Annotated in this window: 110 protein-coding genes, 1 other RNA gene and 2 pseudogenes (1 of these 113 running past the window's edge); 64 read left to right on the forward strand and 49 right to left on the reverse strand. The window is 36.5% G+C overall.

Going from position 1 to position 115,343, the window contains the following annotated elements:
* Positions 1–170: the 3' portion of a hypothetical protein gene (locus G440_RS0103385; RefSeq protein ID WP_026450007.1), read on the forward strand. Its footprint begins 145 nt before the window's first position; only the last 170 of its 315 coding nucleotides appear in the window; its start codon lies beyond the left edge, outside the window; its stop codon occupies positions 168–170.
* Positions 171–190: 20 nt separating this feature from the next.
* On the opposite strand, the gene G440_RS0103390 is transcribed toward G440_RS0103385, so the two are convergent.
* The 7 genes from G440_RS0103390 to G440_RS19405 all read right to left on the reverse strand — a co-directional run bounded on the left by G440_RS0103390 (position 191) and on the right by G440_RS19405 (position 4,347).
* The gene (locus G440_RS0103390; RefSeq protein ID WP_026450008.1) at positions 191–646 is read right to left on the reverse strand and encodes a universal stress protein; all 456 of its coding nucleotides are present in this window, start codon (positions 644–646) and stop codon (positions 191–193) included.
* Positions 647–657: 11 nt separating this feature from the next.
* Positions 658–2,190, reverse strand: coding sequence for an FMN-binding glutamate synthase family protein (locus G440_RS19400; protein ID WP_034258910.1), 1,533 nt, complete (start codon positions 2,188–2,190; stop codon positions 658–660).
* Positions 2,187–2,375 carry a hypothetical protein gene (locus G440_RS0103400; protein ID WP_026450009.1) on the reverse strand — a complete coding sequence of 63 codons (189 nt, stop codon included), beginning with the start codon at positions 2,373–2,375 and terminating at the stop codon, positions 2,187–2,189. The genes G440_RS19400 and G440_RS0103400 overlap by 4 nt, the downstream gene beginning before the upstream one ends.
* Positions 2,376–2,520: 145 nt before the next feature.
* The gene (locus G440_RS0103405) at positions 2,521–2,721 is read right to left on the reverse strand and encodes a helix-turn-helix transcriptional regulator (RefSeq protein WP_026450010.1); all 201 of its coding nucleotides are present in this window, start codon (positions 2,719–2,721) and stop codon (positions 2,521–2,523) included.
* Complete coding sequence (locus G440_RS0103410) at positions 2,718–3,167, reverse strand: hypothetical protein (RefSeq protein WP_051285126.1); 450 nt, start codon at positions 3,165–3,167, stop codon at positions 2,718–2,720. The genes G440_RS0103405 and G440_RS0103410 overlap by 4 nt, the downstream gene beginning before the upstream one ends.
* A 219-nt stretch (positions 3,168–3,386) precedes the next feature.
* Complete coding sequence (locus G440_RS0103415) at positions 3,387–4,043, reverse strand: hypothetical protein (RefSeq protein ID WP_051285128.1); 657 nt, start codon at positions 4,041–4,043, stop codon at positions 3,387–3,389.
* A gap of 94 nt (positions 4,044–4,137) precedes the next feature.
* Entirely contained in the window at positions 4,138–4,347 is a 210-nt protein-coding gene (locus tag G440_RS19405) for a hypothetical protein (protein WP_034258912.1), read from the reverse strand.
* Positions 4,348–4,523: 176 nt separating this feature from the next.
* Here G440_RS19405 and G440_RS0103425 point away from each other — a divergent pair, with 176 nt between their 5' ends.
* The 4 genes from G440_RS0103425 (at position 4,524) to G440_RS0103445 (ending at position 9,368) form a co-directional block, all read left to right on the forward strand.
* Positions 4,524–5,390 (forward strand): sigma-70 family RNA polymerase sigma factor, encoded by an 867-nt coding sequence (locus G440_RS0103425; protein WP_026450013.1) that lies wholly within the window; start codon positions 4,524–4,526, stop codon positions 5,388–5,390.
* 105 nt (positions 5,391–5,495) lie between these two features.
* Positions 5,496–7,319, forward strand: coding sequence for an SLC13 family permease (locus tag G440_RS0103430; protein WP_026450014.1), 1,824 nt, complete (start codon positions 5,496–5,498; stop codon positions 7,317–7,319).
* Positions 7,320–7,331: 12 nt separating this feature from the next.
* Entirely contained in the window at positions 7,332–8,258 is a 927-nt protein-coding gene (locus G440_RS0103435; RefSeq protein WP_034258914.1) for a mechanosensitive ion channel family protein, read from the forward strand.
* A 267-nt stretch (positions 8,259–8,525) separates the two neighbouring features.
* Entirely contained in the window at positions 8,526–9,368 is an 843-nt protein-coding gene (locus G440_RS0103445; protein ID WP_026450017.1) for an OmpA/MotB family protein, read from the forward strand.
* Positions 9,369–9,522: 154 nt separating this feature from the next.
* Here G440_RS0103445 and G440_RS0103450 read toward each other — a convergent pair whose 3' ends face one another.
* Entirely contained in the window at positions 9,523–10,248 is a 726-nt protein-coding gene (locus G440_RS0103450) for an SDR family oxidoreductase (RefSeq protein ID WP_026450018.1), read from the reverse strand.
* A 70-nt stretch (positions 10,249–10,318) separates the two neighbouring features.
* Here G440_RS0103450 and G440_RS0103455 point away from each other — a divergent pair, with 70 nt between their 5' ends.
* Entirely contained in the window at positions 10,319–10,933 is a 615-nt protein-coding gene (locus G440_RS0103455; RefSeq protein ID WP_026450019.1) for a M15 family metallopeptidase, read from the forward strand.
* Between the two features lie 70 nt (positions 10,934–11,003).
* Here the strand turns inward: G440_RS0103455 and G440_RS0103460 are convergent, their stop codons facing one another.
* The gene (locus G440_RS0103460; protein ID WP_026450020.1) at positions 11,004–11,927 is read right to left on the reverse strand and encodes a mechanosensitive ion channel family protein; all 924 of its coding nucleotides are present in this window, start codon (positions 11,925–11,927) and stop codon (positions 11,004–11,006) included.
* A gap of 136 nt (positions 11,928–12,063) precedes the next feature.
* On the opposite strand from G440_RS0103460, the gene G440_RS0103465 reads away from it, so the two are divergent.
* Complete coding sequence (locus G440_RS0103465) at positions 12,064–12,342, forward strand: DUF3817 domain-containing protein (RefSeq protein WP_026450021.1); 279 nt, start codon at positions 12,064–12,066, stop codon at positions 12,340–12,342.
* Positions 12,342–13,604, forward strand: coding sequence for a mechanosensitive ion channel family protein (locus tag G440_RS0103470; RefSeq protein ID WP_026450022.1), 1,263 nt, complete (start codon positions 12,342–12,344; stop codon positions 13,602–13,604). The genes G440_RS0103465 and G440_RS0103470 overlap by 1 nt, the downstream gene beginning before the upstream one ends.
* A gap of 2 nt (positions 13,605–13,606) precedes the next feature.
* Here G440_RS0103470 and G440_RS19410 read toward each other — a convergent pair.
* Together G440_RS19410 and G440_RS0103480 are read right to left on the reverse strand one after the other, a co-directional pair.
* Positions 13,607–14,009: pseudogene (locus G440_RS19410) on the reverse strand (acyl-CoA thioesterase).
* A 291-nt stretch (positions 14,010–14,300) separates the two neighbouring features.
* Positions 14,301–15,662 carry an NAD-dependent succinate-semialdehyde dehydrogenase gene (locus G440_RS0103480; RefSeq protein ID WP_026450023.1) on the reverse strand — a complete coding sequence of 454 codons (1,362 nt, stop codon included), beginning with the start codon at positions 15,660–15,662 and terminating at the stop codon, positions 14,301–14,303.
* A gap of 208 nt (positions 15,663–15,870) precedes the next feature.
* Between G440_RS0103480 and gcvT the strand changes: the two genes are divergently transcribed.
* From gcvT to G440_RS0103505, 5 genes are all read left to right on the forward strand, one after another.
* Positions 15,871–16,953, forward strand: a complete 1,083-nt coding sequence (gene gcvT, locus G440_RS0103485) for a glycine cleavage system aminomethyltransferase GcvT (RefSeq protein WP_026450024.1) — start codon at positions 15,871–15,873, stop codon at positions 16,951–16,953.
* Positions 16,953–17,867: a glutaminase gene (locus tag G440_RS0103490; protein ID WP_026450025.1), complete on the forward strand. Its 915-nt coding sequence runs from the start codon at positions 16,953–16,955 to the stop codon at positions 17,865–17,867. The genes gcvT and G440_RS0103490 overlap by 1 nt, the downstream gene beginning before the upstream one ends.
* An 18-nt stretch (positions 17,868–17,885) precedes the next feature.
* Entirely contained in the window at positions 17,886–18,743 is an 858-nt protein-coding gene (locus G440_RS19415; RefSeq protein ID WP_034258917.1) for a sugar nucleotide-binding protein, read from the forward strand.
* Between the two features lie 42 nt (positions 18,744–18,785).
* Positions 18,786–19,067 (forward strand): 4a-hydroxytetrahydrobiopterin dehydratase, encoded by a 282-nt coding sequence (locus G440_RS0103500; RefSeq protein ID WP_026450026.1) that lies wholly within the window; start codon positions 18,786–18,788, stop codon positions 19,065–19,067.
* Positions 19,068–19,192: 125 nt separating this feature from the next.
* A complete protein-coding gene (locus G440_RS0103505; protein ID WP_026450027.1) occupies positions 19,193–19,927 on the forward strand; it encodes a YebC/PmpR family DNA-binding transcriptional regulator in 735 nt (244 codons plus the stop codon).
* A gap of 85 nt (positions 19,928–20,012) precedes the next feature.
* Here G440_RS0103505 and G440_RS0103510 read toward each other — a convergent pair whose 3' ends face one another.
* The 6 genes and pseudogenes from G440_RS0103510 to G440_RS0103530 all read right to left on the reverse strand — a co-directional run bounded on the left by G440_RS0103510 (position 20,013) and on the right by G440_RS0103530 (position 25,799).
* Positions 20,013–21,044, reverse strand: coding sequence for a hypothetical protein (locus G440_RS0103510; RefSeq protein WP_026450028.1), 1,032 nt, complete (start codon positions 21,042–21,044; stop codon positions 20,013–20,015).
* Positions 21,045–21,165: 121 nt separating this feature from the next.
* Positions 21,166–21,711, reverse strand: coding sequence for a 1-acyl-sn-glycerol-3-phosphate acyltransferase (locus G440_RS0103515; RefSeq protein ID WP_026450029.1), 546 nt, complete (start codon positions 21,709–21,711; stop codon positions 21,166–21,168).
* 20 nt (positions 21,712–21,731) lie between these two features.
* Positions 21,732–22,790 (reverse strand): iron-containing alcohol dehydrogenase family protein, encoded by a 1,059-nt coding sequence (locus G440_RS21455; RefSeq protein ID WP_026450030.1) that lies wholly within the window; start codon positions 22,788–22,790, stop codon positions 21,732–21,734.
* A 45-nt stretch (positions 22,791–22,835) separates the two neighbouring features.
* Positions 22,836–23,546, reverse strand: a pseudogene (gene kdsB, locus G440_RS21460) (3-deoxy-manno-octulosonate cytidylyltransferase); the annotation flags it as partial.
* A 51-nt stretch (positions 23,547–23,597) separates the two neighbouring features.
* Positions 23,598–24,176, reverse strand: coding sequence for a DUF4126 domain-containing protein (locus G440_RS0103525; RefSeq protein ID WP_026450031.1), 579 nt, complete (start codon positions 24,174–24,176; stop codon positions 23,598–23,600).
* A 204-nt stretch (positions 24,177–24,380) separates the two neighbouring features.
* Entirely contained in the window at positions 24,381–25,799 is a 1,419-nt protein-coding gene (locus G440_RS0103530; RefSeq protein WP_026450032.1) for an ATP-dependent DNA helicase, read from the reverse strand.
* A 128-nt stretch (positions 25,800–25,927) separates the two neighbouring features.
* Here G440_RS0103530 and G440_RS0103535 point away from each other — a divergent pair, with 128 nt between their 5' ends.
* Genes G440_RS0103535 through G440_RS0103550 form a run of 4 tightly spaced genes read left to right on the forward strand, consistent with a single transcriptional unit; the run spans position 25,928 to position 28,319 of the window.
* Positions 25,928–26,590 (forward strand): hypothetical protein, encoded by a 663-nt coding sequence (locus G440_RS0103535; protein WP_026450033.1) that lies wholly within the window; start codon positions 25,928–25,930, stop codon positions 26,588–26,590.
* Positions 26,568–27,389, forward strand: coding sequence for a DUF3822 family protein (locus G440_RS0103540; RefSeq protein ID WP_026450034.1), 822 nt, complete (start codon positions 26,568–26,570; stop codon positions 27,387–27,389). The genes G440_RS0103535 and G440_RS0103540 overlap by 23 nt, the downstream gene beginning before the upstream one ends.
* Complete coding sequence (locus tag G440_RS0103545; RefSeq protein ID WP_026450035.1) at positions 27,390–27,923, forward strand: RsmD family RNA methyltransferase; 534 nt, start codon at positions 27,390–27,392, stop codon at positions 27,921–27,923.
* A gap of 6 nt (positions 27,924–27,929) precedes the next feature.
* Positions 27,930–28,319 carry a hypothetical protein gene (locus G440_RS0103550; protein WP_026450036.1) on the forward strand — a complete coding sequence of 130 codons (390 nt, stop codon included), beginning with the start codon at positions 27,930–27,932 and terminating at the stop codon, positions 28,317–28,319.
* Between the two features lie 129 nt (positions 28,320–28,448).
* Here the strand turns inward: G440_RS0103550 and rnpB are convergent.
* Positions 28,449–28,839, reverse strand: an RNA gene (gene rnpB / locus G440_RS20575) — RNase P RNA component class A.
* Positions 28,840–28,980: 141 nt separating this feature from the next.
* Between rnpB and G440_RS0103555 the strand changes: the two genes are divergently transcribed.
* From G440_RS0103555 to G440_RS19420, 9 genes are all read left to right on the forward strand, one after another.
* Complete coding sequence (locus G440_RS0103555; RefSeq protein ID WP_026450037.1) at positions 28,981–30,801, forward strand: DNA polymerase III subunit gamma/tau; 1,821 nt, start codon at positions 28,981–28,983, stop codon at positions 30,799–30,801.
* Positions 30,802–30,874: 73 nt separating this feature from the next.
* The gene (locus G440_RS0103560; protein WP_026450038.1) at positions 30,875–31,456 is read left to right on the forward strand and encodes a MiaE family protein; all 582 of its coding nucleotides are present in this window, start codon (positions 30,875–30,877) and stop codon (positions 31,454–31,456) included.
* A gap of 21 nt (positions 31,457–31,477) precedes the next feature.
* Complete coding sequence (locus G440_RS0103565; protein ID WP_026450039.1) at positions 31,478–32,788, forward strand: chloride channel protein; 1,311 nt, start codon at positions 31,478–31,480, stop codon at positions 32,786–32,788.
* Positions 32,789–32,838: 50 nt separating this feature from the next.
* Positions 32,839–33,207 (forward strand): DMT family protein, encoded by a 369-nt coding sequence (locus G440_RS0103570; protein WP_026450040.1) that lies wholly within the window; start codon positions 32,839–32,841, stop codon positions 33,205–33,207.
* A 99-nt stretch (positions 33,208–33,306) separates the two neighbouring features.
* Entirely contained in the window at positions 33,307–33,699 is a 393-nt protein-coding gene (locus G440_RS0103575) for a DUF1398 domain-containing protein (RefSeq protein WP_026450041.1), read from the forward strand.
* 411 nt (positions 33,700–34,110) lie between these two features.
* The gene (locus tag G440_RS0103580; RefSeq protein WP_026450042.1) at positions 34,111–34,875 is read left to right on the forward strand and encodes a CDP-alcohol phosphatidyltransferase family protein; all 765 of its coding nucleotides are present in this window, start codon (positions 34,111–34,113) and stop codon (positions 34,873–34,875) included.
* A gap of 206 nt (positions 34,876–35,081) precedes the next feature.
* Positions 35,082–35,552, forward strand: a complete 471-nt coding sequence (locus tag G440_RS0103585) for a tRNA (cytidine(34)-2'-O)-methyltransferase (protein WP_026450043.1) — start codon at positions 35,082–35,084, stop codon at positions 35,550–35,552.
* A gap of 80 nt (positions 35,553–35,632) precedes the next feature.
* Positions 35,633–38,461 (forward strand): RNA polymerase-associated protein RapA, encoded by a 2,829-nt coding sequence (gene rapA, locus G440_RS0103590; RefSeq protein WP_026450044.1) that lies wholly within the window; start codon positions 35,633–35,635, stop codon positions 38,459–38,461.
* Between the two features lie 461 nt (positions 38,462–38,922).
* Positions 38,923–40,029 (forward strand): LysM peptidoglycan-binding domain-containing protein, encoded by a 1,107-nt coding sequence (locus tag G440_RS19420; RefSeq protein ID WP_034258920.1) that lies wholly within the window; start codon positions 38,923–38,925, stop codon positions 40,027–40,029.
* Between the two features lie 21 nt (positions 40,030–40,050).
* Here G440_RS19420 and G440_RS0103605 read toward each other — a convergent pair whose 3' ends face one another.
* The 9 genes from G440_RS0103605 to rpsA form a co-directional block, all read right to left on the reverse strand.
* Entirely contained in the window at positions 40,051–40,962 is a 912-nt protein-coding gene (locus G440_RS0103605; protein ID WP_026450045.1) for a Ppx/GppA phosphatase family protein, read from the reverse strand.
* 1 nt (position 40,963) lies between these two features.
* A complete protein-coding gene (gene ppk1, locus G440_RS0103610) occupies positions 40,964–43,060 on the reverse strand; it encodes a polyphosphate kinase 1 (RefSeq protein ID WP_026450046.1) in 2,097 nt (698 codons plus the stop codon).
* Positions 43,060–43,545, reverse strand: a complete 486-nt coding sequence (locus G440_RS0103615) for a SixA phosphatase family protein (RefSeq protein WP_026450047.1) — start codon at positions 43,543–43,545, stop codon at positions 43,060–43,062. Before G440_RS0103615 ends, ppk1 begins: the two co-directional genes overlap by 1 nt.
* 166 nt (positions 43,546–43,711) lie before the next feature.
* Entirely contained in the window at positions 43,712–44,356 is a 645-nt protein-coding gene (pdxH, locus tag G440_RS0103620) for a pyridoxamine 5'-phosphate oxidase (RefSeq protein WP_026450048.1), read from the reverse strand.
* A 353-nt stretch (positions 44,357–44,709) separates the two neighbouring features.
* Positions 44,710–45,615: a ribonuclease Z gene (locus tag G440_RS0103625; RefSeq protein ID WP_026450049.1), complete on the reverse strand. Its 906-nt coding sequence runs from the start codon at positions 45,613–45,615 to the stop codon at positions 44,710–44,712.
* Between the two features lie 53 nt (positions 45,616–45,668).
* Entirely contained in the window at positions 45,669–46,004 is a 336-nt protein-coding gene (locus G440_RS0103630) for a hypothetical protein (protein ID WP_026450050.1), read from the reverse strand.
* Entirely contained in the window at positions 45,994–46,929 is a 936-nt protein-coding gene (locus G440_RS0103635) for an aspartate carbamoyltransferase catalytic subunit (RefSeq protein WP_026450051.1), read from the reverse strand. The genes G440_RS0103630 and G440_RS0103635 overlap by 11 nt, the downstream gene beginning before the upstream one ends.
* A gap of 173 nt (positions 46,930–47,102) precedes the next feature.
* Positions 47,103–47,642 carry a bifunctional pyr operon transcriptional regulator/uracil phosphoribosyltransferase PyrR gene (gene pyrR / locus G440_RS0103640; protein ID WP_026450052.1) on the reverse strand — a complete coding sequence of 180 codons (540 nt, stop codon included), beginning with the start codon at positions 47,640–47,642 and terminating at the stop codon, positions 47,103–47,105.
* A gap of 177 nt (positions 47,643–47,819) precedes the next feature.
* Complete coding sequence (gene rpsA / locus G440_RS0103645) at positions 47,820–49,706, reverse strand: 30S ribosomal protein S1 (RefSeq protein WP_026450053.1); 1,887 nt, start codon at positions 49,704–49,706, stop codon at positions 47,820–47,822.
* 333 nt (positions 49,707–50,039) lie between these two features.
* On the opposite strand from rpsA, the gene G440_RS21165 reads away from it, so the two are divergent.
* Positions 50,040–50,741: a DUF4377 domain-containing protein gene (locus G440_RS21165; RefSeq protein ID WP_051285130.1), complete on the forward strand. Its 702-nt coding sequence runs from the start codon at positions 50,040–50,042 to the stop codon at positions 50,739–50,741.
* 829 nt (positions 50,742–51,570) lie between these two features.
* Here the strand turns inward: G440_RS21165 and G440_RS0103655 are convergent.
* The 3 genes from G440_RS0103655 to G440_RS0103665 all read right to left on the reverse strand — a co-directional run bounded on the left by G440_RS0103655 (position 51,571) and on the right by G440_RS0103665 (position 57,979).
* Positions 51,571–54,243, reverse strand: coding sequence for a DNA gyrase/topoisomerase IV subunit A (locus G440_RS0103655; protein WP_026450054.1), 2,673 nt, complete (start codon positions 54,241–54,243; stop codon positions 51,571–51,573).
* Between the two features lie 215 nt (positions 54,244–54,458).
* Positions 54,459–56,309: a DNA topoisomerase IV subunit B gene (locus G440_RS0103660; RefSeq protein ID WP_026450055.1), complete on the reverse strand. Its 1,851-nt coding sequence runs from the start codon at positions 56,307–56,309 to the stop codon at positions 54,459–54,461.
* Between the two features lie 248 nt (positions 56,310–56,557).
* Positions 56,558–57,979: an ArnT family glycosyltransferase gene (locus G440_RS0103665; protein ID WP_169718937.1), complete on the reverse strand. Its 1,422-nt coding sequence runs from the start codon at positions 57,977–57,979 to the stop codon at positions 56,558–56,560.
* Positions 57,980–58,187: 208 nt separating this feature from the next.
* On the opposite strand from G440_RS0103665, the gene G440_RS0103670 reads away from it, so the two are divergent.
* The 3 genes from G440_RS0103670 to G440_RS19430 all read left to right on the forward strand — a co-directional run bounded on the left by G440_RS0103670 (position 58,188) and on the right by G440_RS19430 (position 60,506).
* Positions 58,188–59,114, forward strand: a complete 927-nt coding sequence (locus tag G440_RS0103670) for a DnaJ C-terminal domain-containing protein (protein ID WP_026450057.1) — start codon at positions 58,188–58,190, stop codon at positions 59,112–59,114.
* Positions 59,114–59,404, forward strand: coding sequence for a chaperone modulator CbpM (locus tag G440_RS0103675; RefSeq protein WP_034258923.1), 291 nt, complete (start codon positions 59,114–59,116; stop codon positions 59,402–59,404). Before G440_RS0103670 ends, G440_RS0103675 begins: the two co-directional genes overlap by 1 nt.
* Positions 59,405–59,516: 112 nt before the next feature.
* The gene (locus G440_RS19430) at positions 59,517–60,506 is read left to right on the forward strand and encodes a phosphatase PAP2 family protein (protein ID WP_026450059.1); all 990 of its coding nucleotides are present in this window, start codon (positions 59,517–59,519) and stop codon (positions 60,504–60,506) included.
* 71 nt (positions 60,507–60,577) lie between these two features.
* On the opposite strand, the gene ychF is transcribed toward G440_RS19430, so the two are convergent.
* Positions 60,578–61,672, reverse strand: a complete 1,095-nt coding sequence (gene ychF, locus G440_RS0103685; RefSeq protein ID WP_026450060.1) for a redox-regulated ATPase YchF — start codon at positions 61,670–61,672, stop codon at positions 60,578–60,580.
* Between the two features lie 331 nt (positions 61,673–62,003).
* On the opposite strand from ychF, the gene G440_RS0103690 reads away from it, so the two are divergent.
* Positions 62,004–62,477, forward strand: coding sequence for a hypothetical protein (locus G440_RS0103690; protein ID WP_157417840.1), 474 nt, complete (start codon positions 62,004–62,006; stop codon positions 62,475–62,477).
* Positions 62,478–62,537: 60 nt separating this feature from the next.
* Here the strand turns inward: G440_RS0103690 and G440_RS0103695 are convergent, their stop codons facing one another.
* A complete protein-coding gene (locus G440_RS0103695; RefSeq protein ID WP_026450062.1) occupies positions 62,538–63,335 on the reverse strand; it encodes an alpha/beta hydrolase in 798 nt (265 codons plus the stop codon).
* A gap of 353 nt (positions 63,336–63,688) precedes the next feature.
* Between G440_RS0103695 and G440_RS0103700 the strand changes: the two genes are divergently transcribed.
* Complete coding sequence (locus tag G440_RS0103700) at positions 63,689–64,213, forward strand: hypothetical protein (protein ID WP_034258925.1); 525 nt, start codon at positions 63,689–63,691, stop codon at positions 64,211–64,213.
* 85 nt (positions 64,214–64,298) lie between these two features.
* Here the strand turns inward: G440_RS0103700 and G440_RS0103705 are convergent, their stop codons facing one another.
* On the reverse strand, positions 64,299–64,649 hold the full coding sequence (locus G440_RS0103705) for a 4Fe-4S binding protein (protein ID WP_026450064.1): 351 nt from the start codon (positions 64,647–64,649) through the stop codon (positions 64,299–64,301).
* A 63-nt stretch (positions 64,650–64,712) separates the two neighbouring features.
* Here G440_RS0103705 and G440_RS0103710 point away from each other — a divergent pair, with 63 nt between their 5' ends.
* The 8 genes from G440_RS0103710 to G440_RS0103745 all read left to right on the forward strand — a co-directional run bounded on the left by G440_RS0103710 (position 64,713) and on the right by G440_RS0103745 (position 72,240).
* Complete coding sequence (locus G440_RS0103710; RefSeq protein WP_026450065.1) at positions 64,713–65,783, forward strand: acyl-CoA reductase; 1,071 nt, start codon at positions 64,713–64,715, stop codon at positions 65,781–65,783.
* Between the two features lie 154 nt (positions 65,784–65,937).
* On the forward strand, positions 65,938–67,005 hold the full coding sequence (serC, locus tag G440_RS0103715; protein WP_026450066.1) for a 3-phosphoserine/phosphohydroxythreonine transaminase: 1,068 nt from the start codon (positions 65,938–65,940) through the stop codon (positions 67,003–67,005).
* 129 nt (positions 67,006–67,134) lie between these two features.
* On the forward strand, positions 67,135–68,091 hold the full coding sequence (locus G440_RS0103720) for a D-2-hydroxyacid dehydrogenase (RefSeq protein WP_026450067.1): 957 nt from the start codon (positions 67,135–67,137) through the stop codon (positions 68,089–68,091).
* Positions 68,092–68,136: 45 nt separating this feature from the next.
* Positions 68,137–68,781, forward strand: a complete 645-nt coding sequence (locus G440_RS0103725) for a DUF937 domain-containing protein (protein WP_026450068.1) — start codon at positions 68,137–68,139, stop codon at positions 68,779–68,781.
* A 156-nt stretch (positions 68,782–68,937) separates the two neighbouring features.
* The gene (locus G440_RS0103730) at positions 68,938–69,357 is read left to right on the forward strand and encodes a DUF6146 family protein (protein ID WP_026450069.1); all 420 of its coding nucleotides are present in this window, start codon (positions 68,938–68,940) and stop codon (positions 69,355–69,357) included.
* A complete protein-coding gene (locus G440_RS0103735) occupies positions 69,354–69,656 on the forward strand; it encodes a DUF6787 family protein (RefSeq protein ID WP_026450070.1) in 303 nt (100 codons plus the stop codon). Before G440_RS0103730 ends, G440_RS0103735 begins: the two co-directional genes overlap by 4 nt.
* On the forward strand, positions 69,653–69,979 hold the full coding sequence (locus G440_RS20565) for a hypothetical protein (protein ID WP_051285132.1): 327 nt from the start codon (positions 69,653–69,655) through the stop codon (positions 69,977–69,979). The genes G440_RS0103735 and G440_RS20565 overlap by 4 nt, the downstream gene beginning before the upstream one ends.
* Before the next feature lie 47 nt (positions 69,980–70,026).
* Entirely contained in the window at positions 70,027–72,240 is a 2,214-nt protein-coding gene (locus tag G440_RS0103745; RefSeq protein ID WP_026450071.1) for a TonB-dependent receptor, read from the forward strand.
* A gap of 72 nt (positions 72,241–72,312) precedes the next feature.
* Here the strand turns inward: G440_RS0103745 and G440_RS0103750 are convergent, their stop codons facing one another.
* A complete protein-coding gene (locus tag G440_RS0103750) occupies positions 72,313–72,615 on the reverse strand; it encodes a hypothetical protein (protein WP_034258987.1) in 303 nt (100 codons plus the stop codon).
* Between the two features lie 84 nt (positions 72,616–72,699).
* Positions 72,700–73,299 (reverse strand): GTP cyclohydrolase I FolE, encoded by a 600-nt coding sequence (gene folE / locus G440_RS0103755; RefSeq protein ID WP_026450073.1) that lies wholly within the window; start codon positions 73,297–73,299, stop codon positions 72,700–72,702.
* A 121-nt stretch (positions 73,300–73,420) separates the two neighbouring features.
* Between folE and G440_RS0103760 the strand changes: the two genes are divergently transcribed.
* The 9 genes from G440_RS0103760 (at position 73,421) to G440_RS0103800 (ending at position 82,366) form a co-directional block, all read left to right on the forward strand.
* The gene (locus G440_RS0103760; RefSeq protein ID WP_026450074.1) at positions 73,421–74,080 is read left to right on the forward strand and encodes an ABC transporter ATP-binding protein; all 660 of its coding nucleotides are present in this window, start codon (positions 73,421–73,423) and stop codon (positions 74,078–74,080) included.
* A gap of 114 nt (positions 74,081–74,194) precedes the next feature.
* The gene (locus tag G440_RS0103765; protein WP_026450075.1) at positions 74,195–74,959 is read left to right on the forward strand and encodes a TIGR02757 family protein; all 765 of its coding nucleotides are present in this window, start codon (positions 74,195–74,197) and stop codon (positions 74,957–74,959) included.
* Positions 74,960–75,085: 126 nt separating this feature from the next.
* Positions 75,086–76,288, forward strand: coding sequence for a sensor histidine kinase (locus G440_RS0103770; RefSeq protein ID WP_026450076.1), 1,203 nt, complete (start codon positions 75,086–75,088; stop codon positions 76,286–76,288).
* Positions 76,289–76,376: 88 nt separating this feature from the next.
* The gene (locus tag G440_RS0103775) at positions 76,377–77,573 is read left to right on the forward strand and encodes a sensor histidine kinase (RefSeq protein WP_026450077.1); all 1,197 of its coding nucleotides are present in this window, start codon (positions 76,377–76,379) and stop codon (positions 77,571–77,573) included.
* Between the two features lie 45 nt (positions 77,574–77,618).
* Positions 77,619–79,571, forward strand: coding sequence for a BatA domain-containing protein (locus G440_RS19440; RefSeq protein WP_051285135.1), 1,953 nt, complete (start codon positions 77,619–77,621; stop codon positions 79,569–79,571).
* 67 nt (positions 79,572–79,638) lie between these two features.
* Positions 79,639–80,937 (forward strand): dihydroorotase, encoded by a 1,299-nt coding sequence (locus tag G440_RS0103785; RefSeq protein ID WP_026450078.1) that lies wholly within the window; start codon positions 79,639–79,641, stop codon positions 80,935–80,937.
* The gene (locus tag G440_RS0103790) at positions 80,937–81,257 is read left to right on the forward strand and encodes a hypothetical protein (protein ID WP_026450079.1); all 321 of its coding nucleotides are present in this window, start codon (positions 80,937–80,939) and stop codon (positions 81,255–81,257) included. The genes G440_RS0103785 and G440_RS0103790 overlap by 1 nt, the downstream gene beginning before the upstream one ends.
* A gap of 51 nt (positions 81,258–81,308) precedes the next feature.
* Positions 81,309–81,632, forward strand: coding sequence for a DUF4870 domain-containing protein (locus tag G440_RS0103795; RefSeq protein ID WP_026450080.1), 324 nt, complete (start codon positions 81,309–81,311; stop codon positions 81,630–81,632).
* A gap of 77 nt (positions 81,633–81,709) precedes the next feature.
* Positions 81,710–82,366 carry an alpha/beta hydrolase gene (locus G440_RS0103800; protein ID WP_026450081.1) on the forward strand — a complete coding sequence of 219 codons (657 nt, stop codon included), beginning with the start codon at positions 81,710–81,712 and terminating at the stop codon, positions 82,364–82,366.
* Between the two features lie 122 nt (positions 82,367–82,488).
* Here the strand turns inward: G440_RS0103800 and G440_RS0103805 are convergent, their stop codons facing one another.
* Entirely contained in the window at positions 82,489–82,920 is a 432-nt protein-coding gene (locus G440_RS0103805; RefSeq protein ID WP_245574820.1) for a hypothetical protein, read from the reverse strand.
* Between the two features lie 65 nt (positions 82,921–82,985).
* On the reverse strand, positions 82,986–83,762 hold the full coding sequence (locus G440_RS0103810) for an MBL fold metallo-hydrolase (RefSeq protein WP_026450083.1): 777 nt from the start codon (positions 83,760–83,762) through the stop codon (positions 82,986–82,988).
* Positions 83,763–83,931: 169 nt separating this feature from the next.
* Between G440_RS0103810 and G440_RS0103815 the strand changes: the two genes are divergently transcribed.
* Positions 83,932–85,386, forward strand: a complete 1,455-nt coding sequence (locus G440_RS0103815) for a hypothetical protein (RefSeq protein WP_026450084.1) — start codon at positions 83,932–83,934, stop codon at positions 85,384–85,386.
* Here G440_RS0103815 and bcp read toward each other — a convergent pair.
* Complete coding sequence (gene bcp / locus G440_RS0103820; protein ID WP_026450085.1) at positions 85,383–85,835, reverse strand: thioredoxin-dependent thiol peroxidase; 453 nt, start codon at positions 85,833–85,835, stop codon at positions 85,383–85,385. The two genes, G440_RS0103815 and bcp, sit on opposite strands and share 4 nt — an antisense overlap.
* Positions 85,836–85,865: 30 nt before the next feature.
* On the opposite strand from bcp, the gene G440_RS0103825 reads away from it, so the two are divergent.
* On the forward strand, positions 85,866–86,525 hold the full coding sequence (locus G440_RS0103825; protein WP_026450086.1) for an endonuclease III domain-containing protein: 660 nt from the start codon (positions 85,866–85,868) through the stop codon (positions 86,523–86,525).
* A gap of 150 nt (positions 86,526–86,675) precedes the next feature.
* Here the strand turns inward: G440_RS0103825 and G440_RS21310 are convergent, their stop codons facing one another.
* Positions 86,676–86,828: a hypothetical protein gene (locus tag G440_RS21310; RefSeq protein WP_169718938.1), complete on the reverse strand. Its 153-nt coding sequence runs from the start codon at positions 86,826–86,828 to the stop codon at positions 86,676–86,678.
* Between the two features lie 59 nt (positions 86,829–86,887).
* Positions 86,888–87,472: an RNA polymerase sigma factor gene (locus G440_RS0103835; protein ID WP_026450087.1), complete on the reverse strand. Its 585-nt coding sequence runs from the start codon at positions 87,470–87,472 to the stop codon at positions 86,888–86,890.
* 266 nt (positions 87,473–87,738) lie between these two features.
* Here G440_RS0103835 and uvrA point away from each other — a divergent pair, with 266 nt between their 5' ends.
* Positions 87,739–90,516 (forward strand): excinuclease ABC subunit UvrA, encoded by a 2,778-nt coding sequence (gene uvrA / locus G440_RS0103840; RefSeq protein ID WP_026450088.1) that lies wholly within the window; start codon positions 87,739–87,741, stop codon positions 90,514–90,516.
* A gap of 294 nt (positions 90,517–90,810) precedes the next feature.
* Entirely contained in the window at positions 90,811–92,091 is a 1,281-nt protein-coding gene (locus tag G440_RS0103845) for a hypothetical protein (protein WP_026450089.1), read from the forward strand.
* A 164-nt stretch (positions 92,092–92,255) separates the two neighbouring features.
* On the opposite strand, the gene G440_RS0103850 is transcribed toward G440_RS0103845, so the two are convergent.
* The 3 genes from G440_RS0103850 to G440_RS0103860 form a co-directional block, all read right to left on the reverse strand.
* The gene (locus G440_RS0103850) at positions 92,256–93,533 is read right to left on the reverse strand and encodes a glycosyltransferase family 4 protein (protein WP_026450090.1); all 1,278 of its coding nucleotides are present in this window, start codon (positions 93,531–93,533) and stop codon (positions 92,256–92,258) included.
* Positions 93,533–95,968 (reverse strand): YfhO family protein, encoded by a 2,436-nt coding sequence (locus G440_RS0103855; RefSeq protein WP_026450091.1) that lies wholly within the window; start codon positions 95,966–95,968, stop codon positions 93,533–93,535. Before G440_RS0103855 ends, G440_RS0103850 begins: the two co-directional genes overlap by 1 nt.
* Positions 95,969–96,084: 116 nt before the next feature.
* Positions 96,085–96,348, reverse strand: coding sequence for a DUF4834 family protein (locus G440_RS0103860; protein ID WP_245574821.1), 264 nt, complete (start codon positions 96,346–96,348; stop codon positions 96,085–96,087).
* Positions 96,349–96,452: 104 nt separating this feature from the next.
* On the opposite strand from G440_RS0103860, the gene G440_RS0103865 reads away from it, so the two are divergent.
* Both G440_RS0103865 and G440_RS0103870 read left to right on the forward strand, forming a co-directional pair.
* Positions 96,453–97,430, forward strand: a complete 978-nt coding sequence (locus G440_RS0103865) for a transporter (protein ID WP_026450093.1) — start codon at positions 96,453–96,455, stop codon at positions 97,428–97,430.
* 13 nt (positions 97,431–97,443) lie between these two features.
* Positions 97,444–98,562 (forward strand): GNAT family N-acetyltransferase, encoded by a 1,119-nt coding sequence (locus G440_RS0103870; protein ID WP_026450094.1) that lies wholly within the window; start codon positions 97,444–97,446, stop codon positions 98,560–98,562.
* A 123-nt stretch (positions 98,563–98,685) separates the two neighbouring features.
* Here G440_RS0103870 and capB read toward each other — a convergent pair whose 3' ends face one another.
* From capB to G440_RS0103885, 3 genes are all read right to left on the reverse strand, one after another.
* Positions 98,686–99,951, reverse strand: a complete 1,266-nt coding sequence (gene capB / locus G440_RS0103875) for a cysteate-C-fatty acyltransferase (protein ID WP_026450095.1) — start codon at positions 99,949–99,951, stop codon at positions 98,686–98,688.
* A gap of 152 nt (positions 99,952–100,103) precedes the next feature.
* Positions 100,104–101,141: a cysteate synthase gene (gene capA, locus G440_RS0103880; RefSeq protein WP_026450096.1), complete on the reverse strand. Its 1,038-nt coding sequence runs from the start codon at positions 101,139–101,141 to the stop codon at positions 100,104–100,106.
* A gap of 78 nt (positions 101,142–101,219) precedes the next feature.
* The gene (locus G440_RS0103885) at positions 101,220–103,355 is read right to left on the reverse strand and encodes a S9 family peptidase (RefSeq protein WP_026450097.1); all 2,136 of its coding nucleotides are present in this window, start codon (positions 103,353–103,355) and stop codon (positions 101,220–101,222) included.
* A 57-nt stretch (positions 103,356–103,412) separates the two neighbouring features.
* On the opposite strand from G440_RS0103885, the gene G440_RS0103890 reads away from it, so the two are divergent.
* From G440_RS0103890 to G440_RS0103920, 7 genes are all read left to right on the forward strand, one after another.
* The gene (locus tag G440_RS0103890) at positions 103,413–103,736 is read left to right on the forward strand and encodes a YbaB/EbfC family nucleoid-associated protein (protein ID WP_157417855.1); all 324 of its coding nucleotides are present in this window, start codon (positions 103,413–103,415) and stop codon (positions 103,734–103,736) included.
* A 78-nt stretch (positions 103,737–103,814) separates the two neighbouring features.
* Positions 103,815–104,135, forward strand: coding sequence for a YegP family protein (locus tag G440_RS0103895; protein ID WP_026450099.1), 321 nt, complete (start codon positions 103,815–103,817; stop codon positions 104,133–104,135).
* 91 nt (positions 104,136–104,226) lie between these two features.
* Positions 104,227–104,451: a hypothetical protein gene (locus G440_RS0103900; protein ID WP_026450100.1), complete on the forward strand. Its 225-nt coding sequence runs from the start codon at positions 104,227–104,229 to the stop codon at positions 104,449–104,451.
* 99 nt (positions 104,452–104,550) lie between these two features.
* Positions 104,551–106,962 carry an alpha-ketoacid dehydrogenase subunit alpha/beta gene (locus G440_RS0103905; RefSeq protein WP_026450101.1) on the forward strand — a complete coding sequence of 804 codons (2,412 nt, stop codon included), beginning with the start codon at positions 104,551–104,553 and terminating at the stop codon, positions 106,960–106,962.
* A 65-nt stretch (positions 106,963–107,027) separates the two neighbouring features.
* A complete protein-coding gene (locus tag G440_RS0103910) occupies positions 107,028–107,549 on the forward strand; it encodes a hypothetical protein (RefSeq protein WP_026450102.1) in 522 nt (173 codons plus the stop codon).
* Positions 107,550–107,990: 441 nt separating this feature from the next.
* Positions 107,991–109,679 carry an asparagine synthase B gene (gene asnB, locus G440_RS0103915; protein WP_026450103.1) on the forward strand — a complete coding sequence of 563 codons (1,689 nt, stop codon included), beginning with the start codon at positions 107,991–107,993 and terminating at the stop codon, positions 109,677–109,679.
* 264 nt (positions 109,680–109,943) lie between these two features.
* Positions 109,944–110,810: a hypothetical protein gene (locus tag G440_RS0103920; protein WP_026450104.1), complete on the forward strand. Its 867-nt coding sequence runs from the start codon at positions 109,944–109,946 to the stop codon at positions 110,808–110,810.
* A gap of 289 nt (positions 110,811–111,099) precedes the next feature.
* Here the strand turns inward: G440_RS0103920 and G440_RS0103925 are convergent, their stop codons facing one another.
* Both G440_RS0103925 and G440_RS0103930 read right to left on the reverse strand, forming a co-directional pair.
* Positions 111,100–111,855 carry an acyl-CoA desaturase gene (locus tag G440_RS0103925; RefSeq protein ID WP_026450105.1) on the reverse strand — a complete coding sequence of 252 codons (756 nt, stop codon included), beginning with the start codon at positions 111,853–111,855 and terminating at the stop codon, positions 111,100–111,102.
* Positions 111,856–111,912: 57 nt separating this feature from the next.
* Positions 111,913–112,485 carry a Crp/Fnr family transcriptional regulator gene (locus G440_RS0103930; RefSeq protein ID WP_026450106.1) on the reverse strand — a complete coding sequence of 191 codons (573 nt, stop codon included), beginning with the start codon at positions 112,483–112,485 and terminating at the stop codon, positions 111,913–111,915.
* A gap of 470 nt (positions 112,486–112,955) precedes the next feature.
* Here G440_RS0103930 and G440_RS0103935 point away from each other — a divergent pair, with 470 nt between their 5' ends.
* Positions 112,956–113,885: a sterol desaturase family protein gene (locus G440_RS0103935; protein ID WP_026450107.1), complete on the forward strand. Its 930-nt coding sequence runs from the start codon at positions 112,956–112,958 to the stop codon at positions 113,883–113,885.
* Between the two features lie 191 nt (positions 113,886–114,076).
* Positions 114,077–114,730 carry a hypothetical protein gene (locus G440_RS0103940; protein WP_026450108.1) on the forward strand — a complete coding sequence of 218 codons (654 nt, stop codon included), beginning with the start codon at positions 114,077–114,079 and terminating at the stop codon, positions 114,728–114,730.
* Between the two features lie 123 nt (positions 114,731–114,853).
* Here the strand turns inward: G440_RS0103940 and G440_RS0103945 are convergent, their stop codons facing one another.
* Positions 114,854–115,312 carry a hypothetical protein gene (locus tag G440_RS0103945; protein ID WP_026450109.1) on the reverse strand — a complete coding sequence of 153 codons (459 nt, stop codon included), beginning with the start codon at positions 115,310–115,312 and terminating at the stop codon, positions 114,854–114,856.
* Positions 115,313–115,343: the final 31 nt, after the last annotated feature.

Below are 115,343 nucleotides of genomic sequence, written 5' to 3' on the forward strand. Positions count from 1 at the left end.
AACTACGCGATCGTAAAAAGAAAGTTGATTTTGCTGGTAAGGATTTAGATGTACCTGGTCGCAATCAAGCCAAAAAATCAAAAACTGGCTTTCGGGACGAAGAAAACCAGCTTTTCAGTCAAGGTGGTGAAGATAATAATGAGTTGGAAGAAGATAATCCACGTATCTAATCTTAAATCTAAGTTGAAACTTATTTCCCAGTTGGCACCATGTAAACTGGGATTTTTGTTTTTTCCAAAACGGTGGAAGCGACCGTCCCCAAAAATATTTTTTCCAAGGTGCTATGGCTGTGGGTTCCCATAACTATTAGATCGGCATTCCATTCTTGGGCATATTCTAAAATTTTTTGGGCCGTATCTCCTTCGGCCAAGTGCGTGGTTATATTGTTTCCACCCAAATGAGTAACTGTTTTATCTAAGAAATCTTGCGCTACCTTAACCACTTCTTCCTGAATTCTATAATCTATAGGAAAAGCGTAACCCTCATAGCCCATAAATGGTTCATATTGCATTCCGTAATAACTTACTTCAGCTAAAACGTGAAACAAACAAACTTCGGCCTTCATTAATTTAGCAAGTTCGTTGCCCATGTTTACAACCTTTTCGGAATTCGGATTATAATCTAGTGTAATCATTATCTTTTTCATTGTGAACTGGTTTAGTTAATTAATTCAGATTTATTTTCAAGAAGACTACCTTCCTGAACCGTAGGATACAGATCTTCATAACATTTTGTATCTGTTTCCACCTGCTTAAAGATAAAGCTTCTATTTAAATCCGAAAGCTTTTTACATCCAGTTGCTGCAAAAAGTTCTAAAAATTCAGCAACCGTTTTCTCGTGATAGTTTTTTACCCGCTTCCTCTTATCTTCAACAACAAGGCCGCGCATCAAGCCTGGGTTGTTTGTTGTAACTCCTGTTGGACATTCATTTGTGTCGCACCTAAGCGCCTGAATGCAACCCAGCGCGAACATCATTCCACGTGCGGAATTGCAAATATCAGCTCCCATGCACAAGGCTTTTAAAATATCAAATGCAGTGATTATTTTTGTAGCCGTTATAACTTTAATATCTTTTTTAAGGTCGTATCCATTTAAAGTGTCTACCACAAAAATGAGCCCTTTTTCCCAAGGCATTCCAACGTAATTGGTAAAGTCTATTGGTGCCGCTCCCGTACCTCCTTCTGCCCCATCTACTGTTATAAAATCTGGCTTAATTCCTGTTTCAACCATTTTTTTACAGATTTCAGAGAATTCATCCTTACTTCCAATACAAAGTTTAAAACCTATTGGTTTCCCACCACTTAATTCACGCATTTCTTGTATAAAGCGAAGTAAGCCTTCTGCATCGCTAAATGCAGTATGACCTGGGGGTGAAATAACTGCTGTGTGAGGTTTTACGCCCCGTATCTTTGCAATCTCCTCATTATTTTTTGCTGCTGGAAGTACACCACCATGTCCAGGTTTGGCGCCTTGTGATATTTTAATCTCAATCATTTTAACCTCTGGAATGGCTGCTTTTTTCTTAAATTCCTCTGGTGAAAAATTTCCATCCTCGGTTCTGCATCCAAAATAACCAGTTCCCACTTCATAAACCAAATCGCCTCCCTTTAAATGATAATCTGAGATTCCACCTTCGCCTGTATCGTGAAAAAAGTTACCAGCCTTTGCTCCAAGATTCAGCGCCATTACTGCATTTTTACTCAACGCGCCAAAACTCATGGCAGATATATTAAAAATACTGGCACTATAGGGTTGCGTACACTCCTTCCCTCCTACGACCTGCCTTGGAGCTTCCTTTAAAATTGGCGAAGGATAAATGCTGTGCTGCATCCATTTATAATTTTCTGCTTCCACGTTTAGTTCGGTTCCAAATGGATGGGTTTCTTTCCCCAGTTTTGCACGTGTATAAACGTAGGTTCGGTGATTTCTATCAATGGGCTTTCCGTCCGTATCAGATTCTATAAAATATTGATGAAGCTCTGGCGCAATCATTTCCAGTAAAAATCGCATATTGCCCAAAACTGGAAAATTGCGTAAAATGGCATGTTTTTTCTGGAAAAGATCATTCAGGCCAATTGCAAATATTAATACGCCAATAATGGAAAAACCATATATCGGCCACATTACCGTACTTATAATTATTAACACGATTATAAGTGCGATAAATGTAAACCTTATTGCTTCCTTCATAATATTATACCTTCTATTATTTCAGCGAAAACTTCATTTTCTATATGGAGTATGGCATTCCAATTTATATCTCCATTATCGCGAAGTGCGTTTGTAAATATGTTTAAGGTGTTACCAATGACACACCAGATTTGGGTTACACCTACATTTTTAAGAATTTGAGGAATTTGTTCTGATATATTCAAACTTCAATTTTGACGTAAAACTAAGATACGAAATTAATAATGCATTATTTAAACTATAAATTTATCAATTATGAATTATTTAACGCTCAAAAGAGTATTTCGATTATAAAATATTCGGTTATAGCTGATAATATGTAATAGTTCCTTAATCCTTAAGTTCTAAGGTAAAAAAATCATTTACTGGTTTATTAAAAAGCATTGAAAGCTTTAGCGACAAAACGGTTGAAGGAACATAACGATTGGTTTCAATTGAATTAATTGTTTGACGGGAAACCCCAATTTTTTGCGCGAGTTCCTCCTGCGTCAAATTGAGAATGGCGCGCTCTACCTTTAATGTGTTTTTCATGAATTCCTCTTTTTTAAAAACCAAAATATTGTCAAATATATAATGAGTAAAAACCAAAGAATTTGAAAATCCCCCAAGTCCTGATAATTTGCGTCTTGTGGTTTGATGAGAAAAGAAACCAAATAATTAAGTAGAGGCTGCACCAGAACCCAAGCCACACCCATAATAAAAGCGAATGAAAATGCCTTGCTACGCAAGTTTTCAACCAGTTCATCTTCAATTTTTTCTTTTGAAATGATTACAATTAATAGACCAACGAGCATCGTATTTTTTAAAATTGATTTAAAAACAATATGGTTTATATCTATAAATCTGTTTAATAGAATCAAAACCAAGGAAACAATAAAAATTGCCCACCCTATTCTTTTCCAAGTGTTGGGTAATTTTCTGGTAATTAGCCAATTCAACCTACGCTCTTCTCCATCGCAAAATCTTTGTGTTTTCATAATGAAATTATTTTATTAATAATAAGTTCGCTTAACAATAAGACAAATATACTGTTTATTTTGTAAAATTAACTTTACATAACAAACTATTTTAAATCATAAAGGTTAAGCTGTAGGAAGTAACTAAAAAATAAGTGTCTCTGAAACGAAGGTTTACGTTTGAAGAATTTAGTATTGCGTAATTAATTGGTGAACGAAGCTGAAATGCCGGCTTTAAAATTACTGTTTAACTATAATTGTAGTTGCCTTATTTCCACGGAGCAGATTCCATTCATAGGACCCAAGTAAGTTTCCAATTTCGTCATAGATATTAACTTGAGCCGTATTTGGTCCAGATGAACCTTGGTTTAAAGCTTCAAAATCAACTTTGTTAAAACCGTCCTGCAATTTTAAATCAAAGCCTCTAAAACTACCTTCAAGCCTTACACGAGGAATTTGGATTTCACCATTCACCCATACCCTGATCATATCTCCATCAACGAATTGATGATCGCGATACATTATAGTTGCACTTTTGGCTGTTGTTTTAACGTCGCCCAAATATTGATCCTTTCCATATTCCGCCTTGGCTTCCTTATCTTTTGTGAAGTATTTTGGAGTTTTGTTCGTGCCGGTATAATCTATAAGGCCATCCCCGTTTTGCATATCAATGGGCTTCTCCTTTTCCTTCCCTAAATCAGAATTATTAGGGGTATTTGGATTTTTGGTATTCGATAGTGTTGGAGCCTTTACAGCGGGAATTTCGAAACCTGTAGGACTATTGATATTTGTTTCATTCGAATCAAAACGCACTGAATTATTATCAGGCAATTCAAATTGCGCGAATGCATTTCCGGATATTACGATAAAACCAACTAAAAGGAACTTCTTCAACATGTCATAAAAATTTCAAAGTCATGATAGCAATAACTGCACCAAATCAAAATTAGTATTCTAAAAATTAATTTTTGAGGCCCAGACCAAAAACGGGCTATTTCTTTTCTTTCTTATTTTTTCTCCAATAGATGACGAAAAGCAAGATTACACATATCGGTAAAATAATATAGATTATTAGATCTGCGGGATTGGACAAATCGATAGGTGTATCACTTGGGTTTGGAACTTCTGTTGGTTTTTGTGAATACATAGTTGAAACCAATAGTGAAAAAGTTATGAGGGAAAAATATTTTTGAATTTTCATAGTAATAATATTATTTTATAAATGGCTTTGTAAAGCTAAGATTAGAAATTTAGGTTCTTCTCTATTAGCGATAAAAAAAAGAAATGTGCCTTAAATTTTAACAATTTATGTTAAGTGTTTGGAAATTAGCTTAAAATGTCATACTATGCCGTGTTATTATAAAAATCTAAGAATATATGAGACAACTTAAGATCACGAAGCAGGTAACCAACCGGGAAACCAAATCTTTAAACAGTTATTTACAGGACGTTAGCAAAATTGACTTGATAACTGCCGAAGAGGAAGTGGAGTTGGCCCAAAAAATTCGTGAAGGAGATCAGGCTGCGCTAAACAAACTTAGCAGGGCAAACTTACGATTTGTGATTTCTGTTGCAAAACAGTATCAAAATCAAGGCCTAAGTCTTCCGGATCTTATCAATGAAGGGAATGTAGGTTTGGTGAAAGCTGCCAAAAGATTTGATGAAACAAGAGGTTTTAAATTTATTTCTTATGCTGTCTGGTGGATCAGACAAGCCATTTTACAAGCTATCGCGGAGCAATCGCGAGTTGTAAGGCTTCCACTGAACAAAATTGGAGATATCAATAAAATCAAAAAAGCATCTATTCACCTGGAACAAAAGTATGAAAGAGTTCCTACCGCGGCCGAAATAGCCAATGAGTTGGACTTTAGTGAGTCTAAAGTAAAAAGCTCGCTAAAAAATTCAACGCGCAGTCTTTCTATGGATGCTCCTTTTCAAGAAGGTGAAAATGACAACAACCTTTACGATGTTTTGAGTTCCGGTGAAAGCCCAACTCCGGACAAGAGTTTGTTGCATGAGTCATTGCGTATTGAGATTAATAGAGCACTAGATACTTTAGCTCCTCGCGAAGCAGATGTTGTAAAATTGAATTTCGGTCTTTGTGGACAACCACCTATGACCTTACAGGAAATTGGAGATACTTTTGATTTGAGCCGCGAACGCGTGCGTCAAATCCGCGAAAAAGCAATTCGTAGATTGCGTCAAACTTCAAAAAGCCACATATTGAAAAAATATTTAGGCTAATCAATAAAGTGTTAAAAATATTGTAGTTTACAATATTTTGTGAGTTTCTTAGGAACGAGTATTATTTCTGCGGTTATCTTTATCAGATCAACCATCATTTAAAAAATGACAACAGAAATAATACTCGTTTTTTCTATTCTGTTTATTACTATTATTTTATTTGCCTTTGAAGTATTTTCGGTAGATAAAATCGCCATGCTTCTTATTGCTACTTTGGCTTTAACGGGTTTAGTAAAACCTGAAGAGGCAATTTCTGGATTTTCAAATACTGCCACCATTACTGTACTTTCATTGATGATAATGGCTTTGGCGTTAGAAGACAATGGCGTTATCGCCTCCTTGGCACGCTTTCTTAAAAATCTTCATATACTGCCCCTGTTTTTATTGTTGCCCGTTTTAATGCTGATAACAGGTGGAATTTCAGCCTTTATAAATACAACGGCAGTAGTTATTGTTTTTATAAAGATTATTGCAGAGTTGTCAAAACGCTTTAATCTATCGCAGTCAAAATTATTATTGCCCATTTCCTTTGCGGGAATTCTTGGCGGAAGCTGCACTTTAATGGGGACCTCAACGAACTTAATCGTAAATTCCATAGCGCTTGATTTAGGAGCGGAAAAATTTAGCTTTTTTGAATTTTCATTATATGGAGGAATGTTTTTGGTTGTGGGAATTATGGTAATAACCATTATGTCGAGATGGCTTCCAAAAGATTCCAAAGAAGAGAATCTCCAGAAGGCTTATGACTTAGAAAACTATGTAACCACGATTACAATAAAAAAGGACTCCGATTTAATCAATAAAACCATTGAAGACACTTTTTTATACCAAAATCCCGAAATTTCAATATTAAAACTCAATCGAAATAAACAATTAACGAATGCTCCGGGAAGGTACATTACTTTAAAGGAGAAGGACCAATTGGTCTTGATGTGCGATCTGGAAAACCTAGCTAGATTAAATGACACAATAGGTATCAGCGTCCACAAGGAGCGCGATGAGCATAAAAAAGAGAAAACCGACCGGGAAGAAGAAAGCCAATCAAAAAAAGAGGAAGAATGGCAATACATCGAGGTGCTTATATTACCCGGTTCTATATTAATTGGTAAAACCCTAAAGCAGCTTAGAAAGCAAACCTTTCAAAATGCATTTCCTATTGCCATCAAGAAAAGAAGGAATATCAGGAACACAAAAGAACGATTGGTGCGTAAGAATATGGAGCAGATTACGCTGAAACCTGGAGACAGATTACTCGTGGAAATCCCTCAAAACGAAATAAATCAACTTTATGAAATGGAGAATGTAGCCATTCTTAGACATCATAAAGCCAAACCTTCCATCAACATCAATAAAAGAGCCATTTCCTTTGGAGTTCTCCTCTTGGTTGTAGGTTTAGCAGCAAGCGGAGTTTTAACAATTCTGATTAGCGCTCTTACTGGGGTCTGCCTCTTATTGCTCACAAGATGCTTAGAGTTAAATGATGTTTATCATCGTGTTAACTGGCAAGTAATTTTTCTGCTTGCGGGAATGATGCCCTTGGGAATTGCGATGAACAACACCGGAGCCGATAAGTGGATTTCAGACCAGTTATTGATGGTATTAAGCGGGCAGTCAAATCTTATTATAATCGGTCTGATATTCTTAATAACTATGTTAATGAGTAGCGTTGTTAGCAATAACGCAACCGCGATTATAATGACTCCTATTGCAATAGCCGTTGCCGTAGGGCTAGATTTATCGATGAAACCGTTTATTCTATCGGTTTTGTTTGGAGCCAATTTTAGCTTTTTCACTCCCATGGGATATCAAACCAACACACTCATCTATGGAATGGGTCTTTATAAATTCAAACATTTTTTTCTAATCGGAGGGGTGTTGTCCTTAATTCTATGGGTTTTAGGTACTTTTATGCTTTCAAATCTTCTTTAAAATATTTTAGTTATGATTCAAGACAAAATATCAGCAAATGACTCAATCAACAGTTTATGGGACAAATTAGATGGCTGGCTGGACGCTCTAATTTTAAAACTTCCCAATTTTGCTGTTGCCATATTGGTGATAGTCATTTTCTATTTTATTGCTAAAGGAATAAAAAACTTAGCCTTCAAGGTTTTATTTAAGAAAATAGACGATCAAGCAATTCGGCAAATGATGTCGAAAATTGTTTACGCTATAATAATCACTATAGGATTTTTTATTGCTCTAATGGTTTTACAACTTGATAAGGTGCTTACTTCAGTTTTGGCAGGAGCAGGTGTCGTTGGTCTTGCCATTGGTTTAGCCCTTCAAGGTACACTCAGTAATACGGTTTCCGGATTAATGCTATCCTTCCAACCCAAGGTGAGAATAGGAGACTTTATTGAGGCAAACAATAAAAGTGGTTATGTAGAAGAAATCGACCTAAGAACTGTTACGGTTCGCCAAACAGACAACGATTATGTTATAATTCCGAATAAAATATTTGTTGAAAACCCATTTACCAATTATTCCTGGACAAAACGCACAAGGGTCTCTGTAAGCTGTGGTGTTGGTTATGAAGATGATTTGCAAAAAGTTGAAGACCTTGTAATTCAGATACTCTCAGAGAATTTTGAGCAGAAGGAAAATGAAGGAGTAGAATTCTTTTTTACTGAATTTGGAGATAGCTCCATCAATTTTGTGACTCGGTTTTGGATTGAATGTCAAAAACCAAAACCAAAATTAGAAGCGCAGCATCAGGCTATAAAACTCATTAAGAAAAACTTTGATGAAGCAGGAATCAATATTCCCTTCCCTATTCGTACTATGGATTTTGGAAAAAATAAACTTCAAATGTCTCCGCAGGAAAAACTTTCTAAAAAGGATGTTAACCTTGATAATAATGAGTGAACTATTAATTAAATTTCAATCTTAAAAAGAAAATATGAAAAATATATTTAGAGCCTTATTAGCCGGTTGGGGCGCAAAAAAAATTGGCGGTGGAAAGTGCGGTTGTATTGGCACTATCGTCGTTTTTATCATTCTATATTGGTTATTGGGTTACGTTTTCAAGGTGTTTTAATTAACTTGATTTAACAAAACAATAGCATGCATTAACTATTTATTGGTTATTTGGACGGTTATATTTGCCCTACAAACCTTTAAAACTAATTTATTATGAAAAAAGTTATTGCACTAACCCTAATGGCGGGAGTACTCTTTGCTTCCTCTTGTGTGTCTAAAAAGAAGTATGTAGAATTAGAGAGTCAATACAATGACACTCGCTCTACGTTGACTAAAACACAACTAGAAAAAGAAGAAATTGAAGCCAAATACGCGAAAATTGAAGATCGCGTTGCCAGTTACAATTCAAAAATCCAGTCTTTAACCGACAGTAACAATAGCCGTCTACAAGAAATTGAAGGCGTTGTAGTTTCAGAAAATGACAAGGTGAAAATGCGTAACGCCCTAGCTAATGTTGATCCCCAAGAATTAGCACAGGCAAAAACGCTTAGAGATTCCATGAATCTTATCGTGTCTTATAACCTAAAAAAGAACTTAGACAATAGTTTAGTTGGTGAAGGTGAAGAGGATGACATCAAAATTGATATTGATGAAACCGTAGTAATGATTACTATTTCTGATAAACTATTATTCAGTTCAGGAAGTGATCGTGTGAATCCAAAAGCAAATCCACTTTTAGAGCGTCTTGCCAAGGTAATTAATAGCGAACCAGCTCTTGAGGTAATGGTTGAAGGCCATACAGACAGCCAAACTGTAAAACCAGGCGCCTACATTAAAGATAACTGGGAATTGAGCGTAAACCGTTCTACTGCAGTGATCCGAAAGTTACAGGATAACTACGGTGTAGATCCAGCTAAATTAATTGCTGCCGGACGTAGTAGTTTTCACCCACTTACTGAAAATGACACTAAGGAAGGACGTTCAAAAAATAGAAGAACGCGTATTGTAATATTACCAAACCTGGACAAGTTTTTAGCACTGCTTTCTGCTAACTAAGAGTAAGAAACAAACTATTATAAAAAAAGGCTGTTCGTTAAAATACGAATAGCCTTTTTTCTATTTAAAGCGGTATTTTCAATGAAACGGAAGATTATAACTTGCTCAAAAATCTCACATATTAAGGCTAAAATTTAACGTCTAATACAAGACTCTATTTAGACGGTGGCGTTGTAGGTCGCACTTCTATTTTACTAGGCAAAGTACGTGGATTCATTTTTAATAAATCTACAACCAGTTTTCCAATATCTTCCTTCTGAATTTTCCAAGCACCTTTTTCATCGGGTTCATTTCCATTAAAATGTGTTGAAACAGAACCAGGCATAATGGTACTTATTTTAATTCCATAGTCTCGCAAGTCGAGCATAGCAGCCTGAGAAAAACCAGTTAACCCAAATTTACTAGCGTTATAAGCGCTTCCTCCTTTAAAAAAGTTAGTTCCGGCCAAACTGGAAATACTTATATAGTATCCTTTATTTTTCTTTAATTGGTCTAAACCCGCTTTTAAGGTGTAAAATGGGCCTGTAAGATTCGTATCAATTGTTTCCTGCCATTGCTCAATAGTTAAGTCTTCAACCGAGGCAAAATGACCAAGACCTGCATTTGCAATCAGAATATCAACTGCTCCAAAAGCATCCACGACAGTTTTAATAGCCTGCTCTTGACTTTCAAAACTTCTAACGTCGGCTTCAACACCAATGGCCTGTGCCCTATCATTAGCATTTGCATTCAACTTTTTGGCGGCTTGTTCTGCAGATTTTTTATTTCTTCCAGTTATGGCTACATTAATTCCTTCTTTTAATAAGGCTTCAGCAATACCGTAACCTATTCCTTTGGTACCGCCTGTTATTAAAGCGGATTTTGTTCCTAAATCATTCATAGTTTTGTGTTTTTAACAAAGTTACCAATTGGCAATTCGAATGTTATTAAATTCTACTTAAATTTGAAAAATGAAATATTTGCCCATTCTACTTTTCGTACTATTATCTTCCTGTTTTTCTTCTGTAATAAATGCTCAGGAAAAATTAGTAAATCTTGAAGAGCTTTCAACCGAATTTGAATATGAAATACGCTATGCCACTCCAAATAATTTTATAGGCGAAACACTTTATGATTGTGCAAAATGCATGCTACGTCCAGAGGTCGCAGAAGCTATTTTGGAAGCGAATCAATATTTTTGTGAACTTGGTTATCGCATAAAAATTTACGATTGCTACCGTCCATTAGATGTTCAAAAGGAAATGTGGGCGAAAGTTCCACGAGCGACTTATGTTGGGAATCCGTACGGCAATGGATCTGTTCACAATAAAGCTGCGGCTATTGATATGACGCTGGAAACCTTGGAAGGTTGTTACGTTGAAATGGGCAGTGATTATGATTACTTCGGAAGAGAAGCACATATAGACAATTATAATTTTTCAAAAGAAATACTCGCCAACAGAAAACTGCTTTTTGAAGGCATGCGGAAATTCGGGTTTAATACGATTCGAACAGAATGGTGGCATTTCAGTTATAAAAAGAATCGTAGTTATAAAACTTTGAATGTTCCGTTGCCTTGCGAATGATCTTTCTCCGTAGCCTCTGCGCCTTTGTGGTGAATTATAAACCACACAGGAGACACAGAGGGCACAGCGTTTATTTTTTATCTTCTTTAGGAAATTCAGGGCTGTTTCTAAATTTAATAGGAATAGCATCTTCGGTTCCATAGATTTTAAGTTCTTTAATATCCGCCGGTAAATTGAAGCCTTTATTGAATAGTTCTTCTTTTACCTCCCTAATTACAATTCCCCGTAATACTCTGGATGCTCTTCGGTAATCTTTTGTATCCACCCAAAAAAATACTTTTAGGTTTACGGTGCTCGCCGCTAGTTCATCTTCTATTACAAAATTTTCATGCTCCGGATCACGGATGATTTCTTCATTATGATCAAGAATATCTTGAATCACTTTTTTGGCGGCCGAAATATCATCTTCATAGCCCACTCCTACCGTAAAATCCACTCTAAAAAAGCCATCTGCAGTATAATTTTCAACAGGTTTAGTGAGCACATCACTATTTGGAATATAAATGTCACGGCCGTCAAAAGTTTTTATATGCGAATAGCGAAAACTTAAGGCTCTTACCTTTCCGAAGATGTTGTCTATTTTTATGGTATCATTAATACTAAATGGTCTATTGAAAGCGAGAATAACACCAGCCAGAAAATTCTTTCCAATGTCTTGAAAAGCAAATCCTAAAATAATAGCACCACCCCCAACTGCAGTCAACAATCCGGTGGCAATACCGTCTAGGCCAGCAATTCTTAAGGCAATCATTATTGCAATAATAATTAGGATTATTTTTATGGCCTGCGCTAAAAATTTTGCCATTAAAGGATCTTCAGATTTTTTCTGAAAACGCCGTTTGTAAAAGTTGGTGAGTACTTGCGCGAGTAACACCCCTAATATAATTACCAAAACTGCCAATGCAATTCGTGGAAGGACTTTTAAAAATTCATCGTAATAACTTTGGAGGGAGTTTTGTATAGTTTGGGTTGACGATTGTAGGAGTATAATCATAGATTTATTTTTTCTTTTAAAGATAAACATTCTTAAAAATAATCATCCCATAAATTAACCTTAAAGTTTAGCGGATCAAGCAACAACATGTATCTTTGCGCGAACTGTAAAATGGCGGTTATATTATACAAATACTATGGAACTTTCAGTAAAAACTTTTAGATTAATAAGCACTTTGGAAGCAATTTCCTTTCTTGTGCTTTTAGGAATTGCGATGCCGTTAAAATACATTTGGGACATGCCAGAAATGGTGCGAATTGTTGGCATGGCCCATGGTGTTCTTTTTGTACTCTATGTAGGTGGCGCTTTTTATATGTTCAAAAAATTGAATTGGACCATTAAAGTTTTATTCATCGCAATAATGTGTTCTATCCTACCTTTGGGACCTTTTTATGTGGAGCGTAAATACTTATAATGAATACAGAAACACTTCAAGCCTATAGTTGTATCCTCCAAGATTATTTGGAGAATGAAGGCATGACTTATGGTTGGGCGGTCTTTATAAATGTAGTAGTCAACTCCATAATAGCTTTTATCGTTGTTACCATTTTGGATATTGTTTTTAGAAAAATTATTATTCAAGTTTTCAAGGCGTTTACTAATAAAACCGTTTCAACATATGATGATTACCTCATAAAGAGCAACTTCCCAAAATACATTGCTCACTTAGTTTCATTAACCATTATTTGGCATCTCATTCCAATCATTTTTGTAGAGTCACCTTTGGTCATCAGTTTGTTATTGCTTGTTGCAAAAGTGTATTCTGTCATTCTGTTCATCCTTATTTTTAGAAGTGTATTGCGCACCACACGCAATTTTATGGAAGAAAGTGAGCGCTTTGGCGACAAGCCTTTGGAGAGTTATGTACAAGTATTAATGATATTTGCCTGGGGAGTTGGAGGCTTCTTAATTATTAATCTTCTAACAGGTTTTTCAATAACTAGTCTTGCAACTTTAGGAGCCGCCTCAGCAGTTGTTTTACTTATTTTTAAGGATACGATTCTCGGCTTCGTAGCTAGTATTCAGGTGTCTGTAAATGATATTGTACGAATTGGAGATTGGATCACTCTCGAAAAATTTGGTGCAGACGGTTTTGTTACCGAAATTAACTTGGCTACCGTTCGCGTACAGAATTGGGATCACACTTTCACCACAATTCCAACCTATAGTTTAATTTCTGACTCTTTTCAGAACTGGCGTGGAATGCAGGAAAGTGAGGGCAGAAGGATTAAGCGTTCCATTTATATTAAGCAATCGTCCATAAAATTTCTTTCCGAAGAAGATTTAGAAAACTTTAAAAAGATCTCCCTCATTAAACCTTATATCGAACATAGACAGAAAGATATTGACAAATTCAATAGACTGACAGAAGCCAACAAAGAGGTTCAAATAAACGGTAGAAATCAAACCAATCTAGGCGTATTCAGACATTATATTGACGCCTTTTTAAATGAAAATTCCGCTATCAGTAAAGACCTGTTTCTTATGGTTCGGCATTTGGCACCCACAGACAAGGGATTACCAATTGAAATTTATTGCTTTAGTAAAGACAAACGTTGGGTAAATTACGAACATATTCAAGCTGATATTTTTGACCATTTACTGGCGGCCATACCTTATTTTGATTTGGAAATATTTGAATTGCCTACAGGTCAAGATTTCAGAGCAAGGACCTAAATTTACTTACTCAATCTATCCTTCACAAACTCTTTTTCCGTTTTCCCGTGTCGACAGGGTTTTCCATCTTCTCCAAGGCCAACCATTGTAATCTTGGCAATGCTTATTATTACCTCGCGGGTCATCTTGTTACGAACCTCGCAGCAAAGGGTTAATGAAGTGTTACCGAACCCTATAGTGTCTATTCCAATTTCAATAATATCACCTTGTACTGCGGAGCTTCTAAAGTTGATCTCACTCATATATTTGGTAACGCTTCGTGGGTTTTCAAGTTGAATAATCGCATATAACGCAGCTTCCTCATCTATCCATTCAAGGAGTCTGCCACCGAAAAGTGTTCCATTTGGGTTTATCCCGATAGCTATCGGGATCTGGTTTTATCCATTTGCGGGTATGAAAGTTCATAATTTAAATTATTGTCTTAATCTTGTTATTTTGGAGGTTATAAGGTGGGATTTTAAACCCATCATTCCTCGTTTTAAAATAGTCTTGAGATAACTGCAATGTGTGTTTTTGAAGATTCTGATTAGCGAAAAAGTATAAAATTTTTTACAAGTTTACGGTTTGTGATAATAAGACAATTCTAAATTTCAAACTTCTAGTTTGTAGTAAATATAACTTTTTAATAGTAGATTTATGCTTAACATTCCAAAAGGTATGCTTTCTGGAATGCTTTGCTTTTAAGAATGTTGGGTATTATTTATTTATATAAACCGTCTTCTTATTGACAAATTCGTGAATCCCATTGATACTTAGCTCCCGGCCATATCCACTCTCTTTTACACCACCAAATGGAAGTCTTGGATCGCTTTTAACCAATTCATTGATAAAAACCGCGCCTTCATCAAATTGAAACGCCATTTTTTGGGCTTCTTCAATATCTTTTGTAAAAATAGAAACCCCCAAACCAAATTTTGAATTGTTTGAAAGCGCAATAGCTTCATTTACATTCTTAAAAGTTGTGACCGAAAGTACCGGTCCAAAGGTTTCCTGTTTAAAAGCTGGCATCTTTTCTGTTACATGAGTCAGCACGGTTGGATCAAAATAGGCTTCCAAACGATTACCTCCTATTACCACCTTGGCTCCAGCTTCTACAGAATCATTTACCTGTTTCTCTAAATCTTTGGCGAGATCTTCTCTTGCCAAGGTTCCTACAAAGGTTTCTTCGCTCATTGGGTTACCACTTTTTAACTCTCGAACCTTATGCACTAGTTTTTCAACAAACTCTTCTGATATTGATGCGTCAATTATAAGCCGTTTCCCTGCGATACAGCTTTGTCCTGTATTTTGAAATCTGGCTTGAACACAAGTTGCGATGGTTTTTTCCATGTCGCAATCTCTTAGTACAACCAAAGCGTTGTTTCCGCCCAATTCCAAAACTGTTTTTTTAATGTTTTTTCCAGCAATGGAAGCTACTGAAGATCCTGCCGGTCCACTACCTGTAAGTGTTACAGCTTTTACTTTTTCATTTTCAATTATTTCGGCTACAGCATCACTTCCTACCAATAAAGTAGTAAAACAATGCTCGGGAAAACCAGCTCGTTTAAATACCTTCTCAATATTTAAGGCACTTCCAAAAACATTGGAGGCGTGTTTTAAAACACCAATGTTTCCAGCCATCAAAGCTGGAGCAGCAAACCGAAATACTTGCCAGAAAGGATAATTCCACGGCATTACAGCCAAAACAACCCCAAGCGGCTCATAACTCACATAGCTTTTGTGAGCGTCTGTTTTGATGATTTTATTCTGAAGTTGTTCCTCGGCATTTTCGGCGTAATATTCACAAACCCAAGCACATTTTTCAACTTCGGCAAGAGCTTGTGAAATGGGTTTCCCCATTTCTAAAGTCATGGTTTCAGCATATTCCTCTTTGTTTTCTTTCAATTCGAAAGCTGCCGCTAGCATTAACTTTTTTCGTTGGGCAAAAGAAGTTTCTCGCCAATTGTAAAAACGCTTGTCTGCTTTATCGATGATTTCTTCGACTTCCTTTTTAGTGTGGTTGTTATAGGATTTTATTTCTTTTCCCGAATAAGGATTAATTGAAATTGTAGTGGCCATGATGGTTTTTATTTTAAAAGTATTGAAAACATTGGGGAAAACCCAATCGATTAAGATGATTTTAACGCGATAATGTTTATAATAAATCTGTAAACTTTCGCTAACTTTTAAGTATTGTGATACATTTGCGAATAAGTAAATAGTTAGTATTAATTAAAAGATACCCGCCGAAGTTTATATCGAACCAAGCCGAAAACACCTCCTTATTATGAAAAATATAGCACTTACACATATTCACGAACAATTGGGCGCCAAGATGGTGCCATTTGCAGGTTATAACATGCCTGTATCCTACCAAGGCGTTAATGCCGAACACGAAACAGTCCGTAAAGGAGTTGGCGTTTTTGACGTCTCGCATATGGGCGAATTTTTGGTTACAGGTCCAAACGCATTATCCCTTATTCAGAAAGTATGTAGTAATGATGCTTCCAAGTTAGTAGATGGAAAAGCACAATATACCTGCATGACCAATGAATCAGGCGGAATTGTGGACGATCTTATTGTGTATAAATTAAAAGATGAAGAATATCTTTTGGTTGTAAACGCTTCAAACATAGCTAAAGATTGGGATTGGATTTTAAAACACAATTCCATGGATGCTACCATGCGCAATATTTCTGATGACTACTCGCTTTTGGCTATTCAAGGTCCAAAAGCTATTGAAGCAATGCAATCCCTTACTTCAGAAGATTTAAGTGCTTTAAAATTCTATAATTTTAAGGTTACAGATTTTGCAGGTGTTGAACACGTAATTATTAGTGCTACCGGTTATACAGGTAGTGGTGGATTTGAAATCTATTGTAAAAATTCTGAAGTGGAACAGGTTTGGAATAAAGTAATGGAGGCTGGAAAGGAATTCGGTATAAAACCAATCGGCTTGGCGGCTAGAGATACGCTTCGCCTTGAGATGGGATTCTGCTTATATGGCAATGATATAGATGAAACAACTTCGCCATTGGAAGCTGGTTTGGGTTGGATCACAAAATTCACAAAAGACTTTATCAATTCGGATAACCTGAAAAAGCAAAAGGAAGAAGGGATAAAAAGAAAACTAATTGGTTTTGAGTTGACTGAACGCGGTATTCCAAGACACGATTACGCAATTGTTGATAAAGACGGAAACAATATTGGCCACGTAACTAGTGGTACGATGGCGCCATCACTAGGTAAAGCCATTGGATTGGGCTATGTAACTATTGAAAATAGTAGTCCGGGCACCGAAATATTTATTCAAATCAGGAATAAACCTGTGGCAGCAACCATAGTAAAAACTCCATTCTATAAAGGCTAATGTTGGACTATCAAGCCATTTTAGAAGATATTCACAACACACTAAAATCTACTGAAGATACAGGTGACGTAGCGAGCTATATCCCCGAATTGGCGAAAGTTTCTAAAGACAGCTTCGGAATTCATCTGCAATTAATTACTGGTGAAGATTATTCGGCAGGTGATTATTTGGAAAAATTTTCAATTCAAAGTATTTCGAAGGTGTTTTCATTGGCAAAAGCATTTCAGCTAGTTGGCAATAGTTTGTTGGAACGCGTAGATGTGGAGCCTTCGGGAAATCCATTCAATCATCTATCCTTGTTGGAATTGGAAAATGGAATCCCTCGAAATCCCTTGATCAATGCGGGCGCAATTGTGATTGCCGATATATTGTTGACTCATTTAGAAAACCCTAAAGAGGATTTTTTGAATTTTGTTAGAGAGCTGGCTCACGATGAAAGTATTGATTACAACGAAACCATAGCGGAGTCTGAGCACGAGACAGGCTTTAATAATTATGCCGCCGCCAATTTACTTAAATCTTTTGGAAATCTTCACAATGAAGTTGAGGATGTTTTGGATTTCTATTTTCATCAATGTTCAATAATGATGAGTTGCAGGCAACTTACAAACGCTTTTTTCGTTTTTACAAACAAGGGAAAGTGTTTAAAAAATGTAGAACACCTAACAGCCAGCCAAGTAAAAAGAATTAATGCAATTATGCTTACTTGTGGTTTTTATGACGAAGCTGGTGAATTTGCTTTTGAAGTAGGTTTACCTGGAAAAAGTGGCGTTGGTGGAGGAATTGTTGCTCTGTTACCGCATTGTTTTACCATTGCAACTTGGTCGCCAGCACTTAATCCACAAGGAAATTCATATCTCGGAATGAAGGCATTGGAACTATTTACATCAAAAACAAAACTATCCATTTTCTAAAGATAGAGGGCAATTTTAATGAGAACGAAAGAAGAAAAGGAGCGGATTTTAATTTTAGGAGGGAGCGGTTTCATTGGGAATTCGCTATACAAGGAACTCCTCTCCTATTATAACGTACATTGCACCTATTGCAAGCAAGAGGGCACTTTTTCTGAAAATCAAGTATTTCATAAATTTTGTGCGGAAGTAGATTCCATGTTTTTGCTGTTGAACAAAATAAAACCAACGGTGATCATTTCGGCCATGGCAAATGGCACTAAAAGTTTATTCGCCACGCATCAAGATATAGTGAATTATGGGTTATTAAATGAAAGTTGCAAGGTTCTGTATATTTCCTCTTCCGAAGTTTTTGATGCCAGTTTTCAACATCCATCCTATGAAAATGATTTAACCAATTCGGAAACGGGTTCCGGAAAGTTTAAAATTTCAATTGAAAAATTGCTACTGGAGAAAATTCCTTTACAAACGGCTATTTTGAGACTTCCTATGGTATTGGGTATCAATTCACCACAAGTAGTTCATTTAAGACAATGTATTCGGCATCAAGCTAGCTTTGAGGTTTATCCAAATCTGGTGATCACCACAACCACAATAGATAAAGTTTGCCAACAAATTCATTATATAATCAACCAATTCATTCATGGAATCTACCATCTAGCGAGTTCTGATATGGTTCACCACGAAGATCTTTTTATGGAGATTACTTCAAAAATAGGCGATAAAATGCCTATCTTTAAAAGCGTTTTTAGCAGGAATGAAGATACGTATAATGCAATCCTTCCTAAAGAAAATAAATTACCAATTACTCTTCAAATTACTGTTTCACAGGTAATTGAGGAATCAAGTTTAAACGAAGAAATTATATCAATTCGGTAGGGAGGCAAAACCTTGCGTCTATACCCGTAAACACAAAAAGCAATGAAAGCACTCACAGAAAAAGAAATTAATGAAAGATTAAAGGAATTTGAAGGTTGGGAATATCAGGAAGGTGCGTTGCACACTATTTTCGAGTTTGATGATTTTAAGGAAGCCTTTTCAGCAATGACTAGAATTGCCTTTGAAGCAGAAAGACTAGAACATCATCCAGAATGGAGTAATGTTTACAATTCATTAGAAATCTACCTATCCACACACGATGCCGATGGCGTAACGGAAAAGGATTTTGAGTTGGCTTCTATAATTGACGAGCTTATTGGCTAAGAAAAAATCAAATTCCAAATTCCAAAGGTTTGAAATTTGGTGCTTTTAAGTTGGAGTTTCTATATTTGGGAATAATAGATAAAAAATAGTAATAGAAAATAATTAATAGTAATAGAGAATAATCTATGGGAAGAGCTTTTGAATTCAGGAAAGCAAGAAAAATGAAGCGTTGGTCTGCCATGTCCAAAGCTTTTACGCGTATTGGGAAAGATATTGTGATGGCCGTAAAGGATGGCGGACCAGATCCCGATGCGAATTCCAGACTACGCGCTGTAATTCAGAACGCCAAGGCTGTGAATATGCCGAAGGATAACGTGGAGCGTGCTATTAAACGCGCCAGCGATAAAAGTTTGGGTGATTATAAAGAAGTTCTTTTTGAAGGTTATGCGCCACACGGGATCGCTATTTTGATTGAAACCGCCACTGACAACAATACACGTACTGTTGCCAATGTTCGCATGCACTTTAATAAATGTAACGGAAGTTTGGGTACTTCTGGATCAGTCTCTTTTATGTTTGATCATACTTGCAACTTTAGAATAAACCCAGAAGGTTTAGATATAGAAGAGCTTGAGCTTGAATTGATAGATCACGGTGTAGATGAAATTTTTGAAGATGAAGAAGATGGAATTTTGATTTATGCTCCTTTTGAAAGCTTTGGTGATATTCAGTCTTATTTAGAAGAAAATAAGCTAGAAATCCTTTCTTCTGGTTTTGAGCGAATACCTCAGGTTACCAAAAAATTAAGCGAAGACGAAGCTGCAGATGTTGAAAAATTACTCGAAAGAATTGAAGAAGATGATGACGTTCAAAACGTCTATCACACTATGGAGGAATCCTCCGATGAAGAAGATGAATAAAATAGCTTGAATTTATATCAAACAAAAAATGCCATCCGGATTCTTTTGGGATGGCATTTTTTAGTTTTTTCAACTTTTAGTTAGCTTATCTTCTTTTAAAATAAACTGAAGAAGCTCCAGCGAATGGTTCAGAAATAGTTGGTCTTCTCTCTCCTCCTGCACCTATCTGATCAAAAAACAAAACCTTCCCACCGCCATTGGCGCGTTCTGCGATAAACACTGTATTACTGCTATCATCATAATCAACGGCAACTGGATTCCCCATTTCCGTTGTAATACCAGAAACTCTTACCTGATTTCCTGATACCTCCAAAGTTTCACCGTCAAGTACCGCATTAAATTTACTTACAAAACTCTTAATGATGTGGAACGCCCCATCACTGTCATTTTCTGCGTCACCAATATCGGTTAGAACTACTGTTCCATTATCCTGGGCAATGCCGTGAATACGTGTTATACCAGCAATTTCAATACGCTTGTTTGGCGTGGCAGTAGCATCTGTGGTATATGTTGCAATAAAATCATTAAGTACCGCTACATCCGCGGTTTTATCAACTGCGGTGTAGAGATCATCTCCAATTAATTCTATTCCCCAAACCGCATAATTTACAGAAACAGTATTTCTTAAGGAATAACCAGTGCTATCTCTCTTAAAGATGAAGAATCTACCTTCATCTGTACTTGGATCGTTATCCAGGTCCGCATTGTCAGAAACAATATAGAAATCACCTTTAACTGCTAAATCTCTAGGGCTATCAAAAGTGGGATCACTTGATACTGACAAGCTCAACTCGCCATTGTCAGGAACTTCACTTACTTTGCGATAGGTATTTAGTACTCTTTGTTGTCTTGAAACAACTACCATTTCATCTGCGTCATCATCATAATAAATACCTTCATTATCATTTGAACTCGTTCTCATAGTTTTCTTATAATTTCCGTTGTTCGTAAAATCATAGGAATTAATGGCAGTGTTAATGTTACTAGTAGCAAAGAGGTTGGCAATAACTTTTATTGGTTGTTGATTACCACCATCTGAAAAGTCATCATCAAGACTACAGGAGACAGTAATTAATGCTAAGCCTAAACAGGCCATGATGTATTTCATTTTTTTCATAATAATATTTTTTGCAATTCTAATGATAAGTTTTTAAAGGAATATTGAAAAAGCATCGCTTAACTAATCTTTAACAGCATTTTGCTGAAAGTCATATACATAAAGAGCAAAAGCTATTTTTTTAGATTTCAAAAGAATAGGCTTCTTTTTTCCCAATAACACCTTTGAAAGTAGATCGCAGATTTTTTAAATCTGAATCAATATTGCCAGTTGGGTAAAACGTGTCATTTATAATTATTGCTTTTTTCTTATAGTCGAAAGCCACACATATTATGGGAACCTTTGCTGCCAATGCAATATAATAGAACCCGGTTTTCCATTCTGATACTTTTTTTCGAGTGCCTTCGGGCGCTATTGCGAGCCGAAATTCTTCTTTGCTCTTAAAAATTTCAGCGATTGCCTCTACTTTGTTTTGGCCCGGAGTACGATCTAATTTTTCCCCTCCGGTCCAACGAAAATACCAACCAAAGGGCCATCTAAACAATTCTTTTTTAGCGATATAGTTTATCTGGACTTTTGTTAATCTACGGGTAAATAGCCCCAGATAGAAGTCGTGCCAGCTAGTATGTGGCACAACTATTATAACGGCTTTTTTAACTGCGGGATCAAAAGCACCAACAATGTGCCAGCCCATCATTTTTTCAAAAACAAATTTTGAGATCCCCATAAATGGTTTTTATCCTGAAACTACATTTTCAGATATAATTGTCTTAGTTTTTCACGCGTAATGGTCTCCTGCCAATTATCACCTAAGGCATTTTCCCAAAGAGGAACCATACTAAGTGCGACGGTTATCATAGTGTCCATTTCTTCTTCGGAAAGGTTTTTACAAATTCCCTGTGGAATTTCAACACCGTGTTTCTCTACCATCTTTTCGAAAAGCTTGACGTCTTTTGGATAAAACTCTTCTAGATATTGAAAAACAATACAGTTTCCAATGCCATGTTTTGTGCCTAAAACATAACCAAGACCATAACTCATAGCGTGTGCCACTCCAACCTGTGAATAAGCAATGCTCATTCCACCGTGCCAAGAGGCCATCATCAATTTACCACGAGAATCTTCTTCGGAAAGATCATCTCCTAAAAATATTTCCATACATAAATCGTATGCTTTTTCGCCATAACTCTGGCTAAAGGCATTTAAGAAAGTACCGTTTAAGGATTCTACGCAGTGTATAAAACAATCCATTCCTGTATAAAACCACTGGTTTTTGGAAACGCCGGTGGTGAGTTTAGGATCGAGAATTACTTGGTCAAAAGGTGTAAAGTCACTATTGATTCCCAATTTGCGAACTGGCCCAGTAAGTACCGTAGTTCGCGAAACTTCAGCACCTGTGCCCGAAATTGTTGGAACGCCCACGTGATAAACAGCTTTATGCTTTACTAGATCCCAGCCTTGGTAGTCGGCTGCACTTCCTTGATTTATAAGCATGATAGAAACGGCCTTAGCCATATCCATAACCGTTCCGCCACCAATACCTATAATACCGGAAGGAGTTTGGGTAAATTCGTTTTTAATTTCTTTTACTAAATCGTCAACTTGTGAAGTTCTTGGCTCTTCTTCTGTAGAAATGAAAATAAGTTTATCGTTAAATCGAAGGTTTATTCTATCTAAAAAAGCAGTATTTTCTTCAAAAACATCATCGACTAAAAATATAAATGGTGCTTTTTCCTTTTTCTGAAGCGAAAGAATGGAGGAAAGCTGATCAAAACATCCTTCACCAAAAACAACTTTTGGAACCATGGGAAAGTTTCGAAATTTATTATTTACCGTTTCTGGCTTTTGCTCCTTGAGTAATTTATTAGCCCTGGCAAGATCTTCAGGCGTATCTATCTCAACACCTGATGTGTTTGAAATAACCATTTTTATATTTTTACCATATTCCAAATAGCGGATACATTCAATTTTTTCCACCTCTTCCAAAGAACGCATGGGCAATCGATAAAAGTCCATAATGGCACTTTTTCTAAAGGCATAAATACCTTTGTGCTTATAATATTGTATCTCTACGTTTTTATCACGAGGATACGGAATTGGCGATCGCGAAAAATAAAGTGCAAAATCATCTTTATCTACAATAACCTTTACACAATTTGGATCGCTAATTTCTTTCCAATCGTGGATTTCTGTCATTAATGAAGCCAAATCTATCTTGTCTGCATCAGGTTCATTGAAGACTGCTAAAACCTTCTCCAGCCCTTCCCTACTTGTGAAAGGCTCGTCTCCTTGCACATTCACTACAATATCTACATCCATGTTTTCAACGGCCTCGGCAATTCGGTCGCTACCACATTCGTGCTTTTTTTGGCTCATTATGGCTTTTCCGCCGTTTCTTTCAATTTCGTTAAAAATTACGTCGCTGTCTGTTACCACATAGACTTCATCAAAAAGATCTGTGGCCTTTGCGGCTTCATAAGTTCTAACTATCACGGGTTTTCCGCCCAAATCCTGCATAAGTTTTCCAGGGAATCTAGACGCGCCGTAGCGGGCAGGAATCATTGCAATTATTTTCAAGACAAAGTTTTTAAAATGATTTCAAAAATAAGAAGATTAAGTTCTTGGAGCTCGTTTTTTCCGAAGCTTTTTATAAAACCTAAAAATTAAGAAGAATAAGAAAACTACAAGTGCAAACGCGATAATAGGAACAAAGATGGAAGCTATGGCCATCACAATGGAAGTACCCGTTTCCAATGTGGTCAAAACTGGATTTGCGAGTACTCCAGTGGTTGTGCTTGAAGTGAGCCTAGCAGCAGAAGTATTTCCTTTAATTGCCGCTGCGGTTCCTCCCCCGGCAATAATAGCCAAAGCCCAAGTAACTGCCGGACTTAAATCGGTAACTGTAGCAACCATAACGGCTGTACCAGCCAATGTTGCCAATGGCAAGGCAATGGTGTCCAGTAAATTATCCAACCACGGAATGTAATAACCAAAAATTTCAATTAGCGTAGCCACTCCCATCGTGATAACAGCCGTGAGACTTCCCACCCATTGCCAACTTTCATTTAAAGGAATTACATCATAAAAACCCGCTAAACTTAAAGCCAACAACGGCAAAAATACCCGAAACCCGACTGCCGCGGCAAGACCGATGCCGAGAAAGATGCTGATTATTATATCGAAAGTTTCCATAGTGAGTCGATGTGTCGATGAGTTTAATAGTTTAGGTGTTTAGGTGTTTAGGTGTTTAGGTGTTTAGGAAAATTCAATTTTTATGGGAGCGTTTCACAAAATATACTTCATTTTTAAAATTACTTTTAATTCATAACCAAGTTATAAAAATAGTTGTTTTAATATATCATTCAGCGCCAGTTGCCCAGCATCCCTCACCCAGAATCACTCAAAAAATTCATCCTTAAACCCAATCAAGTACAGTTTCTCCTGCGCACGAGTTATGGCTGTGTAAAGCCAACGCAGATATTCCCTATCAACGCCGTTGGGAAGATATGGCTGTTCCACAAAAACGGTATTCCATTGTCCACCCTGCGATTTGTGACAAGTAATGGCATAACTGAACTTAACTTGCAATGCATTAAAAAATTTATTGTTTTTTACGGCTAAAAACTTCTTGTATTTTGACTTCTCCATGGCGTAATCCTTCATCACTTCTTGGTATAGCGAATTTGATTCTTCATAGGTAAGCGATGGGCTTTCCGAAGTTAAAGTATCCAGAAGAAGTACTGTTTCCAAAGGTTTCATATTTGGATAATCCACCATGCGCACTTTCACTTCAGCAAAACGGAAGCCATATAATTCCTTAAAACCGAATATTTCCAAAACCTCTATAATATCCCCATTGGCAACAAATCCTGCTTCACTTATATTATCTACCCAAAAATAGTTGTTTTTCACCACCATTAAATAATCCCCAGCAGAAAGTTCCGATTCCTGAAACAAAATGCGCTCTCGAATACTTTGGTTGTATAGATTCGCTCTTTTGTTGGAACGTACAATAATTACGGTGTCTTCATTGCCCAAGGCAGAATAATTGTCGCCGATGGCATCCATTATTTCTTGGCCATCGACCGGACGAATTATGTCTGGAAAATTAATCCCCGAAAATCTAAATGCTTCATATAATTCATCATTTAAACGTTCCCTAATTTTTGTGGCATTCTCCAGAATCCCACTATCTTTTTGTTGACGCACAACTTCGTCCAATTCCAGCATTATTACTTCGCGGTTATACTGCATCTCCAAAACTCTGGCATCTAAAGCCGGACTAATTGACAAATGGACTGGGGGCAACTGTGCGGAATCTCCTATTAAAAGAAGCTTGCAGTTATTGCCACTATAAACATATTGCATTAAATCATCCAATAAAGAACCGTTTTCAAAAAGTTTTGAGTCTTGGTTAATATCTGGAATCATCGACGCCTCATCAACAATAAAAATAGTGTCGCGATGCTTATTATTTTGTAAATTAAAGGAAACAGAACCTTTTTCACTTTTCGGAAAATAGATTTTTTTGTGAATTGTAAAGGCCTGTTTGTTCGAATAATTGCTGATAACCTTCGCTGCTCTCCCCGTAGGAGCCAACAAAACGGACCGTTTTTTCACTTTTCCGAGATTTTTTACCAAGGATCCTACTATAGTTGTCTTACCCGTTCCAGCATATCCTTTCAATAAAAAGGTCTCATTTTTGTTCGTTCCCAGTACAAATTTCGCCAATAACTGCAGCGCAATATCCTGTTTAGGAGTGGTGTTATGGGGGAAATCGTTCTTTAAAAAACTATAAAATTCTGATACATTCATATTTCACTACTAACTATGAGGGTTTAAAGATAGGTATGATTTTTTCGCAATATACTTTTACGAACAAAAAAAAATTGTAGATTTGCGATAGACCTTTTTGTAAAATCAACACTTAAACAATATCAACAATGAAATTAGTAATTCAGATTCTCCTTTGGATTGTCATCATCTTTTTAGGCTGGAAATTATGGAGCTCTATTATGGGGCCAGTGGAATTCAATAAAGTTAAAGAGGCACGCTATTCTAAAGTAATTAAGAATTTAAAAGATATCCAGGCTGCAGAGCTTGCACACAAAGAGATTACCGGAACCTTTACTGGTGATTGGGATAGCCTAGTACGATTTATTGACACTGCAAAATTCGCAATCACGCAAAGACGCGATACTAGTTATGCTGATGTTGCAAAAAATAAAGCCTACGGAATTGACCAAGGTTATTTTCTGGATGAAGTATTAATTGATACTTTAGGATTTACTCCTATTAAAGATTCTCTCTTCGGCGGTTCTGACAGATACAAAACCATGATGAATGTACCTGTTAAAGGGATCGATGCTAAGTTTGAGCTTAAATCTGGGAAAATTGTAAAGAATGATGCTAGCTATTCTGTTTTTGAAGCGAAAGTTCCAAAAAAGGTTTTATTAGGAGATCTTGATAAAGATCTTTTGGCTCAAGAAATGCAAGTTCAATCTGTAGATGGCGTTAATGGCCCAGATATTAGAGTTGGTTCCTTAGAAGAGGTCAATACTACAGGAAACTGGCCAAAAATCTATGACTCTGCAAAAGACAAATAACATACAAAACACATTAAATAATAGACTGTCCGTTCAAGTATCTTTGAACGGGCTTTCTTTTTTGGTATCCAATGCTGAAAGCACTGAGGTGTTTCTTTTCCTTGAAAATATACTGGATTACAGTACAACACCTGAGGAATTGTTAATGGAGATTGAGTCTATTATTTACAATAATGAAGATCTCAATACTAACTTTCAAGAAGTTTCCGTTGTTTACTCCACTCCCCTTTACAGCTTGGTTCCCGGTTCACTTTTTGATGAAACCAAAGCCAGTGAATATTTAAAGTTTAATTCAAAAATACTTGCGAATGACTATATGGCGCATGATGTTCTGGAAATTCAGGACATTGTTGTAGTATATGTTCCGTTTATGAACATCAATAATTTTTTCTTTGAAAAATACGGTTCATTTAATTACTACCACTCCACCACTGTATTATTGAGGTCCATTTTGGAAAATCAAAAATATTCACTCCCAAAAATGTATCTTCATTTTCAGAAAAACAGTTTTGACTGTATCGTTTTAAAGAATGGAGAACTTCAACTTTGCAATAGTTATGCTTATAAAACTCCCGAAGATTTCATCTATTACACCCTCTTTTGTATGGAACAGTTAAAATTAGATCCCGAGAATCTTCCAGTACTACTTTGTGGCGAAATCGATAAGGAGGATGAAAACTATAAAATGGCATATACTTTTATTCGAAATATCGACTTTTTAGAAAGTAATGCTATTATTACAAAATTTGCTTCCGACGATAAATCTCATCAACACTTCATTCTAAAAAACTTAGTTTAAATGCGAATAATTTCAGGCTCACATAAAGGAAGAAGACTCACTGCACCCAAAAATCTACCCGTAAGACCAACGACAGATTTTGCTAAGGAAGCACTTTTCAATATTCTTAGAGTGCGTTATTATTTTGATGAACTCTCAGTACTCGATCTTTTTTCTGGCACTGGCAATATTAGTTTTGAGTTCGCCTCTCGTGGCGTACCCAATATAATTTCAGTAGATGCCCACAATGGTTGTATCCAGTATATTGATAAAGTTTCGGAAGAGTTCTCTTTTCCCATTCAACCCATAAAATCTGATGTTTCAAAATATTTGGAAAATGCCTCCGGAAAATTTGATGTCATCTTTGCTGATCCTCCTTATGATTTTGATATATCGCAATTATCAAGTATATTGTCTAAGGTTTTTGAAAAAAATCTATTAAACGAAGAGGGATTACTGGTAATAGAGCATTCAAAAATAATTGATCTTTCAGAATTGGAGCATTTTGCCGAAGTCCGCAAATACGGTGGGAACGCTTTCAGTTTTTTTCAATAAGAATATATGGATGGAAAAATTGTAGAGGTAAGTTTTGGAACTGCAAGAATTTATGATCAAATCATAGAGATAACAATAAATGAAGGTGTACACTTTCAAGCAGAAGATCTCCAAAAATTATTTGAACTTTTTGATACTTATTTTCCTAATAAAAAGTTTGCTTATCTCTCCAATCGTAAAAACGACTATTCTCTTGAACTAACTCCTAGTCTTTATAAATCCTCTTATCTAAATCTAACAGCCAACGCCGTTTTATGTTATAGTGATTTATCATTTCAAAACGCAAATTTTGAAAAGGAGTTTTATAAAAGCAAACCTTTTAAAATCTTTAGGGAACATCAAGAAGCCATGGATTGGCTGAAAATGCAATTGGAATGTAAAAGCGAAGACCTGTAAAGCTAGATAGGGCGGAAACTATAGGTCCTATTTCAGAATACTCTCTTTAAATTTATTTGCACTAAAAAATAGGGAAAAATACCTGCCTTGCTCCACCGCTATAGCTTTGGCGTACGCAATGACAGATATAAAAAAAGCAGGCCTATAAGCCGGGTTCTGTTACCGACCCCGATAGCTATCGGAACGGCACCTTATCATTTATCTAGACGTTCCGTTACCGAAACGCTCAATCTGCCTACCCTCCTGCATCGGGCGGGAACCCTCTCCCGTCCCGATAGCTATCGGGAATCGGGACACAGGTTTACGTGACATTTCACCGCATAGAGTTTACCTGGTTTCACTACAGCATTACCTGTACATACTTTCTGCTGCACTTGTCCTGAAACCCTCGCAAAGACGAGGATCTCGACGGCCGTTAGCCGCTATGCTTCCCTATGGTGCCCGGACTTTCCTCCCTCCCGATTCCCGATTCCCGATAGCTATCGGGACGGAACGGGACGACGATAAGGCGGCCTGCTGCGCAAAAGTACTCCAATGTTAATAAATATGGTAAAATACAATCACCTATTTTTTAAAAACCCGTTGTACATATCTATATTTGCTCCCAAGTCATTATAATATAATCTGGTCCTTGATAATTGACCATTGACTACTAAAAAAAATGGAACACTTCATTGTATCTGCCAGAAAATATCGCCCCGCCGTTTTTAAAGACGTAGTTGGGCAACAGGCCATTACCAATACTTTGGATAACGCCATTGCAAATAATCACCTAGCCCAAGCTTTACTTTTTACGGGACCGCGTGGAGTTGGTAAAACTACTTGTGCACGTATTCTCGCCAAGAAAATAAACCAAGACGGCACTGAAAAAGAGGATGAAGACTTCGCGTTTAATATTTTTGAATTGGATGCTGCATCCAATAACTCGGTAGATGATATCAGAAACTTGATTGACCAAGTTCGAATTCCTCCACAAGTAGGCAAGTACAAGGTTTATATTATTGATGAAGTTCATATGTTGTCCTCAGCAGCTTTTAACGCTTTTTTGAAGACTTTGGAAGAACCGCCAAAACACGCTATTTTCATATTAGCTACTACGGAAAAACACAAGATAATTCCAACCATACTTTCACGATGTCAGATTTTTGATTTTAGAAGAATTGGAGTTCGAGATATTAAAGATCATTTAGCCGAAGTTGCGAAAGCAGAAGGAATAGAAGCAGAAGATGACGCACTACATATTATCGCTCAAAAAGCGGATGGAGCCTTACGCGATGCACTTTCTATTTTTGATAGAGTAGTAAGTTTTGCCGGAAAAAACCTTACGCGAGAGGCAGTAACCGAAAATTTAAACGTATTAGATTACACGTGGTATTTCCAGATTACCGATTTACTTCTTGAAAACAATATTCCGCAAGTTTTGCTCACCTTTAATGATATTCTATCCAAAGGTTTTGACGGGCATCATTTTGTAATGGGCCTCGCCTCCCACTTCCGGGATTTGATGGTTTGCAGAAATCAAGAGACCATTGGCTTGTTGGAAGTAGGCGAACAAGTAAAAACAATGTATTTTGAACAGTCGCAAAAAACAAGCCCACAATTTCTCATTGAAGGCATTAACATTGCAAATAACTGCGACTTAAAATATAAAAACAGTCAAAATCAACGCCTCCTTGTTGAACTTTGCCTAATGCAACTTGCATCCTTGACTTTTCAGGGCGAAAAAAAAAACTCCAATAACAACGAACGTTTCGTAATACCTCCCTCCTATTTTAAGAGTGAAGAATATACTTCAGAGAAAATCACTTCTGCGGGAAGTATTGTGCCGAAACCGTTGAAAAAGGGAGAAAACGAAATTGAAGATGAAATTCAAGTTGAAGATGAAGTTGAAGATGAAGTTGAAAAAAGAAAACTTGAAGAGCCTTCTGAAGATATATCGAAAGAAGAATCCGTAGAGAAAACCAGCGATAAGCAACCAGAAAAAGTAATTGAACGTCCGCAGATCTTGGCGGAACGCAATGCCAAAAGGGTTTCTGCTCTTTCTTTAAAAAGTATTAAGAAAAAACACGAATTACAACAGGAAATGGTCGCAAACCAACCTGATGCCAAAAATCTACCTGTAGAAGATTTTTCTGAAGAAGAAATGCACGCAGCTTGGAAGGAATATACCAAAAATGTAGAAGTTGATGGAAAGTATAACCTACTTTCACATTTAACCATGGGGGTTCCAAAACTTGAAGGTTCTATTATTCACCTTGAATTTCCTAATCAGACGATAAAAACAGAAGTGGAACGTGCTAAATACGAACTCCTTACCTTTCTTCGCGATAAACTGCAAAATTATGATGTAGATTTAGATATTACCGTTAACGAAACTATCGAAAAACGTTACGCTTATACAACTCGTGAAAAATTCGAAAAAATGAAGGAAATGAATCCGCTAATTGAAAAACTTAGACAGGAATTTGATCTCGACATATAGGCTTCGCAAATTGGCTTACTTACACACTCCTGAGAACTTGAAACTTTAAACTTTGAACCAGAAACCTCAAACTATGTTAGGCTTAAAACTTCCCACAGATCCGCGTTGGGTGAATATTGTTGAAAAGAACATCGAAGATATTCTTACAGATCACGCTTGGTGTGAACAAAAGGCGGCCTCAACCGCAGTCTCGTTGATTGTGGGTTTTCCTGAATACACAGATCTTATTCAAGAAATGATTTCTTTGATAAAGGAAGAAATCAGTCATTTTAAAATGGTACACGACAGAATTTTAGAGCGCGGTTGGGTTTTGGGTCGGGACCGGAAAGATGAGTACGTTTTACAGATTGTACAATTCTTCCCAAAAGGCGGAAGTAGAACCACACAGCTAGTGCATAGATTATTATATGCAGCCTTGATTGAAGCCAGAAGCTGCGAGCGATTCCGTTTGCTGAGTGAAGAACTTGAAGACAAAGAATTAGCAGAGTTTTATAGAAAATTAATGGTAAGTGAAGCAAATCATTATACTATGTTTCTTAGCTTTGCGCGGCAATATGGCGACAGAAAAGAAGTAGATCAAAAATGGAATGACCTTCTTTCTTTTGAAGCCGATGTAATGAAAGACCTCAGTAAACACCAATCCATTCACGGATAATACATTTATAATTTTCACCCAATGAAACTCAAAAGAAGAAGGAAGCTAGTTAAATATCTTGATGTTCTGGACTATCCCATTCGGTTTAATCCATTTGTCTTTAGTAGGATGTTTCTTCTTTGGGCCTTACTTGGTTTGATTGGCGGCATAATATCAGGTACTTATTGGGTCGTGCTGATGTTTCTAACAGATGTTATAGGTGTCTATCAAGGTTGGCTAGTTATTCCAGTTATGGCTATTGCTGGTCTTTTGGCTGGTCTGATTATTTATTTTATCGGTGATCCAGGCGAAATGCAACTGATTGTAAACAACATTCGATTTAACAAAGGAAAATTAGACCCTAAGAACAATCCTTCCATGATACTTTCCTCCCTTATTTGTGTGGCATCAGGAGGAAGCCTGGGGCCAGAATCTCCTTTAGTACAAGTTACGGGCTCCACAGGAAGTTGGATGGGGAAACTTTTCAGATTAAAAGGAGAAGAATTACGTTCCTTGAGCATTGCCGGCATGGCCTCCGGTTTTACCGCTCTATTTGGTGCTCCGCTGGGCGGGAGCCTTTTCTCTTTGGAAATACTTCACCATAAACACGCAGTAGAATATTATCAAGCTATTATTCCTGCACTTGTTGCTAGCGGATTTAGTTATATTGTTTTCGCGATCATCGTACAGTTGGGATTAGCACCATTGTGGGACTTGCCGGCTTATGAAATGGCAAACTTCTTCGATTTTGGATGGGCTGTTCTATTCGCAGTTTTTGCGACTATAGTTGGTTGGGGGTTTATTTTTTGTACTAAATTCTTTAAAAAACTCTTCGAAAAACTAAAAACCCCCATTTATATCAAGACCATGATTGGCGGTATTTTATTGGGAGTTATTGCTTATTATATTCCTTTGACCCGGTATTTCAGCCATTTTGAGATTAATGAACTACTTCAAGAAAATGGCACCGTCCAATTCCTTGTTGGCGTATTGATTTTTAAAATTATAGCCATTGCAATTACCGTAACCTCAGGGTGGCGCGGAGGATTTATTATTCCCTTATTTTTCTGCGGTACAGCGCTTGGTCTACTTATTCACACTGTTTTTCCGTCCATTAGTCTTTCGTTGACTATTGTGAGCTGTATGGCGGCTATAAACGCTTGCGTAACGCGCACACCTATGAGTACAACTATTCTTTTAGCAACGCTTACGGGTTTCACTTACTTTATTCCTATACTTTTTGCAAGTTTAACGGGCTACTTCCTCGCACCGCGTATCCCTTTTATTGGAGCGCAAATGGAAAAAGAAGAATTAATTCAAGTGAAAAATAAATCTACGAAAGGAATTAAATAAATTTGCAGGTAGTTAACTGTTTATTCACTATTCATTAATCGCTAGAAATTATGAAGGGAATTCTCACTATTTGCCTGCTCGTCATTTCCAACTCTTTTATGACCCTCGCCTGGTATGGCCACCTAAAATTTGCTGAATGGAAATGGACCAGCAAACTTGGCTTGATTTCAATTATATTAATTAGCTGGGGCATTGCACTCTTTGAGTATATCTTCCAAGTTCCTGCCAACCGCATGGGCTATAATGGTAATGGCGGTCCGTTTTCGCTCTTGCAGTTAAAAGTGATACAGGAAGTAATCACACTTGTGGTCTTCGTAGGGTTTACGCTTCTAGTTTTTAAGACCGAAACATTTCGAATAAACCATATTATTTCTTTTGTTCTTTTAATAGGGGCAGTTTATTTTCTGTTTAAGAAATAAAATACTAAACGTAAACAAGTACGTTATTAACTAATTAGTTTTAAAGGAGATGAAAATTATATTTTTGTTATATTTAAAGAAACCAATATAATATAGACCATGTTTACAATAGAAGCGATTGAATTGGCACTTAGCAAAACTAAATCAGGAGCAGAATTTCCAAAATACATCAAGGAAATTAAAGGAATGGGTGTAACAGCTTTTGAAACTTGGGTTGAAGACGGTCACACAAATTATTTCGGCAAAAACGAATATCAAACAGAATCTACACCGAAATATGATACTTTAACAATAGCCACCAAGAGTGACAAAGTTAAATTCAGTCAATATTTGAAAATCCATCAAAAAGGGGAAACGGACTATTTTACATTTTGTAAACATTGTGCTGAAACAGGAATTGAAAAATGGATTGTTGATCTTGATAAAATGACTTGTACATATTATGACAAGTCTGAAAATGAAATATTAATTGAAAAAGTGCCAACTGTATAAAAACAACTAACCGCCAGCCTAGTAAGAAAAGTGGAGTTTCAACCTTAAGTCAATCATAGAACCATATCTCAAAATAGAATTAGAACAGGCTGTGAATCTCTCGATTCATACGGCTCTTGGTTTACAGGTGAATTAGTTCTACTCGATTAAACCAGTTTTTAGCCCACCATCCAATACTAGAACAGTTCAAATTATTAGTATTCAAGACGATTGATCAAGAATTACAATCGATTTATTTTCCGAAGAAACAGTAAGTTAGCTCTGTATGGCATAAGGAACATTATTTTATCAAACAAATATCTAAATAAAATACTCCTTTTATAATATAAGCATTCCCTATTAACAATGGTATAACCTTATCTTTGCCGTATTTCTAGGTATATTCCACATTACAATTTTCTATGATATTAAATGTCCAAATTACCAAAAGCGCATAAATTTCTTGACCTTTCTGACTATGGAAGACCTATAGCAAAAGTAATTGCGAACGCACTAAAGAATACTGCTTTCACTTCTATTCACGTTACTGTTAGTTTTATAATATCTGGCCTAATCGCTATTTACAGTATTATTCAAGGCTTTTATTGGGCCGCAGCATTCTTTTTAATTTTAAAATCTATACTAGACGCTGCAGATGGAGAGTTAGCTCGCGTAAAACAAAAACCATCCTACACCGGTCGGTATTTAGATTCGGTTGCAGACATTCTATTAAATGCTTTAATCTTTTTAGCGATTTGGTATATTACAGACACTTCTATTTGGATATGCCTTTTCGCTTTCTTAGGCCTGCAATTACAAGGCACGCTTTTCAATTACTACTATGTTATTCTTCGGAATAAATTTGATGGAGATACAACCAGTCGCATATTTGAAAACACAACTCCAAGCGCACTAATAGGAGAAAAGCAACAGCATGTAAACATACTTTTCGGTTTGTACAAACTATTTTATGGTTCTTTTGATAAAACAATTTATGCATTAGACAGTAAGGCCAATAAAGCCAATACAATACCAAATTGGTTGATGACAAGTGTTTCAACCTTTGGTTTAGGTTTTCAACTGCTCCTTATTGCAGTTATGCTTGTATTAGATTTAAAAAACTTTATTCTGCCTTTCTTTTTGATTTACACCCTTATGGTTTTTGTATTTATTGGGATTCGGAAGTGGTTTTATTGAAGAAGTCCGTTGGCTTTAGCTTTTCGTCCGTGTTATTTTACCTTCATTCACTATTGAAGACAAGTTCATTTATAATTACATTTTTTCAGGTTGAAAGAATGGGTTTAGAGTTATATTTGAAGGAAACAGAAACTTTATAGAAATTTGTAGCTTATAAGTAATTAAAGCGTAACATATTATAATCTTCAAAACACCAACAATAAAAAATGGCATTTAACATTGTATTAATTGAACCAGAAATCCCTACGAATACAGGAAATATCGGGAGATTAAGTTTAGCGTCTGGATCAACATTACACCTCGTAAAACCATTTGGTTTCGAACTAAGTGATAAGCGCGTAAAAAGAGCTGGATTGGATTATTGGCAGCATATTTCCCTTTTTATTTATGAGAACCTCGAGGACTTTTATTCAAAAAATAAAGGGAAACAGTTTGTATACCTTTCCAGTCATGGCACTCAAGATTACTGCGCTATCGATTACAAAGACGATATGTTTCTAGTTTTCGGAAAAGAATCAGTTGGTTTACCTAAAAGTATTGTGGCAGAAAATTTAAATTCAGTCTATACTATACCTCTTTTCAGTCCTCATATTCGAAGTTTAAACTTGGCAAATGCGGTTAGCATCGTGGTTTACGAAGGTATTCGAAATGTAAAGGCACAAAACAGCAAACTATAAATTTAAGCGAATCCCCTCTCCAATTGAATCACTTTTGCAGTTTACAATCGTAATTAAATTTTAAAAAACAATTATTAAATATGGGAGATTTTTTTCCAAATCAAAGATATACCAGTTCTGGGGAACCGGAACTTGGCGTTGGTATTGTTACAGAAGTGAGCAAAGGAAAGGTGCAAATGCATTTCCCAATTTCTGGCGAAACGCGACTCTATGCCACAGAAAGCGCTCCTTTGCGCCGAACTATATTTAAACCTGGAGATTCCATATTAGATAAGCAGGGACAATCCTTGCTGATTGAACAAGTAAAAATAGAAGACAATCTTTATGTGTATTACGGGAACGGCAGAAAGTTGCTTGAGGCAGAACTGGACGGAGGAACAATTACGCATGGTGTTGATGATAGACTTTTTACGGGTGATGTAGATACTCCTGAAATGTTTGCGTTACGTAGAGAAACGCTTTATCACGATTATAATAGAAGAATATCTCCGGTACATGGATTTGTTGGTGGAAAAATAGATTTAATTCCTCATCAACTCTATATTGCTCATGAAGTGAGCTCCCGATTTGCACCTCGTGTTTTATTGTCAGATCAGGTTGGTCTTGGAAAAACTATTGAAGCCTGCTTGATTCTACATCGGTTATTAGTGGCCGGACGTATATCAAGAGTGCTGATTCTTGTTCCAGAATCGCTCGTGCACCAATGGTTTGTAGAGGTTTTGCGAAAATTTAATTTGTGGTTTAATATTTTTGATGAAGAACGTTGCGCTGCTCTTGAAGACAGTGCCCCAGATGGAAACCCATTTCTCGATAATCAACTTATTATTTGTAGTACTGAGTTTTTGGCCGGTTCACAAAAACGAGCGCAACAAGCCATTTCTGCTACCTGGGATATGCTCGTTGTGGACGAAGCACATCATCTTGAATGGTCTGTTAACGAGGTAAGCCGTGAGTATCGTATTGTAGAATTATTAAGCCAAGTAGCCAAAGGATTATTACTTCTTACTGCTACCCCAGAACAATTGGGTGTAGAAAGTCATTTTGCACGTCTTCGATTACTCGACCCCAATCGATATAATAATTACACCGATTTTATAAGCGAATCTGAAGGAAACAAAGAGATTGCTACGCTTGTTGAAAAACTATCTTCAGATAAAGTATTAAGCTTGAAAGATAAAAAGCTTTTAGAAACTACTTTTTCAAAAGAAAGAATCGCAGCATTAAATTTTAAAGACGAAGCGTCAAGGCACAATCTTATTGAAGATTTGCTCGACCAACACGGTCCGGGTCGCGTTTTATTCAGAAATACTCGAATGGCAATGAGTGGTTTTCCCAAACGAATAGCTCATCTAGTCTCCCTGGAGATAAAAGAAAACCCTAGTCTTTGGAATGAACGCGTAACAAAGGAATTTTTCTGTGATATGGAAAGTACTTCAGATGAAAAAAGAGAACAAGAGTTTTCGTTTGATAAAGATCCTCGGGTGAGGTGGGTTTTAGAAAAAATGAAGGAATTATATCCTGCAAAAATACTTCTTATCTGCAGTTCCATAGAAAAAGTTTTAGCTTTAGAGTCTACAATAAGTAAACGTATTAAGCGGAAAGTAAGGGTTTTTCACGAAGATCTCTCGCTTGTACAGCGCGATAGAAATGCAGCTTGGTTTGCTGAACTTGATAGTGCTCAAATACTTCTCTGCTCAGAAATAGGAAGTGAAGGACGGAATTTTCAATTTGCCCATCATCTCATATTATTTGACGTGCCATTTCACCCCGAATTATTGGAGCAACGAATTGGCCGCCTTGACAGAATAGGACAGAAAAAAGACATACATATTCATATTCCATATCTTGAAGATAGCCCACAAAGCCAGCTGGTTAGATGGTTTCATGAAGGTTTGAATGCTTTTAATATAAACCTTGAAGGTGGGAATTTAATTTTTAAAAAATTTATTGAGCGATTGCTAAATATTTCCAAAATACCTTCAGTTGAAGAAGCAAATTCTGCGTTGGAAGTATTGATTGCTGAAACAGCAAACTTTCAAAAAGAACTTAAAAAAAATCTTGCCGAAGGACGTGATAGATTATTGGAAATGAATTCATTTCGACCTAAAATAGCAAAAAAACTTATTGCCAAAATTAAAGCTGAAGATAGAGATAGCGCGCTTGAAATATATTTAACAAAAGTCTTTCAGCAGTTTGACGTAGAGATGGAAGACATTGCGGCACGAACCTATTTACTACATCCCGCTTCCTTTAATTCTGAAGTGTTTCCCTCAATTCCCAGAGAAGGAATACAGGTTACATTCGATAGAAAACGAGCGATAAGTAGGGAAGATGTTAGTTTCCTAAGTTGGGATCATCCAATGACATCAGGAGCTATTGACATGGTGCTAAGCTCAACATTAGGCAACGCAAGCTTTGGAGTTATTCACGGAACCGGCACTCCTGCCCTGCTCCTTGAATTAATTTTTGTTCTGGAAACAGCAGGGAAAGAAAGTATAGATATAGACCGTTTCCTTCCAAATACACCATTAAGAGTTATAATTGATCACACAGGGAAAGATGTAACAAACTCCTATTCTGTAGAAATGCTCAACAAAAATTTAATCCCTGATAGAATCGACGTGCTTTTAGAAAATGAAGCCTTTGTAGATACCTTACTTCCGAATATGATTTCATCTGCAACAGAAATTGCAAAGAAATTGGGAGAAAAGGAATTAACGAAGGCTTTGCAACGTATGAACCTTAAATTGAATCACGAAATTGAAAGGCTTTCTGCATTGCAAAAAAAGAATAAACACATTAGAACAGAAGAAATTCAGATAGCCATTGACGAACGCGAAACATTATCTAGTTTAATAAAAAAAGCTCGAATACGCTTAGATGCCTTGCAACTTATTCGGAAAGAGTAAATCTTTACTGTATTTATAAATGAATCTGAACAATTATCAGCCTTTATCAATAAAGGCTAGCGACACTAAAAGTTTTAAAAACATACAAAAAATATTAAACCACCAAAACACAATGAAACAATTACTACTTTTTATTTCACTTGTTTTAACCACGTTTTCCATTCACAGTTAAACAACCAAAAAAGTACTATATCTTGGTAATAGTTATACAGCAGTCAATAATTTACCATTAATGGCAAATAATATGACCAGCAGTATCGGAGATGTTATATGCTCTTAGCAAAAACCATTGAACCTTTAGTGGCCAAAAAAGCGAAAAAATGGATCCCAAACCCGAATCTATTTCGTGATTTCATAAAAAATAATATCCGTAAATACTTGATTTTTAATATCTTTGAGAATGTTTAGCTTGAACAACATGCCCTAGCAGCATAAGTTTTTAGTTCATTTAAGAAACGATTATGAAGACATACAAAGTAAAAAGCGGCGACTCTCTTGGCTCAATTGCCTTTAAACAATTGGGAGCAACAGCAAAATGGCGCGAAATCGCAGCACTGAATAATATTGTAAACGCCAATACTATTAAAGTGGGCCAAGTATTACAATTGCCTATTGAAAGTGAGCCTGAAAACAGTACAGAAAGAGCAGATGTGATTATTATTGATGAAGATCCGCGCGTATATTATCAGTATCAAAACGACACCACCCGCAACTTTTTGGGTAAAAAGTTTAGAAAAGGAATTTATAGACTTGGGAGTCATTCCACAGAAAAATTTATACAAGAAAACCCAGCTCTGTTAGCAGCACTTAAAATCAGTAAGTCTGAAGTACAGGCCTTATTGGCTACTTCGGAGAATGAAGGGAATCTGGACGCCGTTAACACGTGGGACAACTGTTTTATGAGTTTTGGTATGTTTCAATGGACGCTTGGTTCAGGAACCGCTGAAGGGGAATTGCCAGCACTCATTAAACTAGTGAAGGAAAAATACCCAGATGCATTTGAGCAGTTTTGTGGTCAGTTTGACGTTGATGTTTCAGAAGATACAAATGGCACCTATGGTTATTTAATGTATAAGAACAAAAAAGTAAACACCGCTGATGCAAAACAATTTTTCCGAAGTAACATCGTAGCCTATCGTTTTGCCGCTGCCGGATTGGACGATCGAGTCTGTGCCATACAGGTATTACACGCCATCAATCGTTTCAATCTATTTTACTTCAAAAAAACCAGTAAACTCGGAGGTTATAACTTATTTGACCTCCTATCTTCGGAATATGCCGCGGCCTTGTTTTTGGACAATCATGTAAATAGACCTGGATATCTTTGGAATTGTGTGGCAAAAGCTATTGAAAGTACGGGGATTTCATTTGAACAACTTAAAAACGCCGGGGATAACGAAGAATTGATGGTTATCAATGCCTATCTCAAGATACGAGAAACCTATGGGGCCTCACCAATGACTGATGCTAAAAATAGAGCAGCCGTAACCAAACGTTATCTTGATGCAGGCAAAATTTCTGCTTCAAAAGGGAGTTTTAAATCTAACCGAAGCTTAAGATCTTCGTAATTATCAATTATTCAAAAATCATTAATTAACCTCCATCTCAGCAGCGACCTTCTCATTGTAAAGACTTTTAATAATCCCATCACTAAGTCCAATTTTTGGGACAAATACATTTTTGGATTTGCTCCATTTCATGGCTGAAAGATAAATTCGTGTGGCAGGAATTACAACATCGGCGCGATCAGGATTCATATCAAGCTCAGTGATACGTTCATCATATGAAAGTGATTTTATTTTTTTATAATAGGAAGAAAGGTATAAATAACTCAACGGCGCCCCTATTTTCTTCCCGCTCTTCTTAAAAATAGTATTGATGTTTCCTCCACTACCAATCATGGAAATTTTTTGAAAATCTTTTGTCTCTTTTTTGATCCATAGCTTCATCTCGTCCCATATACTATCTTCAACAAGGTTTTCCAAAAGACGAACCGTTCCGATTTTAAAACTTTTTGAAACAATGTTTTTACCATTGGCAAAAATGGTTAATTCCGTACTTCCTCCACCAACATCTACATATAGAAAAACCTTGTCATCTTCAATCAAGCTTTTTAAATCTGTGGAAGCAATAATTTCCGCCTCGTCCTCCCCATCTATTATATCTATAGAAATTCCACTTTCATTTTTAATATTTTCGGCTATCTGAATTCCGTTGGAAGCCTCTCGCATTGCAGAAGTGGCACAAGCCCTATAACGTTTTATTCCGTGGGTATTCATCAACAATCGGAAAGCGGTCATGGCTTCAACCATTCGCTTTGCATTGCATTCTGAAATTTTTCCATCCAGAAAGACTTCGGCTCCTAAACGAATTGGAACTCGAACCAGCGATGTTTTTTTAAAAATAGTATCTTTTCTTTCCTGCTCCACCACAGTTACAATTAACAAGCGGATAGCATTACTGCCAATATCTACGGCACCGTATTTTTCAATGTTCAACAAATCAGTTTACTTCAAGTTTATTTAAATAATAATTATACATTTTGAATTGGGAACGCACCGGTGGCTTACTATTTTTCCTGTAAGCATTATTCATTTTAATATCGAATACCCGTGCTTTAACGTTGTCACTCCAGCCTATTTCAAAATTCTCTAAAATTTCCTTTTTAATATCTTCATCATAAATGGGGCAGGTAATCTCCACTCTATTATCTAGGTTTCTTCCCATTAAATCTGCCGATGAAATATACACTTTGGTATTACCTGCATTTTCAAAAATAAACAGACGTGGATGTTCCAAATACTTACCAACTATGCTTATGGCTTCAATATTTTCACTCATTCCCTTAACTCCTGGAATGAGACAACAGATGCCGCGAACAATCATTTTTATCTTTACTCCCGCCCTACTCGCTTCATAAAGCTTATCGACCATCTTATAGTCCGAAAGGCTATTTAGCTTTAATTTAATACCACTAGGTAAGCCAGCTTTTTTATTTTTTATCTCGTTATCAATCAAGTGATATAAAGCATTTCTGGTGTAATGCGGCGAAACAATTAAATGACGATATTTTTTCACTTGGTAATTGACTTCAAAAAAGTCGAAAACTTTGTTTATCTCCTTACAAATTCTTTGATCTGCTGTAAACAGTGTGTAATCTGTATAAAGACGCGCTGTAGATTCATTGAAGTTTCCCGTACTTAAAATTCCGTAGCGAACCAGTTTACCGTTTTCGAGCCTTTCTATCAAGCAAGTTTTGCAGTGAACCTTTAATCCTTTTACACCAAAAATAAGCCGTACATCCTCGCTTTGAAGTAATTCGGCATATTTAATATTTGCTTCTTCATCAAAGCGGGCTTGAAGTTCAATTTGTACCGTTACATCTTTTCCGTTCTTCTTTGCGTTGATAAGCGAACTGGCGATATGCGAAACTTCAGCTAAACGATAGATGGTTATTTTAATGGACTTCACCTTTGGATCCAAGGCAGCTTCCCTTAAAAACTTAACCACATACATAAAGGTTTGATAGGGCGCGTGAAGTAAATAATCTTTTTCAACAATTTTCTCAAATAGACTCCCCTGAAGGCTCAAGCCAGGAATTGGCAAAGGTTCTTTAGACTCATATTGCAAATCTGGTCTTCCCAAACGGGGGAAATTCATATAATCACGTCTGTTGTGATAGCGACCACCAGGAATTAGGCTATCCGTTTTATCAATTTCCATTTTGTTTAACAAAAACTCCAGCGTTTTCTTATCAATACTCTTGTCATATACAAAACGAACTGGGTCTCCGGTACTTCTGTTTTTAACACTTTTGGATATTTTTTCAATAAAACTCCTACTTAAATCGCTGTCAATATCCAATTCTGCATCGCGGGTTATTTTTATCATATGCGCCGAAATACTTTCATATTTAAAAATACTGAAAATATTGTGCAAACAGTGACGAATAAGGTCATCGAGGATGATCACGTATTGTTTATCTCCTTCCTGTGGCAATACCACAAAACGATCTATAGTTCGTGGAATCTCTATAAGGGCGTAATTATTTTTTGCTTCAAATGTATCATCCTCTTTGCTCATCACCATGGTTATGGCAAGATAGGCAGCACTGTCACGCAAACTAGGAAATTCCTCTACTTCACCAATCATAATGGTCATCATCGCGGGACTCACATGACTAACAAAATATTCTGAAATAAATTTACTTTGCGTGGGTGTGATTTCAGTTTCGTCAATAATAAAGATGTTCTCCTTCCGAAGTTCCTTTTGGATATTACTCAATATTTTTAAACTATTTGCCTGCTGCTCTATTACGGTATGTGTTATTTCTTCCAAAAGATATTTGGCCGAAATACCCCCCAAAAAACTACGACCCGTTTTACGTGCCTCTACGATACGTTTAATCGTGGCATATCGCACTTTAAAGAATTCATCGAGGTTATTAGAAAAAATACCTAAAAATCGAAGTCTTTCAATTAAAGGGAGCTTTTTGTCATTCGCCTCTTGTAACACTCTAGCGTTAAACTGAAGCCAGCTTAATTCCCTATTGGTGTATTGATTTCGAACTGGAGTATGTGTGGCAACTTTTTCAGTCATTATCTAAGGTCTCTTGGGAAAATTGTTTTTACAGTTTTACCTGTCGTTATCGTACTCCATTTTTTTTCGTCAAACTGCAACATTACAAAGCCACAGGTTGGAACGTTCTCAATATATCGGTTTCCAAGCATATTTACAACAGAAGTGAGTGCGTGATTATGTCCGAAAATCATTACCGAATCTAAAGTATCATCTAATGATTTTATGATGCGCATCACATTCTGACCACTAAAATCGTAAAGATCGTGGTTCGTTTCAAAATTCGCGTCGCTAATATCAAGCGCTTCTTTAAAAAATTCGGCCGTAGCTAAGGTTCGTGTGGCATCGCTACTAATAATTTTTTGAGGAGGTTCAATTTCAATTTTCACTTTATTTGAAACCAATTTTCCGTCCCGCTTCCCTTTTTCTTTTAAAGGGCGTTTATGATCATCTACGTCTTCTTTCCAAGATGATTTTGCATGTCTTACTAAATAGATTGTTTTCATTTCTAAAAAAAATATTCTAGTTTCTTGTTTATAGTTTTAGGTTTTGGAGCTTCGGTACAATTTTATGAAACATCAATTTAGCAGTTTCATTATAAAGCTTCAGTCATAAAATCACTCAGCCACCATTGAATTCAACATTTTAATATAGAATCACTAATCGTTAATTTTACGGGGCTAACCTTTCAATAACCCAGTCATAATTTTTTAGAGTATAACGAATTCTATCGTGCAATCTGTTAGGTCTGCCTTGCCAGAATTCTATTGAAATGGGTTTTATCAAATACCCACCCCATTCTTTTGGTTTGGGCAATTCTTTCTTTTCATATTTTTTTTCCAAATCGGCCAGGTTCTTCTCCAGAACCTCACGTGATTCCACAACGCTACTTTGATGCGAAACAGCGCTTCCCAACTGACTTCCTTTTGGACGCGAATGAAAATAATTTGTAGAATCTGCTTCCGAAGTTTTCTCCGCAGTTCCTTTAATTATAACCTGTCGTTCCAAATTCGGCCAAAAGAACGAAAGTGAAACTTTATTGTTATTGGCTATAGATTTTCCTTTTTCACTATTGTAATTGGTATAAAAGTAGAAGCCGTATTCATCATATTTTTTAAGTAGTACTACGCGACCTTTCGGAAAACCATCCGTGCCAATCGTGTTTATCGTCATTGCGTTTACTTCATCTACACCATCACTATCTTTTACCTCATAAAACCACTTGCGAAATTGTTGCATGGGGTTTTCATCAATCGTTGTTTCAGAAAGTTCCCCTTTTTCGTATGATTTTCGGTAGTCGTGAAGCTTTTCACCCATAACTCAAGTTTTAATGCAAGTTAAGAGTTTTAAAGTTTCTTTGAAATACTCTTACATTAAATCTGTATTAAATTTATTGTATATCCGTTTTTTGATCATACGAGTAAAAAGTCTGCGAATATCTGCGATATCAGCGGGAAACAAAAATCTGAGAATGAGAAGGATATCCCGCAGATCACACCGATTAACGCAGAGTAAAAGGAAATATTTGCTCTTAGAGACTTCATATAAGAGCTGCTATAATTTCACAATTCAAATCTTTATAGTATTTTGCGGACAATCAAATAAATTTAATAAGGAAATCGAATACAAAATTTAAGTGAAGTTGAATTGAAATTTATTCCCGAAAATGATTAAAACGAAAACATCTTCCCATCTTCGGCCAACTCTACATTTTGAAAAATCTCCTGAGCTTCAGTTTTAAATTTCTCTAAATTACGGTAACGGCCTGAATAATGACCAAGAATCAAAGTACCTACATGGGCCTTTTTAGCAATAGTAGCGGCTTCTTTTGAAGTGCTGTGCTTGGTTTTATCGCAAAGATGGTAATGTTCTTCCAAGAAAGTAGATTCGTGGTATAAAACGCTTGCACCGTCAATCTGTGGCACCATTTCAGGATTATAAGCTGTGTCACTACAATAAGCATAGGACTTTGGCGGTGGTGGATCAAAAGTGATTTCCTTATTTGGAATTAACTTTCCATCTTTATTTTCAACATCAAAACCCTGTTTTATTTTATTGTAGTAGCTAAGGTCAACATTCGCTTTTCGAGCGGCCTCTACATCCAATTTTCTGTCATCCGATTTTTCCTTAAAAAGAAAACCATTGGTGTAAACTCTGTGTTTTAAAGGAATTGTTTCCACACTCAGTTTATCATCCTCAAAAATGATTTCAGAGGAAGTCGATTCCAATTCGTGAAAATACAAAGGGTAATTGGTGTAGGCTTTTCCGAGTTTTAAAAGAAGTAAAATAGCTTCTTTAATACCTTTGGGTCCATAAATATGAAGTTCTGCTTCCCTTCCTAATAGTAGAAAAGTGGAAATCAATCCAGGCAAGCCAAAGAAATGGTCGCCGTGCAAATGCGAAATAAAAATATGCTTGATTCTGGAGAACTTTACTTTATACCTTCGTAGCTGCATTTGCGTGCCCTCGCCACAATCAATCAAAAACAGATGTCCCTTCATCTCCAAAACCTGTGCTGTTGGGTGTGCCGAAGCTGTTGGAGTTGCAGAATGGCATCCTAAGATTGTAATATTCAAGATTTAAAATTTAAAATTATGAGAAAGCGGTAAATATTGAATTGTGAATTTTTTCAGAATCCAAGATCTCGTTCTATGTCTTCCATTTCAATGATATCTCCCGCTTCTTGAAGGGTGGGAACCACAAGCATTTCAAAAGGAATATCATCTACATCCATAGCATCGTTTACAATCACGAAAGAGTGTTTAGCTTTTCGGTGAAGCGTGGAGGTTTTAAGGAATTGCAAGAGTTCCGGCAGTTGCAAGGATTGATATTTTAAAAGATTCAAAACCACATTTTGACCTTTGTATTTTGACGGAACTTGCCTCTCTATAAATGCGGCAAAATCTGTAATATCGTCCTTTTCATCTTCAAGGACCACGAAGTTTTTATGATTCTCAATCTTCATTATGTTTTATTTTTGAAGCTAATAAATAGATTACCGCCATTCTAACTGCAACGCCGTTTTGAACTTGTTCCAAAATAATGGATTGTTTACTGTCCGCCACATCGCTAGTAATCTCCACACCACGGTTAATTGGTCCGGGATGCATAACTACAATTTCTTTATTTATCGAATCTAAGATTTTTTTATTTAACCCGAATTGCTGCGTATACTCTCGTGTAGTTGGGAAATAACTGATGTCCATGCGCTCATTTTGAACACGCAGCATATTCGCCACATCACACCATTCCAAAGCTTTACGAAGATTCGTTTCAAAAGCAACGTCTAGTTTTTCTATATATTTAGGAATAAGTGTTTTAGGTCCACATACTTTAACCGTAGCTCCAAGTTTTTGAAGCGCGAAAATATTTGATAAAGCTACTCTTGAATGTAAGATATCACCAATGATAACTACTTTTTTCCCAGCTACATCTCCCAGTTTTTCACGGATGGAATAGGTGTCTAGTAACGCTTGAGTTGGGTGTTCGTGAGCGCCATCGCCAGCATTAATAATACTTGCCTTCACATGTTTTGAAAGAAACACGCCCGCTCCTGGATTTGGATGCCGCATCACTACCATATCCACTTTCATGGAAAGGATGTTGTTTACAGTATCTATTAAGGTCTCTCCTTTAGTTACTGAAGAACTTGAAGACGCAAAATTTATAACATCTGCTGAAAGTCTTTTTTCTGCAAGTTCAAAGGAAAGTTTAGTTCGGGTACTGTTTTCGAAAAAGAGATTGGCAATTGTAATATCGCGAAGGGAAGGAACTTTTTTAATGGGCCTATTAATAACCTCCTTAAAATGATCTGCAGTTTCGAAGATGAGTTGAATATCAGCCTCGGTGATGTACTTTATTCCAAGTAAGTGGTTTACACTTAGTTCCATTGTAGGGTATCAGGTTTCAGGTTCAAGGGTCAAGTTGCAGGTTATAGAAATTGATGTAAAATTTCAATTTAGTTAATCTTATAGCCCTAAAGAGGGAAATAAACAAATTGAGATTAATTATTATACAACCTTTTAAACTTGGTTTTCGATTTCGTTTTCGATTTCGAATGATTTTAATTATTAATTAAATACACAGCATCCTCTCCATCATTTTCTTTCCAGCAGACTTTTACTTTTTCCCCGTTTATGGCATCTACTTGCCTTCCTCTATAATCTGGTTGGATTGGTAAATGACGACTAAAGCGTCGGTCTATTAAGGTGAGTAATTCAATTTCCAAAGGCCTCCCGAAGGATTGAACCGCAGTTAATGCAGAGCGAATACTTCTTCCGGTAAAAAGAACGTCGTCAATAAAGACAACATTTTTATCTTCAACTATAAAATTTATATTGGTTTTGTTGGCTTCCAAAGGTTTTAGACCTCTTCGGAAATCGTCCCGAAAAAAGGTGATGTCCAAATAACCAAGTTTTATGCTCTTGATTTTGTATTCGTTTTCCAGTAGGGTTTTGAGTCTTTCAGCTAGAAAGATTCCCCGGGGCTGGATTCCGATAAGAACGGTTTTGGAAAAATCGTCGTGTTTTTCGATCAATTGGCAAGCCAAGCGGTTAAGCGCAATGTTTATCTCGGTTGCGTTCAGTAACACTTTTTGGCTCATAGGAAAGTCTGAATTGGATTCAGAGAGCAAAAGTACAAATTTTTTAGGATTGAAAAGTGAAGATTTTGAAATTGATGCGAAAAGGTTAATATACAGAGTTTCACAAAGAAAAAAGCCTTCCTCCCGATAGATATCGGGACGGGAAGGCTTTTCATTATTTATAAATGGGGTCAGCTATTATTTACCGTCCATTTTGTCTTTAAGCGCTTGTAGCGCAGAGTTAGCGTCTCCTAAAGTAGTTTTAGACTCTTCAGCTGCTGTTGCCTGTTTTTTGGCTGCTTGCTTCACAATCTTCGCTTCTTCTTCTTTATGGATTGCCATATGTGAAGCTACCACTTTCTTGAATTCTTTGTTGAATTCAATTATTTGGAATTCTGCTTCCTCTCCTTTACCTAACATAGAACCATCTTCTTTTTCAAGGTGACGGCCTGGAACGAAGGCTACTATATCATCGTTGAATTTAATAGTTGCTCCTTTGTCCACTACTTCATCAATAGTTGCAGTGTGCTTAGTTCCAACAGCAAATTCATCTTCGTATTTATCCCAAGGATTTTCCTCCGTTTGTTTATGACCTAAACTAAGTTTACGGCCTTCAACATCCAATTCCAATACAACCACTTCAAGTGTGTCACCAATGTTGGTGAATTCACTTGGGTGCTTAATTTTCTTGGTCCAAGAAAGATCACTGATGTAGATAAGGCCATCAATACCTTCTTCAAGTTCAACAAAAACACCAAAATTAGTAAAGTTGCGAACAATACCTTTATGGCGTGAACCAACTGGGTATTTAGTAGTAATATCAGTCCATGGGTCTGGCGTCATTTGTTTGATACCAAGGCTCATTTTGCGTTCTTCCTTATCCATTGTAAGGATGATCGCTTCCACCTCGTCACCAACATTTACGAAATCCTGTGCGCTACGCAAGTGCGTGCTCCAAGACATTTCGCTAACGTGAATAAGACCTTCAACACCTTCAGCAACCTCGATAAACGCACCGTAGTCTGCAATAACAACTACTTTACCTTTAACTTTATCACCAACTTTCAACTCTTCTCCAAGAGCTTCCCATGGGTGTGGGTTCAATTGCTTAAGACCTAATTGGATACGTGTTTTATCTTCATCGAAATCAAGAATTACAACATTCAATTTCTGATCAAGTTCAACGATCTCATTTGGATGGTTGATACGTGACCAAGAAAGGTCTGTAATGTGAACAAGTCCATCAACACCACCAAGATCAACAAATACTCCGTATGAAGTGATGTTTTTAACAACACCTTCAAGTACCTGTCCTTTTTCAAGCTGCCCGATGATTTCTTTTTTCTGCTCTTCAATATCCGCTTCAATAAGCGCTTTGTGAGAAACAACAACGTTTTTGAACTCGTGATTGATTTTAACCACTTTGAATTCCATTGTTTTACCAACGTAAACGTCGTAATCACGGATTGGTTTAACGTCAATTTGCGAACCTGGCAAGAAAGCTTCGATACCGAAAACATCTACGATCATACCACCTTTTGTGCGGCATTTTACGTAACCGTTTACGATTGTAGCTTCATCGTGAGCCGCATTTACGCGATCCCAAGCCTTAATGGTTCTAGCTTTACGATGGCTAAGAATAAGTTGACCTGTGCTGTCCTCACGAACATCGATCAATACTTCTACTGTGTCACCAACTTTTAAATCTGGGTTGTAACGAAATTCGTTCAAAGAAACAACTCCTTCACTTTTAGCGTTGATGTCAATGATTGCATCACGATCTGTAATGAAAATCACTTTTCCATCTACAACTTCGTCATCAAGTGTGTCAACGAAATTTTCAGCTACCAGTTTTTCGAATTCTTCTAACTTACCATCGTCGATAGGATCAATTCCTTCTTCATAGTTGTGCCAGTTGAAATCTTCTAGGAACTTTTCAGGGTTACTTTCTTTCAAAGAAACTTCTCTTTTAGGCTTTGTAGTTTCTTCAGTTGTGTTTTCTTCAGTTGTCATTTCTGCAACTGCAGTTTCTTCTTGTTTTTTTGCAGCTTTTTCTTCAGCTACTTCTTTTGCTTTATCAGCCATTTGTTTAATATTGTTTGAAATTTAAGTTTTCCGCCTTCGCGGAAAAGAAAAAAATCTCAAATCGTTTGTATTCTGCTTTGTTACAAGATTATAATGCGACTATCCCACAGAAGGGTTTGTTTTTGTTTTATTTAAATTCCTTTCAATCTTGACTCGTCGCTAAAAGGGCTTCGTCCTCTGGAGCATATTTGCCCAAGAGGAGTGCAAAAGTACTATATCTCATTTGATTTTCAAAACTTTAAAGCCATTGTTGATTAAAGTTTTCTTAAAAACATGTTCCCTGTACGTCAAGCCTTTAACTTTATCTGCTTATAACCTAAAAAACAATCATCAATGAAATTGTTACTGGCATTCTTTATTTCTGCAATCGCACTTAATACGTGTGAGAATGATTCCACTGAAAAATTAGCAGGAACAATCTTTTTTGTGAACAGCTCAAGAGCAGATTGTACCGGCGTTGGGCCGATGAAGTGTTTTCAAACCCAAGAGTCTGATACGCTAGACCCAGAAGGGTGGCAGCTTTTCTATGCCGGCATTGAAGGATTTAGCTACCAACCCGGATACATTTATAAGCTTTTAATTAAAAAAGAAAAGTTAGATCCTGCAACTGTTCCGGCGGATGCTTCTTCGATAAAATATACTTTGGTTAAGGTGTTGGAAAAAAATAAAGACAAGAAATTTCTTTTAGACGACATTTGGAAGGTAACATCAATTCAAGGTGAAAAAATTGAAATTCCGGAAACTACAAATCCAAATCAAGATAACGACCTCGTACTGGCGATTGATTTACTTGAAATGAAAACCCTAGGATACAATGGCTGTAACAACTTTCACGGTACTATTGAAACCTCAGATAATAACTCCGTCACCTTTAAAATAACGGGTGCAACAAAGATGATGTGTCCTAATATGGAGTTGCCGTCAAATTATAAGTCTGCACTTGAAAAGGCAAAAACCTATAAAATGGAGGATTTACAATTATACTTTTACGATGCTGAAGGAAATGAAGTCTTGAAATTTCAAAAAGCGGATTAAATTCTAAGCCTTCTTACAACGCAGAAAAGGGTTAACTATTTATAGAAAAATAAACCGCAAGATGCGACCCCACAGGGGTCGTTCTATACTTGTCGCCATAACATGCTATAAATATGGAATCCCTCCGGGATTAACTTTATTATGCTTAAAACCAACCAATTCAAATTCATTCTATATTCTTAAAGAACCCAAAGAATCTGAATATTTATAGGAAATGGAGATAGACAATATGACCGATAGGAATTGTATTAGGCTTGACCGCATTAATACTCTATAAACATAGAGTCTCTTCAAAATTAGCTCTATTATTTGCAAACACAACGTATCAAATTTTATTCTATATTCTTACGGAATTCAAATAATCCGAATATTTATTTGAAATTGAAATAGACAATATAACGGGAAGGGATTGTATTATGCTTGTCCGCAATAATACTCTAGAAACATAGAGTCATTTCGAGATTAGGTTTATTATTTCCATTCACAATCAATAAAATTTTATTCTATATTCTTATGGAATTCAAAGAATCCGAATATCTATAGAAAATTGAAATAGACAATGTGCCTGACAGGGATTGTATTATGCCTATCCGCAATAATACTCTATGAATATAGTGTCTCTTCGAGATTAGGTTTATTATTTTCAATCATAATCAATGAAATTTTATTCTATATTCTTACGGAATTCTTAGTGATCAAAAATTTATAGAAAAAATGAATATGTGAGACTCAACCCTGACTGGATTGAATTAAGGTCATTAACAATGATATTCTATAATCACATGAAACCCTACGGGATTCTTTTGTTGAATAGCTCTGGTAAAAAAAGCTAAAATAATGTTCCTTGTCCGTCGTCATCAGTTTTAGAGTCATCTGAATCATCGCTCTTTTTTGACTTTTCATCTCCTGAAGCATCATTATCCTCGGTAACAACTTCAATTTCCTTTGGCTCGCTGGGCTTTGGAGCTTCGTAAACAAGTGGCTCCATAGTGTTTATTTCCAAAACTTTTTCTTTGGTCAACTGATTGCCCATTGCGGTAATTCCTTTTATCGCTATAAACTCTTCTAAATTTAACTCCAAATTTTCTTCACGCTCCTGCCCTCTTTTCTTTGTAAAAACTATTTCGGCCATGGGGCGGTGTTCCGTAAATATTTTTTCTAAATACGAATCAGGGTGCTCAGTAATGATGGCTTCCTCTTTATCAGGATGCTCAATTAGGAAACGCTTTACATAAAACAATTGCTTATCCCCTTCCCAATAAATAGCACTTATGGGTTTTTTAGGGTCCCATTTTTCTAGAATGATCATATCATCATCAAAGCGCAAGGTTAAATCTGGAATTACAGTTTTAACAATACCTTTTTGGTTGATGATTAGCAATCTATCTTCCTTGCGGAATTCACCTAAGAGCTCTCCGCGATCGTCTACATTTAATCGCTGTACAGAATCGTCAAACCAGATTTTACGTGGTTTTAAAGTTGAAAGCCCCTTCTCTTTCAGCTCAATTTTTCTGATAGAGTATTTTGTAACAATATTTCCTTTGGATTTTCTTCCTTTCACTAACTGATCTGAAAAATCAAGATCAAATTTCAGCTTTTTGATACTTCCGGACTGACGTAAAAATATAGTTACAACTTCGGCTTCTCCATTGGGATTGGCCGTAAAATAAATAGCTTTGGAACCTTTTGTTCCATTTGTCATATCATATTCCCTATCTCTCGTTGTAGAAGTTACCGCGAAACGTTTTACGTAGTTTGCGCCGCGAGGACCATCGCGATAGATCATATTGTAAATGGTTCGCTTGTCCTTCTTCTTAAAAACCGCAACATGGATAATCCCTTTCCCAATAAAGGTTTTTTGATCCACCCTAGTAACCATCATTTTTCCCTCTTCAGTAAAAACAATAATATCGTCAATGTCGCTACATTCGGTTACGTATTCGTCTCGTTTTAGGCTGGTGCCAACAAAACCTTCAGCTCTATTCACATAGAGCTTTGTATTCCGGATGACAACCTTAGTTGCCTCAATATCATCAAAGGTTCTTATTTCTGTTTTTCGCTCCTTTCCGGCTCCATATTCCTTTTTCAGCCTCTTAAAATAGTCAATAGAATACTCAATTAAGTTTGCTAAGTGATGCTTTATCTGAGCAATACTATCTTCCAGTGCATCAATCTTTTGTTGGGCTTTGTCTATATCGAATTTTGAAATTCTTTTGATTCGAATTTCGGTCAATCTAACGATATCATCTTCAGTAATAGCACGCTTTAAATGTTTGATATGCGGCTGCAAACCCTTGTCGATTGCAGCTATTACTCCTTGCCAAGTTTCCTCTTCTTCTATGTCTCGGTAGATTCTGTTTTCAATGAAAATACGTTCTAAGGAAGCAAAGTGCCACTGCTCTTCCAATTCACTCAATTGGATTTCGAGTTCACTTTTTAGCAATTCTACGGTGCGGTCCGTACTTACGCGAAGCATTTCAGAAACCCCTACGAACAAGGGTTTATTATCTTCAATAACGCAACCCAATGGAGAAATGGATGATTCGCAAGCGGTGAATGCATAAAGTGCATCGATAGTTCTATCTGGTGAAATGCCACCAGGTAGATGAATTTGGATTTCCACTTCGGCAGCAGTGTTGTCCTCTATCTTTTTAATTTTTATTTTCCCTTTATCATTCGCCTTTAAAATAGAATCAATGAGCGATGAAGTATTTGTACCGAAAGGAATCTCGGTAATTACAAGTGTATTTTTATCAAGTTGGCTGATACGTGCCCGGCTTCTAATTTTTCCGCCACGCAATCCGTCGTTGTAATTGGCTACATCCATAATTCCACCCGTTGGGAAATCGGGATAGATTTGAAATTTTTTACCTTGCAAATGCTTTACGGAAGCGTCTATCAGCTCAATAAAGTTATGCGGTAAGATTTTAGTTGAAAGTCCAACAGCGATTCCTTCTCCACCTTGATTTAGCAGCAGTGGAAACTTAACGGGTAGGTTAATGGGTTCTTTTCTACGACCATCATAAGAAGCTTGCCATCTGGTTATCTTAGGGTTGTAAACCACATCAACAGCAAATTTTGAAAGCCGCGCTTCAATATATCGAGAGGCAGCAGCGCTATCGCCCGTAAGAATATTCCCCCAGTTTCCTTGGGTGTCAATTAATAAATCTTTTTGTCCAATCTGCACCATGGCATCTGCAATACTAGCATCTCCGTGTGGGTGATACTGCATCGTATGTCCTACAATGTTCGCTACTTTATTGTATCGGCCATCATCCAAATCTTTCATGGACTGCATAATACGACGCTGCACAGGTTTAAAACCGTCCTCTATTGCGGGTACAGCACGTTCTAGGATTACGTAGCTAGCATAATCCAAAAACCAGTCGCGGTACATTCCAGTTACCTTTTTAATGGTATCGGCGGAAGTATCGTCGTTTACGCCCAAATAGTCTGGACCTGTGATTTCTTGTTCTTCGTTATTGTCGAGTTCGTCACTCATTATATATTACCTATTCTTTATTTTTATTATTTATTCTCTGCGTAGGTAGCTCTGGGGTTCTTTGTTATCCCGATAGCTATCGGGACTGTGCTATAGCTATTACGCCGTCCCGATAGCTATTTAGCCCTTAGGATTCCGTGTATATAGATAAAGATCTCAATTTATTAGCACTCGTGAGCATACTGCCAACTGCTACTGAATACTGAACACTTTTTTTACTCCTCAACTCTATCCAACTCCACCTTCAAATTATCAATAATAAACTCCTGCCGGTCCGGGGTGTTTTTTCCCATATAAAACGAAAGCAATTCCTCAATACTCATTGACTTATCAAGCATTACAGGATCTAAACGTATATCGTTCCCAATAAAATGCACAAATTCATCAGGTGAAATTTCACCTAAACCTTTAAATCGGGTGATTTCCGGTTTTGGCTTTAATTTCTCCATGGCGTTCCTTCGTTCATCTTCGGAATAGCAATAAATGGTTTCTTTTTTATTTCGAACACGGAATAATGGGGTTTGTAAAATATAGAGATGTCCTTCTTTTATCAATTCTGGAAAAAACTGAAGAAAAAACGTAATCAACAGCAAACGAATGTGCATTCCGTCCACATCGGCATCTGTGGCGATTACGATGTTGTTATACCGCAAATCTTCCATGGAATCTTCAATATTCAACGCGGCTTGCAAAAGATTGAATTCTTCGTTTTCGTAAACAATCTTTTTCGTCATTCCGTAGGTGTTCAAGGGTTTTCCTCGAAGCGAAAAAACGGCTTGTGTATTTACATCCCGACTTTTAGTGATGCTTCCACTCGCAGAGTCTCCCTCGGTTATAAACAAAGTAGATTCTAGGTTTCTTGCGTTTTTAACATCTGCCAGATGCACGCGGCAATCTCTCAGTTTTTTATTGTGAAGATTGGCTTTTTTTGCACGGTCTTTTGCCAGTTTTCTAATTCCACTTAACTCTTTGCGTTCCCGTTCGGCTTGTACTATTTTTCGCTGAATTGCGTCTGCTACCTCTGCGTTTTTATGAAGGTAATTATCGAGCTGCGTTTTTACAAAATCATTGATAAATGTTCTAACAGTAGGCAGCTCACCACCCATATCAGTAGAACCGAGCTTGGTTTTGGTCTGACTCTCAAAAACAGGCTCCATGACCTTGATGCTGACCGCCGAAACAATAGATTTCCGCACATCGCTGGCATCGTAATTTTTACCGTAAAACTCCCGTACCGTTTTCACCAAAGCTTCTCGGAAAGCAGCTAAATGCGTTCCACCCTGCGTGGTATTCTGACCGTTTACAAAACTGTGATATTCTTCGCTGTATTGGGTTTTACTGTGTGTTATGGCAACTTCAATGTCTTCACCACGAAGATGAATTATGGGGTATGCCATATCTTCTTCGGAAATGGTTTCCATCAATAGATCTTTCAGTCCATTTTCGGAATAAAACTTTTCGCCATTAAAATCTATCGTCAGTCTTGGATTGAGATAGACGTAGTTTTTGAGCATTTTCTGCACATATTCCGTGCGGTATTTAAAATTTTTAAAAATACCTTCGTCGGGAATAAATATTACCTTGGTACCTTTTCGCTTTGAAGATTCTTCTATAGCTATGTCGTTGGTGAGCTCTCCCAAAGAAAATTCCGCAACTTTCATTTTGTTCTCGCGCACCGATTCCACCTTGAAAAATGATGAAAGTGCATTTACAGCTTTGGTACCAACCCCGTTTAAGCCGACCGATTTCTTAAAAGCGCGGCTATCATACTTCCCTCCGGTGTTCATTTTTGAAACTACATCCACTACTTTTCCAAGTGGAATTCCACGTCCGTAATCGCGAACTTTAACTTCTTTGTCCTTGATGCGCACCTCGATGGTTTTTCCGGAACCCATTACGAATTCATCTATACAGTTGTCAATCACCTCTTTTAGAAGGATATAGATACCATCATCGGGTGAGGAACCATCACCCAATTTCCCAATATACATCCCTGGGCGCATCCGGATATGTTCTTTCCAGTCGAGCGAGCGTATGTTGTCTTCGGTATATTGTGTTTCGGTCATAAGGATTTGGTGTAGGGTTGCTAATATAAATATACGTTAGCACTTGTGAAACCAATACTTGGGAAAGTAATTAACAATAAAATGATTTAGATTGTTAGTAATTTGCTTTCAACTACAAGTGCGAGAAAATCTCAATTTATTCAGAATAAAATACTATATGTTTTCTTCAAAAGCAAGTGTTTTGAATTCTTTCGAAAAAAGTCTTTCTAAGGTCGAAGGAATGAACTGTTAAGGTTAGAAAGAAGCTTTCAGTAATTTGGGTTTTCGTATAAAGCCATATAAACGCCCAATTGAGAAAATTTCTGTTTTAACACCCACGAATTCAAGACTGTATCCATAGTAGCATCATCCATAGAATTTTCCACATTACTCATCAACATATATTTATTTTTGTCTAAATCTGGATTGGGAATATGGAAGACTTTGGTCTTAACTTTTGTATTCGCTGGATCATTTATATTTTCTCTTAAATAGGTTGCAATTTGAATTCGTTTGAAATTATTCGTATCAATATAATTTTGCATTTTTCTTTCTACGGGGAAAAAGTTAAGATATGCAAAGGAACTATCCCAAGCTTGAGCAATTTTAGGAGGATAAATCCAAAAATGTCCCGTGATTAGGCCAATGCAAGCTAAAGGAATAAGCCATTTTTTAATGTTTACTTGACGCACTTCATCATATAAAAGATTGACAAACAAAATCATGACCAATAGATATGAAATCATTACATATCGCGGTCCTGAAGGATTGCTAAACGGCACAATTCCGAAGAAAAACACAATTACGAAAACTACTAATAGCAAAAATGTTTTATGTGTTGCTTTGTTAAAATTTAAACTTGAATTTCTGTATTTCCAAAGTAAAATACACGTTGGAAATACAATAAAAATTCTTCCGAAGTCTAAATAAAACTTCAAATAAGCAAGTGCATTTTTAAAGATAGTTTGAAATGACGCCACTTCTCGATGTTGTGAATAGTTTCTTTGCTTGGTAATAATTGCCCAACCTATTTCGCTATACTGATAGATGGCAAAAATCAAAAATAATACTATCCCAATCAAATAGGGATACAGTTGCTTTTTACTATAATTTAGATAGTGATTTTTATTTAAAATGAAGTGACAGATACCTAGTGCAATAAACACATAGATGCCACGTAAGTTTGTCAATAATGCACCTACTAAGGCTATGGTGAGCAAGAGGAATTTGTTTTTAAGTAAAGCGTTGCAGCCTAATAATGTAAAAAACAGAAGTAACATATCATTGTTTAAACTGGTAGTCTGCGCAAGTAACGTAGGTTCTAGACAAATAAAGAAGAACAGAATCAACGGAACATTTTCATCAAATAATGATTTAACTAATCTAAAAAGTTGATAAAAAACTCCAATATTTATAAGGAGCAACAGCATTCTACTCGCCCAAAGTGATTGACCAAGAATTTTCCAGGTAAGCGCTAGGCTTGTTATCCAGAGCGGCGGGTGACCAGAATTCATGTCACTCGGAACGATTAAGCTTCCAAAGTTATTCTCATAAATCCAACCCGCGCGTAATGCCTTACTTGTTGCGTCCCAAAAAAAAGGGATGTCTATAGTTAAGTAATATTCTATAACTAACAGTATAAATACTGTTAAGAGGTATTTTGAGTCATTGGAAGTGAATGAATTTTTCATGAAATTTAAAGCAGGCATTTAAAAAGGATCGATGTTGCTATTGAAAAAATTATTTTAATCAAGCTAGCAAATTATGAAAAATAGCCGAACCGCGAAATATGGATATGACGATAAATCAAATTTTTGCTAAACTTTTGTGAAGAAAGCCTCTTCTAATAGAGTAGCTGGATTTCTTTTTATAATTTCATAGCGCAAATAAAAAACCTACATGGAATTTATAGACTACTACAAAGTTCTTGGAGTCAACAAAAGTGCGACGGCCGCAGAAATAAAAAAGGCGTATCGCAAACTGGCAAGAAAGTTACACCCCGATTTAAACCCCAACGATAAAGCTGCACAAGAAAAATTTCAGAAAATAAATGAGGCGAATGAGGTTTTGAGCGATCCAGAAAAACGCAAAAAATTCGACCAATATGGAAAAGATTGGCAACATGCCGATGCCTTTGAAGAAGCGAAAAAACAACAAGGCTCACAAGGATTTGGTGGCGGTTATGGCGGTAGCAGAAGCTATGGCGGCGGCGCACAAGGCTATGAAGAAAGCCAGTTCTCCGACTTTTTTGAATCTATGTTTGGAGGCAGTGGCGGTGGTTTTAGCGGTGGCGGCGGTAGAAGACAAACATCCCAATTTAAAGGTCAGGATTTAAATGCCACACTTCGGCTTAATTTGACCGACATTTTAAAAGATCAAAAACAGACCATTAGCATAGGTGATAAAAAAATAGGGCTTACAATTCCTGCCGGTGTTGAAGATGGGCAAACAATTAAAATAAAAAACTACGGAGGCGAGGGAATGAATGGCGGTCCAAAAGGTGATCTTTTCATTACTTTCGAGGTCTTAAACAATACCACATTTAAAAGAATGAATAGCGATTTGTATTCTAATGAAAATATTTCACTCTACACCGCTCTTTTAGGTGGCGATATCACTGTTAAAACACTAACTGGTAAAGTAAAGTTGAAGGTAAAACCCGAAACTCAAAACGACACTAAAGTTAAACTGAAAGGAAAAGGATTGCCTAAGTACAAGAAAGAAGATCAACATGGCGACTTGTACATAACCTATAAAATTGACCTACCTAAAAGCCTTTCCGATAAAGAAAAAGAATTATTTACCGAACTTTCAAAACTGAGATAATGGCACAGGAAAAATATATATTGGTAAGCCTCTATTGCGAACAGTCACATATTGAAAATACTTTTGTTCAAAATCTGTATGAATATGGCTTGGTAAATCTTGAAGAAAGGGAAAGCGAAACTTTTATTGATGAGGACGACATTACAGAGATAGAGCGGTTATTTCGTTTGCACCACGATCTCGGAATCAATTATGAAGGCTTAGACGCAATAAAACAAATGCTGAACCGAATGAGAAAGATGGAAAAAGAGCTGGATCTACTTCAAAAAAAACTGCGTTTATATGAATAATAAATTTCCAAAGTGATGATGTGTCTCTTATAATTTCGTGTTAAAAATAATTTTAGCATTTTAACAATACTATATCTTTATTCAAACTTAAAACTAATCAATAAAGCATTTTATGGTAAAATTCGTCGGTATTTTAGCACTATTTCTTACTGCAAATATATATTCCCAAAGTATAAATCAAGAATCATTAAATACGCTTCAACAAAATGATGTGGCGTCATTAACTACTATTAAAGAATTAAACACCTTCTCTAATTCACTTTCTTATAACCTCTATGATCAAGATGACTTTACCCAAAGTTCATCCGAAATCAACAATCTTAATACGCTGAATCTAAAAAATAGCAACTCACCTTATGAGTGGAAATGGCTGAGAGATGGAATTTGGACAGGAACGGCCTTGGGAGGTGCCGTACTGGGATATTCTCTTATAATAAGTAAAGACGATATTACTGAAGTTAGGTTGCAAGAAGTACTCGCTAAGGAAAAGGATATTAATTTTTTAGATAAATGGGCTGCCGGAAATGATTCCGAAGCCGCTTTAGGACAGAGTAACATTCCTTTTGCTATATCTTTTGCCACCCCTTTAGTTTTACTTTTTGACGATGATATCAATGATCATGCAGGGCAATATTTAGGCTTATATTTAGAAAGCCTAGCGACAACTGCTGCAATATATACCATAACCGCAGGACTGGTAAATAGATCACGACCTTATGTATATAGTGATGGCGCCTCTTTGGATAGACGTTTAATAAACAATGGGCAACGCTCCTTTTATTCAGGCCACGTGGCCGCGGCTGCAACAGCAACGTTTTTTGCTGCTAAAGTTTATACAGATTACCACCCAGAAACTTCGGGTAAAGTATTTATATGGGGAGGCGCCGCAGCGATACCCGCTACCGTGGGTTTCTTTAGAATTAAAGCAGGACAACACTTTTTAACCGATGTACTTTTGGGGTATGCTTTAGGAGCTGCTACAGGAATTTTAGTCCCAGAACTTCATAAAAAGAAAATCGAAAACATGGATGTTTATCCCAGTTCAGGAACTAGCTTTAATGGCGATACGTATAGCGGAATGGCTTTTAGGTATAGTTTTTAGATGTAAGATGTGAGACATCAGATGTGAGAAAATAGTACAAGCTTCTCACATCTCAAGTCTCATATCTATAATTACACGTTAAAGCGGAAGTGCATTACATCGCCATCCTTAACAATATATTCCTTCCCTTCTACTCCCATTTTTCCGGCTTCCTTAACTTTAGCTTCGCTACCGTAGGTTACATAGTCGTCATATTTTATTACTTCGGCACGAATAAATCCTTTTTCAAAATCTGTATGGATTACTCCTGCTGCCTGTGGTGCAGTTGAGCCAACTGGAATAGTCCAAGCGCGGACTTCCTTTACACCAGCCGTAAAATAGGTTTGTAGGTTAAGTAAAGTATAGGCACTTCTAATTAATTTTGCGGAACCAGCTTCTTCCAATCCCAAATCTTCAAGGAACATCTGGCGTTCATCAAAAGTCTCGAGTTCTGTAATATCGGCTTCAGTTCCAACTGCCAAAACCAATACCTCGGCATTTTCTCCAGCAACGGCTTCTTTCACCTTTTCAACATAAGCATTTCCTGTAGCCGCCGAACCTTCATCTACGTTACATACGTACATTACCGGTTTGTCAGTAATAAACTGGGCGTTCACTATAAATTCTGCACGCTCTTCATCAGATAAATCGATGGCACGAACAGAAATTCCAGCTTCTAAACCTGATTTTACTTTTAGTAATGCGGTTTCTTCTTTTTGAGCTTCTTTGTTTCCAGTACGTGCGGCACGTTTTACTTTTTCAAGTTTTTTATCAACCGTTTCAAGATCTTTTAACTGTAACTCAATATCGATTGTTTCCTTATCGCGGATAGGGTTTACATTTCCATCTACATGAACAATATTATCGTCATCAAAACAACGAAGTACGTGTAAAATAGCATCGGTTTCACGAATATTGCTCAAAAATTGGTTTCCCAAACCTTCACCTTTACTCGCTCCTTTTACAAGTCCGGCGATATCTACTATTTCTACAGTTGCAGGAAGCACGCGTTCTGGGTTTACTAATTCCTCGAGCTTTAAAAGTCGCTTATCTGGAACATTTACCACACCCACATTCGGCTCAATGGTACAAAAAGGAAAGTTTGCACTTTGCGCCTTAGCGTTGCTCAAACAATTGAAAAGAGTGGATTTTCCCACATTTGGTAATCCTACAATACCTGCTTTCATAATTATATTTTATAATCTTTTAATATATATATTGACATAGTGCACTAACAGATAGCATATTGGACGAAATTAATTGTTTTAAAATAATTCATTTCAAAAATAGTTTAGTCTTATCTCTTGCTTCCCAACGCCTAATGCTTTTTGATTTGTTTTTCTTAACGAAGCTAACCTCGGTTTAAGAAGCTGCAAATATACGTTTTAAGAACAAAGTTTCAACAGGAGATTTCAAATTGCTTTTCAAAAAAAATTGGCTATTGTTTCACTTAAAATTTGCAAAAACTTAACTACATCAGGCCTAAGTTTACTAAATAAACAAAAACAACCAATAATTATGAGAAAATTAATCATGAGTGTAGCCATTGCGGCTTTTGCAATTGCAAGTATCCAGGCGCAGGAAAATAAAACCTTAAAAAAAGAATCTACCATAAAACGTGAAGTTACCAAGGAAGGAAGCAACGTTAGAGTAAAGGAAACTAAAAGTACTGACACAGAAAGTGGTGCTATTATTGTTGAAGGTAACAAAAAAACCAATCAAGAATTCAACGAAAATACGAGCAAAAATATTTCAAAGGAAGTATTGGTAGATGCAGTTGATATTGATCAAAACAATGAAGCTTCAATTGCCAGAAAAAAAGAAATACAACAGGCAGAACTAGAGAAATCCAAAAGGAATCAAGAAGAAATGGCTGCCCAAAAAAAACGGGAATATGATCAAAAACAGCTCCAGATGAAAAAGGAGCTGGCCGATAGAAGAGAAAATCTGCAAGCAAGACCTAAAGGAATGAATAAGCTTAGGAAAGACTAAATTTTTGTTTTAATATTTTATAAAAGTCCATCTCTATTAATTGAGGTGGACTTTTTTCATCTATAAAATGGAATCGAGCGTTTTTCTATAAATATCGAAATTCACCAAATTGTTATGGGTTCCATCTGGAATTGTTTTAAAGGTAAGTTTTCCTTTCGTTTTTAATTTTGAAAGTCTTTCACTGTTTTTGTAGTTAACCACATAATCATCTGTACCGTGAAAAATTAAAATAGGACACGATACATTCTTTAAATATTGGTAGGTTGGAAAGTGAAACTTTAGAAACCAACTTACTGGAAGAAATGGAAAGCGCTCCCCTGCCACTTCATCCAAACTATAAAAGGGAGCTTCCAGAATTAATTGTTTTGGATGATTTTTGGCTGCGACATAAGTTGCAAAAGTAGTTCCTAAAGATCGGCCATAAACCACTATTTTATCTTCGGAATAGTTTTCCAGCAATAAATCATAAAATAGTTGAGCATCATTATATAAGGCCTTTTCACTGAGTTTCCCAGTACTTTTACCATAAGTTCTATAATCCATTACCAAGACATCGTACTGTATATTGACAAATTTTTGCACCACCTTGCCCCAACTGGAAAGCTCGCCTGCGTTTCCATGGAAATATAAAATCACTCCTTTTGGATTTTCAACCTTAAAATGAAGTGCATTTAAAACTGCCCCATCATCGGTTTTTAAATTAATCTCTTCAAAATCACCTGGAAATGAATATGTGTAATTCTTTGCAAGTGGCTCCGGCATAAAGATCATCTTATCCTGCAAAAAATAAAGTGCCGCACCAATACTAAGATATAAGCAAGCTATTACAATCAGAAATTTCTTTAACCAGCGTTTCATATTCCTAAAAACTATTTTGTATCCGTTTGAATTAAAGAAAGACCCAATCTCTTTTTATAGGTTTCCGTTATTCCAGTCATAATTATGAGATAAGATTTAAAATTATTCAATTTTTTACGGTCGTATGGCATGCTCTAATATAATGGTTTGAGCATCCCCATGTATTTTCGAAAACTTTAAATGCCTTTCAAAGGTTTTCTTATTGTTTCAATTTGATGGACTAAATATATTATCGAAATTATTAATAAAAACTAGAAATATGAACTTTAGCAAATGATTATTAAGCCTTTATGGTTTTTTAACATCTGATCTAGGTACTTTTGAATTTAACAAAAACAAAAATAACAACCATTATGAAAAAAGTACTTATAATATTTGCATTAGCAGCCTTCACAACTGGTTTTGCTCAGGAAAATAAAGACACAACGAAGGAATCGATAATAACAAAAGAATCGGTTAAAAGCAGCAAAGGCGTTGATGTTTCTACAAAATCTAAAACTATTACTAAAAAACAAGCACGTTCTTTGGAAAATGCTGACGCTAATAAAATAAATCAAAGTGTGGTTATGAAGCCTGCTGAAGTGGATACCAATGTCAGTTATTCTTATGACGGCAATCGCTTCCAATTTATAAATCAGAAGGATAAGAATGGATATAGAATGATGACTGTTAGAGATAATGCTACAAAAGAAGATTACGCCATCATCAAGCCTTCAACGCAGAACGGATATTATATTTTGGCAAAAGACGGAACTTCCTCTTTTGGATACTTTAATGAAGATGGAAATTTTGTTGTGGAGCGCTATGATGCCAAAACCGACGCAGTCGTTTCTGACGTTTATAAATTAGATATGAAAAAGGATTCCATGAAAAAATAAATCCTTTGTCTATCCCCACAAAGGGAATCGCCCTTGAATCCTAGGATTGAAGGGCGATTTTTTATTGATTAAAATGATTAGTGAATTATTCTTTGTGCATAAATGCTTGCTTCGCCAATAACTCTTCATCTGTTTCCACATGATCTTCATCGGGAATGCAGCAGTCCACAGGGCAAACTGCAGCGCACTGCGGCTCATCGTGAAAACCTTTACATTCTGTACATTTATCGGCAACAATAAAATATATTTCATCGCTGACGGGTTCTTGTGCTTCATTGGCATCTACTTCTTTTCCATTGGGTAAAACAACCTTACCTTCAAGGTCGGTGCCATCTGCGTAACGCCAATCATCTGCGCCTTCATAAATAGCTGTATTAGGACATTCAGGCTCACATGCCCCACAGTTTATACATTCATCTGTTATAATAATTGCCATGGTATTTAGTTTTTCTAACTTTGCACAAATTTAATGCCTATAAAGGGTAACTCCAAGAGAAGTATGCAATTAAAAGACAGAATTAACGCTTTTATCAGTTTAGGGAAATTCCTACGAGAAATCGCAAAGGAAAACCAAACCAAAAACGGCATTTCGAAAAATTTAAACCCTGATTCCGAGAGCTATCAGCACGAATCAATTTTAAAAAAAGCCGAAGCTGAAAACGGATGGTTTACACAGGAAAATATAAACTTTGCACTTATAAGTTGGAGCGAGGCTCTTTCCGAAGAAAACATCAAGCATTGGATTTCAAAATATGAGTTCCAAGAAACTAACGCGAAAACGGTCGCTATTATCATGGCCGGAAACGTTCCCTTGGTAGGTTTTCACGATTTTCTTTCCGTATTGATTACGAGCAATAAAGTTCTAGTGAAATTAGCATCTAATGATAAAACTTTATTACCGTTCTTGGCCAATCAATTAATTGCTGTTGAGCCAAAATTTCAGGATTATATTGAATTTACGGAAGGGAGGATGAGCAATTTCGATGCCGTTATCGCCACAGGAAGCAACAACACCGCGCGCTATTTTGATTATTACTTCGGAAAATATCCTAATATAATTCGAAAAAACAGAAACTCGGTTGCCGTTTTAACAGGAAATGAAACCGAGGAAGACTTAAGAAATCTTGCTGATGATATTTTTAGGTATTTCGGACTTGGTTGCCGAAATGTTTCGAAAATATACATTCCCGAAGATTATGATTTTGAGCCTTTCTTCAAAGGAATGTTCTCTTGGAAGGAAATAATCCATAATCACAAATACATTAATAATTACGATTATAACAAAGCTGTTTACTTAATGGACGGCTTTCCACTTCTCGATAATGAATTTATGTTACTCAAAGAGGATACCGGCTTCTCCTCGCCTATTTCGGTAGTTTTTTATGAAAAATACACTTCTAAATATGCGGTAAAAAAGAAACTGGAAGCGGAAGCTGAAAACATACAATGTTTAGTTACAAAAGCAGGATTACCCAACGAAATCCCTTTCGGGAAAGCACAAAATCCAGAATTATGGGACTATGCTGATGGTGTAAATACTATTGACTTTTTGTTGAAAATTCATAAATAAAAAACTTATAATTATAACAAATTTAGTGTCATAATTCACATCTTTGTACTACTAATTTTTCAGAAAAACGAAGTGTTTGCCCATATTTTCCAATTTTCAATAAAATGAATGCTTTGAGCAACGCATCTTCTTATTTCTCAAATATAATATTCAGATGAAAAAACACAACTTTAGCGCAGGCCCTTGTATTTTACCACAATCCGTAATGCAAAAAGCAGCGGATGCCGTTTTGAATTTTAACAATTCTAATCTTTCACTGATAGAAATCTCCCACAGAAGCACTGATTTTGTGGAAGTCATGGAGACGGCACGGAGTCTTGCCCTAGAACATTTAGGTCTTCAAAATAAAGGTTATCAAGCGCTTTTTCTTCAAGGTGGCGCTAGTCTTCAGTTTTTGATGACTGCCTATAACCTTTTAGAAACAAAAGCTGCCTACCTAAACACGGGAACTTGGAGCGATAAAGCAATAAAAGAAGCAAAACTTTTCGGGGAAATTATTGAAGTTGCCACTTCGAAAAGTGAAAACTTCAATTTTATTCCTAAAAATTACCAAGTACCAAAAGATGTAGATTACTTTCACTGTACTAGTAATAACACAATCTTCGGTACCCAAATGAAAGATTTCCCACAAACCGCAGTACCGCTGGTTTGCGATATGAGCAGCGATATTTTTTCGCGACAGCTGGATTTTTCAAAATTCAGTTTAATTTATGCAGGTGCGCAAAAAAATATGGGCCCTGCAGGAACTACGCTCGTTGTAGTAAAGGAAGATATTTTGGGGAAGGTTTCAAGAGCAATTCCTTCAATGTTAAATTACAAAGTCCAGATTGAAAAGGACAGTATGTTCAATACACCAGCTGTTTTTCCGGTGTATGTTTCTATGTTGACCTTGCAATGGTTAAAAGATTTGGGTGGAATATCAGTCATCGAAAAAGAGAACAACAAAAAAGCCGAAATTTTATACAATGAAATTGATCGCAATCCTTTGTTTAAAGGTTTTGTGGCCAATACAGAAGATAGGTCAACAATGAATGCTACCTTCAATCTAAGAAATGAAGAATTAAAAGCAACTTTTGACGATCAAATAAAACAAGCCGGTATCAATGGAATAAACGGACATAGAAGTGTTGGCGGATACCGCGCGTCTATGTATAATGCCTTGCCACTTGAAAGCGTACAAGTATTGGTAGATGTAATGCAGGCTACGGAAAAAGGCGCATAGAATTAGATAAGCCTCCCTGCCCTCTAAAGGGGGAGAAAACTGTATTAATAGAAGTTAAAAATATAAAATAATTTACCCGCGTTAAAAGTCCCCTTTATGGGATTTAGGGGTAAAACACAACCAATAAATATGATAGTATTAGCAAACGACGGAGTTTCAAAAAGTGGAATAGATGCCTTAACAGATGCAGGCTTCAAAGTGTTAACGGTCCATGTTGCACAAGAACAACTTGAAAATTATATCAATGAACACAAAGTTGAGGTTCTTCTAGTACGTAGCGCCACCAAAGTACGGAAAGACATTATTGATGGATGTCCATCAATAAAAATAATTGGTCGTGGCGGTGTGGGCATGGACAATATTGATGTGGATTACGCTCGTAAAAATGGAATTGAAGTAATAAATACTCCAGCTGCTTCATCAGAATCTGTGGCAGAGCTTGTTTTTGCACACCTATTTGGCGGTGTCCGTTTTTTACACGATTCAAACCGGAACATGCCTTTGGATGGTGACACAAAATTTAAGGATTTGAAAAAAGTCTATGCCGGTGGAAGAGAGCTTAGAGGAAAAACACTAGGAATCATTGGGTTTGGAAGAATTGGTCGTCAAGTTGCCAAAATAGCATTGGGTTGTGGGATGAAGGTAATTGCCAGCGACCATGAAGTGGGGGAAGCAGATATCACCTTAAGTTTTTACGATGGACAAGAAATAACCTTAAAAATAAAAACGGCTCCCGTAGATAAATTAATTAAGCATAGTGATTTTATTAGCCTGCACGTACCTTCCCAATCGGGTTATTTAATTGGTAAGGAAGAAATTTCAAAAATGAAGGACGGTGTTGGTATCGTCAACACTTCTCGTGGGGGAATTCTTAATGAAAATGCACTTTTGGAAGCAATTGAAAATGGCAAGATTTCCTTTGCGGCACTAGATGTTTTTGAAAATGAACCTACTCCATCCATAAAGGTTTTAATGAATGATCAGATTTCACTCAGCCCACACATAGGAGCAGCTACCGAAGAAGCGCAAGATCGTATTGGGGTTGAGCTTGCAGAGCAAATAATCAATATTATGGTAAAGGCTTAACCGTGATTTTATTATCTTAGCTTATTAATCAAAAAACAAGACAAAATGAGTTCAATTTTAGATTTATTAGGCAGCGATATGGGCAAGCAACTCATTGGCGGAGCGAGTGCACAAACAGGACAATCTCCTGATAAAACAGCAACCGTATTAAGTATGGCGCTTCCAGCACTAATGGGGGCCATGAAAAGAAATGCTTCAACGCCAGAAGGAGCTAAAAATTTAAACAATGCCTTGGAAGACAATCGTCACGATGGTTCAATTTTAGATAAATTGGGTGGTCTTTTAGGCGGTGGAGGTGCCGATTCAAGTTTAATGAATGACGGTGCAGGTATTTTAAGCCATGTACTTGGTGGAAATCAATCTAAAGTTGAGAATAATATAAGCCGTGCAAGTGGTGTTGATTCTAATTCTGTTGGACAAATTATTAAAATGGCTGCTCCAGTTTTAATGGGGCTTTTAGGAAACAAGAAGCGAAAGGAAAATGTGCAAGAAGGAGGCATTGGCAGTTTGTTGGGTTCATTTTTAGGAAATAGTAGCGGGAGTCAATCCATAATAGAAAGCTTATTAGATTCCGATGGCGACGGTAGTGTTTTAGACGATATTGCGGGTATGTTTACTGGTGGGGATGATAAAAAGGACGGTGATAACGGCGGAATTGGTGGGATGCTTGGTGGAATGTTCGGAAAATAAATCTTTATATCAATTTATATTTAAAATACCATCCGTTATTTAACTGAAGGTATTTTTTTTTTGCAGTGAAATGGCATGAGGATTATACCTACATTGTTTAACTTTGCTCCAATAAATTTTATTCTAGGAAAAATCAACCGATAAATAAATAATCTGATGAAAAAACTTATTCTTTTATTTTCTATATGCGTTGCCATCTACAGTTGTGGAACTGGCAATAAAATGAGCAGTTCTTCCTCTTCAGATGTTATTAAAAACGATACTATTCGCATTGGAAATGATGATCTCGATTATGAAATTCTGATCATTGAGCCTGGTTTTGATTCTTGGTTAATCTCTCAGCCTCCTCGCGGATTTTATGGTCAATCATTATTGGAATCAAAAAACAGAAGCTTTGTTTCAGAATTTAATAGTCGCGTATTAAGCCCTGGAAAATACCCTAGCACTCTATATTCCGAACAAATAAACTATGATCCTACGGTTGATTATGGTTATGAAGTAAACTACCTTCTTTACAATTACTTCGTTTATTTTCAAGACAAGTACAACCAAAAATTTATAAGCGGAAGAAATTGAAAAAACTAAAAGAACGTTGGAATGTTCAAACCAACGGCCAACTTTTTATAATCTTTTTGGTGTTTGCAATCACTGGTAGCTCTGCTGCCAAATTAGCCGCACCAATTACTGAATTCCTTGAGATCAAAAGGGAACTAGGCTGGTATGTATACTGGCCTTTTCGAATATTAATTATTTTCCCCGTCTATCAGGTACTCTTGGTACTTTTTGGATGGGTTTTTGGCGAGTTCGAGTTTTTCTGGGGTTTTGAAAAGAAAATGCTCCGCAGAATGGGTTTAGGGTTTTTACTTAAAAAATGATTTTAAAAAAAGACATATTTAAAATTGTAATAGCCGCGATTTTCTCGCTGGCTTTGCTATTTCCTACTGCCGTAAAATTTGCGCATACCTTTGAAGATCACGAACACGAAGTATGTACAGATCTTTCTGTCCATATTCACAAAAAACAATTGGATTGTTCTATTTGTGATTTTCATTTTTCAATTTTTAGTTTTGAAGCACAAAGCCTTCCTGAATTTACGGTAATAAATAGTTTTCACACAACGAAAATTATTTATCTACTACCAGAATTCACAACAAATAACATACACTATTTCCTAAGAGGTCCTCCGCTGCTTTCTTGATTTTATAAGCATACATCTTTTAAAAATTTTAAAAAAAATCAAGAAGCATGAAAAATATTTTATGTTTGCTTGCAGTACTATTTTTATATACTGCAGCGAGCTCACAAAACTCCTTAAACGGAACAATAACTTCAAAAAATTTAAACCAACCCGTCTCAGCCACAATCTATATTCCACAATTGGAAAAAGGCACAGTAGCTGATTTTGACGGCAATTACCAATTAAACAACATTCCTGATGGAAATTATAATGTGATATTTTCTTCTCTCGGTTTTGCGACCGTTTCCAAGAAAATAGCTTTCTCGAAGGATAAAAGTATCATCGAAAATATAGAAATGGATGAAAGCGCCGTGGAAATGGAAGAAGTGATCGTTTCTACTCCCTTCCATAAATTACAGAGTGAGAATATAATGAAAGTGGAGCGTATTTCTACAAAAGATCTAAGTTCTTCCGGTGCTGTAACATTAGCAGATGGCATTAAAAATATTGCCGGTGTAGATATTATAAGTACTGGTACAGGAATTGGAAAACCCGTAATTCGAGGCTTGAGTTCCAATCGAGTTTTGACGTATACACAAGGCGTTCGCCTGGAAAACCAACAATTCGGAGACGAACACGGTTTGGGCGTAAATGATTCCGGTATTGAAAGTGTAGAAGTAATAAAAGGCCCTGCATCCTTGCTTTACGGAAGCGATGCTTTGGGAGGTGTACTTTATCTTAATCCTGAGAAATTTGCAATTTCTGGAGAAACCCACGGTGATTTAAACAGCTCCTATTTTTCAAATACTTTAGGATCTTCAACCAATATCGGTATTAAAACTTCAGGTGAAAAACTGAAGTTCTTGGCTCGTGGCTCCTACTCTTCCTTTAGTGATTATGATACCGGAGCAGATTATCGAGTAACCAATTCCCGTTTCAATGAAAAAGATCTAAAGACGGGATTACAATACTTGGGCTCAAAGTTTAAATCCACACTTCGTTATAATTACAACCGCTCAAACATTGGTATTCCTGAAGAAATTGGTGAACAAACCCGATCAAAAGATTTAGAACTTCCTTTTCAGGAAATAGACAATCATATTTTGAGTTTTGACAATACTATTTTCTTAAACAAATCTACATTAGATATAAAATTGGGCTATTTGTTTAATGATCGGCGCGAGTTTGAAGAGGAAGCAGACACTGCAGCACTACGCATGAAATTGAGCACTTTCAATTATGATGTAAAATACAATCTTCCGCAATTAGGGAGATTTGAAACCATTATAGGACTCCAGGGAATGTTTCAGAATAATAAAAATACAGGAGAGGAAATACTGATTCCAAATGCCAATACTACAGATGTAGGTCTTTTGGCAACTTCTCACTATCATTTGGAAAAGCTGGATTTACAGGCTGGAATTCGTTTTGATGCCAGAAAAATTGAAAGCGATGCAGCTCGAAATCCATCAGATGAAGATTATATTCCCCAGCTAAATAAAACCTTTACAAGTTTTACGGCTGCTCTAGGGGCGAAAATGGATTTATTTAAAAACCTTTCTGTACGTGTTAATATGGCTAGTGGATTTAGAGCTCCAAACTTGGCCGAGCTTACTTCTAATGGCATACACGAAGGCACAAATCGATACGAACGTGGAAATCAAAATTTGACGAACGAACAGAATTTCCAAACAGACATTTCTTTGGAATACAGAAATAAACATATTGAATTTTTCGCCAATGGTTTTTATAATGCTGTAAACGATTATATTTTTATTTCACCTACCAATGAAGTAATAGCTGAAACTCAAGTTTATGACTACCTTCAAGATAATGCAAAACTCTATGGCGGAGAATTTGGGTTTCACTTGCACCCACATCCATTAGATTGGTTGCACCTTGAAAGTAGTTTTGAAACCGTTACCGGGCAATTGAGCAACGATGCGTATCTGCCTTTAATTCCGGCTAATTCATTACGAAATACTTTTAGAGTAGAATTGGACGATGGTAAAACCAGAAAATCCAGTACGGCTTTTATTACGCTCGAAAATACCTTCGACCAGAAGAACGTTAGTAATTTTGAAACCAATACTGGTGGATATTCACTTTTGAGTGCCGGAATTGAAAGTAGCTTTAAACTTCAAAAAGCAATGTTCACGATCGGTATAAATGGAACGAATCTAACCGATAAAAAATATGTTTCGCATCTATCGCGATTTAAACCAGAAGGGATTTTTAATATTGGCAGAAGTATAAATGTAAATCTAAAAGTAGAAATCTAATGAAAAAGCTCCGAAATGGGCAGTCATGGTCGGAAGAAATTCCGACCATGACTGCCGAAATGGGGCTTTTTTTTATTCGTTTGATCTAATTTTAATAGTTCGACGTGTGGGTTGTTTTTTCCAAACAAATGTATAAAGCCACATTAAGGTAAATGTTGGAATTATATCTGTAAATGGCAGGATTTCTTCCAAAAACACTATTACAGAAGCAACTTTACCCTCTGTTCCTTTATACATATCACTCATCTTTTTTGCTGCATAAGGTGCCCAAATTATATCTAAAAATGGCCCTACAATTGGAATAGCCATGCTTGACATCCCAATAAGGTCAAACAGGATTCCCTGACGCAATAAAGTATATTTTTCGTTTTCCATTTTGATTTTTAAATATAGTAACTCAAAAAACATTCCAAGAAATGTTTTACTGCCATTAAGCGATATAAAGATAGGAATAAATAATTACGAAAGATCGCTACTAATCAATTTAAGAAATTCATTTCTAGTTTGAATGGACTCAAACTGTCCACGAAAACCTGAAGTAGTAGTTACACTGTTTTGTTTTTGAATTCCACGCATCATCATACACATATGTGAGGCCTCAATAACCACCGCAACTCCCTTTGGTTTTAAGGTGTTATTGATACATTCTAAAATGTCATGGGTTAAACGCTCCTGGACCTGCAGTCTACGTGCGAAAACATCTACAATTCTAGGAATTTTACTCAAACCCACAATTTGGCCATCTGGAATATAGGCCACGTGTGCCTTTCCGAAAAAGGGAAGAATATGATGTTCACACAAAGAATAAAGTTCAATATCTTTTATAACTACCATATCGCGATAAGACTCCGCAAACATGGCGCTCTTTAATATGGCTTCAGGATCTTGACAGTGGCCTGATGTTAAAAATTGAATAGCTTTAGCTGCTCTCTCTGGAGTTTTTACAATGCCTTCTCGCGCAACATCCTCTCCTATGCCTTTTAAAATTTGAGTATAATTTTCAGTTAAATTGTCGGTTACTGGTTTATCGTATTCTTCGAAATATTTATATGAAGACATGAGCTTTTTGTTTAAGAATTCGGTGTCAAAAATAAACCGTTAATTTGAGAAAACAACAATATATATAATTGGATTGTATTATAGTTCTATAAATAGTACTTTCACAATCTAATTTTTTGCTATGATTGAAGCCCAAAATATTCATAAATACTATGATAATTTACACGTTTTAAAAGGTGTTGACCTTCATATAAAAAAAAGTGAGATTGTTTCCATTGTCGGTGCTTCAGGAGCTGGAAAAACTACATTGTTGCAGATCTTGGGAACATTAGACTCTTTTCAGGACAACAAAACAAAATTAAAAATTAACGATGTTGATATCGGTTCACTTTCTGGAAGAATGTTAGCCAAATTCAGAAATGAGAATCTCGGATTTATATTTCAATTCCATCAACTTTTACCCGAATTTACTGCGCTTGAAAACGTCTGTATTCCAGCATTTATAAAAAACACCCCAAAAGTCGATGCCATTAAAAGGGCTAAGGAATTACTTTCTTTTTTGGGACTTTCACATAGAGAGGAACATAAACCAGGCGAACTTTCTGGTGGTGAACAACAAAGGGTAGCAGTAGCTCGTGCACTTGTTAATAACCCGGCAATAATACTTGCCGATGAACCCAGTGGAAATTTAGATACGGAAAGTGCAGAAAACCTGCACAATCTTTTCTTTAAACTACGGGACGAATTTGGACAAACATTTGTCATTGTAACTCACAATGAAGAGCTTGCAAATATGGCAGATAGAAAGTTGGTGATGCAGGACGGGCTTATCGTAAGCTAAAGTTCCAAGTATCCAGTACCAAATTTCAAATTCCAAATATTAAGTTCAAAAAAATATCGAATTGCAATTAAGGTACAAATATTCGGTTACTGAGCTAGAAAGAAGCACACAGTTATGACCAAAAGTGAACTCAAAGAATTCCTAGACGCAAAAGTTATACTCTACAATAATCCAAAGTTTATTGAGAGCGATCCAATTCAAATCCCACATCTTTTCACCTTAAAAGAAGATATTGAAATAGCCGGGTTTTTGGTTGCGACCATTGCTTGGGGAAACCGGAAAAGTATAATTAACAATGCAAAGCAATTGGTAGATTTGATGGGGAATTCACCTTATGACTTTGTGATGAATTTTTCAGATAAGGAAGCAGATTCTCTTTCCAGTTTTGTTCATCGCACTTTCAATAGTGAAGATTTATTTTACTTTTTTAAATCACTTCAGAATATTTATACAAATCACGGTGGCTTGGAAAGTGTTTTCACCAAATATATAGACGATAATTCCTTGCAACCTTCCATTCATCATTTTAAAAAAATATTTTTTGAACTTGAACATCTGCCTAGAACAGAAAAACATGTTAGTGATCCATTAAAAAATTCCGCAGCCAAAAGAATAAACATGTTTCTACGTTGGATGGTTCGCAACGATACTGCAGGTGTAGACTTTGGAATTTGGAAAAGTATTTCCCCTTCCCTACTTTCATGCCCATTAGATGTTCACAGCGGAAATGTTGCTCGAAAACTCCAATTATTGAGTAGAAAACAAAATGACGCCAAGGCTGTAACCGAACTGGACACTGCACTACGAAAATTGGATGTAAAAGATCCAGCAAAATATGATTTTGCCCTATTTGGCTTGGGTGTTTTTGAACGCTTTTAGTTCAAATATTAACTCGTATCGCACAAATGATCTCTGTTTAACAAATCTTTATAAAATGTCGTACATTTACCTCTTATCTGAGGCTTCATTTTGAGGAACTCTAAAGAAAAAATTAGATAAAAGACTGTGATAACACCAAACCTCCCCATAGATGAGAAACAGCGACTAGAAGCCGTTCGCTCATATCAATTATTAGACACCCTCCCTGAAAAAGATTTTGATAATATTACAGCACTTACAGCAAGCATCTGTGATGTGCCTATTTCTTTGGTGACGCTGATGGATGCTGATCGTAATTTTTTGAAATCATATTACGGTCTTAATTTTAATGAATCGCCACGAGATACTTCCTTTTGTGGTCACGCAATTTTAGATGAAAGCAACTTATTTATTGTGGAAGACGCCAGAAAAGATTCACGTTTTGAAAACAACCCGCTTGTTAAAGACATGGAGGCTATTTTTTATGCTGGCGTACGTTTAGTGAATTCTGATGGTTATCCGTTGGGCACGCTCTGTGTTTTCGACACTAAACCACGCACACTTACAAAATCTCAAAAAAACGCACTTATTTCATTGGCATATCAAGTTGTAAATTTATTCGAGGCCAGAAAGCGAAATCAAACCCTAATGGAGGTTCAAAGGGAGCTCAAAGAAAAAAACGAAGAACTAAAAAACTTTGCTGGACTCGTTTCGCACGATATGAAGATGCCGTTGGCTAATATGATAATTACTTCTGATATGCTCCGCACCAAATACGGATCGCTTTTAGACGATCAAGGAAGGGACTATTTAGATTACATAAAGCAATCTTCATTTACACTAAGTGAATACATTACAGGGCTTTTGGAGCATTACGAAAGTGATAGAACAGCCTCTTTATCTGAAGAAGTTTTTGATAGCAATGATCTTTTGGAGGAAATAATCGAGTTGATGAATATTAATATTGACTGCGAGATAAACCTGCCCGAGGAAAATATAGAAATGCAAGCGAACAAACCTGCTTTAGAGCAAATAATCCTTAATCTAGTTGGAAATAGCTTAAAATATAACGAAAAAGAAAAGATAAAAATTGACCTCGACTGTGAGGAGAAAAATGGTTTTTATCAATTTAAAATCACTGACAACGGTATGGGAATTTCTAAGGAGAAGTTACCTCATATTTTTGAACTTTTCGAAACCTCTGGCACTTTAGACCGAAACGGAAAAAAAGGAAACGGTATCGGTTTATCAACCGTTAAAAAATTAGTTACGAAGCTAAATGGGACTATTTCTGTTTTTTCTGAGCTTGGAAAAGGAACAAGTTTCGAGTTTAGCATCAAGAAGAATTAAGCTTTTGTTTTTATTCTGTTAAACCACTTTTTAAGGCACTAGTTTCCTTATATATTTACTTTCAATAAAAATGCACTTCAACTAATATATGATTTCCCCTCAACTCCCTGAAAATGAAAAAGAACGGCTTGCGGCACTAAAGGAATATTTTATACTTGACACATCTTCTGAAATTGATTTTGATAATATTACCAATCTAATTGCAAAAATCTGTGAAGTACCCATTTCATTAATAGCACTTCTGGACGATGATCGAATTTTTTTTAAATCGCATTCTGGATTAGATTTCAACCAATCGCCACGTGATATTTCTTTTTGTGGTCATGCCATTTTAGGTGATAGTGAAATTTTTATTGTTGAAGACGCCTCCAAAGACTCGAGATTTAAAGAGAATCCATTAGTGAAAGACTCAAAGGCAATCTTTTATGCGGGAGTACCTCTTCAAAATCCCCAAGGATTTAAACTCGGAACGCTTTGTATTTTTGATCATAAAGCGAGAGAACTAACCGAACTTCAAAAAGCCGCATTAATCGCTTTGGCAGCCCAAACAGTAAATTTATTAGAGCTAAGGAAAAAAAACGATCTTTTAATGAAGTATCAAGCTGAGCTACAACGAAAGAACGATGCACTCTCCAAGTTCGCTCACGTAGTATCTCACGACCTTAAATCTCCATTGGCCAATATCACTTCCCTCACAAGATTACTACGTGAAGAAAACATAGCGAAGTTGTCAGATGACTCAGAAATGTATCTGGATTATATTGAAGAATCCTCCTCTACTTTACGCAGTTATATTGATGGTATTCTAAATTTTTATAAATCAGATGAATTATTAGAGTATCAAAAAATGGATATTACCTTAAAACATTTTTTTAGAGAAATTGGAGAAATTTTGGTTACTGATGATATTGTTTTTGATTATCCACAAAAAGGCGAGCTATACAATATCAATAAGCTCGCACTCTGCCAGATTTTTCTTAACCTAATTGACAACGGCCTAAAATACAATCACAATAAACAACGAAAAGTTTCAGTGGTTTACACCGAAGAAACCGATACCTATAAATTTTCTGTCTCAGACAATGGAATGGGAATTGATCTTGGCGTACAGGATGAAATATTCAATCTTTTTAAAACGACTGGAATAAAAGACCGCAACGGAAATGAAGGGACCGGAATTGGTTTAGCTACTGTAAAACACCTAGTCTCGAAGCTTGGGGGAAGCATTTCTTTGGAGTCTGAACTGGGAAAAGGAAGTATCTTTACCTTTAGCATTAAGAAATAGGTAATATTACATTCCATTTTCTATCTTTGGACAATATTTATAGGAATGCAGTTTAAACACCCAGAAATTCTTTACGCCCTTTTCCTGCTACTTATCCCGATATTTATTCATTTATTTCAACTTAGGCGTTTTCAAAAAATAGATTTTACGAATGTCGCTTTCCTGAAAAAAGTGACTATCCAAACTCGGAAAAGTTCGCAGCTCAAAAAATGGCTGACGCTTCTAATGCGCCTAGCTGCATTAGCTTGCATCATCATTGCATTTGCCCAACCTTTTACCGCTTCAAAAACAGCTTTAAACCAAGAAAAAGAAACGGTTGTTTATATAGACAATTCCTTTAGTATGCAGCTTAAAGGAAACAATGGCCCTCTTTTGGAGCGCGCTTTACAGGACTTATATAATAAAACGAGTAGTGCTGGAAAACTAAGTTGGTTTTCAAATAATTCAGAAAGAAAAAATAGTTCTCCACAAGATTTTAAAAATGAAGTGCTTTCAATTGATTATTCGCAAAACCAGTTAAATCCAAACCAAGTCCTTCTTAAGGCGAACCAGCTTTTCTCCAATGAAAAGGGAATTCAGAAACGCTTGATTTTTATTTCAGATTTTCAGCAAAAAGAAGTCTTTCCAGAACTTCCAGAGAATTTGATCGTGGACGCCGTGCAACTGAAAGCTGTAAAACGCGCTAATATAGCGCTGGACAGCGTGTTTGTTGCATCCAAAAATACTTCTACTACACAATTAAAAGTGAAGGCGTCAAAGCAAGATGACGATATTAATGAAGCGACCATTTCATTATTCAACAATGAAAAACTGGTAGCCAAAACGGCTTTGGATTTTTCACAGAACAACCATGGGATTGCAACCTTCGACATAGAAAATGCAACAGATTTTTTAGGGAAATTACAAGTGAACGATCCCAACCTTCCGTTTGATAACACATTATACTTCAGCATTAATAAGCCTGGAAAAATAAAGGTTCTCGCTATCAACGAAGCAGACGGTACGTTTTTGCAGCGTCTTTTTGAAAAGGAAGAATTTCAGTTTACACAACAGACTTTTCAAACGCTGAACTACAATGAAATTTCCGAACAAAATTTCATTATCCTTAACGAGTTGGAGGAAATTCCTGCGTCTTTAAACACAGCTTTAAAGGCCTTTAGCGACGAAGGTGGAAGTATACTTGTTATTCCTTCTTCTGAAGCAAATTTGGACAGCTACAACAACTTTCTACAAACATCAGCATTGGGAACGCTTTCCAAGGAAGTGACGCGAGATAAAAAGATTACAAAAATTGCTTTTTCACATCCTTTGTTTAAAGATGTTTTTGAAAAAGAAGTAGTGAATTTTCAATATCCAAAAGTAAACTCGTTTTACGATCTTTCTACAAATGCCACTCCTGCCCTGATTTTTGAAGACAACAAAGCCTTCTTACTTCAAAAGAATAAAACATTCTTCTTTACAGCTGCAATAAATAAAGAGAATTCCAATTTCCAAAGCTCGCCGTTAGTAGTGCCAAGCATTTATAATATGGCATTGCAAAGTTTACCGCTACCACGTCTTTACTATACAATAGGTGAGCAAAATGCTATCGCTATTCCGGTGAAATTAGCATCAGATGAAATTTTGACCATAAGAGATTCCACTTCGCAGTTTATTCCACAACAACAGACCAAGGCAAACTATGTTTTAATGACTACTGTTGATGATCCTTCAAAAGATGGTAATTATCAAATAGTTAAAGAAAACGAGTTTCTGAAAAACATAAGTTATAATTATTCTAGAAAAGAAAGTGAATTACAATATGTAAATGCTGAAAACTGGAAAGGTGCCAACGTTTACAAAAGTATCGATGACCTTTTTGATTCTATAACGGAAGCCAATTCTATAAACAGTTTTTGGAAATGGTTTGCTATTTTTGCATTTGTGTTTTTAATATGCGAAATGCTTATTCTAAAATTTTTCAATAACGCTTCGGCGCCACTCAGCGACCAAAAATGAATGCGAAAATCCAAATGAACCTAAAATATTCGGTTACTGAGCGAAACCGAAGTATGAACTTTAAAATATGAAAGTACTACTAAAATCTGCCACTATTGTTGATGCTACAAGCAGTCATCATTTAAAGAAGTGTGATATTTTGATTGAAAACGGAAAGATTTCAAAAATAGCATCAAAAATTCAACCGTCCGACCTGCCTACCGAATGGGCAGGAAAAGTAAAAGAGGTTTCGCTTGATAATCTGCACGTTTCCCAAGGCTGGTTTGATAGCAGTGTATCTTTTGGAGAACCTGGATTTGAAGAGCGGGAAACGGTTGACAATGGTTTAAAAACTGCAGCTTTAAGCGGATTCACGAGTGTTGCGGTAAACGCGAACAGTTTTCCAGTTACGGACAGCAAAGGTCACATAAAATTTTTAAAATCAAAAGCTGAAGGAAATGCGGTAAACCTCTACCCTATTGGCGCTTTAACCGTGGGAAGCAAAGGAGTAGATCTAGCCGAATTATATGATATGCAGAATGAAGGAGCCGTTTCTTTTTACGATTATAAACAGCCGATCGCCAATCCGAATTTATTAAAAATAGCATTACAGTACACACAAAACTTTGATGGTCTAGTTCAGTCATTTCCATTTGAAAAATCGGTGGCTAGAAATGGTGTGGTTAACGAAGAAGTAAACAGCACCCGGCTTGGTTTAAAAGGAATTCCTGCACTTTCCGAAGAACTTCAAATAATCCGAGATCTCTATATTCTGGAGTACACTGGTGGAAAACTTCATATTCCTACTATCTCCACAAAAAAATCTGTGGAATTGATCAAGGATGCCAAGAAAAAAGGCTTGCACGTTACTTGCAGCGTTTCCATCTTTAATCTGGTTTTAACGGATTCCATTTTAGATGAGTTCGACACGAATTATAAATTGATGCCTCCGCTAAGAACCAAAGAGGACAACAAAGCTTTGCTAAAAGGACTAAAAGAAGGTGTTATCGACGGTGTTACCACGGACCACAACCCAATTGATATAGAGCATAAAAAAACAGAATTTGAGCAAGCACTTTTCGGAAGTATTGGTCTTGAAGCCTGTTTTGGAGCCTTAAATAATTTATTGGGCACTGAAGAATCTGTTAAGGCTCTTACTGGATTAAAAAATGTTTTTAAAATTCCTTCAGACCAGCCTGGCGGCCAGGCAGGAAAAATTGAGGAAGGCAATATAGCAGAATTTACACTTTTTAACCCTGATGGAATCTCTAAATTTGCTGAGGATGATATTCTTTCCACCTCCAAAAACGCTGCATTACTAGGCATTAAGCTAAAAGGCAAAGTTTACGGAATATTTGCTAATAACCAATTGATAACAAAAGAATAATGAGTGCTTCTCCATTAGGAAAATCTACTGCTTTAATTGCTTATGCGCCTTTTGTAGGGTTTATAATTGCCTATTTTATTAATACAGATGAAGACCATGCCTTTGCCACATGGCATATAAAAAATATGTTTGGACTTTTCTTGTTATTTATCATTTCACTCGTTATACAATCACAAATTGATGTAACTGTTGGTGATGTTCTTTGGATGTTATGTTGCGTATTATGGTTGTATTCTTGGGCGATGGCTTTCTATAATCAGCGCAGAGGAATTCCTTTTCTAAGTGAAAAATTTCAGGAGTGGTTTAAGTTTCTAAGTTGAAAAGTATTGGCTATCTTTAAATCTTAAACTTCTTACCTAAACAAAAAAAATATGGATACAAATACTGATAATGGTAAAACAGTTGCCATCATTGCCTATATAACCTTGATTGGATGGATTATAGCTTTGGTGATGAACAACGGCAATAAAACCGCATTGGGCTCATTCCACGTTCGTCAAGCCTTAGGAATTATGTGCGTAGGTGTTGTTTTAGCAATAGTTTCAGGAGTTCTTGGGATTTGGATTCTTTCATCAATTATACAACTGGCGTTATTAGTATTCTGGATTCTAGGGCTAGTAAGTGCGGTACAAGGTGAAATGAAACCTGTTCCTTTCTTGGGAGAGCAATTTCAAGAATGGTTTAAGGGAATTTAATTTTATAAAAACTTTTAACAAGACCTTTTATGCTGAAGTCACTTCAGTTTAAAAGGTCTTGATTATTTTTGCAAACTATGGAAAAACAAACTTTACTTTTAGAGCACAATTTTAGAGCAGCTAAAAATTCTTCTGAAAAACCACCGGTTATAATTATGCTCCACGGTTTTGGCAGCGATGAGAATGACTTATTCTCCTTTGCCAGCGAATTGCCTGAAAAATATGCAATCGTATCCCTAAAAGCTCCAATCAAAATGCAACCATCCGGGAATGCTTGGTACAATATCTACTTCGATGATTCCCAAGGAAAATTCAGCGATGATGAACAAGCAATTGCCTCGCGAGAGTTGGTTTCAAAATGTATAGATGAAGTTGTTGAAAAATATAAGGTTAATGGCCAAGACGTTACTCTTTTAGGTTTCAGCCAAGGAACAATTTTAAGTTTCGCAGTTGCGTTAAGCTATCCTGAAAAAGTGAAGAATGTAATCGGTTTAAGTGGATATATAAACGAAGAAATTCTAAAAGCTGGTTATGAAAATAATGACTTTAATAAATTGAGTGTTTATACTTCACATGGAAGCGTAGATCAAGTAATCCCAGTGCAATGGGCCAGAAAAACGGAACCTTTCCTAAAGAAACTGAATATTGAATGTACCTATTCAGAGTTTCCGGTTGGTCACGGAGTTGCGCCTCAGAATTTTCACGAATTAAAGGAATGGCTCGGTGAAAAGTAGTCGGTAGTCGGTAGTCGGTAGTCGGAAAAATTAAAAAATTCAGCGTTTAAAGAAACCTTTAAACGCTTACCGCTCTCCTAAACTTTTTAACTCCTAAACCCTAAACTCCTCAACTCTTCACCTCAATTCGGATATAGAAATGAAGCTAGCGTTTTCAATTTTAGTTCTTTATTTTCATCAAAGGAATATGCTATAATCATTTCACCCCAATATTTTCCATCGGTAAAATCAGCTTGGATCCATTTGTGGTTTAGGAATTTCAATTTGTTTATTTTCATATCCCCGTTCATTCCTTCAAAAGGTATCAATGAATTGTTTCCTTTTGTTAAATTGGAATCATAGATTTGATCTGAAACCATTGCTTCAACCTCTGCAGCCTCATAACCCATCTTTTCCAAATAGGTCATGGCATTTTCATTTCCTTGTAATGTGAAGTAATTCAAATTCCTTATTTGATCTTGCAGTACTCCCAAAGAATCGGTTTCCTTTTGCAACTTCGCTTCTGTTCTTTCTATTTTGATTCCCTGTGCTTCAAAAATTTTCTTCTCATTCATATATTGAAATATGATGAACAATACAGCAAAAATAAACAGGTACAAAAAAATCTTATTTCTCATAATTAAATTTCTATGGTAAGTGTATCAAAAGCCAAATGAACGTTCTTCGGAAGTTTTTTCTCTACGTCTGCGTGAAAGCCCATCATGTGACTAATATGTGTAAAATATGTTTTTTCCGGCTTCACCTTTTCAACAAATTCAAGCGCTTCTGAAATATTAAAATGTGAGTAATGAGGCTCTTCCCTAAGGGCATTTACCACCAAGACTTTGGTTCCCTTTACTTTCTCCAATTCCGCGTCTGAAATAGTTTTAACATCTGTTAAATATGTGAAATCCCCTATGCGAAACCCCAAAACAGGAAGCGTGTTATGCATAGCTTCAATAGAAATAACTTCTTTTCCACCTATTGTGAAAACCGTACTCTTGTCTATTTCAATAGTTTCAATATTTGGCGCTCCTGGATATTTATTTACCGTTGTAAAAATATAAGCAAAGCGTTCACGCAAATCATCAAAAACACGTTTATGGGCGTAAAAAGGCATAATCCCCTGTATAAAATTGAATGGGCGAATATCATCTAAGCCGGCAGTATGATCACTATGCTCGTGCGTAAGCAAAATACCATCAACTCTTGAAACATTTTCACGCAACATTTGCTGTCTAAAATCTGGACCGCAATCTATTACATAATTAAAGTTATCCCAAGACAATAAAACCGATACCCTTAGGCGCTTATCCTTTGGGTCATTACTTTTACATACTGGGTGGTCGCTACCAATCACAGGTATTCCCTGCGAGGTTCCAGTACCGAGAAAGGTTACGGAAAATTTCGATTTCATCCGTTTAAATTAGTTGTTTTTTAGAGGGCAGACCCCGTGCGTTTTTTTGAAATTCTGATGGGGCTTTTATAATAAAGCTTGTATATTTCATCTTGGCAAAAATACTGGTATTTTTTTTGTTTACCTATTGTATTTGCTACCTTTGTTAACAAGAAAATAGAACGTTACCATGCCGGAAACCATATTGGGAGACAAGGAGTTTGAGAATATTCCCTCCATAAAAAGTAAGGCTTTAAGAATAAACCTTAACGAAAATATTTACGGCACCTTCGCAGAGATTGGAGCTGGACAAGAAACAGTTCGTAACTTTTTTAGAGCTGGTGGGGCTTCTGGTACCGTGGCCAAAACAATGTCAGCTTACGACAAGGATTTTAGCGACGCTATTTACGGAGTTGAGGAAGACGGTAGGTATGTTACTGAATCTAGATTACAGACTATGTTATCCCACGAATTTGCTTTAATTGAAGAGCGAATAAATCGTGATAAACACCCCAATAGACTTTTCTTTTCCTTTGCTAATACCGTAGCTACAATTGATTTTGCAAAACAATACAAAGGACATGGCTGGGTTGGTATTCGGTATCAGATTGACCCGAATGAACCTTACAACGAAATAACACTTCACATTCGCTTCCACGAAAATGATGCACAACTACAGCAAATCACCTTAGGAAATTTGGGAGTAAACCTTATTTATGGTGCATATTATAAATATGACGAACCCAATAAACTCCTTCGTTATCTTTATGATCATATTGATAAAGATAAAATTGAAATAGACACCATAAACTTTAGCGGCCCGCGCTTTAATGAGGTAGATAATAGACTGATGAGTCTTCAGCTTATAAAAAATGGAATGACCGAAGCGGTAATGTTCGATCCGGACGGCCATAACGTATTGCCAGCTAAAATTCTATATAAGAAAAATATATTAGCGCTTCGGGGTAGTTTTAGACCTGTAACCAAGGTTAATATAGATATGTTTGAGCGTTCCTACGAAATGTTCTTAAATGAAAACAGGGTAGAAAAAAGCAGGACGAAAGTTATCTTCGAAATTACACTTTCGAACTTACGTGCAGAAGGTGAAATTGATGAGGAAGATTTTATGGATCGCGCAAGACTACTGTGTTCTTTAGGTCATACCGTAATGATTTCAAATTTTCAGGAATATTATAAGTTGGTAGAATATTTTTCCCGCTACACCAAAATGCGTATGGGTCTTGCCATGGGCGTAAATAACTTAATAGATATTTTTGATGAAAAGTATTATCGCCATTTGAGCGGTGGTATATTGGAAGCTTTCGGAAAACTTTTCTTTAAGGATTTGAAAGTCTATTTATATCCAATGAAAGATCCGGAAACCGGAGAATTCATCACTAGTGAAAATCTAAAAGTTCATCCACGAATGAAAGAATTGTACAAGTTCTTTAAGTACAATGGAAAAGTAGTGGATATCACAGATTATAAACCTGAGAATATGGACATTTTTTCACGTGAAATTCTAACTAAAATTGAAAAATGTGAAGATGGCTGGGAGGAATTGCTGCCACCCGGTATTTCGGAAATAATAAAGGATAAGCAGCTTTTCAATTACAAAGCTGTATCACCACCAATCAAGGACTAGTCAAGTATTTGCGCAGCGTGATCTTTCGTTTTCACCTTATCAATTACGCGATCTATTATTCCTTTTTCGTTTATTACGAAGGTTTTTCGATGAATTCCATCAAACGTTCTTCCCATAAACTTTTTTGGACCCCAAACACCAAAAGCGTTGAGCACTTCTTTATCCTCATCTGCCAATAAAGGGAATGGGAGCTTATATTTTTCTTTAAAGTTCAACTGTCGTTTTTCACTATCAGCGCTTACACCTAAAAGTTCGTAACCCTGATCTTGAAGTTCTTGGTAGTTGTCGCGCAAATTACAAACTTCAGCTGTACATCCTGGAGTACTGGCTTTGGGATAGAAAAACACAACCCATTTTTTTCCTTTGTAGTCATCAGAAGATATGGTATTACCATTTTGATCGTTTACTTTAAAATTTGGAGCTTTATCCCCAACCTGTAATGTATTCATATTGTCTATTTTTGTATAAAAGTACTTAAAATGACCAAACAAGAAAAGGTTGACTTCGTTATTGAAACGTTAAACCGCATCTATCCTCAGATCCCTATCCCGTTAGACCATAAAGATCCATATACTTTATTGATTGCCGTATTGCTTTCAGCCCAGAGTACCGACGTTCGGGTAAACAAAATAACCCCGCTTCTTTTTGAAATAGCCGATAATCCGTATGACATGGTGAAGTTGACGGTAGAGGAAATACGGGAAATTATAAAACCTGTTGGACTATCGCCTATGAAAGCTAAAGGAATCCATGGACTTTCAAAAATGATGATTGAAAAATACAACGGACAAGTTCCTGCAAATTATGAAGCTTTAGAATCATTTCCGGCAGTTGGGCATAAAACCGCAAGTGTCGTGATGAGTCAGGCTTTTAATGTTCCTGCTTTTCCTGTGGATACACATATTCATAGATTAATGTATCGTTGGGGATTTACAAATGGTAAAAATGTGGTCCAGACCGAAAAAGATGCAAAAAGACTGTTTCCAATAGATTTATGGAACACGCTTCACTTGCAGATCATTTGGTACGGAAGACAATATTCTCCCGCTAGAGGCTGGAATTTAGAGAAAGATATAATTACGAAAACAATTGGTAGAAAAACGGTGATTAATGATTATTTGAAGAAAAAAAGGAGATGAGTCAATGCGCTTGCCCGCCGTAGGAGAGTTTAGGAGTTTAGGAAAAATAAATAGTTTTCAAATTATGATATCTCAACTCATCGACTTTTAAACTTCTCGACATTCTAAAAAAAAAACCCTGAAAAGCTAATTCCAGGGTTTTTCCAAAGTTTAGTTTAGAAGTGCTTCAAACTTCAATTTATTATAATCTATAACACTTAAAGCCATCGAATAATCCAGAAGAAACTTTATAGTTTCTTCTTTTGGAACAAGTTTTTTATTCACGCCGTCCAAACGTGATGTTTCAGAGTAGAATTTTTGCATAAACTTTAGTTATTTTGAGGGTTATTTCCAAATAACGTCGCAAAAATCATTTTATTGTATCAATTGGTCAATATAATATTATGCTTGTCAATTACTTTTCGCAAATTAATAAGAGCATAACGCATTCGTCCTAAGGCGGTGTTGATACTAACTCCTGTTTGCTCACTTATTTCCTTAAAACTCATATCTTTATACATACGCATCATCAGGACTTGCTTTTGGTCTTCGGGAAGTTCTTCAATCAGTCTTCGCACGTCATCTTCAACTTGACCTTTGATCATCTGCTTTTCCACGTTAGGAGAATTATCACTTAATACAGAAAAGATATTAAAGTCGCTATTATTCTCAAATTTAGGCATGCGATTGCTTTTTCTGAAATGGTCTATCACCAGGTTATGGGCAATACGCATCACCCAGGGCAGAAACTTGCCTTCTTCGTTATAGGCACCTTTTTTCAAGGTTCTAATAACTTTAATAAAGGTATCCTGGAATATATCTTCAGCGATATCCCTGTTAAATACTTTTGAATAAATAAAACTGTAGATTCTTTGCTTGTGGCGAGTTATTAACTCGGAAAGTGCAGATTCATTACCGTTCATATATGCGTTCACTAAAAACGCATCAGTGCTTTTACTTTGCTTCATATCAATACTTCTTTAATAAATAAACAACTATGATTTTGGTTGTTTGATTAAAAATGTTTATTTGTTAAAAGTAATGATCAGCTATAGGCAATATTTTTTTTATATGACGTTAAGAGCCGTAAATATAACAACAAAGAATTCACAAATCCAAAAAAAAGGTTAAAACTTTCTATAAATAATAATATTAATCTCAAAAGTGCATTCGTGAAAACGATATAGTATCTTTGTAATCCCGATAGCTTTCGGGATAAAAAAGAGAAAATAAATTGAATATAGATACCATAGATATTAAAAAGAACATCCTCATTCAGGGTGCAAAGCTTCATAATCTTAAAAATATTTCCGTAGCCATCCCTCGCAACAAATTAGTTGTAATTACGGGGCTTTCGGGCAGTGGAAAATCTAGTCTAGCTTTTGATACACTTTATGCAGAAGGCCAACGCCGCTATGTGGAAAGCCTTTCCAGCTATGCCAGACAGTTTTTAGGAAGGTTGGACAAACCAAAAGTAGATTCTATAAAAGGAATTTCCCCCGCGATTGCTATTGAACAAAAAGTGAATTCCACCAATCCGCGATCTACCGTTGGAACTTCCACCGAGATTTATGATTACTTAAAACTTCTTTATACACGAATAGGGAAAACAATTTCACCAATTTCTGGAAGGGAAGTCAAAAAAGACACCACAACAGATGTTATAAAATTTATTAAAAAATTTCCCGAAGGTGAAAAATTGCTCCTCCTCGCTCCTATTATCTTGGAAGAAGGGAGAAGTATGGAAAATAAAATTCAGGCTTTGGCACAACAAGGCTATTCCAGAATTAAAGCTAATGGCAAGGTTTTACGGATTGATGAATTAGATGAAAAATCTTTTCCTAAGAAAATTGAGTTGGTTGTAGATCGAATCATCACCAAAGATGAAGAAGACTTTTATAACCGATTGGCCGATGCTGTGGAAATAGCATTCTTTGAAGGAAAAGGAGAATTATATATAGAAGAGCTTTCCTCATCAGAAATCACGGAATTCAACAACCGTTTTGAAGCAGATGGTATGACTTTTATGGAGTCTAACGTACATCTTTTTAGCTTTAATAATCCTTATGGCGCCTGCCCCGTGTGTGAAGGTTATGGCGATGTTATTGGTATTGACGAAGATTTGGTAATTCCAAATACAGCACTTTCAGTATTTGAAAATGCAGTTTTTCCTTGGCGTGGGGAAAGTATGAGCTGGTATCGCGATCAATTAGTGAACAGCGCTTATAAATTCGACTTTCCAATCCATAAACCTTGGTTCGAACTCACCGATGCCCAAAAGCAATTGGTTTGGGAAGGGAACGAACATTTTGAAGGTCTCAATTCTTTCTTTTCATTTTTAGAGTCTAAAAGCTATAAAATCCAAAACCGAGTTATGCTCTCGCGTTATCGCGGAAAAACAAAATGTGCTACTTGCAAAGGGAAACGACTTAGACCTGAAGCTGGATACGTTAAAATCAACGGTACGGCCATTCAGGAATTGGTTGAATTGCCGCTCGATAAGGCTGCAGCATTCTTTAAAAATCTCGAACTTTCAGAATACGACACCAAGGTTGGGAAACGTTTATTACTTGAAATAAACAACCGATTAGGCTTTTTAAGAGATGTAGGTTTAGGTTATTTAACCCTAAACAGAAAATCGAATACACTTTCTGGCGGTGAATCACAGCGAATTAACCTAGCAACATCCTTGGGTAGTAGTCTCGTAGGCTCTATGTATATCTTGGATGAGCCGAGCATAGGACTTCATCCAAAAGACACCGAAAGACTTATTGTTGTTTTAAAAGCGCTTCGTGATTTAGGTAATACGGTTATTGTTGTAGAACACGACGAAGATATCATGAAAGCTGCTGACCAAATTATAGATATCGGCCCAGAAGCCGGAACCTTTGGTGGCGAAGTAGTTGCACAAGGTAATTTTGCAGCGATTTTAAAATCAGATTCGCTAACGGCAAAATACCTAAACGGAGAACTGGAAATTGAAGTGCCTAAAAAGCGCCGCACGTCAAAAAACAAAGTTTCAATTACGGGTGCTCGGCAAAATAATCTTAAAAATATAGATGTCACCTTTCCACTGAATGTATTTACAGCGGTAACAGGAGTTTCTGGAAGTGGAAAAAGTACCTTGGTTAAAAAAATTCTATATCCTGCGCTACTTCGTCAAATTGGGGGTTATGGAGAGAAACCTGGTCAATTTTCAGAGATAACTGGAGATTTCAACACTATAAAGAGTCTTGAGTTTATTGACCAAAACCCTATTGGTCGCTCCAGCCGAAGTAATCCTGTAACCTATATTAAGGCTTACGATGATATTCGGAATTTATACGCTTCGCAAAAACTATCAGAGATTCGAGGTTTTAAACCAAAACATTTTTCCTTTAACGTAGATGGCGGTCGTTGTGAAACCTGTAAAGGTGAAGGCGAAGTTACGGTAGAAATGCAATTTATGGCCGATGTGCATCTAATATGTGACACCTGTAATGGAAAACGCTTTAAGAAAGAAGTTTTGGAAGTAACATTTCAAAATAAAAACATAGACGACATTCTCACCATGACGGTTGATGATGCTGTGGCATTTTTTGGGGAACACAAGCAGGATAAGATCGCTGCAAAACTACAACCTCTCCAAGATGTTGGTTTGGGTTATGTACAGTTGGGTCAAAGCTCCTCTACTCTTTCGGGCGGGGAAGCGCAAAGAATTAAACTGGCTTCATTTTTAGTAAAAGGTACTTCAAAAGAAAAAACGGTATTCATTTTTGATGAACCTACCACTGGATTACACTTCCACGATATTAAAAAACTGCTAGCTTCATTTTACGCCTTATTGGATAGAGGCCATACGGTGATTGTAGTAGAACATAATTTAGATCTTATAAAATGTGCAGATTATATTATAGATCTTGGCCCCGAAGGTGGCGAATACGGAGGAAAAGTTATAGCTGAAGGAACTCCTGAGGAAGTCGCGAAAAGCAAAGAATCATTTACAGCTGGATATTTAAAAGAGAAACTTTAGAAGAATTATTTTTTTGGCACACTAATTGAAATCAAGAAATTAGACTTTTAGTTTTTTGGTTGGTTAGTTTTTAAAATCCGTTGCAAGTGGTAAAACACTGCAGCGGATTTTTTATTGGTGTTTTTCATTTTATCAAACTAATCAAACTTGAAATCTGGGTCTTAAATTTTGAATCTTGAATTTACTTCTGATAATCAGCACTTTAAAATTTTGGCACGGCCTTTGAATGTTGTTAACCGTACTTAAGCTAACCAATGAATTTTAAGCAAGTACAAACCCTTTAAATCTCAAATTATGAAAAACATAGCACTTATCTTCGGCATCCTTTTAATGGGGTTTTCTGCAAACGCAACTTCCCTTGAAAGTGTAAACAATTATAGAGGAAGTTATGATGGAAACGCATACATTTTCGTGGAAGACGATGTAGAATTCTCTGTCTTCCCTGACGGACAATTCGACTTCGTATATATTGGATCTCGGAGAGGTTCACAAGTAACCATAAGTTCGCGCAATGTTAACGTAAGTTACAATTCAGGTTATGATTATGATGCTTTCGTACAATATGACGACTATGGCGCTGTAATACAGGTGGAAAACGTACCTATTTATTATGATGAATACGGGCGTATTGCACAAGCTGGCAATGTAGATATTCGTTATAATAACAGACGTATTGTAAGAGTTGGTGGTTTACACGTCTTTTATAACAATCGCGGTTATTTTTCACACGTAAATGGAGCGATAAATATTTACAATCCTTATTATGTATATCGTCCGTGGCACGTTTATTACGCCAGACCCATATACAGCCATTGCATAGTTTATGATATGCCTTATAGAAGATACTACAACCCTGTGCGTTATAGCTATCACCAGCACGTAGTTTACTATAATAATAGAAGCAGTGTAGCCTATCACAATACCCGTAGAGATTTTTACCGACCAGGTACTCGTGTTTATGATAAAAGAGGTAGATCTTCCATAAACAAGAACTACGATGCGAATAGAAGAAACACTATGATTGCCTCAAGCAATACCCGTTCCAATAATACGCGAACTAATAGCTCCGTAAGAAGCAATAGCACACGAAGCAATAATGTTATTGGTTCGAATACTGGAAATACAAGAAGCAATACAACAACTCGAAACAGCAGCACAAATAGTAAAGGAGCTGCAACAATAAACCGGAATTCCCGTAATAGTGAAAATGCTGCCACTAGAAATACAGTAACAAGAGCGAGCAGCAACACTCCAGTAAAAAGCACAAACACTAGAAATAGTGTAGAGCGAAATAGCGCTCCAAAAACTGTGAAAAACACAAGGAAACAAAGCACGGTTCGTTCAAGTAATACTAGAGCTGTTTCTAATAAAAAAACAGTTCAAAAACAAACTCGAAACGTTTCTACAAGCAATAGAAGCAGTTCGGTTAAAAGAAGTAAAACTCAGGCTCCAAAGAGAGAAACCGCGAGCCGTAGTACTGTAAAAAGAACCAGCGCACCTTCGCGAAGCAGTTCACAAGAAAACACTTCAAGAGGTAGCTCTTCAAGAGGCACAAGTTCTAGAGGAAGAGGATAAAGATAGTTTTTTGGTTGGTTGGTTAAACCTCCGTGAATCACTTTGAGTGAGGATCGGAGGTTTACTTTTTTGAGTTAAACTGAAAAGGGAACCAGTAAAAAGAAGCCTTAAACAAAACAACCGTATTGGCTACAGACTAAAGTCTACCAACTTCCAACTAAAGACTACCGACTAATAAATGATGCCATCTGCCTAGTCAGTTCCCTCCTACTGAATTTCTCAATTCCTTCTGAAGCGATATTTAAATTCCCAGTTGAGAATTGTTCGTATAACTTTAGGATTTCTACTTTGAGTGTCTTTTCATCCCGATAACTGAAAAACTTACCCGCTTTAGTTTCATTTAGAATTCCTTCAATATCACTTCCTTTTGGCCCTAAAGCAATAATTGGACGTTTTGCAGCCAAGTACTCAAAAAGTTTCCCTGGAATAATGGCGCGGGTTTCCGAACTGTTGATCTCCACCAAAAGCAGAATTTGACTTTCAAGCTGGAGCATTAAAGCTTTGGAATGTGATACATAACCAAAAAATTTGCAGTTTTCACTTAGACCAAAATCATCAATACTTTTTTTAACCTCTTCACTTACTGCTCCAGCAAATTTCAGCCATAAATCATTTTTAAAAGAAGCGTTTTCCATGCTAATTTCAGAAAGAACCTTCCACAGCACTTTTGGATTTCGTTCGCTCAATAAAGATCCTATATGAGCAATTGAAAATTTGGTGTCTCTCTTAAAAGAAACCTCTTTTGAAACATCATAACCATTTGTAATTACTTCAATGGGTTTTTCGGTAATCGCTTCAAACTCTTTTTTAGTTCTTGGGCTGGTCACCGTAAGAGCATCCGCGGATTTCAAAACTTCAGCTTCCAAATCTTTATGCTTCCGTTCCGAAGTTTTATTTAAACGAAGTGATTTATGGTAATGGATTGTTGTCCACGGATCTCGGAAATCTGCAATCCACTTAACACCCGTTTTCTTTTGAAGTTGCAGGCCAATAAGATGAAGACTATGCGGCGGTCCGGTTGTAACGATAACCTCCACAGGGTTCTCAGTAATATATTTTGAAAGAAATTTTACTGAAGGTTGTACCCAGCCCACTCGAGCGTCTGGAATAAAGAAATTACCCCGAACGTAGAGCATCAACTTCTCCATGGCAGAAACATCTTTTTTTGAAATAATCCCGCTACTAAACTGCTTGGTCTTCTTTTTAGAAAAAATATTTGCCAAGCGATAGGGCTCTTTAATTGGTTGCTTTATAATCTCAACATCTGAAGGGATTTCAGATATAAAATTATCATCAACCAAAGGATAATTTGGGTTTTCGGGAGCATAAACAATTGGCTCCACACCAAATTCCCTAAAATACTTTACAAACTTCAACCACCGTTGTACGCCTGGGCCGCCAGCTGGTGGCCAATAGTATGTGATGATTAGAACGCGTTTCATTACTCGTTTACTTCTTTCTTCCGAAAAGCAAAATATAAACCACTCAAGAATATCAACAGAAATATAATACTGCTAACCAAAGAGATCGTGCTTCCCGTTTGGATTACTTTTGGCTCAAACTTAAATTCTATTTTATTGTTTCCTGGTGGAATTACCATTGCTCTCAAAACATAGTCCGCTCTAAAGTATTCTGCAGGTTTTCCGTTTACGTAAGCATTCCAACCTTTTGGATAATACACTTCAGAAAATAGCGCCAATTGCGGCGAATTCGTTGAAGCTTCATATACCAAATGATTTGGCTGATAACTGAAAAGTTCAATTGTAGCGGTGCTATCCCTTTCAATCTTCTGATTCGGTATTTTTGAGAGAAAGTCCCTATTTATAATTGCTGTTTTTTTGGTATCCAAACTATCGAGCAGTTGAATTTCCTCGTTTGCATTTTCAGCAGGAAGTACGTTTTCTACAAACCAAGCATCGCCATTCGCATACGGATTTCGCTGTGCTACGGGTCCACCCTGCTTATTCTGAGTGATGATATAACGAACATTCAACATATTTAAAATCCCGATGTTGCCTTGGCTGATATAAAATTCAAACAAATCCTGCATTCTTCCAGGTTTCGCTGCGTGATAGCCACCCAATGCATTGTGATAATAACTTGCACGTGCACTGTTGAAAGCGTTTGTTGTAGCGTCATAAACACGATAATGACCTTCATCTTTCAAAATTTGAATATCTGCACCGTTTTTCTGAAAAGGTTGCTCTACCAGTTTTGCTTGCACAAAATCGTCTTCATTTACATATCTTCTGTCAACACCAACCAAATCAACTAAAACCAATAACGAAAGTGCTGCAATGGCAAATCCTTTTTTGAGTTTTTCTTTTATAAAAAACCAGAGAACGGCAGCCGTTAAAATCACAAAAATCAAGGAACGAATTGCATCTGAGGTGAACAATGACATTCTATCTTCACGAATAGCTTCCAAAAACGGCAAGCCCATTTCATCCCTAAAATAGCTGTCATAAGGGCTGGCAAAATCGAAGAGTGATGATTTAAATAGAATAAATAGCAAGGTAAGCCCACCTACAATTCCTGTGGAATAAAGAAGGGCTTTTTTTCGCTCATCTTCCCTTTCAAACTTATTGAAAAATTGATGAAGACCAACCACTGCAAGAATTGGAAGAATCAGTTCAATAATTACTTGAATGGAAGAAACGGCCCGAAACTTATTATACATTGGAACGTATTCTATAAAAAACTCAGTAAGACCACTGAAGTTCTTTCCCCATGATAAAAGTAAGGTTAATACAAATGCTGAAACCGCCCACCATTTCAATCTTCCCCTAACTAAAAACAAAGCCAAAACAGCAAGAAACATAACAATAGCTCCAATATAAGCGGGTGCTCCAACGAAAGATTGGTCTCCCCAATACATCGGAATCTGACTTAATACTTGGTTGGCTTCTTGTGATGAAGCTCCCATTCGTATTAAGCTTTCAAAGGTTTTTGAATCTTTTGGAAGCGCTTCGGAAGAACTTCCTCCCATAAAACGCGGAATAAAAAGATTAAAACTTTCAAGCTTTCCGTAGCTATACTCTGTGATATAATCGTAGTCGAGACCTGTATTATTATCTTTTGGAGTGCCATCGGCATTCACCGTTAATTCCGTTTTTCCGCGGGTAGAAGTGTCGGCATATTCTTTAGTTGCCAAAATATTTGTCGCGTTAAGGCCAACCGCAATTAAGACACCTAAAGCCATTATTCCAACAGCTTTAAAGTAATGTGGCAAAATCTTCTTTTTGAAAGCATCAATTAGATAGACAATCCCGATTACTATAACCAAAAGCATTAAATAATAAGTCATTTGGAAGTGATTTGCCACTAATTCCAATCCCATTGATACCGTAAGCAATAGAAACCCCCAGAGATATTTTCCACGAAAAGTGAGAAATATTCCACTTAAAACAAACGGCATATAAGCTATCGCATGTGCTTTGGAATTATGCCCTACGCCCAAAATAATTATTAAATAAGTAGAAAACCCGAACGCCAAAGCTCCGAGAAAAGCTAATCTATAATCCACTTTCAACACCAAAAACAGAATATACATTCCTATAAAATAAAGGAAGAGATAATCGGCCGGACGTGGTAAAAACCGAATGGCGAGATCGAGTTGTTTTATGTAGTTGTTAGGATATTTCGCTCCAAGTTGATAGGTAGGCATTCCGCCGAAAGCAGCATCAGTCCAATAGGTTTCTTCACCTGTTGTCTTCCTGAAATCGTTTTGCTGTTTTGCCATTCCAGTGTATTGAACAATATCACTTTGGAATATTTTTTTTCCCTGTAAAACAGGATTAAAATAGGCCAATGCAGCCACAATAAACAAAACAAAAACAACTAAATGGGGAAGGAATTTTTTATAGTGAAACGGCATAATTTAGCGAATGGATTTGAATCGGGGAAATTAGCAAAAAAAAAATTAGAAATAGGACTGATGCTGGATGACAGCTGTAGTAGGACGAGAATTCATCGGTCATCGGTCATTCGGCATTACTCTACTTCCTCATATTCCACATACTCACCAACTATTTTACTGGTTTTGGGTTTATGCGAAGGGTCTTTATCAATGCTTATACTTCCTTCCTTTTCACGTTGGGTACTAGCATTCGGATTATTCCCGAAGAATTGCTCAAATTGTTGCCCCGCTTTTTTCGAAATATAGCGCAGGATATAGGGTGTAGCAAGTTTAATTAAAAACTTAAGTCCGAAATATACCAGAAGAACGATCAATATCGTTTTTAGGAATGTCATCATAATTGTGAAATTATTTTCAAAAATAAGTATTGACGCAGAAAAAGACGAATGTTCACTATTAAATTATTGGTAAAATTATATCTTTGAACTAAACCCAACGAAGCATGCACACTAAACTTCCCTTTCTATTTTTCCTTTGCTTTATTTCCTTCTCAAGTGTTTCAGCACAATATACGGAAATGATTAACACCAATCGCCCCGGCGGATCACAAGGCGCATTTTCAGTGGGTACAAATGTACTTCAATTTGAATCTGGAGTTAGCTATGGAAAAGAGAAGCATGAACTTCTTAAAACCGAAACCAGTGGTCTTTCAATAGATTATGCCATTCGTTATGGGTTTTGGAAAGAGCGCTTGGAGGTTAGTGTGATGGGAGAATTTCAGTCAAACTCTGTTACGGACAACCGTTCTACGAATTCCTACGAATATAAAAGCACTAATTTTAAAAGCAATACAGTTGGAGCCAAATATTTGGTTTACGATCCCTATAGAAAAAGAGATTTAAAAGGTCCCAATCTTTATAGTTGGAAAGCAAACAACTCTTTTCAGTGGGATGAACTCATCCCCGCTATCGCAATTTATGCTGGGGCAAATTTTGATTTTGCCGATAATCCATTTACGCCAGAAGCCGAAAGCAGCATCAGTCCTAAATTCGTTTTGTCCACCCAAAATAATTTCAATGGCGGATGGGTTTTTGTTACCAATATTATTGTAGATCGCGTAACCACGGACTTCCCAACTTATGGATATATCGTTACACTAACGCACGCTACAAATAGATATTTCTCAATTTTTCTTGAAAACCAGGGACTTAAAAGCGATTTTTATTCAGATCAATTGTTACGAGGTGGCGTTGCCGCATTGGTTAGTGAAAATTTCCAAGTAGATCTTTCGCTTACATATAGTTTTAAGGATACCCCTTCAAAGTTATATGGACGTGTTGGGGTTGCCTACCGTATTGATAGACACGATAAAGACGAATTTTTGGAAGATAAAGCCATTAGGGAGGAAAAGAAAAAAGAGAAAAAAGGTAAAAAACAAAAACGTCAGGATCAATTGGAGCCGGATAATAACGGCAAATAACAGCATTTTAAGTATGATTAAAGTAGTAGAATTAACCTCAAAAAGGGATCTTAAAAAATTTGTCACTTTTCCTTTTAAACTTTATAAAGACAGTAAATACTGGGTTCCATCCTTAACAAAGGACGAATTGGAAACTTTGGATACTGAAAAAAACCCTGTTTTTAAAAATGCCGATGCATGGTATTATGCTGCCTATAAAAACGATGAAATGGTTGGGCGTATCGCCGTTATTATCAATCATTTAGAAGTGAAAGAACAAGGAAAGAAAAAAATTCGATTCGGTTGGCTAGATATGGTTGACGATATAGAAGTCACCAAGGCCTTACTTGAAAAATCCTACGAAAAAGGTCGCGAGCACAATCTAGAATATGCCGAAGGTCCTGTAGGATTCAGTAATATGGAAAAAGCTGGAATACTCACCATGGGATTTGAGAAAATGAATACCATGATTACCTGGTACAATTATCCGTATTATGCAGAACATTTAGAAAAATTGGGCTATGAAAAACAAGCCACTTGGGTTGAATACACCCTAAAGATTCCAGAAGAAATTTTTGGGAAAGTAGCTAAGTTTTCTAGGATTGTCCGGGAGCGTTATAAACTTTCCGTAATTCGTTTTAAAAATAAAAAAGAAATTCTTCCCTATGTGGACGATATGTTCGGGCTGCTAAATAAAACCTATGACACGCTTCAGACTTTTGTGCCAATTCAACAATACCAAATTGAATATTACAAAAAGAAGTATTTTGACTTTATACATCCAGATTATATCTGCTGCATAAAAGATGAAACAGGAAAACTCATTGCATTTTCCATTGTTATGCCATCCTTTTCAAAAGCCTTAAAAAAAGCAAACGGTAAAATATTCCCTTTTGGTTGGAGACATCTTTTAAAAGCGCAGAAAAAGAACGATACTGCGGCATTTTACTTAATAGGAATTGATCCTGAATATCAAGGAAAAGGCGTTACTGCTATTATTTTTGAAGAAATGCAGCATCTCTTCAATTCAAAAGGAATACACACTGTTGAAACCAATCCAGAACTAAAGGAAAATACAGCGGTACAATTGCTTTGGAAAGATTATAATCCAGTACAACATAAGGAACGCAGTACTTTTAAAAAGGATATTTAGAAGAAATCCAATCAACCTGAACGTATAGGAAAATGGCATCATCTCAAATTAATTTATAAAAAAAACCACCTAGAAAAGGTGGATTTTTTTAGTATTGAGATTCCTGTCTGTACAGGAATTTAATTAAATTTTCTCGCCCATCGCCTCGGCAACAGCTGCTGAAAGACGTTTGTAAGTTCCATTTTCCAAGCGTTCACGGATCGCTGAAAATGCAACTAGGGTTTCTTCAATATCTTCCATAGTATGGGAAGCTGTCGGGATCATTCGTAAGAGAATCAATCCTTTTGGGATTACTGGATAAACAACGATTGAACAGAAAATTCCGTGGTTTTCGCGTAGATCCTTTACAAGCGCCATGGCTTCTGGAATACTTCCTTTTAAATAAACTGGAGTTACGCAACTCTGGGTAGTTCCAAGATCAAATCCTCTTTTACGCAGTCCGCCTTGTAGTGCATCTACGTTTTCCCATAGCTTTTCTTTTAGTTCAGGCATGGTGCGAATCATATCCAAACGTTTTAAGGCACCTTCTACCAACTGCATCTGCAATGATTTTGCAAACATTTGAGAGCGTAAGTTGTATTTTAAGTAATTCATTATTTCTTCGTCACCAGCAATAAAGGCTCCAGTACTGGCCAATGATTTTGCAAATGTCGCAAAATAAACATCTATTCCATCCTGTACACCTTGCTCCTCGCCTGCTCCAGCACCTGTTTTACCAAGTGTTCCAAAACCGTGGGCATCATCTACGAAAAAGCGGAAATTGTATTTTTTCTTAAGCGCAATAATTTCTCTTAATCTTCCCTGCTCTCCGCGCATTCCGAAGACTCCTTCTGAAATAAGTAGAATTCCTCCGCCAGTTTTCTCAGCAACTTTGGTAGCGCGCTGTAGGTTCTTTTCTATGCTTTCCATATCGTTGTGCTTATAGGTGAAGCGTTGCCCTAAATGAAGCCGAACCCCATCAATAATACAAGCATGGGCATCAACGTCATAAACAATCACATCGTCTTTTGAAACAAGGGCATCGATGGTAGAAACCATTCCTTGGTAACCAAAGTTCAATAAGTAGGCAGCTTCTTTACTCACAAAAGCCGCAAGTTCGCGTTGCAATTGCTCGTGAAGCTCTGTATGTCCACTCATCATTCTTGCGCCCATAGGGTATGCAGAACCCCATTTTGCGCCTGCTTCAGCATCTACCTTACGTACTTCGGGATGGTTTGCAAGTCCCAAGTAGTCGTTAATGCTCCAGGTAACTACACTTTTACCATTGAATAGCATTCTATTTGATATTGGACCTTCCAATTTTGGGAAGACAAAATAGCCTTCCGCTTGTTCCGCCCATTTTCCCAACGGGCCTTTATCTTTGTAGATTTTATCGAATAAATCTCTCATTCAGTTTTTTGTTAAAATATGGGACAAAATTAATTAAATAATCATTAGATACTATAGTTTGAGCATGAGATTTTAGCTTTTCATTCGTTTTTACAATAAAAAATCCCGAAAACAGATAGCTTTCGGGATTTAGACATTTATTGCTCAAAATTTTATTTAATATATTCTATTTTTTGAATTTCAGCGCTTTCAGAATCAAAGAAACCTTGTTGGCTCATCCAATCATCGTTGTAAATCTTACTCATATATCGTGAACCGTGATCAGGAAAAATAACTACAATATTACTGCTTTCATCAAATTCTCCTTCTTCTTCAAGTTGTTTTAAACCTTGCATTGCTGCGCCACTGGTATAACCAACAAAAAGTCCTTCCGTTTTAGCAAGTTCACGAGCTGTATGCGCGCTACTTTCATCTGTAACTTTTTCGAATTTGTCTATGATATTAAAATCGGTAGCAGTGGGTATCAAGTTTTTTCCAAGACCCTCAATCCTGTATGGATAAATTTCATTGGAATCAAATTCCTTGGTTTGGTGGTATTTCTGAAGAACTGATCCGTATGCATCAATACCTATTATTTTAATATTTGGATTTTGCTCTTTTAAGTAACGCGCGGTTCCAGAAATAGTTCCTCCGGTTCCACTACAAGCTACTAAATGAGTGATTTTCCCAGCAGTTTGTTCCCAAATTTCTGGGCCTGTGGAGTGATAATGCGCATCTACATTCAGATCGTTGAAATACTGATTGATATAAACCGACCCTTTGACCTCGCTGTGAAGTCTTTTTGCAACTTCATAATACGAACGTGGATCATCAGCACTTACGTGAGCAGGACACACATAAACCTTAGCGCCCATTGTTTTCAGCATATCAATTTTATCTGCCGAAGACTTTGAGCTAACTGCCAGAATACATTCATAACCTTTAATAATGCTCACCATTGCAAGGCTGAAACCCGTGTTTCCACTAGTGGTTTCAATAATGGTATCGCCAGGCTTTAGAATTCCTTTTCTCTCGGCTTCTTCAATAATATATAATGCAATTCGATCTTTGGTAGAGTGCCCTGGGTTGAAGGCTTCAACTTTTGCGAAATAATTACCCTTCATATATTGGGTAATCTTGTTAAGCTTTATCAATGGTGTGTTGCCTATTAGTTCCAACACATTATCGTGGGCTTTTATTTCATCTTTCATAAAAAGGGAGTTCGTTATTAAAATATTCAGTTTTAAACCTGAATTTTCCAACCGGACAAAGATACGGAAATATTTTTACTACTCTTTAATTCCTTCCAAATCCAATAGAAATGCGTAATCCATAGCCACTTCTTTCAAAGCTTCAAACCGACCTGAAGCCCCGCCATGACCAGCATCCATATTAGTTTGCATTAAAAGGATATTTGAATCGGTTTTTAATTCTCTAAGCTTCGCAACCCATTTTGCCGGTTCCCAATATTGCACCTGACTGTCGTGCAAGCCAGTGGTAACAAGCATATTTGGATATTTTTTAGCTTCTACATTATCATACGGTGAATAACTTTTTATATAATTGTAATATTCCAAGTCATTTGGATTTCCCCATTCGTCATATTCTCCAGTTGTTAACGGGATGGAATCGTCTAACATGGTAGTTAAAACATCCACAAAAGGAACCGATGCAAGCACTCCGTTGTAAATTTCAGGAGCTAAATTGATTATTGCGCCCATCAAGAGTCCGCCAGCGGAACCACCAGAAGCGTAAAGATGTTCTTTGGAAGTGTAGCCTTCAGCAATTAAATATTTGGAAGCATCAATAAAGTCTGTAAATGTATTTTTCTTCTGTAATAACTTACCGTTCTCATACCATTGTCTTCCCATATATTCTCCCCCCCGAACGTGCGCTATCACAAAGATAAATCCACGATCTAAAAGGCTCAATCGCACTGTGGAAAAATAAGGATCTATCGTAGCTCCATAAGAACCGTAACCATAAATAAGCAATGGATTTGTCCCGTCTTTCTTAATTCCCTTTCTATAAATAACCGACATAGGGATTTTTGTTCCATCTTCAGCCGTAGCCCATAGCCGTTCGGTTTCATAATTGTCTTTGTCAAACTTACCACCTAAAACCTCAGTTTGTTTTAGCAAAGTTTTCTCCTTGGTTTCCATATTAAAATAAAGAAGCGACGCCGGAGTATTCAATGAATTATACCCATATCGAAGAATTTTAGTATCGAATTCCGGGTTTTGCGTAGTGAAAGCGGTATAGGTTTCATTATCAAAAGGAAGGTAATAATCTTCGCTTCCCTCCCACTTTTTGATTCGAAGTTTTGTAAGTCCATTATTACGCTCACTCACTACCAGATAATCCTTAAAGATATCGATGTCTTCCAGTAAAACATCACTTCTATGCGGAATCATATCTACCCAATTTTCTTTGGAAGTTTTGTCTTCCGAAGTTTTCATCAATTTAAAATTGAGTGCTTTATCTTTATTAGTCAACACGTACCAATTGTTGCCATAATGCGAAATGCTGTATTCCAAACCTCTTTCCCGAGGCTGAAAAACTTTAAATTCGCCTGTTGGATTGTTTGCATCCAAAACACGATATTCGGAAGTAAGCGTGCTGTATGAACCGATTACTATATATTTTTTAGACTTCGTTTTGTAAACATAGGTTCCGAAAGTGTCGTCTTCTTCAGTATAAATAAGTTCATCTGTTGTTGGATCTGTGCCCAAAGTATGACGGTAGATTCTATCTGCACGAAGGGTTTTTTCATCTTTTCTGGTGTAGAAAAGTGTTTTATTATCACTGCCCCAAGTTGCACTTCCTGTGGTGTTTGGGATCTTTTCTGAATAGATTTCACCTGTTTCAAGGTTCTTTATAAAGATGTCATATTTTCTTCGGCTCAAGGTATCAACACCGAAGGAAATTAATTTATTGTTCTCGGTAACACTTAAGCCTGAAAGATTATAAAAAGAATATCCCTTTGCCATTTCATTCACATCAAAAAGTATTTCTTCTTTGGAATCAAGGGAAGCCTTTTTTCTGGTATAAATTGGGTAATCCTTTCCGGTTTCATAGCGGGTTATGTAGAAATAGCCGTTCAACTTATATGGAACAGATTCGTCATCTTCCTTAATACGCGCTTTCATTTCCTCAAAAAGATCCTCCTTAAACTTTTTGGTATGCGAGGTCATTGCCTCGTAATATTCGTTTTCTTCTTTTAAGTAATCAATTACTTTTTCATCTTCGGGATTGTTAAGCCAGTAATAATCGTCTATTCGAACGTCATGGTGTGCTTTTAATTCCTTTGCTATTTTGGTAGCTTTTGGTGGCGTTTTCGTCATATTCTTTTTTGAAATTTCCTGCGCATTTATTGAAGCGGCAAAAATAAGACAAGCAATTGAAAGGAAAGACAATATTTTCATAAAGAAGGTTTTAAATAGTAGTACAAAGTAGTAAATTTGCTTCAAACTAAAATTGAAATAATTATGGATTTAATGGGAATGATGGGCAAACTGAAAGACACCCAAGATAAAGTGGAAGCCACAAAGAAACGAATGGATACGGTCCTTATTGACGAAGCGAGCAGTGACGGACTATTAAAAATTAGCCTCACGGCTAACCGAGTACTAAAAACGATCGATATTGACGATAGTTTGCTTGAAGATAAAGAGCAACTGGAAGATTATTTAATTCTCACATTAAACAAAGCCATAGAGAAAGCGACTAACATCCACGAAACGGAGGTTGCCGCTGTTGCTAAAGAAGGAATGCCGAACATTCCTGGAATGGATATGTTCAAATAATCGACCCTAAAGGTTTTATGAAATAATATTTTTTTGCGATATTGCAAAGTTCATAGTATTAACTCAAAACACCTTAATATGTTTGAACTAAAAAAAAGCGGTGATAAATTTCACTTTGTACTAAAAGCAAGTAACGGACAAGTAATTCTTTCTAGCCAAATGTATGCTTCCAAAGCATCAGCAATGAATGGGATTGAGTCTATTCAGAAAAACTGCGAAAGAGAAGAAAGTTTTGAAATGAAAACTGCTAAAAATGGTAAAATTCATTTTAACGTTAAATCTACAAATGGGCAAATTATTGGTAGTAGCCAAATGTATGCTGCAGAAAGCGGCGCTAAAAACGGAATTGAATCAGTTCGAAAAAACGCACCAGGAGCAACCGTAAAAGAAGTAGAATAGTATAACCTCCTTCGAAAAAATCCTCGGACTTCCGAGGATTTTTTTGTTTAATATATAGACTTCAGAATTAAAAAATACCTAATCTACAAATATGGAATTTCTAAACAATTGGCGAATCATTATTCTGCTCTGCCTTACCTTAGGTCTGGCTCCTTTCTTTCCAGAGCCACATATTTGGGGAAAACTGAAATGGATTGCCGGCGGTGCTGAGGGAATGCAAATGGAAGATTGGTTTGATGTTTTACTCCATGGCTTTCCTTTCCTATTATTACTTAGACTCCTGATTGTTAATGTTATTGGTCTAAAAAAGAAATAATTCTTTTAAAACCGAAGCTTTTTCAACCCTCCATCTTGTAACTTCACGTTGCAAAACACAGTCATTTTCGCTACTTTTGCAAATATAAAAAATAATGAGATGCAGACAGATCCAAAGACTAACAGCGATATATCCTTTGAAGATTTCAAAGACACAGTTTTAAACGATTATAAAATTGCGGTAACCAGTCGTGAATGTAGTTTATTGGGCCGTCGTGAAGTTCTTACCGGAAAAGCAAAATTTGGAATTTTTGGCGATGGAAAAGAAGTGCCACAATTAGCCTGGGCAAAAGCCTTTAAAAACGGCGATTGGCGTAGTGGATATTACCGCGACCAGACTTTTATGATGGCTATTGGAAAATTGACTATTCAACAGTTTTTCGCAGGTCTTTATGGACATACCGATATTAACGCGGATCCAATGAGCGCCGGGAGACAGATGGGTGGCCACTTTGCTACTCACAGTCTAAATGAAGATGGCAGTTGGAAAAATCTTACCGAGCAGAAAAACAGTAGTCCAGATATTTCACCAACAGCTGGACAGATGCCAAGACTTTTAGGCTTGGCGCAAGCATCAAAAATATTTAAAAACGTAAAAGGAATTGAAGACAAAAACTTCTCCGTAAAAGGGAATGAGGTTGCTTGGGGAACTATAGGAAATGCCAGTACTAGTGAAGGTCTTTTTTGGGAAACCATAAACGCCGCTGGTGTTTTGCAAGTTCCCATGGTGATGAGCGTTTGGGATGATGAATACGGAATTTCCGTTCACGCAAAATATCAAACCACAAAAGAAAATATTTCTGAAGTTTTGAAAGGCTTTCAACGCAATGAAGACGAAAACGGCTATGAAATTATTCGTGTAAAAGGTTGGGATTACCCAGAGCTTATTGATGTTTACAACCGTGCTTCAAAAATTGCACGCGAAGAACACGTTCCAGTTCTTATACACGTACAGGAATTAACACAACCTCAAGGTCACAGTACTAGTGGTTCGCACGAACGTTACAAAAGCAAAGACCGTCTTGGTTGGGAAAGAGAAAATGACTGTAATGTAAAAATGCGTGAGTGGATCATTGCAAGCGATATTGCTTCGGATGAAACACTGATAGAAATAGAGAAAGAAATAAAAAAACAAGTTCGTGACGGCAAGAAAGCGGCTTGGGAAGCATTCGTTTCACCTCAGAAAAGCGAACAGGAAGAAGCTGTTCTATTACTTGGAAATCTAGCCGAAAGCAGTTCGAACAAAAATTTCATTGAAAAAATAAAAGAGGAACTTGCCGCAGATAAAGAACCTTTGCGAAGAGACATTATTGCAGCTTCAAGAAAAGCCTTACGATATGTTACGGGTGAAGATTCTTCTGAAAAGAAACAACTTCAGGACTGGATCGCTAATTATTTCGAATTAATCCAACCAAAATTTAGTGCGCATCTTTATTCCGAAGCAATAGAGAATGCTAAAACCGTTGAAGAAGTACTTCCAACTTACGCTGACGATGCCGAAGATGTGGATGGCCGTGTAGTGATAAGAGACAACTTTGATAGTCTTTTTGAAAAACACCCAGAAGTTTTGATTTTTGGAGAAGACAGTGGCGAAATTGGCGATGTAAACCAAGGCTTGGAAGGAATGCAGGAAAAATACGGTAAACTAAGAGTTGCTGATGCTGGAATTCGCGAAGCTACCATTATGGGGCAAGGAATCGGGATGGCGATGCGTGGCTTGCGTCCCATTGCTGAAATTCAATATTTAGATTATATACTGTACGCGCTTCAAATAATGAGTGATGATTTAGTGACGGTTCGTTACAGAACTAACGGCACTCAAAAAGCACCATTGATCGTGCGAACGCGTGGCCACAGACTTGAAGGTATATGGCATAGTGGCTCACAAATGGGCGGTTTGATTCACTTGTTGCGCGGAATGTATGTTCTAGTACCAAGAAATATGACCAAAGCCGCAGGTTTTTATAATACTTTACTAGAAACTGACGAACCTGCTTTAGTGATTGAATGTTTAAACGGCTATCGTTTAAAGGAAAAAATGCCAAATAATCTCGGTGAATTTAAAACTCCAATTGGAGTTGTAGAAACAATAAAAGAAGGAACAGATATTACTTTGGTATCCTACGGAAGCACTTTGAGAATTGTTGAAGAAGCTGCAAAAGAATTACAACAAGCAGGTATTGATGCTGAAGTAATTGACGTGCAAAGTCTCCTTCCTTTAGATATTAATCACGATATGGTAAAGAGTGTTGCTAAAACCAACAGACTTCTCGTTATAGACGAAGATGTTCCCGGTGGAGCTTCTGCCTATATCTTAAACCATATTGTAGAAGAACAGGGAGGTTACAAATATATGGACAGCAAACCGCAGACACTTTCAGCTAAAGAGCACCGTCCGTCTTATGGTACCGATGGAGATTATTTTAGCAAGCCTTCATCAGAAGATATCTATGAAAAGGTATATGAAATTATGCACGAAGCAAATCCTTCGAAATTTCCTAAGTTAAGATAAAGCTAAAGTTCTGCGAACATAGTCTAGGTTGCGTAAATTATAGAAGAATTTAAAAACCATCTGCTATGAAATACATTACTTCGTTCGTTTTATCTATTTTTCTAATTTCAATAAGCCACTCACAGGTCATAACAGATAATGTTCGTGATGTTTCTGAAAGAGAAGTGCCCAGGGCTGTTAAGGAAAATCAAAAGTCATTTTTTCCTTTAAAATTTAATACGAATTGGCAGGCTATATCTATAAGTGAAGTTATTGATCCTAAAAGTTTGAGATATGTTGCAAAATTTGAAGATGGTGATAGATCAGGGTTTACAGCCTCATACCTTCCAAGTGGACTATTGATTTTCAATTCAGAATTCATGCCCGCTAAAATAATTCCGTTAGATATTCGACTTGATATAGCCAAAGAATTTGAAAAATTTTCAATTGAATCTGCAGTTTTTATAACTTTTTACAAGCCCAATAGAAAAATTTATATGGTGAAATTACTTCGAGATACCGGATTTTTCTATGTTTATTATAATGCTGACGGTATAAAACTACCCGAAACTACCATTTCACCAGAATTAGTGGTGTTGAAGAAATAGGGGCCGCAGTTAATTCTTTAATTTCAATCGAATTGATTAACATTCATTTTAAATTTTTTTTTATTTTAAAATGAAAATTATTAGGGGTATTCCCCCAAATTTCAATTTAATTCAATAAATATTTGGATTTTAAATTAATTTTATTCTATATTAGCCATCTAATTAAGAAAAGAAACAAGTTTATGTCATTCATCAGTTTAAATAATAATAATAACGAGCTGCCGTAACACAAACTTGTCGCGATATACAGCCCGTCAGGTTTATTCCTGACGGGCTTTTTTTTTGGCTTCGATTCATCCCGTTGAAAAAACGGGATTACTCAGCCACCTTAAATTTTCAAGTTTCATTCAAACTCTAGAATTAATCATTTAGTAGAACTCAATATAAAATAATAATTATAGAAGTTTCGAATTAACGAATTAACCAAATAAAAATAATATTATGTGTGGAATTGTATGTGCATTCGATCTAAAAAGGCCCTCGGAAGAGCTACGGCCTCAATTATTAACTATGGCAAAACGTCTGAGACATCGTGGTCCTGACTGGAGCGGAGTTTTTAGCAATAAGAATGCTATTATGGCTCACGAACGTTTGGCCATTGTAGACCCTACTTCGGGGAAACAACCGTTGTTTTCTGAAGATAAAAAGCTAGTTTTAGCTGCCAATGGCGAAATTTACAATCATTTGGAACTTCGTAAACAATTTGAAGGTAAATACAACTTTCAAACAAAAAGCGATTGTGAAGTAATCTTGGCACTTTTCAAAGAAAAAGGCCCTTCCTTTTTGGATGAGCTTAACGGAATCTTCGGCTTCGCTTTATATGATGTTGATACAAATGAATATCTAATTGCACGCGATCATATGGGGATCATCCCTCTTTATATGGGTTGGGATAAAGATGGTACTTTTTATGTCGCGAGTGAGCTAAAAGCTTTGGAAGGTTTCTGTACTAAAATTGAACTCTTCCCTCCTGGTCATTATTTGCACAGCAGCAACGGTCAACTAACGCGATGGTGGACCCGTGATTGGATGGAATTCAATACGGTAAAAGAAAATGAAACGAGCATTGAAGATCTGCGTGATGCCTTAGATGCAGCCGTAAAAAGACAACTGATGAGCGATGTACCTTATGGTGTTTTACTTTCGGGAGGATTAGATTCTTCTATTACCTCTGCCCTAGCCAAAAAATACGCTGATAAACGTGTGGAATCAGGTGACACCGAAGGAGCCTGGTACCCAAGACTGCATTCCTTTGCCGTTGGTTTAGATGGATCGCCAGACTTAGCGGCAGCTAAAATAGTTGCAGACCACCTCGACACTGTACATCACGAAATAAATTTCACCATTCAGGAAGGTTTAGATGCCATTCAAGATGTTATTTATCACGTAGAAACTTATGATATTACAACCATCCGCGCTTCTACCCCGATGTTCTTATTGGCACGCGCCATTAAGGCAATGGGTATAAAAATGGTGCTTTCAGGCGAAGGCGCCGACGAGATTTTTGGAGGATATCTATATTTCCACAAAGCGCCTTCAGCAAAAGATTTTCACGAAGAAAACGTACGAAAATTAGATAAACTACATATGTACGATTGCCTTCGTGCCAATAAATCCTTGGCTTCTTGGGGTATTGAAGGCCGAGTTCCTTTCCTCGACAAAGAATTTATGGATGTTGCCATGCGCCTCAACCCAAAGGACAAAATGATAATTGCCGGAAAAAAAGGATCAAAAGACAAACAAGCCATGGAAAAATGGGTGCTTCGCGAAGCCTTTGGAGATATGCTGCCACCAGAAGTAGCGTGGCGACAAAAAGAGCAATTTAGCGACGGCGTAGGTTATAGCTGGATTGACTCCTTAAAAGAAATGGTAAACGAAAAAGTAACGGACGATCAAATAGCCAATGCCCATTACCGCTTCCCAATTCAGACTCCCACCAGTAAAGAAGAGTTCTACTACAGAACCATTTTTGAAGACCACTTCCCTAGTGATGCAGCGGCCTTAACAGTGCCAAGCGTGCCAAGTGTGGCCTGCAGCAGCCAAGTTGCATTGGATTGGGATGAGAGTTTTAAGAATATGAACGACCCTAGCGGACGGGCTGTTGCCAGTGTACACGATGACGCTTACTAGAATGGATAATGTTTAATGAATAATTACTAATCAAAATTATACATTAAACATTGGTCATTATACAATCAAAAGTACCTTGGATTTTATCTGGGGTGCTTTTTTTTATGTGAGTGTGAATAAGGATTTAACAACTTCTAAATTAAAACTGTTAAAGGATTCATATTTAGGCTATATTTGAGTGTTAACCGGGAAAATTTACGGTATAAAGCATATAAATATAACTTTATAACGAGTTGTACTGCATTTAAGAAAAACCGTTATTTAATGAACAAACTTCTGTTTTTAATAATATTTATTTCTTCATTGATATCGTGTCAAGAGAAAAAATCTGATTTTAAAATAACTCAATTCGAAGGAACAGAAAAAAACGGTCAAATTTCTAAAGAAGTTAAATACAATGATAACGGACAAATAAAGTTTGCAAAGCTGACAGGATTTAAAACAACGAAATACATTAGTTCTGCTGACTTCGAAGAAACTTATTTTTATAAAGATACTCTTCTGATTAAAACTCTTATATATTACCCCAATTCAATTGATGCTGACAGCGCAAGAACCGAATATCGATATAATAATAAAAATCAATTGATTGAGCGAGCACAATATGACTACAAAAAAAGATTGAAAAAAACTCTTGAATTTGGAGATTGTCTAATTGATTCGACCGATTATGAACCACAAGCGACGTGGAAATTAGAGTCAAGAATTGAATACAAATATGATGATGCGGGCAGAAAAATCGAATATTACGCACCAGAAACTCATTGGGATAGTCAAAACCATTATTATTACGAATATAACAGTCAAGACTGTTTGATAAAAGAAACGTCATTGAACGATAACAAGTTAATTTGGGAAAAACACTTTGACTATTTAGAAAATGGTTACGACTATTTTTACAACCGATTACCAATTACAAAAATTGAGAATAAATCGGATTGGCCATACTTTTATAAAGTTAGATATGTAAAAGATAATAAGGGAAACATTTTGGAAGAAAGTGAAAAAGGAAAAGATGGGACTTTAAACTATCGAATTATAAGAGAATTTAAAAATAATAGGATAATTAATGAAAAAAGATATAACCGAAATAACGATTTGGAATTAACCTATATTTACGATTACGAGTAGGAAAAACGCAGTACAACAACGTATATAAAACATAGTGCGAGCCGTTGCTAACACGAAGGTTCGGGCTTTTTTGCGAAGTCGCCAAATTTTTAAATTTGGCTAATCGGGAAAAGAAAGATAATTAGAAAAATTTAAAAATTCGGCTTGTGCTTAATCGAAAAGTAAACGCTTATTTTCTGCACTACGTTTCATATACAAGACCGTTACCAAATAGCTTAGAAATGGAGATAAAATAAAAAATCCGCAATCTTTTTATAGAAAGCGGATTTTTAATGTATTTCAACAATTTTTAAACCTCTCTACGTACCACCTGTGTGATAGGTTTAAGCTTTATAATTCTTAAAGCGTGCAGTACCTGCATAATTTTATAAGTTATATCCAACTCATGCCAGCGAACGCCGCCAAAGTTAGCTCGGCTCGCGTGCTTATGGTGATTGTTGTGATAGCCTTCGCCCATCATTAAAAAATCAAAAGGTAATAGATTTTTTGAAGTGTCTTTAGATTTAAAGTTAACGTATCCATAGATATGAGCGTACCAATTTATAATTACTCCGTGGATTGGCGCCATAAATAGTGCTACTGGAAAAATTAACCATTGCCACCAAGCAGTTGCAAAATAAAGAAAAAAAGCAAAATATAAAAGCCCCCAGCTAATCCTGGAGAAACTAGAACTGGCAAAACTATCAAAACGTTCCCATTGCGGAACATTCTTGGTGAATTTTTCATCTACTTCAATACGCTTCTGGTTGATATCTGCATAAATGTTTTTGGTTCGCCACATCATTGAAAAAACACTAGCGTCATATTTTGGGGAATGTGGATCGTCCTCTGTATCGGCAAAGGCATGGTGCATCCTGTGCATAACTCCGTAACCATAGGCACTTAAGTAGTTTGAACCTTGAAAAAACCACGTTAATACAAAGGTGATTTTTTCAGTTATTTTGGGCATTGTAAAGGATTGGTGCGCAGCATAACGGTGCAAAAAGAAAGTTTGAAAAAACAAACCTCCATACCAAAGCACCACTATAAATATTAAAATTGTCATTAGCTATTTTTTTTTACAAAGTTACTTGCAATAGCCAAGCCAAACAATGAACTTAGGTCAACTAATACGTTTCCGAATTCGGCTTAAGGCTTGTGGAGTAACCCCGATATAGGAGCTTAGGTATTTAAGTGGAATATCATTTATAAAATCGCGACGATTCTTAAATAGTTTTAAATACCGCTCTTCAGCAGTTTCATTAAGAAGTGATTGTTCTCGTTTTGATTTTAGAAGAAAAAGACGTTCGGCAGTTAGTCTGCCTATTAAGTTTCCAAATTGGGTGTTGGCATATACGTCCTGAAGATCTGTATAAGAAATGCTATACATATGCGTTTCAGATAATGCCTCCAACTCATATAATGATGGCTTTCTGGTTAAAAATGAATCGTATGCACTTATAAATTGATTTTTAAAACTAAAACTAAATGTTACTTCCTTTTCCACAAATTCCTTCGGAAGATAAAACCGTACCACACCTTTTTTTATAAAGGAAATATAATTTTCTATTTCCCCCAATTTTAGAAAAACAGATTTCTTACTGAAATTTCTTTCTACCAGTCTAGAGGAAAAATATTGCCAATCGTCATCAGATATTTTTGATATGGCTTCGATATACTTTCGGATAAATTCCATTTATTCATTTAATTTTTTTGACACTCTTTAATTACGGAAGAAATACAATTTATAAATTTTAAAAACCATAACATTCTGATTCTTCGCTTTTAGTTCTATTTTTTACTGCTAACTGGAACTGATACTAATTTACTGTAATTCAAGGCTCGCACGTGTTTAAGACTTATACTCACAAAGCTGCTCAAAATTATCATATTCTTTTCGCTGCGTCTAATGTTCAGGTCAGAAATTAGTGCCAACAATAACACTTTTCGATAAATATTTGATAGATTAAATGTAAGATTAGTTCCATTATCACTAATATAAAAACAGGAGTTACCTAATAATCCGACAGTTACCTTCCCGTCCGTTTTCATCAATAACCAATTAACGTTCAATATTATCCCATTTAAGCACCTATAAGATTTATAAAAATCATATATTGCGGAAATTAGCTATCCACAACCTACACTTACTTAAAATTTTAATAAATGGATTTCACAAACCCTCTCGTTTACGGGGTGCCTTGTTTTTTGGCCTTTATTGCCCTAGAGCTTACCTACAGCAAAACCCTAGATAACAAGCAACTTTACAAATGGAAAGATTTTTTTTCAAGTCTGTCACTTGGCGTTGGGTCTGCCATACTTGGAGCGCTCTTAAAAACGGTTTCGGTAATTCTGATTTTTAACTTTGCTTATGACCTCTTCAATCCTATGGTTAATGGAGTTCGCACGAATATCATGGGCTGGGAATCTTTTGGATATGCTTGGTATATTTGGATAATCTGTATGCTTTTGGATGATTACACCTACTACTGGTTCCACCGTCAAAACCATATGGTCCGTTTTCTATGGGCGGCGCATATTGTGCATCACTCTTCAGACAATTTTAATCTGGGTACCGCTGTCCGCAACGGTTGGTTTACAATTCTTTATAAACCATTCTTTTATGTTTGGATCGTTATTATAGGTTTCCCGCCAGAGATGCTTGTTGTTTGTTTGGGTATTGAAGCCTTATGGCAATTTCAGTTGCACACACAGTATGTCAAAAAATTAGGCTTTTTTGAAAAGTTCCTTAATACGCATACGATGCATCAAGTTCATCACGCACAGAATATTGAGTATATGGATAAAAATCACGGAGGCTTTCTCAATATTTTCGACCGGATTTTTGGTACGTGGAAAGAATTGGACGATTCCATTGATATTTCATATGGGGTTTCCACACCTCCAAACTCATACAACCTCTATGTTATTTTAACCCACGAATACAAAAATATTTGGGAGGATATGAAAAAATCTAAAAACTGGGGTGACAAGTTTATGTATGCTTTTGCCGCTCCGGGCTGGAGCCACGACGGGAGTTCGCTAACCGTAAAGCAGATGCGAGCACAACTTAGAGAAGAAGAAATAACGGCTTAGCGAAATCTAATGGCAAGTCAAGGTTTTAAGAATTCCAAAGATCAACAAAGCTCTTTGAAGGACAATAAATGAAGTTTTATTGCATTCCAGCAAACATTCTTCCAACTCATCCACATAAAACAACAAGTCAGAAAATAAAAACAAAATTTGTAGCTATATTATCCCACTTTTGAATCGTTAAACTCAAACGAATGGAAAAAACGATACAAATTTTAATTTTTATTCACGCTACATTTGGAGGAATCGCATTTATTGCAGGCTTTATCGCCATGGTCGCAAAAAAGGGATACAAGCTCCATAAAAAATCTGGACTTGTATTTTTCTATTCTATGATGATATCAGGGCTAATTGCAATGCTAGTTGCTTTTATGCCCAATCACGAAAGTCCGTTCTTGTTTGCCGTTGGAATTTTTAGTTTATACTTTGTTTTGACCGGAAAACGAGCTTTAAATTTTAAAAATAAAATCCCTGATTTAAAAATTGACAAACTGATTTCAGTTAGTATGATTTTGTCAGGAGTTTTGATGATACTCTTACCACTTTTCTTCACAAGAAGTATCAACATCATTTTAGTTGTCTTCGCTATTATCGGGATTGTATTCGCTTCAAGAGACTTATTATTATATAAAAACCCGGAACGATTAAGAAAGTCGTGGTTAAAATTACATTTGGGTAAAATGTTAGGTGGATATATTTCAGCAACTACTGCATTTGTAGTTGTAAATCAATTTTTCCCAAGTATTTATGGCTGGTTTATTCCCGGGATTATCGGTGGGTTTTTTATTACGTATTGGATTCGGAAAATAAATAGACAGCCAAAATATGTTCAAAACTATAATGGCTAAGTTGTAATAGTACTGTATTTTATTTCCTTGATTAATAATTCAAGAATTCAATGCCAGTGCTGGTCAGAGCTGGTTGAAATATAGGCCCCAGGTTCTTTTGAATGGTTTTCTAATCATTATCAATTATACCTTAATAAGAATCACAAAAAAGAATATCGCGATACTGGCAAGAAAAGTGAAGGTGGTAATTATAATATACTTACGCTTGGTCGTTGTTGACCATTGTTCATAGCGAGTGAAATATTCTAAATATATTTTTTTTCGTGAGATGTAAAGATCAGTAACAATCCAAGCTACTATAAATGATCCTATGAGTAAATAAACATTAAAATATATTGCTGGATTGAAGCATTTCCACACGAAAATAATGGGGTTATATATAAACGAAGCAAGCATCATCATTACAATTCCGCCGGCGTCTAATATATTTAAGCCTCCATTTATATCTTTGAATAACTTGTTATCAAATTCCTCAGGAGTCGTTCCTTCTTTCTCCCATTTCCTTTTTACCGCGGGTATTTTATATAATAATCGCTGGATTGGAAAAACTTTATGAAATAAATCATGGCCTTTGTTGAACATTATATAAATGCAGTAATTCAGTATGTTTAGC

Origin of the sequence: Aequorivita capsosiphonis DSM 23843, assembly GCF_000429125.1 — a bacterium.
GTDB lineage: Bacteria > Bacteroidota > Bacteroidia > Flavobacteriales > Flavobacteriaceae > Aequorivita > Aequorivita capsosiphonis.

Excerpts from the sequence above, each read along its gene's own strand:
- G440_RS0103390 (WP_026450008.1), bottom strand. The coding sequence starts at position 646 with ATGAAAAAGATAATGATTACACTAGATTATAATCCGAATTCCGAAAAG.
- G440_RS19400 (WP_034258910.1), bottom strand. The coding sequence starts at position 2,190 with ATGAAGGAAGCAATAAGGTTTACATTTATCGCACTTATAATCGTGTTA.
- G440_RS0103405 (WP_026450010.1), bottom strand. The coding sequence starts at position 2,721 with ATGAAAAACACATTAAAGGTAGAGCGCGCCATTCTCAATTTGACGCAG.
- G440_RS0103410 (WP_051285126.1), bottom strand. The coding sequence starts at position 3,167 with ATGAAAACACAAAGATTTTGCGATGGAGAAGAGCGTAGGTTGAATTGG.
- G440_RS0103415 (WP_051285128.1), bottom strand. The coding sequence starts at position 4,043 with ATGTTGAAGAAGTTCCTTTTAGTTGGTTTTATCGTAATATCCGGAAAT.
- G440_RS19405 (WP_034258912.1), bottom strand. The coding sequence starts at position 4,347 with ATGAAAATTCAAAAATATTTTTCCCTCATAACTTTTTCACTATTGGTT.
- G440_RS0103425 (WP_026450013.1), top strand. The coding sequence starts at position 4,524 with ATGAGACAACTTAAGATCACGAAGCAGGTAACCAACCGGGAAACCAAA.
- G440_RS0103430 (WP_026450014.1), top strand. The coding sequence starts at position 5,496 with ATGACAACAGAAATAATACTCGTTTTTTCTATTCTGTTTATTACTATT.
- G440_RS0103435 (WP_034258914.1), top strand. The coding sequence starts at position 7,332 with ATGATTCAAGACAAAATATCAGCAAATGACTCAATCAACAGTTTATGG.
- G440_RS0103445 (WP_026450017.1), top strand. The coding sequence starts at position 8,526 with ATGAAAAAAGTTATTGCACTAACCCTAATGGCGGGAGTACTCTTTGCT.
- G440_RS0103450 (WP_026450018.1), bottom strand. The coding sequence starts at position 10,248 with ATGAATGATTTAGGAACAAAATCCGCTTTAATAACAGGCGGTACCAAA.
- G440_RS0103455 (WP_026450019.1), top strand. The coding sequence starts at position 10,319 with ATGAAATATTTGCCCATTCTACTTTTCGTACTATTATCTTCCTGTTTT.
- G440_RS0103460 (WP_026450020.1), bottom strand. The coding sequence starts at position 11,927 with ATGATTATACTCCTACAATCGTCAACCCAAACTATACAAAACTCCCTC.
- G440_RS0103465 (WP_026450021.1), top strand. The coding sequence starts at position 12,064 with ATGGAACTTTCAGTAAAAACTTTTAGATTAATAAGCACTTTGGAAGCA.
- G440_RS0103470 (WP_026450022.1), top strand. The coding sequence starts at position 12,342 with ATGAATACAGAAACACTTCAAGCCTATAGTTGTATCCTCCAAGATTAT.
- G440_RS0103480 (WP_026450023.1), bottom strand. The coding sequence starts at position 15,662 with ATGGCCACTACAATTTCAATTAATCCTTATTCGGGAAAAGAAATAAAA.
- gcvT (WP_026450024.1), top strand. The coding sequence starts at position 15,871 with ATGAAAAATATAGCACTTACACATATTCACGAACAATTGGGCGCCAAG.
- G440_RS0103490 (WP_026450025.1), top strand. The coding sequence starts at position 16,953 with ATGTTGGACTATCAAGCCATTTTAGAAGATATTCACAACACACTAAAA.
- G440_RS19415 (WP_034258917.1), top strand. The coding sequence starts at position 17,886 with ATGAGAACGAAAGAAGAAAAGGAGCGGATTTTAATTTTAGGAGGGAGC.
- G440_RS0103500 (WP_026450026.1), top strand. The coding sequence starts at position 18,786 with ATGAAAGCACTCACAGAAAAAGAAATTAATGAAAGATTAAAGGAATTT.
- G440_RS0103505 (WP_026450027.1), top strand. The coding sequence starts at position 19,193 with ATGGGAAGAGCTTTTGAATTCAGGAAAGCAAGAAAAATGAAGCGTTGG.
- G440_RS0103510 (WP_026450028.1), bottom strand. The coding sequence starts at position 21,044 with ATGAAAAAAATGAAATACATCATGGCCTGTTTAGGCTTAGCATTAATT.
- G440_RS0103515 (WP_026450029.1), bottom strand. The coding sequence starts at position 21,711 with ATGGGGATCTCAAAATTTGTTTTTGAAAAAATGATGGGCTGGCACATT.
- G440_RS21455 (WP_026450030.1), bottom strand. The coding sequence starts at position 22,790 with ATGGTTCCAAAAGTTGTTTTTGGTGAAGGATGTTTTGATCAGCTTTCC.
- G440_RS0103525 (WP_026450031.1), bottom strand. The coding sequence starts at position 24,176 with ATGGAAACTTTCGATATAATAATCAGCATCTTTCTCGGCATCGGTCTT.
- G440_RS0103530 (WP_026450032.1), bottom strand. The coding sequence starts at position 25,799 with ATGAATGTATCAGAATTTTATAGTTTTTTAAAGAACGATTTCCCCCAT.
- G440_RS0103535 (WP_026450033.1), top strand. The coding sequence starts at position 25,928 with ATGAAATTAGTAATTCAGATTCTCCTTTGGATTGTCATCATCTTTTTA.
- G440_RS0103540 (WP_026450034.1), top strand. The coding sequence starts at position 26,568 with ATGACTCTGCAAAAGACAAATAACATACAAAACACATTAAATAATAGA.
- G440_RS0103545 (WP_026450035.1), top strand. The coding sequence starts at position 27,390 with ATGCGAATAATTTCAGGCTCACATAAAGGAAGAAGACTCACTGCACCC.
- G440_RS0103550 (WP_026450036.1), top strand. The coding sequence starts at position 27,930 with ATGGATGGAAAAATTGTAGAGGTAAGTTTTGGAACTGCAAGAATTTAT.
- G440_RS0103555 (WP_026450037.1), top strand. The coding sequence starts at position 28,981 with ATGGAACACTTCATTGTATCTGCCAGAAAATATCGCCCCGCCGTTTTT.
- G440_RS0103560 (WP_026450038.1), top strand. The coding sequence starts at position 30,875 with ATGTTAGGCTTAAAACTTCCCACAGATCCGCGTTGGGTGAATATTGTT.
- G440_RS0103565 (WP_026450039.1), top strand. The coding sequence starts at position 31,478 with ATGAAACTCAAAAGAAGAAGGAAGCTAGTTAAATATCTTGATGTTCTG.
- G440_RS0103570 (WP_026450040.1), top strand. The coding sequence starts at position 32,839 with ATGAAGGGAATTCTCACTATTTGCCTGCTCGTCATTTCCAACTCTTTT.
- G440_RS0103575 (WP_026450041.1), top strand. The coding sequence starts at position 33,307 with ATGTTTACAATAGAAGCGATTGAATTGGCACTTAGCAAAACTAAATCA.
- G440_RS0103580 (WP_026450042.1), top strand. The coding sequence starts at position 34,111 with ATGTCCAAATTACCAAAAGCGCATAAATTTCTTGACCTTTCTGACTAT.
- G440_RS0103585 (WP_026450043.1), top strand. The coding sequence starts at position 35,082 with ATGGCATTTAACATTGTATTAATTGAACCAGAAATCCCTACGAATACA.
- rapA (WP_026450044.1), top strand. The coding sequence starts at position 35,633 with ATGGGAGATTTTTTTCCAAATCAAAGATATACCAGTTCTGGGGAACCG.
- G440_RS19420 (WP_034258920.1), top strand. The coding sequence starts at position 38,923 with ATGAAGACATACAAAGTAAAAAGCGGCGACTCTCTTGGCTCAATTGCC.
- ppk1 (WP_026450046.1), bottom strand. The coding sequence starts at position 43,060 with ATGACTGAAAAAGTTGCCACACATACTCCAGTTCGAAATCAATACACC.
- G440_RS0103615 (WP_026450047.1), bottom strand. The coding sequence starts at position 43,545 with ATGAAAACAATCTATTTAGTAAGACATGCAAAATCATCTTGGAAAGAA.
- pdxH (WP_026450048.1), bottom strand. The coding sequence starts at position 44,356 with ATGGGTGAAAAGCTTCACGACTACCGAAAATCATACGAAAAAGGGGAA.
- G440_RS0103630 (WP_026450050.1), bottom strand. The coding sequence starts at position 46,004 with ATGAAGATTGAGAATCATAAAAACTTCGTGGTCCTTGAAGATGAAAAG.
- G440_RS0103635 (WP_026450051.1), bottom strand. The coding sequence starts at position 46,929 with ATGGAACTAAGTGTAAACCACTTACTTGGAATAAAGTACATCACCGAG.
- pyrR (WP_026450052.1), bottom strand. The coding sequence starts at position 47,642 with ATGAGCCAAAAAGTGTTACTGAACGCAACCGAGATAAACATTGCGCTT.
- rpsA (WP_026450053.1), bottom strand. The coding sequence starts at position 49,706 with ATGGCTGATAAAGCAAAAGAAGTAGCTGAAGAAAAAGCTGCAAAAAAA.
- G440_RS21165 (WP_051285130.1), top strand. The coding sequence starts at position 50,040 with ATGAAATTGTTACTGGCATTCTTTATTTCTGCAATCGCACTTAATACG.
- G440_RS0103655 (WP_026450054.1), bottom strand. The coding sequence starts at position 54,243 with ATGAGTGACGAACTCGACAATAACGAAGAACAAGAAATCACAGGTCCA.
- G440_RS0103660 (WP_026450055.1), bottom strand. The coding sequence starts at position 56,309 with ATGACCGAAACACAATATACCGAAGACAACATACGCTCGCTCGACTGG.
- G440_RS0103665 (WP_169718937.1), bottom strand. The coding sequence starts at position 57,979 with ATGAAAAATTCATTCACTTCCAATGACTCAAAATACCTCTTAACAGTA.
- G440_RS0103670 (WP_026450057.1), top strand. The coding sequence starts at position 58,188 with ATGGAATTTATAGACTACTACAAAGTTCTTGGAGTCAACAAAAGTGCG.
- G440_RS0103675 (WP_034258923.1), top strand. The coding sequence starts at position 59,114 with ATGGCACAGGAAAAATATATATTGGTAAGCCTCTATTGCGAACAGTCA.
- G440_RS19430 (WP_026450059.1), top strand. The coding sequence starts at position 59,517 with ATGGTAAAATTCGTCGGTATTTTAGCACTATTTCTTACTGCAAATATA.
- ychF (WP_026450060.1), bottom strand. The coding sequence starts at position 61,672 with ATGAAAGCAGGTATTGTAGGATTACCAAATGTGGGAAAATCCACTCTT.
- G440_RS0103690 (WP_157417840.1), top strand. The coding sequence starts at position 62,004 with ATGAGAAAATTAATCATGAGTGTAGCCATTGCGGCTTTTGCAATTGCA.
- G440_RS0103695 (WP_026450062.1), bottom strand. The coding sequence starts at position 63,335 with ATGAAACGCTGGTTAAAGAAATTTCTGATTGTAATAGCTTGCTTATAT.
- G440_RS0103700 (WP_034258925.1), top strand. The coding sequence starts at position 63,689 with ATGAAAAAAGTACTTATAATATTTGCATTAGCAGCCTTCACAACTGGT.
- G440_RS0103705 (WP_026450064.1), bottom strand. The coding sequence starts at position 64,649 with ATGGCAATTATTATAACAGATGAATGTATAAACTGTGGGGCATGTGAG.
- G440_RS0103710 (WP_026450065.1), top strand. The coding sequence starts at position 64,713 with ATGCAATTAAAAGACAGAATTAACGCTTTTATCAGTTTAGGGAAATTC.
- serC (WP_026450066.1), top strand. The coding sequence starts at position 65,938 with ATGAAAAAACACAACTTTAGCGCAGGCCCTTGTATTTTACCACAATCC.
- G440_RS0103720 (WP_026450067.1), top strand. The coding sequence starts at position 67,135 with ATGATAGTATTAGCAAACGACGGAGTTTCAAAAAGTGGAATAGATGCC.
- G440_RS0103725 (WP_026450068.1), top strand. The coding sequence starts at position 68,137 with ATGAGTTCAATTTTAGATTTATTAGGCAGCGATATGGGCAAGCAACTC.
- G440_RS0103730 (WP_026450069.1), top strand. The coding sequence starts at position 68,938 with ATGAAAAAACTTATTCTTTTATTTTCTATATGCGTTGCCATCTACAGT.
- G440_RS20565 (WP_051285132.1), top strand. The coding sequence starts at position 69,653 with ATGATTTTAAAAAAAGACATATTTAAAATTGTAATAGCCGCGATTTTC.
- G440_RS0103745 (WP_026450071.1), top strand. The coding sequence starts at position 70,027 with ATGAAAAATATTTTATGTTTGCTTGCAGTACTATTTTTATATACTGCA.
- G440_RS0103750 (WP_034258987.1), bottom strand. The coding sequence starts at position 72,615 with ATGGAAAACGAAAAATATACTTTATTGCGTCAGGGAATCCTGTTTGAC.
- folE (WP_026450073.1), bottom strand. The coding sequence starts at position 73,299 with ATGTCTTCATATAAATATTTCGAAGAATACGATAAACCAGTAACCGAC.
- G440_RS0103760 (WP_026450074.1), top strand. The coding sequence starts at position 73,421 with ATGATTGAAGCCCAAAATATTCATAAATACTATGATAATTTACACGTT.
- G440_RS0103765 (WP_026450075.1), top strand. The coding sequence starts at position 74,195 with ATGACCAAAAGTGAACTCAAAGAATTCCTAGACGCAAAAGTTATACTC.
- G440_RS0103775 (WP_026450077.1), top strand. The coding sequence starts at position 76,377 with ATGATTTCCCCTCAACTCCCTGAAAATGAAAAAGAACGGCTTGCGGCA.
- G440_RS19440 (WP_051285135.1), top strand. The coding sequence starts at position 77,619 with ATGCAGTTTAAACACCCAGAAATTCTTTACGCCCTTTTCCTGCTACTT.
- G440_RS0103785 (WP_026450078.1), top strand. The coding sequence starts at position 79,639 with ATGAAAGTACTACTAAAATCTGCCACTATTGTTGATGCTACAAGCAGT.
- G440_RS0103790 (WP_026450079.1), top strand. The coding sequence starts at position 80,937 with ATGAGTGCTTCTCCATTAGGAAAATCTACTGCTTTAATTGCTTATGCG.
- G440_RS0103795 (WP_026450080.1), top strand. The coding sequence starts at position 81,309 with ATGGATACAAATACTGATAATGGTAAAACAGTTGCCATCATTGCCTAT.
- G440_RS0103800 (WP_026450081.1), top strand. The coding sequence starts at position 81,710 with ATGGAAAAACAAACTTTACTTTTAGAGCACAATTTTAGAGCAGCTAAA.
- G440_RS0103805 (WP_245574820.1), bottom strand. The coding sequence starts at position 82,920 with ATGAATGAGAAGAAAATTTTTGAAGCACAGGGAATCAAAATAGAAAGA.
- G440_RS0103810 (WP_026450083.1), bottom strand. The coding sequence starts at position 83,762 with ATGAAATCGAAATTTTCCGTAACCTTTCTCGGTACTGGAACCTCGCAG.
- G440_RS0103815 (WP_026450084.1), top strand. The coding sequence starts at position 83,932 with ATGCCGGAAACCATATTGGGAGACAAGGAGTTTGAGAATATTCCCTCC.
- bcp (WP_026450085.1), bottom strand. The coding sequence starts at position 85,835 with ATGAATACATTACAGGTTGGGGATAAAGCTCCAAATTTTAAAGTAAAC.
- G440_RS0103825 (WP_026450086.1), top strand. The coding sequence starts at position 85,866 with ATGACCAAACAAGAAAAGGTTGACTTCGTTATTGAAACGTTAAACCGC.
- G440_RS21310 (WP_169718938.1), bottom strand. The coding sequence starts at position 86,828 with ATGCAAAAATTCTACTCTGAAACATCACGTTTGGACGGCGTGAATAAA.
- G440_RS0103835 (WP_026450087.1), bottom strand. The coding sequence starts at position 87,472 with ATGAAGCAAAGTAAAAGCACTGATGCGTTTTTAGTGAACGCATATATG.
- G440_RS0103845 (WP_026450089.1), top strand. The coding sequence starts at position 90,811 with ATGAAAAACATAGCACTTATCTTCGGCATCCTTTTAATGGGGTTTTCT.
- G440_RS0103850 (WP_026450090.1), bottom strand. The coding sequence starts at position 93,533 with ATGAAACGCGTTCTAATCATCACATACTATTGGCCACCAGCTGGCGGC.
- G440_RS0103855 (WP_026450091.1), bottom strand. The coding sequence starts at position 95,968 with ATGCCGTTTCACTATAAAAAATTCCTTCCCCATTTAGTTGTTTTTGTT.
- G440_RS0103860 (WP_245574821.1), bottom strand. The coding sequence starts at position 96,348 with ATGATGACATTCCTAAAAACGATATTGATCGTTCTTCTGGTATATTTC.
- G440_RS0103865 (WP_026450093.1), top strand. The coding sequence starts at position 96,453 with ATGCACACTAAACTTCCCTTTCTATTTTTCCTTTGCTTTATTTCCTTC.
- G440_RS0103870 (WP_026450094.1), top strand. The coding sequence starts at position 97,444 with ATGATTAAAGTAGTAGAATTAACCTCAAAAAGGGATCTTAAAAAATTT.
- capB (WP_026450095.1), bottom strand. The coding sequence starts at position 99,951 with ATGAGAGATTTATTCGATAAAATCTACAAAGATAAAGGCCCGTTGGGA.
- capA (WP_026450096.1), bottom strand. The coding sequence starts at position 101,141 with ATGAAAGATGAAATAAAAGCCCACGATAATGTGTTGGAACTAATAGGC.
- G440_RS0103885 (WP_026450097.1), bottom strand. The coding sequence starts at position 103,355 with ATGAAAATATTGTCTTTCCTTTCAATTGCTTGTCTTATTTTTGCCGCT.
- G440_RS0103895 (WP_026450099.1), top strand. The coding sequence starts at position 103,815 with ATGTTTGAACTAAAAAAAAGCGGTGATAAATTTCACTTTGTACTAAAA.
- G440_RS0103900 (WP_026450100.1), top strand. The coding sequence starts at position 104,227 with ATGGAATTTCTAAACAATTGGCGAATCATTATTCTGCTCTGCCTTACC.
- G440_RS0103905 (WP_026450101.1), top strand. The coding sequence starts at position 104,551 with ATGCAGACAGATCCAAAGACTAACAGCGATATATCCTTTGAAGATTTC.
- G440_RS0103910 (WP_026450102.1), top strand. The coding sequence starts at position 107,028 with ATGAAATACATTACTTCGTTCGTTTTATCTATTTTTCTAATTTCAATA.
- asnB (WP_026450103.1), top strand. The coding sequence starts at position 107,991 with ATGTGTGGAATTGTATGTGCATTCGATCTAAAAAGGCCCTCGGAAGAG.
- G440_RS0103920 (WP_026450104.1), top strand. The coding sequence starts at position 109,944 with ATGAACAAACTTCTGTTTTTAATAATATTTATTTCTTCATTGATATCG.
- G440_RS0103925 (WP_026450105.1), bottom strand. The coding sequence starts at position 111,855 with ATGACAATTTTAATATTTATAGTGGTGCTTTGGTATGGAGGTTTGTTT.
- G440_RS0103930 (WP_026450106.1), bottom strand. The coding sequence starts at position 112,485 with ATGGAATTTATCCGAAAGTATATCGAAGCCATATCAAAAATATCTGAT.
- G440_RS0103935 (WP_026450107.1), top strand. The coding sequence starts at position 112,956 with ATGGATTTCACAAACCCTCTCGTTTACGGGGTGCCTTGTTTTTTGGCC.
- G440_RS0103940 (WP_026450108.1), top strand. The coding sequence starts at position 114,077 with ATGGAAAAAACGATACAAATTTTAATTTTTATTCACGCTACATTTGGA.
- G440_RS0103945 (WP_026450109.1), bottom strand. The coding sequence starts at position 115,312 with ATGTTCAACAAAGGCCATGATTTATTTCATAAAGTTTTTCCAATCCAG.